This is a genomic window from Aeromonas sp. 97A, from assembly GCF_051919185.1.
GTDB classification, from domain to species: domain Bacteria; phylum Pseudomonadota; class Gammaproteobacteria; order Enterobacterales; family Aeromonadaceae; genus Aeromonas; species Aeromonas veronii.
This window is the reverse complement of record NZ_JBQBFF010000001.1, coordinates 4,635,172-4,750,514: the sequence shown is the minus strand read 5'-3', so window position 1 is coordinate 4,750,514 and position 115,343 is coordinate 4,635,172. Positions and strand designations below refer to the sequence as shown.

The window sequence follows — 115,343 nt, the reverse complement described above, 5'->3', positions numbered from 1 at the left end:
TTCATGAACCCGCACGGTCTGGATGCGGAAGGTCACTACAGTACCGCTCACGACATGGCCCGTCTGGGTCAGGCGCTGATCCGCGACCTGCCGGAGGAGTACAAGATCTACTCCCAGAAATCCTTCGTGTTCAACGGCATCACCCAGCACAACCGCAACCGCCTGCTGTGGGATCAATCCCTGCAGGTGGATGGCATCAAGACCGGCCACGTCAGCCAGGTCGGCTATAACCTGGTCTCCTCTGCCACCAACAACGAAGGCATGCGCCTGATCGCCGTGGTACTGGGCGCCAGCAGCGAAGCCTCCCGCGCCGCCGAGAGCAAAAAACTGCTCACCTATGGCTTCCGCTTCTTCCAGAGCCTGACCCCGTACAAGGCAGGCACCGAGTTGGTCACCCAGAAGATCTGGATGGGCGACAAACCGGAAGTGAAACTGGGCGTCGATAAAGATGTCTCCGTGCTGGTCACCCGCGGTCAGGGCAACAACCTGAAGGCTGACTTCCAGCTCGACAGCGAGCTGAAAGCGCCGCTGGCCAAGGGTCAGCGCGTCGGTACCGTGTTCCTGAAGCAGGGCGACAAAGAGATCAAGCAGGTGCCGCTGGTAGCCCTGGAAGAGGTGCAGGAAGGTGGCTTGATGAGCCGTCTGTGGGACTACCTGGTACTGCTGGTCACCAGCTGGTTCAAGTAATCCAACGCACAATCCTCACCAAACAGCGGCGCCAACAGGCGCCGCTGCTGTCTGTGACCGGCAAAGGCAGTGAATAACCCTGTAAACTGCAGGTTCCGCCTTACCCTGATTTGTGGTAAAAAGCAGCACTTCCATCCTTGTCTGACCGATCCTGGCCTTGATCCCGGTCCGGGCAGCGCCCATATAGTTATGAGCCGTGCCCATATAGACTTGAAATGGCGGCCTCCACGGGCCATCGGCCACTAGCCATCCAAGATGAAGTCATCCCGGTGATGACGCAAAAGGTGAGTAAATGAATACCAAGTTTGATGAACTGCTGGAGTTTCCCTGCAAATTCCCGTTCAAGGTACTCGGCGTTGCCGACCCGGCACTGCCGGAAATGGTGGTTGAAGTGCTGCAGCAGCACGCCCCCGGCACTTACAGCCCGACCGTCCAGCCCAGCTCCAAGGGCAACTACCACTCGGTCCGCGTGACCGTGACTGCCCAGAGCAAGGAGCACATCGAAGCGATGTACCACGCCCTTGGCAAGATCGAGCTGGTGAAATACGTACTGTAATTTCTCTCTCGCCCCGTTCTGCGGGGCGACTGTTTTTGGCCGCAGCACGCCGCGAGGACGCCATGTCATCCCAGATCCCCGCCCAGTCCAGCCTGATTGTCAGGCAGCTGGGTCGCCGCCCCTACCAGCCGGTATGGGACGCCATGAAAGCCTTCACCGACAACCGCACCAGCGACACCCCGGACGAGTTCTGGGTGGTCGAGCACGATCCCGTCTACACCCAGGGTCAGGCCGGCAAGGCCGAACACCTGCTCAATCCGGGCAATATCCCGGTGGTGCAGAGCGATCGCGGCGGTCAGGTGACCTATCACGGCCCGGGCCAGCTGGTGCTCTACGTACTGGTGGATGTCCGCCGCTGCAAATTCTCGGTTCGCGAGCTGGTGACCGCGCTGGAGACAGCCATCATCAACACCCTCGCCAAAAGCGATATCCAGGCCTATGCCAAGGCCGATGCCCCCGGGGTCTATGTGAAAAATGACCTTGGCATGGAGGCAAAACTGGCCTCGCTGGGTCTGCGCATCCGCAAGGGGTGCTCGTTCCACGGGCTGGCCCTCAACATCAACATGGACATGACCCCCTTCCTGCACATCAATCCGTGCGGCTATGCGGGCATGGCCATGACCCAGACCAGCGCTCTGGGCGGCCCGCAGAGCGTGGCCGAGGCGCAATCCATTCTGGTGGCCGAGCTGGCCCGCCTGATTGGCTATCAAACAATAACAAACACCGAGAGTGAATCATGAGCAAACCCGTTCGTATGGAGCCGGGCGTCAAGCTGCGCGATGGCGACAAGATGGCCCTGATCCCGGTGAAATTCATGCCGGATCCCAACGAAGAACTCCTTCGCAAGCCGGACTGGATGCGGATCAAGCTGCCCCCCTCCAGCCAGAAGATCGAACACATCAAGAGCACCTTGCGCAAGAACAAGCTGCACTCGGTCTGTGAAGAGGCTTCCTGCCCCAACCTGGCGGAGTGCTTCAACCACGGCACCGCCACCTTCATGATCATGGGTGCCATCTGCACCCGCCGTTGCCCCTTCTGCGACGTGGCCCACGGCCGCCCGCTGGCACTCGATCCGGAAGAGCCGAAGAAGCTGGCGCTGACCATCAAGGAGATGAACCTCAAGTATGTGGTGATCACCTCGGTGGACCGCGACGATCTGCGTGACGGCGGTGCCCAGCACTTCGCCGACTGCATCCGCGAGATCCGCGAGCACAGCCCGCAGACCCGCATCGAGATCCTGACCCCGGACTTCCGTGGCCGGATGGAGCAGGCACTGGAGGTGTTCCGCGAGACCCCGCCGGACGTCTTCAACCACAACCTGGAAACCGCGCCGCGCATGTATCGCGTCGCCCGCCCGGGCGCCGACTACAAGTGGTCGCTGGAGCTGCTGCGCCGCATCAAGGAGATGCACCCCCACGTACCGACCAAGTCCGGTCTGATGATGGGCCTTGGCGAGACCAACGAAGAGATCGTCGAGGTACTCAAGGATCTGCGCGCCCACGGCGTCAACATGCTGACCCTGGGTCAGTATCTGCAGCCGAGCCGCCACCACCTGCCGGTGAAACGCTACGTGCCGCCAGCAGAGTTTGACGAGCTGAAAGATGTCGCCATGGAGTTGGGCTTTACCCACGCCGCCTGCGGTCCTTTCGTTCGCTCTTCCTACCATGCTGATCTGCAAGCCAAGGGCGAAGAGGTCAAATGATCTCGCACGACAGAGTGGCCAAGTAACTGCCACCCTCGCAATGAAAAAGAGCGCCTATTGGCGCTCTTTTTATTGGTGTCACTGACCGTTGCTGCTTGATCTACTTCAGTAGCCGTGGTCGAAGATCCCCTGCTGATGCCAGCGTTGCAGCTGGGCCAGCACCCGGGTCTCTCGCGCCGTCCACTGGGGACAGGGCCCCGCCAGCTGGGTCTTGTTGGTCTGCAGCGCTTCGTCGAGGGCAAACCAGCCGGGCACGAAGCCAAGGCGGATCTCGTAGGGCTGCGGCTGCGGGGCCACCAGCTGATCGCCAATCCGGCACAAGTAGTAGAGCGAGCGGATGCAGTAGGCATCGAACCCCGGCTCGCGGGCGGCGCGATATTCACGGGTCTCGCCAAGCAGGCCCCCCACTTCCCGCAGCTCGGCACCACACTCCTCCAGCAGCTCGCGAGCGAGCGCCACATGGTGGCTCTCCCCCGCTTCAATGCCGCCCCCGGGGAACATCAGATCGCCGTTGACCCGGGAGTGCACCAGCAGCAGCTCGTCGCCACGGGGCACCACGGCACGCACCGTGAGGCGCTCAAGCGTGCGGCCATCGGTACGTACCTCGCCATGAACGAAAGAGAGATCGAACGGATTGGGCCAGCAGCTGGCCGGGGAGAGCATCGTCATCACTGCCTCAGGGCCGGTAGTTGCCATGCTTGAGCTGCTCGACAATTTCGGCAGCCCGCACATCGTAACCATCCTGCTCTGTCTTGCTCAGGGTGTGGTAGATGCCAAAACGCTTGGCTGAGACCTCGGGGCTATCCTGAAACGACTCGCTCACCTTGCCCCACAAATAGGCCAACCCGTACTGTTTCTGACCCATATAGAGGGTGCTGAGGGAGGTGAACATGCGGCTGTTCACCTTATCCCCCTCCTGATAGAGGGATAGGCCATGCTGCAGGGTGGCAATGGCCTTTTCGGGGTCGCTCTTGGCGTAGATACCGCCGAGCGCCAGTTGCAGCTCGGGTTCATCCAGCGCCTTGGTGCCTTCCAGCGCCATAAACTGCTGACGAGCCAACTCGTTGGTGTTGTTGGTCCAGTGCCAGAGCAACAGGTAGGGATCTTGCGAATTGCGGGTCGCCGCATCGAGCTGGGCCAACTGATCCCCGGCCGCCAGCATACCCTCGACCCGTGGACTCTTCTGCTCGCGGGCATTCTTGTATTCAATGCTGGTGGAGCGCTCGGCACACTTGAGATAGCGCTCAAGGTTGCGCATCAGCTCGTACTTGCGCCGATCCGTCCCCTCTTCCTTGAGATAGAAGCGACTGCGGATCACATCGGTACGCTCGTAGCGACACCAGCCATCGTCCACCAGATCCTGGCAGAGCTCGGGATGATTGCCACAGATATTGTGGATCCGATCGTCATTGCAGCCAGCCACGGCAAGGCCGACTGAAAGCATGATGAAGGTCTGTCGCAGGGGGAAATTGGCCATGGTTCACATCTTGTTGGTAACGCGGGTTGGTAACAACTGGCGCCTTTACGGGCCACCTCCGGCTAGCAAACCGGTTACATATCCATTACAATGCGCGCGCCATATAAGGCCGCGATTGCAGAATAATATAACGAAATATACACCCCTACACTGATCTGCATTCGACGAATTTTCTATTTACACCAACAACGTGAAATAAAGGATCTGGTCAATGACCCACGAGCACTACTTGCAAGCGTGGCAGGAGAGCCAGGAGCTCGCCGAAGCCATGCAGCCCTTGATTGGTCGCCTCTACCGACAACAAGGGGTCGAGATCACCCTCTACGGCCGCCCGCTGCAAAACGCCTCCACCATCGATATCCTCAAGGCCCACCGGGTCGTCCGCCGCCACCAGGGCGCGCCCCTCCCCATCCAGCAAAGCTTCCCCCTGCTTCAGGCCATCGTTGCCCTCAAACCCACCGCCGCCGAGGTTGACCTTGGCAAGCTGGCGGTTGGTTACTGGCAGGATCATCAGGATGAGGCGGGGATCGAGGACTATCTGCAAGCGCGACTGGCTCCGGCCCTTGGCCGCAGCCAGATGCCGCAGCCGACCGACGTGGTGCTCTACGGCTTTGGCCGTATCGGCCGCCTGCTGGCCCGCCTGCTGATCGAGCGTACCGGCGCTGCCAATCCGCTGCGACTGCGCGCCATCGTGGTACGCGGTGGTCGCGACGGAGATCTGGAGAAACGTGCCAGCCTGCTGCGACGCGACTCAGTGCACGGCCCCTTCAATGGCTCCATCGAGGTGGATGTGGAGCGCAGCGCTATCATCGCCAACGGCACCTTCATTCAGGTGATCTACGCCAATAGCCCGGCCGACATCGACTACACCGCCTACGGCATTCACGATGCGCTGATCGTCGACAACACCGGCGTCTGGCGCGATGATGCGGGTCTCTCCGAGCACCTGAAAGCGCGCGGTGCCGGCAAGGTGCTGCTGACCGCTCCCGGCAAAGGGGAGATGAAGAACGTGGTGTTCGGGGTCAACCATGAGGTGATAGGTCCCGATGACAGGATCATCTCCGCCGCCTCCTGCACCACCAATGCCATCACTCCGGTACTCAAGGTGATGCAGGAGCGGTTCGGCATCCGCCACGGCCACGTGGAGACGGTCCACTCCTACACCAACGATCAGAACCTCATCGACAACTACCACAAAGGCGAGCGCCGCGGTCGCAGCGCGGCCCTCAATATGGTGATGACCAGCACCGGCGCCGCCAAGGCGGTGGCCAAGGCGCTGCCCGAGCTCAAGGGCAAGCTGACCGGCAACGCCATCCGGGTGCCGACCCCCAATGTGTCGCTGGCGATTATCAATCTGTCGCTGGAGCAGGCCACCGATCGGGAGAGCCTCAACGCCTATCTGCAGCAGATGGCGTTAAGCTCGGCCCTCCATCGCCAGATCGACTTCAGCGCTAGTACCGAGCTGGTCTCCTCCGACATGGTAGGTTCCCGTTATGCGGGCATCGTCGACTCCCAAGCGACCATCGCCGAGGGGGATCACTGTGTGCTCTACGTATGGTATGACAACGAGTTCGGGTACAGTTGTCAGGTAGTGCGGGTGATGGAGCAGATGGCTGGCGTAGTCCGCCAGGATCTGCCGGCATAGACCGATAGGGTCTACCTGCATGGCCCATCAGATCCCGCTGTTTATGGCTCAATAGTTCAAGGAGAGGCCGGATGTCGTTTCAACAGGGTGAGTTTTTACAAGCTATCAGGCAGATGCCCGAAGAGGTGTACGAGCGGCTCAAAACCGCAGTCGAGCTGGGCAAGTGGCCCGATGGCAAGCCCCTCACCGACGAGCAGAAAGCCACCTCACTGCAAGCCGTGATGGCATGGCAGGCGATGCATCTCGACAACCCCGAGCACATGAACATCGGTCGTGACGGCGAAATCGTGATGAAGAGCAAGAGCGAACTCAAGCGTCAGTATCGCGACGAGGAAGAGATAGTGCGGGTCGACCTCAACCACTGAGTCTTACCCGGCAGGCCGCTCGCTGCGGCCACAACAGAGAGGGGAGCCATGATGGCTCCCCTCTTTTTCCTAACTTATCACCCCTCGTCACCAGTGCAATGCGCTGCGCTTATTGCACCCTACCGCGAGGGTTATCAGGGAGTCAGCTCCCCACGCAACGACTGCTGCATCAGCTCGCGAATGCGGTGGGAGGGCAAGTCCTGGCTCAACAGGAAGTGCAGCTTGGTGAGCGCCGCTTCGGCGGTCATGTCAAAGCCCGAGATCACCCCGGCCCGCGACAGGGCGTTGCCGGTAGCATAGCCACCCATGTTGACCTTGCCGTGCAGACACTGGCTCAGGTTGACGATGATGACGCCGCGGGCCGAAGCCTCGGAAAGCAGCGCCAGCATGGCCGGGTTTTGCGGCGCATTGCCGACCCCGAATGACAGCAGGATCAGCGCCTTCACCGGCTGTTGCAGGATATTGGCGATCACCTCACTGGAGATCCCCGGATAGAGGGTCACCACGCCGATGGGCTGGGGGGTGATGTCGTGCAGCACCAGCGGCCGCGCGGAGGGCACGCCCAGCTCACCCGCTTCCAGCGAGATGGCGATCCCGGCGTTGAGCAGCGGCGGATAGTTGGGGGAATCGAAGGCGTGGAAGCCGTCGGCGTGCACCTTCTTGCTGCGGTTGCCGCGATAGAGCTGGTTGTTGAAGAACAGCGTCACCTCGTGGATCGGGTAGTTGGCCGCGATATAGAGGGCGTTGAGCAGATTCTGCTGACCGTCGGAGCGCAACTCGGCGAGCGGGATCTGGGAACCGGTGATGATAACCGGCTTGTGCAGATCTTCCAGCATGAAAGAGAGCGCCGAGGCGGTGAACGACATGGTGTCGGTACCGTGCAAAATGACAAAACCGTCGTACTTGTCGTAGTTGTCGCGAATATCCTCGGCGATGCGCTGCCAATCCGCCGGGGTCATGTCGGAGGAGTCGATGAGGGGCGCATACTCGTGGATATGGTAATCCGGCATCTCGGGGCGGTGGAACTCGGGCATCCGCGCCAGACAGTCTTCCATAAAGCCCGCCATCGGCACGTAGCCGTGATCGGAACGCTGCATCCCAATGGTGCCGCCTGTGTAGGCAATGTAGATAGACTTCTTCACACCCTCTCCTCTTGATGAAGTGAACACCGCCGGAACATGAACCATGTCGGGGTGAACCACAATGTCAACGCCCGCCAGCGCCTCTGCGTGCAGCGGAAACCGGCGAATTATAGAGACTGGCGCCCCAAATGACAGCCGTTCCATGCACCCTTTTCGGCTTTTCTGCCCTCTACCTACATAGTGTTAAATGTCACAATAAACCACTAAAACGAGCATTAATACGACAAAGATGGAATTAAACGATGCTTTTTGCTACAATCCGCCGGATTTTACTAAAATCTCATCTGGATGCCTGAGCATTTCAGGCCCGCACAAGCCCCATCTTTCCTGGGGCGGGGAGATGTTTCCCCTTCTTTGCTGGCACATAAGCCACACTGTTTTCATCCCGGCTGAATCTGTAAGTCTTTTGCTATGAAAGACACAGCCAATCAACATGGGAGTACTGAATGTTACAACTTGATTCCTACGCAACGCTGGTCGCTGCCACTCTGGTATTGCTGCTTGGCCGGGTGTTGGTTACCCGAGTCGGGCTGCTGCGTACCTTCAACATCCCCAAACCGGTAGCCGGCGGCCTGGTGGTCGCGCTGGTACTGCTGCTGCTGCGCTCCACCCTGCAGATGGAGCTGCAATTTGATACCAGTCTGCAAACCCCGCTGATGTTGGCCTTCTTCGCCTCCATCGGCCTCTCCGCCGATCTCGCCAGCCTGAAACGCGGCGGCAAGGCGGTGGTTACCTTCCTGATGGTGGTCACCGGCCTGCTGCTGGTGCAGAACAGTCTGGGTGTCGGTCTGGCGACCCTGCTCGGTCTGGATCCCCACATGGGGCTGCTGGCAGGCTCCATCACTCTCTCCGGCGGCCACGGCACCGGGGCGGCCTGGAGTGCTACCTTCTCCGAGAAATATGGCGTGCAATCCGCCGCCGAGCTCGCCATCGCCTGTGCCACCTTCGGTCTGGTGCTGGGCGGCCTGATCGGTGGCCCGGTGGCTCGCTATCTGGTAAAGAAAGTGCAGGTGCCCGGTGAGGAGCACAATCAGGATGAGGCTCCCCAGGGCTTCGAAATGCCGGATATGGAGCGCCCCCTCACCACTTTCAGCGTTATCGAAACGCTGGCACTGATCGCCATCAGCCTAAAGGGCGGCGAGCTGCTCTCTGCTTCCCTCAAAGGGGGCGCCTTCGAGCTGCCGATCTTTGTCTGCGTGCTGTTTGTCGGCGTGCTGCTGCGCAACCTGCTCACTCTCTTCAACTGGCATGAGGTAAGCGATCGCGAAGTATCGCTGCTGGGCAACGTCAGCCTGTCACTGTTCCTGGCGATGGCACTGATGAGCCTGAAACTGTGGGATCTGGCCAGCCTGGCGCTGCCCATCTTCATCCTGCTGGCCGCCCAGACAGTGGCGATGGCGCTCTACGCCATCTTCGTCACCTTCCGGGTGATGGGCAAAAATTACGATGCGGCCGTACTGGCGGCAGGTCACTGCGGCTTTGGCCTCGGGGCCACCCCGACCGCGATTGCCAATATGCAGGCCATCACCCAGCGCTTCGGTCCCTCCCACCTGGCGTTTCTGGTGGTGCCCATGGTGGGCGCCTTCTTTATCGACATCATCAACGCCATGGTGATCAAGCTGTTTATGGCGATGCCATTCCTGTAATTCCCTTTCCGTCAGACGTATATGATCAGAGCCCACCTTTCGGTGGGCTCTTTGTTTGTTCTCTACTCGCCAGCTGACGCAGGCAGAGCCGGGGCACGTATCCGGTACCAGGGTGACCCGCGAGCAACCCGGACGGAGCTTAATCCCCACATCCCGCACTCCCCCGAACAACAAAAAGCCCCGCACTCGACAGAGGGCGGGGCTTGTTTATCTCAGCCGGAACAGGCCGGGACGTGCACTTTACAGGATAAAGGTCGACACCTGCTGGTTAAGGTCTGCAGCACGCCCTTTGAGGCTGTGGGCCTGATCCAGATCGCGCATGGCGGCGGCGGTGATCTCGTCACTCACATCCTTGATGGCGGTGGTGTTCTGGGTGATCTCGCCGGTCACCTGGGTCTGCTCCTCGGCGGCAGTGGCGATCTGACCCGCCATGTCGGAGATGAGGGAGATGGCGCTGGTGATCTCTTCCAGCGCGCGCACCGCCTGATCGGCATCCTGCACACTGTTGTCCGCCAGCCCCTGACTGGTCTGCATCAGGCTCACCGCACGGGCAGTGGTCTGCTGCAGGGTCTCGATGGTGGACTGGATCTGCTGGGTGGAGTCCTGGGTACGGCGCGACAGCACCCGCACCTCATCAGCCACCACCGCAAAACCACGACCCTGCTCACCGGCGCGAGCTGCCTCGATGGCTGCGTTCAGCGCCAGCAGGTTGGTCTGCTCGGCAATCCCCTGAATGGTGGAGAGAATGCTGGTGATCGCCTGCGCGTGACGGCTCAGCTCGCCGATCACCTCGGTCGCCTGCCCCACCTCTTCGGCCAGACCATTGATGGACTGGCGGGTCTTGTTGACCAGCATCTTGCCCTGCTCACTGCTCTGGGCAGATTGCTGGGCAGCGGCGGCGGTGTTCTCGGCGTTGCCGGCGATCTCCATGGTGGCGCTCGCCATCTCGGTGACCGCAGTGGCGACCATGGTCACCTCCTGCTGCTGACGCTGCAACTCGTCTACCGCGGCCTGGTTGGTCACCAGACTGCGCTCGGCATCGGCGTTCAACTCGTTGGCCAGCTGACGGATATTGCCGATCAGCTGATGCTGACTGCCTACGAAACGGTTGAAGCTGTTGGCCAGTTGGCCCACTTCGTCGTTGGCGTCGATCTTGATGCGCTGGGTCAGATCGCCGTTACCATCGGCAATGCGGGCCAGAGCCAGGGAGACCTTGGTGAGCGGGCCAAGCAGCATGCTGACCAGCCAGGAGATAGCGAGGATGCTGCCCACCAGCACCAGCAGCGCCATGCCCAGCTGGGTCATCAGCAGGGAGGAGAGCGGCGCTTCCAGCGCGGCCTTGTCCAGCACCAGTACCAGTTCCCAGTCTGTGTCGGGGATATCAACCGCCCACAACAGCTTGTCGCGACCTTCGCTGTCAAAATAAGCTGGTACCAGATCCTTGCTTGACTTGCTCTGCTCGATCAGCGCGTTGGTCAGATCGTTGTCGATCTCGCTGGCAGGTTTCATCGCCTTGGCAGCATCCTTGTAGGCGATGATGGTGCCATCCTTGTGCATCATGATGGCGAAACCGTCGGCAGGCAGCTGCATCTTGGTCACGTCTTCCACTAGCGAGGCGATGGAGAGGTCACCACCGACTACCCCGCCAGAAACCGGCTGGGCCAGAGTCACCACCATGATGTTGTAAGCCACGTCGAGATAGGGCTTGGTGACAATCAGGCCACCTTTGCTCATCGCCTCCTGATACCAGCCACGGGAGCGCGGGTCGTAGCCATCGCGGTTGATGGAGGGATCGGAGTCATTCATCTTGCCACTGCTCTCACCGAAATAGGTGAGCTGGAAACGGCCGGAAACTTGTGCCTGTTGCAAGGCATTGAGGGGGTCGGCACCGGCCTTGTTGCCGAGCGCCTGGATCACGTCGCGACGGGCTGCGAGCCAGTCGCTGACACGCTCGGCCTGCTGGGTACCCAGCCGTTGCAACTGCTCCTGGCTGCCTTGCAGCAACAGGGATTTCTGGCTGCTATAGCTCTGCCAGGAGAGCAACAAAATCACCAACGAAAGGGCGATCACCACTGACAACAGTATCTTCTGCTTGAGTGACAGGTTTTTCATCATGTGTTCTTCTTATTGAGGTGAGGAGCGGGTTTTTCCCTAAATTGCACAACACTACACGTAGTCATTAGCGACCCGAATGGCCAAAACTGAACCTGAAAATGGGTCGGCGGGCGATATTTTCTACCGAGGTGGAGAAAAGTGCACCAGAAATTGACGGCATGAGCCGCACAAGCCAAGGCAACCCTGTTTATTCCTTCCACAATTGGCTAGAATATCCCGTTTTTAAATCACATCGACCCTGAGAGTTTTCACGATGTTCGAAGTTAATCCCGTATTAAATAAACTTAAGGAGCTGTCTGAGCGGACCGAGCTTCTTAGGGGGTACCTTTGACTATGACGCCAAGAAAGAGCGTCTAGAAGAGGTCAACGCCGAGCTGGAACAGCCGGACGTATGGAATGAACCCGAGCGCGCACAGGCGCTGGGTAAAGAGCGCGTTGCGCTGGAAAACGTGGTCGGCACCATCGACACCCTGACCCAGGGCGTGGATGACGTCGAGATGCTGGTGAGCCTGGCCGTGGAAGGGGAAGACGAAGAGACCTTCAACGAAGCCATCGCCGAATCCGAACAGCTGGAAGCCAAGCTGGTGGACCTCGAGTTCCGCCGCATGTTCTCCGGCCAGCACGACGGCTCCGACTGCTATATCGATATTCAATCCGGCTCCGGTGGTACCGAAGCGCAGGATTGGGCCAACATGGTACTGCGCATGTACCTGCGCTGGGGCGATGCCCACGGCTACAAGCCCGAGCTGATTGAATGCTCCGAAGGCGACGTGGCCGGCATCAAATCCGCCACCATCAAGTTCACCGGCGAATATGCGTTCGGCTGGCTGCGTACCGAAACCGGCGTTCACCGTCTGGTTCGCAAGTCCCCGTTCGATTCCGGTGGCCGCCGTCACACCTCCTTCTGTTCTGTGTTCGTCTACCCCGAGATCGACGACGATATCGATATCGAGATCAACCCGGCGGATCTGCGGATCGACGTCTACCGCGCCTCCGGTGCCGGTGGTCAGCACGTTAACCGAACCGAATCCGCGGTGCGTATTACCCACGTTCCGACCGGTGTCGTGGTACAGTGCCAGAACGACCGTTCCCAGCACAAAAACAAAGACCAGTGTATGAAGCAGCTGAAAGCCAAGCTCTACGAGCTGGAAATTCAGAAGCAGAACGCTGAGAAACAAGCCCTGGAAGAGACCAAGTCTGATATCGGTTGGGGCAGCCAGATCCGTTCCTATGTGCTGGATGACTCCCGTATCAAGGATCTGCGCACCGGCGTCGAAACCCGTAATACCCAATCGGTGCTCGACGGTGACTTGGACAAGTTTATCGAAGCCAGCCTGAAATCAGGTCTGTAAACAAGCAGGAATCACCATGTCTGAACAAACCATCACTCCGGAAGTCGACCAAACTCTCGAACTCAACAACGAGATGACCGAGCGTCGTTCCAAGCTGGCCGCCCTGCGCGCCCAGGGTAATCCTTTCCCCAACGACTTCCGTCGCGACAGCCTCTCTGGCGATCTGCACGCAGAGTTCGACGACAAAAGCGCCGAGGAGCTGACGAGCCTGGGTAAACGGGTGAAGATTGCCGGTCGCATCATGACCCGCCGGATCATGGGCAAGGCTTCTTTCGCCACCCTGCAGGACATGGCCGGCAAGATCCAGGTCTACGTCACCCGTGACGACCTGCCGGAAGGTTTCTACAACGAGCAGTTCAAGAAGTGGGATCTGGGCGACATCGTGGGTGTCGAAGGTACCCTGTTCAAGACCCAGACCGGTGAGCTCTCCGTTCACGTTTCCGATATCCGCCTGCTGACCAAGGCGCTGCGTCCGCTGCCCGAGAAGCACAAAGGCCTGACCGACCAGGAAGCTCGCTGCCGCCAGCGCTACCTGGATCTGATCGCCAACGAAGAGTCTCGCAAGACCTTCATGATCCGCACCCAGGTGGTTGCCGGTATCCGCAAGTTCTTCAACGAAAAGCGCTTCATGGAAGTGGAAACCCCGATGATGCAAGTCATCCCGGGTGGTGCCTCCGCGCGTCCGTTCGTCACTCACCACAATGCGCTGGACATCGACATGTACCTGCGTATCGCTCCGGAGCTCTACCTGAAGCGTCTGGTGGTTGGTGGTTTCGAGCGTGTCTACGAGATCAACCGCAACTTCCGTAACGAAGGTATCTCGGTTCGTCACAACCCCGAGTTCACCATGATCGAGTTCTACATGGCCTACGCCGACTACATCGATCTGATGGACCTGACCGAAGAGCTGCTGCGCACCCTGGCGCAGGACATCCTGGGCGACACCAAGATCCGTTACGCCAAAGAGGGCGAAGAGGGCCTGACCATCGATTTCGGTCAGCCGTTCCAGCGCCTCACCATGGTCGAGTCCATCCTGAAGTTCAATCCGGATGTGACCCTGGATGATCTGGCTACCCTCGAGAGCGCCAAGGCCGTTGCCAAGCGTCTGCACATCGAGCTGATGAAGGGTTGGGAGCTGGGCCACGTGATCACCGCGATCTTCGAAGAGACCGTGGAGCACATGCTGCTGCAACCGACCTTTATCACCGAGTACCCGGCTGCCGTTTCTCCGCTGGCTCGTCGCAACGACGTGAACCCGGACGTAACCGACCGCTTCGAATTCTTCATCGGTGGCCGCGAGCTGGCCAACGGCTTCTCCGAGCTGAACGATGCAGAAGACCAGGCCAAGCGCTTCCAGGATCAGGTTGATCAGAAAGAAGCTGGCGACGACGAAGCCATGTTCTACGACGCCGACTTCGTCACCGCACTGGAACACGGCCTGCCGCCGACTGCCGGTCAGGGTATCGGTATCGACCGTCTGGTCATGCTGTTCACCAACAGCCACACCATCCGTGACGTCATTCTGTTCCCGGCCCTGCGTCCGCAGAAATAAGGCCCACAGAAGTCAGCTACATCCCTTGGGTCAATCCCAAGCGTGATAGCCAATAAAAACGCCCCGCAACTGCGGGGCGTTTTTCTATCTCCTTTACCGCCAAATCACTTTATAAATTCAATAATGGAATAAAGAAGATATTTTTATTCTTTGTTGTTAGCCAACACGCCCTTTAATCTGGCCAAAAATCAGACCATGGAAGACGCGTGTGATGCAATTGAAGGATTCCCCATTCAACCTATCCCCCCTCTCTGACGAGCAGCAACGTCAGCTGGGCCAGGTACTCTCGACCCTCAATACCCAGCAACTGGCCTGGGTGAGCGGATATCTCTACGGCCTCTCCCAGAGCGGTCACCAGAACGTTGCTGCCAGCGCCGCCGTGGCTACGCCCAGCGGCAGCCTGACCATTCTCTACGGCTCCCAGACAGGCAACGCCAAAGGGGTCGCGAGTGCCATCAAGGCGCAGGCCGAGGCCCGCGGCCTCCCCGTCACCCTAGCGTCGATGGCCGACTACAAACCCAAGCAGCTCAAGAAAGAGAGCCACCTGCTGGTGGTAGTGAGCACTTACGGGGAGGGTGAACCGCCGGAGAGCGCCGTCGATCTGTTCGAGCAGCTTAAAAAAGGCAAGATTGGCAAGCTGGACGGGCTCAAGTTCGCGGTACTGGGGCTGGGTGACAGCTCCTACGAATTTTTCTGCCAGACCGGCAAAGATTTTGACGACTTCCTTGCCAAAGCAGGGGCCGAGCGGGTTTATGAGCTCGCCAGCCTCGATGTGGATTATCAGGATGCAGCCAAGGCGTGGGGCGAACAGGCACTCAACGCCATCACCGCAACCCTCTCTACCGGAGCGGCTAGCAGCAGCGTAACCAGCGCGGTGCAGCAGGCGGTTGGCCACAGCCAATACAGCAAGGAAAACCCCTTCCCTGCCCGCCTGTCGGTCAATCAGAAGATCACCGGCCGGGATTCCACCAAGGATATCCGCCATATCGAGATCAATCTGGCCGACTCCGGCCTCACCTATCAGCCGGGGGATGCCCTCGGCGTCTGGTTCGACAATGACGCCGAACTGGTGGGCGAAGTGCTGGCCCTGACCGGCCTCTCTGGCGATGAAGCCACGGCCCACGGCACCTTGCGCGCCGCCCTGTCCAGTCACTTCGAACTGACCCGGCTGCACGGCGGCTTTATCACAGGACTCGCTGACATATCGGAGAACGCAGCGCTGAAAGATCTGGCTGGCGACAAGGCCCAGGTCAATGCATTAGTCGCCTCTGCCCAAGTGGTGGATGTACTGAAACGCTTCCCGACCGCCCTCACGGCCGAGCAGCTGGTTGGCCTGCTGCGACCCCTCACCCCGCGCCTCTACTCCATCGCCTCCGCCCAGAGCGAGGTGGAAGAGGAGGTGCACCTGACAGTCGGTGTGGTGCGCTACCTGCAGGAAGATGGCACAGTGCGCAGCGGCGCCGCCTCCTCCTATCTGGCGGATCGGCTGATTGAGAATGGCGAGGTGCGGGTATTCGTCGAACACAACGATAACTTCCGCCTGCCGCAAAACCCCGACACCCCCGTCATCATGGTGGGGCCGGGCACCGGCATCGCCCCGTTCCGCGCCTTTATGCAGGAGCGGGAAGCCCAAGGTGCCGAGGGTAAGAACTGGCTCTTCTTCGGCAACCCCCACTTTACCCAGGATTTCCTCTATCAGGTGGAGTGGCAGCGTTATGTGAAATCGGGGCTGCTGTCGAAGATCTCCCTGGCCTTCAGCCGGGATCAGGCCAACAAGATTTATGTGCAGGACCGCCTGCGCGAGGCAGGGCTTGAACTCTACCAGTGGCTGGAAGCAGGCGCTCACTTCTATGTGTGTGGCGACGCCAACAAGATGGCCAAGGATGTGCAGGAGGCCCTGCTGGATGTGATTGCCGAACACGGCCACAAGAGCCGTGAGGAAGCAGAAGAGTATTTGAGCGAATTGCGTCGTGCCAAACGTTATCAAAGGGATGTCTATTGATGAGCAAACAACCTCTTTCTCACCCAAAAGCGGGACCGGTCGAAGGGCCGCTGGCCGACAACGAGCGCCTCAAGCGCGAAAGCAACTTCCTGCGCGGCACCATAGAGCAGGATCTGCAAGACCCGCTCACCGGAGGCTTCAACGGCGACAACTTCCAGCTGATCCGCTTTCACGGCATGTATCAGCAGGATGACCGCGACATCCGCCCGGAGCGCGCCGCCCAGAAGCTGGAGCCGCTGCACAACGTCATGCTGCGTGCCCGCCTGCCGGGTGGGATCATCACCCCGGCCCAGTGGCAGATCATCGACAAGTTCGCCGAAGAGCACAGCCTCTACGGCAGCATCCGTCTGACCACCCGTCAGACCTTCCAGTTCCACGGGGTATTGAAGCGCGACATCAAGCTGATGCACCAGACCCTCAACAGCACCGGTATCGACAGTATTGCCACCGCGGGCGACGTGAACCGCAACGTGCTCTGCACCAGCAACCCGGTGGAGTCCGAACTGCATCAGGAGGCCTACGAGTGGGCCAAGAAGATATCCGAACACCTGCTACCCAAGACCCGCGCCTACGTGGAGATCTGGCTGGACGGTGAAAAACTGGGGCAGGACGAGGAGCCGATCCTGGGGTCCAACTACCTGCCGCGCAAATTCAAGACGACCGTGGTGATCCCGCCCCACAACGACGTGGATATCCACGCCAACGATCTCAACTTCGTGGCCATTGCCGAACACGGCAAGCTGGTGGGCTTCAACGTGCTGGTGGGCGGCGGGCTGGCCATGACCCACGGCGACACCAGCACCTACCCGCGCAAGGCGAGCGACTTTGGCTTTATTCCGCTCTCCCACGTGCTGGAGGTGGCGGCCGCCGTGGTCAGCACCCAGCGCGACTGGGGCAACCGGGTCAACCGCAAGAACGCCAAGACCAAGTACACCCTCGAGCGCGTCGGTGTCGAAGCGTTCAAGGCCGAGGTGGAGAGCCGCGCCGGCATCCAGTTCGGGCCGGTTCGCCCCTATGAGTTCACCAGCCGTGGCGATCGCTTCGGTTGGGTCGAGGGGATCGACGGCAAGCATCACCTCACCCTGTTTATCGAGAATGGCCGCCTACTGGACTTCCCGGGCAAGCCGCTCAAAACCGGCATGCTGGAGATCGCCAGGGTGCATCAGGGGGACTTTCGCCTGACCGCCAACCAGAACCTCATCATCGCAGGGGTGCCTGCCGGCGAGAAGGCCCGCATCGAAGGGCTGGCGCGCCAGTACGGCCTGCTGGATGACGGCGTGAGCGAGCAGCGCAAGCAGTCCATGGCCTGCGTGGCCCTGCCTACCTGCCCGCTGGCGATGGCCGAGGCCGAGCGCATGCTGCCGGCGTTTGTCACCGACATCGAAGGGCTGCTGACCAAGCACGGTCTGGCGGATGACGCCATCATCTTCCGCGTCACCGGCTGCCCCAACGGCTGCGGCCGCGCCATGCTGGCGGAGGTGGGTCTGGTGGGCAAGGCGCCGGGCCGCTACAACCTGCATCTGGGGGGCAACCTGGAGGGCACCCGCATTCCGCGCCTCTATCAGGAGAACATCACCGAACCGCAGATTTTGGCCGAACTCGACGCGTTGATCGGCCGCTGGGCCACCGAGCGCAATCAGGGCGAATGCTTTGGCGACTTCGTGATCCGGGTTGGGGTGATTGCGCCCGTTATCGATTCTGCGAGGGACTTCTATGCCGCTTAATGTCACTGAAGATGGCCGCCTTGACCTGCAGGCACTGCTGGCCCTCGGCCGTGAAGAGCAGACCGAGGCGCTGGCGCCCCTCAACCGGGAGCTGGATACCATGAGTGCCCCCGAGCGGGTGCGCTGGGCCCTGGCCAATCTGCCGGGGGAGCATGTGCTCTCATCCAGCTTCGGCATTCAGGCGGCACTGATGCTCCATCTGGTAAGCCGCGAGCGGGCCGACGTGCCCGTGGTGCTGACCGATACCGGTTATCTGTTCCCGGAGACCTACCGCTTTATCGACGAGCTGACCGAGCGCCTCGCGCTCAATCTGAAGATCTACCGGGCCGAGCTCAGTCCTGCCTGGCAGGAGGCTCGATTTGGTCTCTTGTGGGAGCAGGGGGTAGAGGGGATCACCCGCTACAACCAGCTCAACAAGGTGGAGCCGATGGACCGCGCCCTGCGTGAGCTGGGGGCCCAGACCTGGTTCTCCGGCCTGCGCCGGGAGCAGTCCGGCAGCCGTGGCAAGCTGCCGGTGCTGGGCATCCAGCGCGGCCGCTTCAAGTTCCTGCCGGTGATCGACTGGAGCAACAAGGATGTCTTCTACTACTTCAAGGAGTTCGACCTCCCCTACCACCCGCTGTGGGAGCAGGGTTATCTCTCGGTGGGCGATGTCCACACCACCGCCAAGTGGGAACCGGGCATGAGCGAGGAGCAGACCCGCTTCTTCGGACTCAAGCGCGAGTGCGGTTTGCACGAGGAAAATGGCGAGAACGACGGCTCAGGCATCTAATCTCGTCTTGAAACCCCAACAGAACAACAAGGGCATCCGAAGATGCCCTTGTTGTTATTTGCCCATTAGCATTCGTCCGTCAGCGGCGCTGCCAGGTCTCGAAGCTATAGGGGTACGGGTTCTTCTCATCGGCAGAGTGGCTCTCGCAATCAACGCATTGCCACTGACCATCGTCAAAAGCAGGGAAGCGGGTATCCCCCTCCACCGCCAGATCGATACGGGTCAGGTAGAGACAATCCGCGCTCGGCAACATCTCGGCATAGAGATGACCACCACCAATCACCATCAACTCCTCCACCGAGCTGCCTGCCAACAGAGCCAGCGCGGCCTCGACGGAGCCCAACACCTCAATGCCCTCGGCCTGATAGCCGGGATTGCGGCTGATCACCAGATTGCGCCGTCCGGGCAGCGGTCGACCGATGGATTCGAAGGTTTTGCGCCCCATCAATACCGGTTTACCGAGGGTGACACGCTTGAAGTGAGCCAGATCGGCAGGCAGATGCCAGGGCATCTGGTTGTCCTTGCCGATCACCCTGTCGTGGGCCATGGCGGCAATCATGGAAATCTTCATGGGGCCTCTCACCGTCTGTCAGATTATGGGGCGGTTACGGTACACGACCAGAGAGGGGATCGCCAAACCGAAACTGAGGGCCCCGACGATAAAGAGCGCCTTGAGGCCGTTCTCCACCGCACTCTGGATCAACTCCATAGTCACGCCGTTGATATTGAGCTCCACCACCGCAATCATGGTCTTGAACGCATAACTGCCCGGGATCATCGGAATGATGGAGGCAACGCTGAACACCGGACGCGGCGCCAGCAGACGGCGCGACCAGTAGACGCAGACAAAGCCGACCGTGGTCGCCGCCGCCAGCGTCGCCCACTCGATGGGCATGCCGTAGTGGATCAGCAGGGTACGCAGGCTGTGGGCCAGCGCGCCGCCCATGGCGCAATACTTCAGCATCCGTGGTGGCACGTTGAACAGCATGGCAAACCCCACCGCCGGAATGGAGGACCAGAAGGCATCCTTGGCCAGTAGCCAGAGTAAGTCCATCATACTTTCCACCCCCAGATCCCGGTGACCGACATAGCCAAAATGATACCTATGGCGGCGCTGATGGTCAGCAGGGTCGCCGTGCCCCAACGCGCCAGCCCCATGTTGAAGTAGCCCTTCACCATGTCGGAGACCGCATTGATCAGCGGAAAGCCCGGCACCAGCAGCAGCACGCTGGCCGCCATCGCGAGATAGGGCTGGTCACCCCAGTTAAAGAAGGTGGCGCTGGAGGAGAGCAGGGTGGCAATAAAGCCGGTGGCAGCAAAGTTGATGAGCGGACTGTGGTGGTGGCGGGCCATCAGCTGGCGCCCCCGCATCGCCACGGCAGACGAGAAACAGGTCACCAGGAAGATGGGCCAATCACCGCCAAACAGCAGGCTAAAGGCGCCACAGGAGAGCCCCACCATGGGGACCACCAGCCGGGGGGGATAGTGAAAGGGGACGATGGCCTCGAGGCGCTGGCGCACTTCACGGGCACCGATCAGCTCTTTTTCCGCCATGATGCAGATCCGCTGGATCTCGCACACCACCTGCATATTGATGCCATGTTCGCGCACCCGCCGGGTAGTGGTGACGCAACCCCCCTGATAGAGACTGGTGAGCACGATGGCACTGGAAGAGATGGCCATTTCGACACTCTCCAGCCCCAGCGCCATCCCCAGCCGCACCGTGGTCTGCTCGATGATCCGGCTCTCCGCCCCGAACTGGGCCAACATCTGACCCACCTTGACGATAATGCGGGTGATCTCTGTCTGTTGCTCCCGCGACAACACCCGTCTTGGTGTGATACTTCTCATAATCCCTTCGAGTCGTAGCAATAAAAATTTCGGCCATATTAGCCTAACTTTTACTGTTATTCATCCACCCCTATCACAACCTGACTAATAAGTTATTACAAGAAGGAGAAAAGAAATTACATCACAAATACATTACGACTAACATTAAAAACCATAACAATCAGGTCGCCAGCAATTCCCTTTATCATGGCCTCACCGATTTGGCTGAAATATCAACCAAGGGGGTTATTGCAGATTATTTGCGACGTTGATAGTCCGCCAGACGGATTATTTTACCACTGCCATCGCTTTCAGGCGGAGGGTCCCCCTCTTCCCTGAACTGGCTCATTTCGCTGCGCATCAAATAAAAAGATTCCCGCATCATGTTGGTAATCCGGATACAGCTATCAAGATTGTTTTTCGCCAGACGGCGCTGACCATCAATCTTGAACTGCAACCCGCGCAGACGGCGCTGCTGATCGGGGCTCGCTCGGGCCATCAACTGGTCGATCTGCTGCTCCAGAATCGCATCCAGCCGGGAGGGCTCACTCGCAGCCAACTCCTTCAGGGTGTCAAAATCAGGCAACTCCATATGCCCTCCTTGGCGACTATTGCTGGCAACACACTGCGGTACCACACCATCACGTCCCAGCCATATAAATCTGTATATACGACGCGGCTAAAAAGGGTTCAATCCATCCACTGGCGACTAAACCGGACAATGGTCACTACGAGGGTGTCTATCTATTTTAATTGTGTTTGGAAACAAGCGATTGTTTTTAATTCAGGCGAGATAAAACACTTATACATTTTAGGTTGTGATTTTCTGTTTTTTATTGCCAATAAAAATCCGGGTGGCCTTATTTTGCTTCATTCGACACTTTATTCTTCCCTCACCGCCCCGCATCATCTTCTGACGGTTTAACATATCTCACTGATTATGTTATTTTAATTGCCACTTTTATCGGACATTCAAGAGCAGACCATGAGCAAGGCAAAAATCGGTATCGTCACCGTCAGCGATCGCGCCAGCGCGGGCATCTATGAAGACCTCTCCGGCAAGGCCATCATCGACACCCTGAACGCCTATCTGACCTCAGAGTGGGAACCTGTCTATCAGGTGATCCCCGATGAGCAGGAGCAGATTGAAGCGACCCTGATCCGACTGGCGGATGAGGAGCAGTGTTGCCTTATCGTCACCACAGGCGGCACCGGTCCGGCCAAGCGGGATGTCACGCCGGAAGCGACCGAGGCGGTATGTGATCGCATGATGCCGGGCTTTGGCGAGCTGATGCGGGCCGAATCCCTCAAGTTTGTGCCGACCGCCATTCTGTCGCGCCAGACAGCCGGGCTGCGCGACGATACCCTGATCGTCAATCTGCCGGGCAAGCCCAAATCAATCCGCGAATGTCTGGATGCCGTCTTCCCCGCCATCCCCTACTGTATCGATTTGATGGAAGGGCCGTATCTCGAGTGCGATGAAACCGTCATCAAGCCGTTTCGGCCGAAAAAATAGCGAACCCGACCATAAAAAATAATGGCGAGCCACGGCTCGCCATTATTTTTAACTCATCTGTCTGCGCAGAAAAACCGCATCAATTATTTGCGGCCGAATACTTTTACGCCCGCTTTGCTGCGCTCTGAATTACCATACACTTCGATTTTTTTCACACAGCGACGCGAGCCCAGTGATTTCCACTCGGTCTCTTTATCACTGCTCATTTCCCGATCGAAACGAATGGTCTTGGTACGATCACCACCATAGGTCACCACCACCCGATCCAGGGTCAAATCACGCTCCGCCTTCACCTTGATATATTTGGTCTGACGGCAAACCACCAAAGGAATTGTCGCACCATGATCACCGGCTCCCAGCAAAATAGTCCGCCCCAGCGTGAACTGATCGTCACCGGCATGGCTGGCTGACGCCACCACCAGCAAGGCACCACCCAGCAAGCTGCGTGCAGAAAAACGGGAATTCCAGATAGACATCAAGGACATAACACCTCCAATAAAAAATGGAGTGTGATGATAAGGGTTAAACCATAACGGAAGCTGTATCACGGCTGAATTTGCTGCGAATGTGCGGGGATAAACAGAGAAAACAGCGCGACTTTTCGGCAAAAAGAGAAGAGCCGCAGATAGCGGCCCTTGCGGCAAGAGAGCGCTTAGCGCTCCATGATTTGGGTCACGTCATCTTTCTTGATCATCACCTCGCGCCCTTCATGATCGTAATAGCGATACATGCCGGTACTCTCGTCCAGCTTGGGCTTGCTCTCTGTGGTGATCATCTTGCCATCCTTGGTGCTCATGATGTATTGGGAGCTGCATGCCACCAGCCCCAGGGCGCACACCAGGATCATCATCAGTTTTTTCATTGCGGCCTCTTCTGCGATCATCCTCACCACGAGGATGTTTCTTGAAGCCTAGTTCAATCGCACGGCACGGGATGACGCGATGAGCAAAGCGGGATCGCCGTCAATAATCAGCGACTTAGCCTCGCTATCTGGCCGGGTGGCGAGCGCAATGAAAAAGGCCGAACATCTCTGTCCGGCCTCTTCTTTTCAGCGCTAGCGCGCAATCATGACTTGGCTGGCTGACGCTCACCGGTCACGGTCGGGTTCTTGGGATCCATGCTCCACTCGTACCAACCGCCGTCGTAGACGCTGATCTGTTTCCAGTCCATCAGCCAGGCGTAGAAGAAGGCCTCGGAGGCGCGCCAGCCGGTACCGCAGTAGAACGCAGCCTGCTGGGTTGGCTCGATGTTCCACTGGTCCCACATGGCGAGGATCTCGCGGGCCGGCTTCATGGTGCCGTCCGGGTTGTGGAAATCGCTCATGCTGTTGGCATCGACGCCGCCGTGACCCCACTTGGCCCCCGGGATATCGCCCTTCGGCTTGATGTAGCTGTAACCTGAGGTGTTGCCGACAAACTCGTCCCAGGTGCGCACGCTGACCAGCGCGCTATCGGGCTGCTTGAGCAGCTCTTTAGCCTGACTTAGCGTGGTGTAGTACTCGGGGTGAGCGGGAATGGCCACGCCAAACTCCTTCACCGGCTCATATTTGTTGGGCAGACCGGTTTCGGTACGCAGGTGCTGGATAAACCAGGCATCCAGGCCACCGTCCAGCAGGCGCACATCTTCCACCCCCGCATACATCATCAGGTGCGCAGCACGGGCAGCCGCCATGGTGTTGCGACCATAGAGGATGACGGTGGTGTCGTGACGGATGCCGTTATCCAGCAGCAGCTTCTTGAGCGCTTCGTCAGAGACCTTGTTCCACAGCGGCTCCTCTTCGAGGCTGTTGGTATCGATATAACCGGCCCCCGGGATGTGGCTGATGAGGTAGGCCTTGGGTGAACCCCAATCCACTTCAAACAGCTTCCAGTCACCCTTGGGCGCCGCGGCAACCGGCTTGCCCTCTTGCAGATCCGCCAGCCAGCGCGGATAGACCAGCTGCTGCCAGCGTGCCAGCGACTCGCGCGGTGCGGCTTGCCACCCTTGCAGCTCGAACAGCTGCTTGATCCCCTGTTTGCGCAGCAGACGGGCCACCTCGGCCACTTCGCGGGACGCGCCATAGAGGGCAACCGGACGATCGGCCTTCAGCCCCTTGATCTCGAGCGCCTTTGGCCACTCTTCATCGCTGTATTTCCACTCGGCAGAGAGGTTCTCGGCGCCCGCCACATGGCCGCCCTGCTTCTCCCCTTCCATCGGCCACCCCTGATAGAAGTAGCTGGCGCGGGTATCCAGGATGACAGCCTGTTTGGCCTTGGCATCGGCCAGCGAGAGCGGTGGCAACTCCCCTGCCACGGCGGGCAGGGCACACCAGAGCAGTAAGGCCGCCAACGCGGCCTGCAGGAAGCGAAGATGTCGTTTCATGGTGATTTCTCGATTCATAGTGAACAAGGTTAAAAAATGGAGCGACCCAGCCGCTCGGCCAGCAGCTCCAGCGCCGCCGTGCCCGCCAGCGAGTTGCCGGCTTTGTTGAGCTCGGGCGACCAGACACAGACGCAGAGCTCGCCCGGGATCAGGGCGATGATACCGCCGCCGACACCCGATTTGCCCGGCATGCCGACACGATAGGCAAAATCGCCCGCCTCATCATAGAGACCGCAGGTGGCGAGCAGGGCGTTGACCTGCTTGGTGGTGCGGGCGGGCAGCAGCGGCACGCTCTCGCCCAGTGGCACACCACGGTTGGCCAGATAGATGAATGCCCGCGCCAGATCAACGCAGCTCATGCGAATGGCACAGGCATTGAAGTAGCTTTGCAGCACCTTGTCCACTTCGTTTTCGAAGTTGCCATAGGCCTTCATCAGATAGGCGATAGCGGCGTTGCGGGCAGAGTGCTGATATTCGGAGCGGGCGACCACCTGATCCGCCATAATGGCCGGATTGCCGGAAAGACGGCGCACCAGCTCGAGGGTTCGCTGACGCGGCGCAGTGAGGCGGGTCTCCAGCAGATCGCTCACTACCAGCGCTCCGGCATTGATAAAGGGGTTGCGGGGGATCCCCTGCTCGAACTCGAGCTGTACCAGCGAGTTGAAGGGCTGGCCGGAGGGCTCCTTGCCGACACGGGCCCAGATCTCCTCCTCCTGATAGAGAGTGAGTGCCAGGGTCAGGCTCAGGGCCTTGGAAATACTCTGGATGGAGAAGGGTTCAAAAGCGTCACCGGCGGTGAACAGCTCCCCCTCGACGGTACAGACTGCGATACCCAGCCGATCGGCAGGCACCTGAGCCAGTGCCGGAATGTAGTCGGCCACCTTGCCTTGTCCCAGCAACGGGCGCACCTCTTCAAGGATGCTAGCCAGTAATTCGGATGACAACACCATAAGCAATAAGCGATTCCATGACTAAAACAGCGGTGGAGATCCCATCCCCACTGACAAAAATCCCGCCAGCGGCGGGATTTTTCAGTTACCCACAACAAGGCGCCAGATGCGGCAGCCTTGTATCAGGCCGGTTCACCGTACCAGAGGTCGAACAGCTCGGTAACGACCACGGCTTCCATCCCCTTGCCTTCCAGCCAGGATTTGACGGCGGCGCGGTCTTCTTCGGTACACTTGCCCAGTTGCTGGGTGCAGATCATCCCTTCCCAGGCCAGGTGACCGGAGCCGGCAAAAGCCAGTTTACGGGGTTCAACAACCTCATCGATCATCGCATCGACTACCGCATCGATGGTCTCTTCGGCAGTGCCGACCGGGAAGTTGAAACTGATGTCGAAACCCATTTCCTGGAATTCATCGACGCGCAGTTTCTTGCGCAGGCGGCGGCTACGATTGGCCATGATAGCTCCTCAAGTTAGTTGATACGCTAGGTGTGTTGACGTGCCAGCTTAGCTGACACGCTTGAAAATCAGATCCCAAACCCCGTGGCCGAGACGGTGGCCACGTTGCTCAAATTTGGTCAGCGGACGCCAGTCCGGACGCGGCACCCAGTTGCCGGTGGCAGAGGTGTTCTCGTAACCCTCGGCGGCGCTCATCACTTCCAGCATGTGCTCGGCATAGTTTTCCCAATCGGTCGCCATGTGGAACACGCCACCGATGGCCAGCTTCTGGCGAATATCCTGGGCAAACGCAGGCTGTACGATGCGACGCTTGTGGTGACGGCTCTTGTGCCAGGGATCCGGGAAGAAGAGCTGCAGGCAGGAGAGTGAACCGTTCGGGATCATGTGCTCCAGCACTTCCACCGCATCGTGGCAGATCACTTTCAGATTGGTGACGCCCGCTTCCTGAGCGGTGCCCAGACAGGCACCCACGCCCGGGGAGTGCACTTCGATGCCGATGAAGTTCTTCTCGGGGGCATTCTTGGCCATCTCCACCAGAGAGGCGCCCATGCCAAAGCCGATCTCCAGCACTACAGGTGCTTCACGGCCAAACAGCGCGACCAGATCGAGCTGCTTTGGCTCGAAATCGATGCCCATGACCGGCCAAAGCTCTTCCAGGGCCTTCTCCTGCCCTTTGGTCAGGCGGCCTTCGCGACGGACAAAGCTGCGGATCTTGCGCATGAACTTGCCGTCTTCGTTAAATACATCTTGGGTCACAGGCATAATGGTCTCGTTATTTCATCAATCCGGGTAATACATCTTGTGTCCGATCCCGAGCGGGACCGCTCGCGGCTCGGCATTTCATCGACCCGCGAAAACAGGGGAGCGAATTATCCCAAGATAGGCCCAAGGCGCAAGTGTTTCGCGCAACAAATATTCCGGCCATCCACTTCCCTGCTCCCTCAGTGGCATCACCACACCGACTAACCGTCCAATATAATCCGCAGTAGAGTCGTTCCAGCCCTTTTTTGGCGATTTTTGTGACAATCATTGCCTCATTTCTGAAATCTGATACAAACGGATAACCTGGCGGTCGAATGGAGCGACCGCCCACATGCCGAGAGAATTGTCTATGCAGCCGTTTTTTGCCCAGCGCTTCGAGAAGGTTGAACCTTCCTTTATCCGTGAAATCCTCAAAGTTGCCGCCAATCCGGAGATCATCTCCTTCGCTGGTGGCCTGCCCAATCCCCACCTGTTTCCGGTCAAGGCGATCGATCAGGCCTGTCAGGATGTACTGCGCGAGCAAGGGGCTGCTGCCCTGCAATATGCGGCGACCGAAGGCTTCGCCCCGCTGCGCCAATATATTGCCGACCGCTATCTGGCCCGCCACGGCATGCAGGTCAATCCGGACAACATCCTGATCACCAGCGGCTCCCAGCAGGCGCTGGATCTGCTGGGCAAGGTTCTGATCGACGAGGGTCAGGATCTCATCATCGAAGAGCCGGGTTACCTTGGCGCCATTCAGGCCTTTTCTGTCTACCAGCCCACCTTCAAGCCGATCACCCTTGAAGAAGAGGGGCTGGACCTGGCGGCGCTGGATGCGCTGCTGGCAAGCGGCTCCAATGCCAAGCTGCTCTACGGCGTGCCCAACTTCCAGAACCCGAGCGGTGTCTCCTACAGTCGTGCCAACCGCGAGGCACTGGCGGAGCGGCTGATCAGCCACGAGCTGTTGATGGTGGAAGATGATCCCTACGGCGAGCTGCGCTTCGAGGGCGAGCATCTGCCCCCCATTGCCAAGCTGGCGCCAAACAATACCGTGCTGCTCGGCTCATTCTCGAAAACCGTGGTGCCCGCCTTCCGGCTGGGCTGGATGGTAATGCCGGACTGGCTGCGCAAGAAGGTGACCATCGCCAAGCAGGCGACCGATCTGCACAGCAACGCCTTCAGCCAGCAGGTGCTGCACCGCTTCCTGACCGACAACTCCCTCGACGCTCACTTGGAGAAGATCAAGGAGGTCTATGGTCGCCAGCGTGCCGCCATGGAGGCCGCGCTGGCCCGTCACTGCCCGCCCGGTGTCAGCTACACCCGACCGGAAGGGGGTATGTTCCTCTGGCTGACCCTGCCAGCCCACATCAGTGCCATGGCGCTGTTTGACGAGGCGATCAAGGAGAAGGTGGCCTTCGTACCCGGCGCCCCCTTCTACGTGCGCCCCGAGATCAAGAACACCCTGCGCCTGAGCTTCTCCTGCGTCGATGAAGCGACCATCGAGGAGGGGGTTAAACGCTTGGCCCGCGCCCTCCAGCGCATGCTCTGAACGCCCAAGCCAAACCGTACCAACAAAAAACCAGCGAGCGATCGCTGGTTTTTTTATGCTCCCCCATTCAACCGTTCAACCATTCAACCATTCAACCGTTCAACCATTCAGCCAAACAGAGTCTTGCAAAACTGCTTCATCGGGATGGGGCGGCTGTAACGATACCCTTGCAGATAGTCAACGTGGCGCGCCCGCAGGTAGTCCGCCTGCGACTGCTTCTCGACCCCCTCAGCGATCAGGATCAATTCAAGTCGCTTCGCCAGATCAATCACGTTTTCAACGATATGGCTGGAGAGTGCATCCGTGCCGATCATCTCCACAAAGCTCCGATCAATCTTGAGTGCATCTACCTGAAACTGTTGCAGATAGGTGAGACTGGAGTGACCGGTACCAAAATCATCGATAGAGATCAACACGCCCAGTTTGCGCAATTCGGCAAACATCTGAGCCGTTGTCTCATCAGCCACCAGCAGTTCACGCTCAGTCAGCTCCAGCCCCAAATCAACGGGATTCTCCTTAAACGCGTCGAGAAAGGCCTTGCAGTCAGCCAACAGGTCGAGATCCTGAAAGTGTTTGGCGCTGATATTGAAGCAAAAATGGAACTTGGCCGGCAACTTGCGGGCATAAGGGGAGAAGTGATCGCGCACCTGCGCCATCAACAGGCTGGTCATGGGCACGATCAACCCGCTATCTTCCGCCAGCGGAATAAAGCGATCCGGCGAGATCATCCCCTGCTTGGGATGCTGCCAGCGCATCAGCACCTCACAGCCACGCCACTGCTCATCCTCACCGGAGACCACTGGCTGCAGGTAGGGGATAAACTCCTCTTCGATCAACGCCCGCTTTAGCTCCTCCGCTGGCGAGCTGCTACGCCCCATCAGCCTGAAGGTGCCGAATCCAATCAGCAGCGCCAGCAACGGAGAGAGGATCAAGGTATATCTGGAGTATCGCCATGCGTGGCTCCAGTAGTCATGCACCGTGACCTGGGTGACGACCTGATAGGGGAAATCAGCCGAAGCGAGGGCAATATAACCCTCTTCTGTCGGAGAGGGCGCCGCCCCGACCTGACCTGAGCCAAACAGTGCCCTCTGCCCCACCACCAGAGCCATCGGGGAGTTCTTGCTGGAGATCTCCAGGGTATTGCGCAGGTAGTAGCCATCTACACCGATCAGCACACTCCCCTTGTCCGTTTCATGACGCAGCACGATCAAGGGGCGATCCGGTGTGACCTCATTGCCAGGCAGCAGTTGCAACCTGCCATCCACATAGCGGTCGGGATTGAAGGGGCCATCGTAGTCACCATAGAGCGAGGTGCAGTAGATGTGGCTGCCGACAGCCAGATTGGCGGAACGGACATAAGGCACCGTGGCCACCTGTTCGCGCAGCAGTTGTGCCGCCTCCTTGCAGGAGTGACCAAGCATCCCCTTCACATTGATGGCCGCCTGCTGGGCATGGCCGATGGAGCGCTCAAACATCACACGGGCATGCTGCAACCGTGAATCGGCATCACGCTCTGTCTCCGTCACGGTCTGCCAGATAACGGCAACAACCCCCAGCAGCAGGATCCCGCCCCCCATCAGCAGCGCCAAAAGAATCCTCGAGTAAAGCTGGCGAAGTTTCAAACGACGAAATGGCATGGCGGCCTCTTTGATACTCGGATAATGGGTGACAGCCTCGGTGGACAGGCGAAAAGGGTCGCCATAATAGCGATTGATCAACAAATGTCCACCCAACAAAAATCAATCAATTCAAACTATTGTTCAACAATATGTCGTAAGAAGAGGATAGAGTTAAAACCAGTCGAGCGAACAAAACATGCCAAACTCGTCCACTTGTTGCAGGAGGACGACGCCATTAGAGTAGAGCAAACGGCAGCAGGAGCGTGCAGCGATGAAGATTCTTATTACCGGAGGGACCGGCTTTATCGGCCGCAAGCTGGTTGCCCATCTCAAGGTCAATCACGAGGTCGTGGTATTGAGCAGGCAGGGGAGCCGCGCTTACTCCCTGCTCGGCCACGATATCAAGGTATTGGATAACCTCGACCGGCTTGATGACCTCAATGACGTGGATGCGGTGATCAATCTGGCCGGCGAACCCATCGCCGCCGGACGCTGGAGCGAGTCGCGCAAACAGCTGCTCTGCGATAGCCGGTGGCTACTGACCGAGCAACTGGTAGATCTCATCAAGCTATCCAGCACACCGCCCAAGGTGCTGATCAACGCCTCCGCCATCGGCTGGTATGGCAGACAGGGCACCGAAACCCTCGACGAGCAGTGCCGCTCTCCCAACGACGAGTTTACCCACCAGCTCTGCCAGCAGTGGGAGACCCTGGCGCAGGAGGCCCAGAGCCGCCAGACACGGGTCTGTATCGTGCGGATCGGGCTGGTGCTTGGCATGGATGGCGGCGCCCTGCCCAAAATGCTCCCCCCCTATAGACTCGGGCTCGGCGGCCCCATGGGGTCAGGCAGCCAGATGATGAGCTGGATCCATGTGCAGGATCTGGTGCGTGCCATGCTGTTCCTGCTGGAGCATGAGGAGTGTAGCGGCATCTTCAACGGCACTGCGCCCCATCCGGTCAGCAACCGGGAGTTCAGCCAGACCCTTGCCACCACGCTGCACCGCCCGCACATCTTTTTCGTGCCCGCCCCCCTGCTGCAACTGGTGATGGGTGAAGCGGCCGATCTGCTGCTGACCGGACAAAAGGTGATACCAGCACGGCTGCAACAGGCCGGTTTTCACTTCAGCTATCCCGAGCTGCCGAGCGCCCTCACCAATCTGCTGCGTGAGCCCCGCTAACTCACACCCGCTCGCTGCGTCCACTCGTCAGCACCTCATATAGCAAGCAGCCCGGCCAATGGCCGGGCTGCTTGTTTATGGTGGCTGCGCTATTGCACCTTGTGGCATCGACTCGTTCTGGCGGGATTACAACAACCCCTGACCCAGACCCCGCAGCCGATCGCTCAGGGTGCCAGCCAGCAGCTGGCGCTGCATCCCCTGCCCGGCCAGCGTCACCAGCAAGGCCCCCAGCGTCGGCAGACCGAGCCAGATGGCCCAGTGGAACTGCCACTGCCCCTCGAACCACCACCACTGCAAGCCAAAGGAGCAGAGCTCCACCACCATGGCGGCACAGAGCCCCGCCAGCGCACCACTGGCCACCAGCTCCCAGCGCAGCATCTTTTTCAGCAGGTCGCTGCTGGCACCCAGGGTGCGCATCAGCAACAGCTCGCGCCGACGCTGAGCCATGCTGGCCTGGGTCTGGGTCAGCAGCACCAGCAGCGCAGCCACAGTCACCAGCCCCAACATCAGCGCCAGCGCCCGGCTCACCTGCTCCGATACCTGAGTGAGCCGCGCAATCAGGTCATCCACATCGATAAGACTCACCGTGGGGTGGCGGCGGATCAACTCCACCTCGGCAGAGCGCCCCGCCTCGGGCAATCGGTAACTACCAAGCCAGGTACGGGAGAAGGGTGCCAGCAGATCCTCGGAGAAGATCATGTAGAAGTTGGGGCGCATGTTGTCCCACTTGATGCTGCGCAAACTGGTGACCCTGGCGCCAAAGCTGCGCCCCTCGATAGTAAAGGCGAGCATGTCCCCCAACTTGATATCGAGCCGCTTGGCCAGCTCGCTATCCACCGACACCTCGCCGGGCCCGGCAAGCCATTTACCGGCCACCAGCTTGTTGTCGATTGGCAGGGTCGCCGTGGTAGTGAAGTTAAGCTCCCGATCGACCCCTTCACGACCACTACTCGCCCCCTCGCCCACCGCCTCACCGGCGATATGGGTCAGCCTGCCGCGCACCATGGGGTAGAAGTCGGAGGTGTTGGCCCCGGCTGCCGCCAGCTCGCTCAGGATCACCTCCCGCTCGTTCTCGGCCACATTAACCAGAAAACGGTTGGGCGCATCGACGGGGAGACGTGCCGAAAACTCATCCAGCAGATCGACCCGGGCCGCCCAGAGCAAGCCAAACAGCATCAGCGCCAGCGCAAAGCCCGCCAGCTGAAACAGGCCGCTACTGCGCTCGCGCGACAGGTGGGCCAGCGCCAGCCGCAAGGCATGAGGCCCGCTCACTCTCGCCCCCAACCGCAACATCAGTGCTGCCAGCAGGGCCAACAGCCCCATCAGCAAGCCCATGCCACCCACCAGACCCAGCGCCAGCCGCACATCGGCGGTAAAGCCCCAGACCAGCGCAAACAGCCCGAACAGGCCGACCGGCAGGGCCAGCCAAGGGGGAATCCCCGCCTCCAGCTCCCGGCGCAATACCCGCAGCGGCGGCACCTTCAGCAGCCGCAAGAAGGGCACAAAAGCGAGCAACAGGGTGATAAAGAGCGCTACCGCCACCCCCAGCGCAAAGGGGCGCCAGGAGGGGGGCGGCAGATCCGGCGGCAGCAGGTCCCCCAGCAACTGCAAGGTGATCCACTGCATGGCTGTGCCCGCCACCAGACCCAGCAACGCACCAATCAGCGTCAGCGACAGCAGCAGGGTTCCCATCAGTTGCCAGAGCGAGCGACGGGATGCCCCCAGGGTCTTGAGCAGCGCCACCATATTGGTCTGGCGCTCGGCAAAGTGGCGCACCGCAATACCCATCGCCAACGCCCCCAGCAACACCCCGCTTAGCGAGGCAAGCCGGAAGAAACGCTCGGCATTGGCCAGCGAGCGACCCACTTGGGATTCGCTGTCATCCGGTTTGATCCACTTCTGTCCGGCCTGCAATTGCGGCAACAACCATTGCTCGTAACGGGCTAGCGACTCTCGCGGCCCCTTGAACAGATAGCGCCACTGCTGGCGGCTGCCGGGGAGCAGGGCTCCGGTCGCCTCGATATCGGCACTGTGGATCAGCGCACGCGGCGCCAGCAGGAAGGGGCTGAAGCCCTGATCGGGCTCCTCGCCAAGCAGGCCTGCCACCTTGAGCACCGTATTACCCACCTCCAGCTCATCCCCCGTTTTGGCCTTGAGCAGCTGCATCACCCGGGCGGAGAGCCAGATCTCGCCGGGAGCCGGGGCGCGGGCAGGTTCCAGAGTGAGCTTGCCGTAAAAGGGAAAACCGTCTGGCACCGCCCGAATGGAGGCAAGCTGCAACGTATCACCGTGAAACAGCATGCTGTTGAAGCTGACGGTGGTCTGCACCGCCAAGCCATCCTGTTTAGCCCGGGCTAGCCAGCCCTCCGGCAGGGCGGCGGCGGTGCGCAGCACCCGATCCGCTCCGATAAAGTCGCGGCCCGACGCCTTGAGTCCGGCATCGAGCCGATCCGCCACCAATGCCACACTCAAGACGCACGCCACGCTCAGAGCCAGCGCCAGCACAAACCAGCGCAGCTCGCCGCTGAAACCTTCCCGGCGAAGCAGTCGCCATCCCAATCGCCACTGCATCATCCCTTGCATCTCCCGCCTGACCCGCAGCTCACCCCGTTACACCACATCATGGGCCACCTCGCGATCCAGCCGACCCGCCGTCATGACCAGTTGCCGCTGGCAGCGTTCGGCCAGCTGATGGTCATGGGTTACCACCACTAGCGTGGTGCCGTGCTTGCGATTGAGTTCAAACAGCAGCTCGATCACCTTCTCGCCGGTCTTGCTGTCGAGGTTGCCGGTCGGCTCGTCCGCCAGCAGCAGGCTTGGACGGGTCATAAAGGCGCGGGCGATGGCCACCCGCTGCTGCTCGCCGCCAGAGAGCCGTGGCGGCAGATGGTGCAAGCGCTCGCCAAGCCCGACTGCCGCCAGCAGCTCGCGAGCTCTTGGTTCGCAATCCCGCTCGCCGCGCAGCTCGGCGGGCAGCATCACATTCTCCAGCGCCGTCATGGTCGGGAGCAGCAGGAACGACTGGAACACAAAACCGATCTGCTCGGCGCGCAATCGGGCCCGCCCCTCCTCATCCAGCTCACCGAGAGATTTGCCGAGGATTTCGATATCCCCCTGACTCGGCAGATCGAGCCCGGCCAGCAGCCCCAGCAGGGTGGACTTGCCGGAGCCGGAGGCACCGACCAGCGCCACCGTCTCGCCGCTATTGACTTGCAGATCGATCCCTTCAAGGATGGTGAGGCTTTCCTGGCCGAGGCGAACCGATTTGCCGAGGCCCTTGACGACAATAATGGGGGTTGAACTCATGCTCTGTATCCTTTGTTCCAATCCCTTGATGACAATCCATAGCGGGAGTTGAATTGATGGTGCGTATTCTGTTTGTCTTGTTCGTTGGCCTCGGCAGCCTGCTCTCGTCGGCTCAGGCCCAGACCCTGCTGGTGCTGGGAGACAGCCTGAGCGCCGGCTATCAGATGCAGGTTGAGCAGAGCTGGCCCGCCCTGCTAAACCAGAAATGGCAGGAGGAGGGGGGCAAACACACCCTGCTCAATGCCAGCATCAGCGGTGAAACGACACAAGGGGCGCTGGCCCGTCTGCCCGCTCTGCTGAAGGAGCACAAGCCGGACTGGCTGCTGATCGAACTGGGGGGCAACGATGGCCTGCGTGGCTTCGCACCGACCATTACCCGCCAAAATCTGGCCAGCATGATCGCGCTCGCCAAGGAGCAGCAGACCCGTGTGGTGTTGACCCAAATCCAGCTGCCCCGCAACTACGGTGCCCGCTATCTGCGCCAGTTCGAACAGATCTTTCCCGAGCTGGCCCAGGCTAACGATCTGCCGCTGCTCCCCTTCTTTATGGATGATATTGCGCTGCGCCCTGAACTTATGATGAACGATGGTATTCATCCACCCCGGCGGCCCAGCCCCAAATCCGCGATAAAGTCGCCCGCTTTATGGAGCCGCTGCTCAGCCAATAAGCCCGCCGTCTATCACCAATATCCCATAACAAAATATCCCGCCAAAATCGGATGTTTTGGGCAGTCGACGATCTCTGCTTGGCACCTTGATTCACCCAATCCATCGCCAATACCCAATAACAAAACATCCCGCTTCAGCGGGATGTTTTGTTATTGATTTAGCATAACCGGCAGGCAGCTTCTCAGCTTTCCAGCACCTGACGCAGCCGCTCCTGCGCCACACCGACCAGCAAGTCGGGCTGGAATTTGGAGATAAAGCGGTCACACCCCACCTTCTTGACCATGGCTTCGTTGAAATTGCCGCTCAGGGAGGTGTTGAGGGTGATAAAGAGATCGGACATACGCGGATCACTGCGCACCTCGTGGGTCAGGCGGTAGCCGTCCATCTCCGGCATTTCGGCATCGGTGATCATCAGCAGGATCTCGTCGGTCACCTTCTTGCCAGCATCGCACCACCCCTTGAGCAGGGTCAGCGCCTGCAAACCATCCTGACACTCGATCACCTCAAGCCCAAGCTGGCCCAGGGTCTCGCGCACCAGATTGCGGGCGGTGCTGGAGTCATCGACGATCAGCACTTTGCGGCCATGCATCTCGGGCAGGATCTCCCGATCCAGCACCTCTTCGGAGATGCGGATGTCATAAGTGATGATCTCCGCCAGCACCTTCTCCACATCGATGATCTCAACGATCTGATCCACTCCATCTTCGGGAATGCGGGTGATGGCGGTGAGGTAGTTGGCGCGCCCGGCGGAGCGTGGCGGCGGCAGTATATCCTTCCAGGTCATGTTGACGATGTTGGCCACCTGCCCCACCAGAAAGCCCTGAATGGTGCGGTTGTACTCGGTGATGATGAGGTTGGATTCACTGTCGATGGGCATGGGACGCATGCCGATGGCGCTGCGCAGGTTGATCACCGGGATCGAGGTACCGCGGATATTGGCCACCCCGCTGATATTGTGATGGGAGCCCGGCATCTTGCTCAGATGGGGCAACTTGACCACTTCCCGTACCTTGAAGACGTTGATGGCGAACATCTGACGGGTGCCGAGACGAAACATCAACAACTCGAGGCGGTTTTCACCCACCAGTTGAGTTCGTTGATCAACGGAATCCAATATACTCGCCATACGCTGATATCCATCTGATTATTAATCGACTCTATTATAGAGGCTGCCCGCCAGGAAAGGCAGGCGCATTTTCAACCAGAGCGACCAACCAGACAAAAAAAGTGAGGCCGAAGCCTCACTTATCTCATTGATTTTAAAATCAATAGCTACAGACAGACTTCCAGCTGCCATCGGTTGCCTTGGGCTCGCTGCTGGTCCACCAGTTTGCTTGCCACACCACCTTGTTATGGGTGATGCGATCGCCGCCATTGGCATGATCCCCCTGCGGCCAGATCGGATAGGCCTTGTAGGCCGCCGGATTAACGTTCTGGCTGCTGCAGCTGGTACCCGGATTCTCGCCGCCACCCGAGCCCAGCACGGCCTCCGGCAGGGTCGGGAACTCGGCCTTGAGACCAATGGTCTGGCTGCCGCTGATGATGCGCATACCGCTCGGCACGCCAGCGGCGGGCAGGTAGTAGGTCATGGCGACTTCAATCTCGGCCCCCGGTGCCAGGGTCTGCCATCCCGGCAGGTTCATGGCGACCTTGTGGAAGTCCTTCTCATTGGCAATGCCTTCCGAGTTGTCGTTGCCGCCGCTCTCCACTACTTTCAGCCCCATCCCGCTCTGGTCGGTGATGGTGTCAGAGGTAGAGGTGGGCACCAGGAACTCGATGCGGGCGCCGCCCGGAATGGTCTGGGTCGAGTTGTTGGTGAGCTTCAGGGTCGGGTTGATCGGATAGTTGGAATCACCCTCCTTGAAGCCGGAGAGGCTCACCGCGATGTCGAGCTGGGCCGCCGGAGCTGCCAGCTCGTTCTGCCTGGCGTTGTACTTGCTCGCCTTGGCAAACTTGTCGTAGGCGAGCGTGGTCAGGGTATCCCCCATTCCGTACTCTTTTTTCACCGGATCGTAGGCGTAGTCACCCGCCATCTCCCAGAACATCACGCCACCCAGACCACGATTGACGATGTAGTCGAGCTTGTGACCCATGGACTCCTCATCCTCGGTGGAGAGGAACACCTTTTTCTCCTCGTTCCACAGCCAGGGAGCATGAGCCTTGTCGTCGTAGTAACGGACATACTTGCCCTGCATCACATGGGCCGGGTTGTTGGGATCCAGACCCCAGGCCTGGCCGTAGCTCGGCATGCTGGTGATCCCCAAATCGGCTGCGTGCTCCAGGTTCTTGGCATGCCACATGGGGACGGCGCCACCGCCGATCTCCTTGCCGTTCTTGTCCAGATCGTGCCAGATGTTGTCGATGCCGACCGCCCCGTTACCACACGGAATGGTGCCGCCACCGGTACCCGGCTGACAATTGCTCTGACTCGGCAGTGCTGCCTTGCCGCCCAGACCGTGGGTGCCACCGCTGACCCCCTGCCAACCGCGGGTGTAATAGGGCACACCCACGTTGATCTTGCCGGCAGCCAGCGCACCACGGAAGTAGTGAGCAGACCAGGCTGCGTTGAGGTAGCCGATGCCGCCAAACTCTTTCTGGGTGTAGACGCCCCACTGCGCCAGCTCGGCGTCTGCCTTGTTGTCAAACAGGGCGGCGTTGTGGCCGACAAAGTGGTTCCAGGCACCGTGGAAGTCGTAGGTCATCAGGTTGACGTAGTCGAGGTACTGGGTGACCTGGAAGTTCTCCATGCCGCGCAGCAGATAAGCGGAAGCTGGCGAGGCGATGGTCAGCATGTACTTGCGGCCATCCTCGCTGCCCGCCGTATCCAGCTTGCTGCGCAGGGTCTGCATCATCACCTTGTAGTTGGCAAAGAGCTTGCTGCGGCACTGGTTGGAGAGCGGGAAGTCGTTGGGGTTGCCCGCATCCTTCATGGAGGTGGGGTATTCGTAGTCGATATCGACCCCGTCAAAACCGTACTGACGGATAAAACTCACCGCCGACGTGGCAAGCGCATTGATGCCATCGGTGTTGACCGAGCAGTCGCCCTTGGTGGTAGCGGTGTAGAAGCCGCGCGTATCGGCCCAGCCCCCGACCGAGATCAGGGTTTTCACGTCCGGATACTGCTTCTTGAACTTCGACAGCAGGTTGAAGTGCCCCTTGTAGGCGAACTCCGGATCCATCTCGGCACCCGGCACGCCATCCCAGGTCATCTTGGTCGCCGAATCATCCACCCTGATGGTGTGGCTCTGCTCGTCTACCGCCGCGAAGGCGTAGTTGATGTGGGTGATCTTGCTCCACGGAATGTCGCTCACCAGATAGGCGGGCAGGCCATTCTTGCCGGTGCGCCAGGAGGTGAAGTAGCCGATGACCCGGCGGGCATGGTCATCCCCCATGCACTCGTAGCCATCAGGACGATAGATCTGGCGGATATCGCAGGAGAGGTTGCCACCGGATGGCGGCAGCGCGGCCTCCTCGACAGTGACGTTCACTGCCGCCGACTCGCCGCTCAGATTGGTTTTGTCGGTGGCAACCAGCTTGAGGGCGGCACTGCCCTTGGCATCGGGCGTCCAGTTGACCTGCCAAGGGGCGGCATTGTCTTCCCCTACCTTCTTGCCATCGACAAACAGCTCGACTTTGGTCACATCGTTGTTGGCATCGGTGACGTTGCCGCTCACCGCCACGCTGCGACCCAGCGTTACCTTGGCACCACTTGCCGGGCTGCTGATGCTCACCTTGGGCGCCTCTGGCGCTACCACTGCGGCAACGTTGAAGCTCGAATCAGCCTCGCTCAGTACCTTGCCATCCTTATCCAGCGCCCGCGCTTTCAGGGCATGCGCCCCAACGCCCGCAGCACTCCAGCTGGCGCCCCAGGGCGAGGCGCTGGCCGTGGCAGCAAGCTTGCCGTCGATAAGGTATTCCACCCGAACCAGCGCCGTCACCGGGCCACTCAGGGTCACCGCCAGCGCCACGCTGGCACCTTCGTTGAAGCTGGCACCGGCAGCCGGAGAGCTGACGGCCACGCCGAGCGCCGGTGGCGGCACTTCGCCGCCGTAGAGCTTCCAGGCATCCGCCCAGACCACCCCGACACCGGGTTCATAGTGATAGGGGGATGCCCCGCACCAACCCGAGTAGGGGAACTCTTTGCATTCATAGAGGGCGCCGGCATTGCTGACGATGTCACCGGCTTTGTAGGCAGTACCGGCCTTGTAGGCGGGATAGGCTGCCTGCGCCCAGGCGGGCATGGCAGCGATGGCCACCAGCACGGCAAGCCGGCTGGGCCTCAGGAACTGTTGCATATTGTTATCTTCCTTGTTTTGTCTTGGCTTGGTCACCAAGGCAAAGAACAATCGCAACCTGCATGATGGGCGCAGACAACTGGCAATGGACCTGCCACAAAAACCACCCCTCACCCAGGGAAACCCCGCTATCTGGATCCACGATCGAGACCGGAAGCATTGCGCCCCGACATCACTGCCGGTTTGCCCTTTACCTGGGTTCCGTGAGGAACGAACCCAGTATAGGAAGGCGACAAGATCCCCTCAATCTTTATTCTCAAAGAGAATTATCCCCTGCCACGAAAGCGTCATGATCACAGGGTTAAAATTGATTGAATTATCAAAAAAATCATATCGTTACTGGGATCATAAAAACGCTTTCCCGCACCTTCCCAGATTCATTTAATGTGCGTTGGCTCACTGGTATGACATGCCAGAAATGTGACAATGCGCGCCCTTGGTCAACGAGCCAAGGCTATGGAATCACTGGCAAAAATAAAAAAGGAACACCTATGAAAGGTACTCGTACCCTGCTGTCGCTGGCCGTGGGGCTGGCACTTGCATCCTCAGGCGCCCATGCGGCATTTGTCTGCCCGTCCGATCCGGCTCAACTCACCCCCATCCCGACCATTCAGGGCACAGGCTCCGCCAGCGCGCTGGCCACCCAGACCGTGACCGACAAGAACGGCAATGTGACCGGTAAAATCAGCACGGGCACCTTCAACGTTCGCGGTATCGTGACGACGCTGGGCCAAAGCCTGACCAAGGGTTTCTATCTGACAGACCCGGTGGGCGATGGCAATCCGGCCACCTCTGATGGCATCTTTGTCTATCTGAACGACAAGGACTTCGCAACCAAATATAAAGACATCAAACCGGGGAGCGAAGTCTGTCTGGAAGCACAGGTGCAAGAGTTTTACGGCGGCACCCAGCTGACCCCGTTAGTCGACAAGGCCACCAAAAAAGCCCACTTGCAAGTCACCGCACAAGGGCTGAATGTGCCGACCAGCGTATTGCAGGTGAATGAAGGGGAGACGCTGGCGCAAGCGCTCAATCGCCACGAAGGGATGCGGGTACGTCTCGACAGCAGCAGTGACCTGCACCTGACCCGCAACTATGGCTTCGACTACAAGGTCGAGCGCAACAACGTAGAGTTGGCCCACAAAACCCCGCTGATCAAACCGACCCAACTTCATGTTGCCAACAGTGCGGACGCTGTCGCACTGGCCACCAAAAATGGCAGCAACCGTCTGGTAGTCGAGTCGGATTACAAAGCGCCGGATGGCGTACTGCCCTGGTTCCCGAGCTGGGATGCCGATCAGGGATATCTGCGCATCGGTGATCAACTGACCGGGCTGGAGGGGGTGATCGTATACAACAAGGATGCCTTCCGTCTGGTGGTACCGAGCGATGTCACCCTGACTGCCGGCGCCCTGCTGCGCACCCCTGAAGAGGATCGTCAAGACGCGCCGACTCGCCTCTCTGGCAGCGATCTGCGGATCGGCAGCTTCAACGTGCTCAACTACTTCACCAGTCACTCCAGCATCGGCGGTGCACTCAATATCCTGTGCAAGGATCAGGCGGATGCCGACAACGCCAAAGGTTGCAACCGGGGTGCCAAGAGCCAGCCCGAGTTCGAGAAACAGCGCACCAAGATCGTCAATGCCATTACCGCAATGGATGCCGATCTGCTCGGCCTGATGGAGATGGAGAACAACGGCTTCGAGGATAACTCGGCCCTCCACAATCTGGTGACCCGCCTCAACGAACAGCAGAAGGATGCGAGCAAACACTACGCCTATGTGCGCCTGCCGGTCAAGGCACTTACCGATGGCAAGTTCTTCGGCGGCGACGCCATCATGGTGGCGATGATCTACCGTCCTGCCCTGCTCACCCCCAGCGGAGATGCCAGCGTCATCAAGCTGCCGGAGCAGCGCTACACCACTGGTGGTGTGGCCAAGACAGCCGGTCAGCGCGATTCTCTGGTTCAGACCTTCACCCTCGCCAAGAGCAAGGAGCCGCTGACGCTGGTGGTCAACCACCTCAAATCCAAGGGGTCAGGCTGCTACGAAAATGGCGATGGCAAGACAGAACCGGCCGACCTGCAGGGCAAGTGCACCGAGTTCCGGGTCTCTGCCGCCAAGGTGCTGGGTGAAGCGGTCAACAAACTGCCGGGCCAGGTGCTGCTGGTAGGCGACTTCAACTCCTACGCCAAGGAAGATCCGATCCGGGTACTGACCGACTACAACCCGGCCACCAGCGAGCGGAAGATCGTATCGGCCTCCCACACCTTTATCGGTGAGCAGTCCTATGAACAGCTCGGTCGCGAAGTAACTCGCAGCTACGGCCTGATCGATCTCAACGTCAAATTCAACAAGGAGAAAGCCATCTCCTACAGCTACGACGGGGAGCTGGGCACTCTGGACTATGCCCTCGCCAACCCGGCGCTGGCCAGCAAGGTGGCTGGTGTCGCCGACTGGCACATCAACTCCTTCGAAAGCTCCCTGTTCGAATACGGCAGCAAGTACACCGGCTCCCTGCTCAAGTCTGACAACCCCTTCAGTGCCTCCGACCATGATCCCATCATCGTCGACCTGAGACTGGAGAGCGATGCCACCAAACCGGACACCTCCTCAGGCGGTGGTGCACTGGGACTCGGCCTGCTGGCCCTGTTACCGCTGGCCTGGCGACGTCGCCGTTAACCACAAGCGCATCTGAATAGTGCAAGCAAAGCCCGCGAGTCTCGCGGGCTTTTTCATTCAGGTCATTGGATTTACAAATGAAAGGCGCGGGCGTATGGAGAAAATAAATGATGGAGAAAACAAAAAGGCCACCGCGATGCGGTGGCCTTTTTGTTTCTTGTAACAAGAATTTGGTGGAGCTACGCGGGATCGAACCGCGGACCTCTTGCATGCCATGCAAGCGCTCTCCCAGCTGAGCTATAACCCCGATTTTTGTGAATGACCGGCAGTCACTCTGAATTTGGTGGAGCTACGCGGGATCGAACCGCGGACCTCTTGCATGCCATGCAAGCGCTCTCCCAGCTGAGCTATAACCCCAAATTCGGTACTGAATGAATGGTTCTGGCGGCCATTCATCCTAAATAGTGGTGGAGCTACGCGGGATCGAACCGCGGACCTCTTGCATGCCATGCAAGCGCTCTCCCAGCTGAGCTATAACCCCACAAAGGTCGGCTTGGGTGATACACACCGCACTGCCCTGGGTATTCAGTACAACAATCAGGAATCTGGTGGAGCTACGCGGGATCGAACCGCGGACCTCTTGCATGCCATGCAAGCGCTCTCCCAGCTGAGCTATAACCCCTTTGATTCCAGATTGTTCGAGGAGAATTTGGTGGAGCTACGCGGGATCGAACCGCGGACCTCTTGCATGCCATGCAAGCGCTCTCCCAGCTGAGCTATAACCCCAACTCACCTCGGCGCTGACGAAGTTATCTCCGGCAACGGAGGCGCATGATAGGCATCACCCGCTTTGCTGTCAACCCTAAAATAACCGCGACTGATTCGTTTAGTCAAAATTGCAGCAGTTCGCTGTTTTTACCAGCAAGACGCGTGCTATCTCTCTGTTTTATGTCACAAATCGGCTCAAGCACCTATAAAGGAGAGGCCGTGCAGCAAGCCTCTTTCCCCGTGCAACGCCCCCGCTCTCAGGCCCCTTTTGCTAGCTGATCATCAGCTTCTCCCCCGTCACCTCGGGAAAGCCTTTCCATAAAGGGCATTGCATTTGAAAACCCTTTCCATGATTTTTGTAAATTTACAACACAGAAAGTTGATCTAGCTCACAAATGACCATAGGATCAAACCGTGACCCAGGTCACACACCATAACCATAAATGACAGAGCGATGAGGTAAACCATGTTTGAGAATCTGGCAGTCCTGTTCCACCTGCGCGGTGCAACTACCAAGAACGGCGTTGTAGAGAAAGATGCCTATGCCCCCTCCACCCGTGAATACTACTTCCGCTACGGCAAGTAATTGCTGAAAGCCTTTCACGGAAAATGTAATAAAAAAACAACACACATCATTACACAGCCCTTTCGAGGCGCTGTCCTGTCTGGGCCAGATGTTCCACGGCCAAACCTGAACTCCACCAAACAAGAATGGGGCCCGCAGGCCCCATCTTTTATTGCTCCAGACTGTGATTACACCAGATAGTGCGCTGGCTAATCGGTAAGCCTTGTAACCCTGAAACGGCTCAGAGCTTGATCCAGGCATCGGCCCAGGCCGTACCCTTGCCCGGCTCATAGGCCCAGGCGGCACCGGCACACCAGCCGGTGTAGGGATGCGGTTTGCACTCGTAGCTGGCACCGCCGTTGCTGACCCGCTCGCCCGCCTTGTAGGGAGTCCCCTCTTTATAGGCTGGATAGTCAGGCGGCGTTACGCCCCCCTCCTCTCCTTTCACCAGCAGGCTATGGGTGGTGCTGCGGCTCAGATTGCCTTCATCTGTGACCGTCAGTTTGATATCCAGCTTGGTATCGCTGGCCGGCTTGGTCAGAGTCAACTCCAGAGTGACCTGATCCAGTGCCGGGGCAGAGGCTCCAGCCGGGATTGTCCAGGCATAGGAGAGCGGCTTGCCTTCCGGATCGCTGGAGTGCTGGCCAGAAAGGGTCATCTTGCTGCCGCCTTCGGCCTGCGCCGGGCCGGTGATATTGGCCACCGGCGGTAGGTTGGTGCACCGCCGTTATCCTCGATCACCACCTCCGGATAGAAGTGCTGAACGCAGCGGCTGTAATCCCCCGCCTTGAAGGCGCTGAACCGGGTCTGGTAGCCCACCAGCTTGCACGCGTAACTCTTGCCGCCGTTGGGGTTCTCTGCCACATAGCTCCAGTCCTGCTCCCAATAGATGGGCAAGGCACCGGCGCCATTGTCGTCAAACACCTTCATGTTCTTGCAACCCAGCACCTCATCGGATGGCACCGCTACCCCGAGGTAGTTGGCAAACTCGCGGTAGTAGTTGATGCGATTCTGGGACTGGGCGTGCTCGACCGGGCCGCCGCACTCCACCCCACCGTTGATGATCTGGGTGGTAACCCCGAAGCCCGGCACCAGACCGTTCTGCTTGTCATGGTCATTCGGCTGCCAGGTGCCATCGATGACATGGAGCATGGAAGGCTTGGGTGGCTGCGGATAGGTATAGAAGAACACCGCACTGGCCAGGTTCAGCCAGGTGTCGGCCACCAGATCGGGGCGGTCGAGCAGGGTGCGCACCGTGCCGAACATCGCCTCGGAGAAGGGGCCGTAGTTGTAGTTGTAGGAGAGCTGTTTGGCGCCGCGGCCAAAGTAGCTCTTGAACTCGCCATTGTCGAACGTACCGCACGGCCACTGCTGACCCTGCCACACATCGGGACGGCACTCGGCGTTGTAACCGCCGCGCATGGTCTCATTCCATCCCATCTCGCGCACGTAGACCAGCGCCTGACGCCACTCGGCCTCCGGGCGCCAGTTTTCATGGCCGCCGGTCTCCTGGGCGAAGTGGGCGAACATGGTCGCCAAGGTCTTGCGGCAGATGGCGTCAGCATCGCGGCCGTCGCTGTAGTCGCCGCACAGGGCCGGGAACTTGGCCGCCGCCTGCAACAGGCCACGATAGGTGTACTCGGGGGCGCGTAGCGGGAAGAGGTAGTTGAACTGGCTCTCGCTCAGCAGGCTTTCGACCCGTTTGACGTTGCCCGGGTTGTCGGCACGACCCGGCAGCACCGCCTCGACCACCAGATTGTCCCGGGTAGCGATGGAGGCCTTGACCGCTTCCATCGCCGGGAAGTCGGTCAGCGCCTTCTCTTTGGCATCCAGCTCGGCCTGGCTCATATAGACGGGAGTGGTGCTGCCATCCGGCGGGGTAGGCGTCGGCGGATTGGGCTTGTCATCGCCGCCGGTGTCCGGCGGGGTCACTTCCCCTTCGCCGACAAGCTTCCACGGGGTATCCCACTCATTGGCAGCCGCCATGCCGGGAGTCTGACCCGGGTTGACCCACCACTTGGCCTCGAAAACCTGGCCGTTGTAATTGACCTGGCTACCGCCCGGATAGGATTTGTTGATGTCGTATGCCTCGGCCGCCCACAGGTGGCCGCTCAGCATCATGCCGGCAAGCAGAAGGGTGATGCGGTTTTTTTTCATTATTGTTGCTCTCTATGGTTTTGTGGCAAAAGGCGGAGCCCGCCTGAACAGGCTCCGCCATCTTCATCATGGACTCAACCTAGGGGCAGTTTGCCGCCCCGACATCCAGCCAGACATCGTGCTTGCCCGGCTCATTGCCTTGAGTCCACCACTTGGCCTTCCACTGACGGCCATTGTGGTTGGTCAGCTCACCGCCGTTGTAGGCAACGGTCGCGCTCCAGCCCAGCTCAACCTGACTCGCCAGCGCCCACTGATCGGCGGCGCGGCTCGGTTCATTGCCCTGAGTCCAGTATTTGGCACGCCATACCAGCTGGTTGTGGCTCACCTTGTCGCCGCCGTTGTAGACCTTGCTGGCCTGCCATGCGGGAACATTCGCCGCTTCCGGATCGGTGGTGTTGCAAGAGCCATCGACCACGGGCGCCAACGTCAGCACGATGCGCCCTTCGCTCTGATGTACCCCGTCCGAGACGCTCACACTCAGCTCATGCTGCTCGCTGGTGGTGACAACCGGCGGTAACAGACGCAGGTTGGCACTGGTCTCGCCCTCCGCCTGCCAGCCCGCCGGGAAGTGCCAGCGGTAGCTGAGCGCATCCCCCTCAGGATCGCTCGCCTCGGCAGTGATGGTCAGCCACTCACCACCGATGCCGCCGAGCTGCGCCGGTACGGTCACCACCGGAGGCTGGTTCTCAACCACGCCCTGCTCCAGCGGCCGCCCGTTGACGGTAAAGGAGAGGGTCTGCTGCGGTGGCAGCAAGCTCTGCTGTACCAGTGTCTGGCCACGGCACTGGATGGTGGCGCGGCCGGGCTCGCTGGCGGTGGGCAGGTTGATGTGGAACTTGTTCATGACGCTGCTGGCCGCCCGGTGATTGGCCAGCCTGAAGCGCTGCAGACCATCGCGGGTCTCCACCTGCAACTGACAGTCATTGCCGGACAGGGTGCTGCTGTCATCCGGGTAGGTGAAGCCATAGGCGCCGTGCAGCGCCGGATAGATGTAGCTGCGCAGGGCTCCTTGCGGATCGTAATAGCCCACCAGGGTGGTCACCGGCACGCCGAACTGCTCGGGCTTGCGTGCAATCTTGGTATCGATGGGGGAGACCTCCACCCAGCTCTGGCCATCCGAGGTGAAGCTCTTCTTGAAGCCCCGGTTCACCACAATTTCCTTGCCGTTGATAAAGAGGCGACTGTTGTAACCGGCCCCGTGATCGATGGTCAGACTACGCCCACGGTTGTCAGCAGAGGCAACCGGCACCCGGATATCACGAGTCCAGCGTCCATCCCACATGGCGACCCTTACCAAGCCGTAATCCGCCAGCAGGGCACTCAGTCCGGCCTCGCTCAGGGCATCCATGGGAGCATCGACCTTCTCGATCCCCTCGATTGTGTGCTGATAGGGCTCCATCCTGGCCGTCGCACTGTTCCACTTGCTAAAGCCGGTGGCCGAGTTGGCATCGAACACCGCCTTGCTCTCCAGAAAACGCTGGATGATGGCGGCGGAATTGGGGGTATAGAGGGTGAAACGGTTGGCGCCGGAGAGAGGGCGGCCGCCCGCCATCGCATCGTAGCCAAACTTGCGGCCATCGAACGGTGGCTGGCACTGGCCATCCAGACAGGCATCCTCATTGGTGCGGGTCGGCGAGAAGTTGGGGATGAAACGGTGTTTGTCACTGTCCCAGCCCCAGCTGGAGTTGAGCTGATCGGCACTGCGATGAACCGAGCCACGGAAGCCATCTACATAGTGGCCAAGGCCGAAGTTATGGCCCACTTCGTGGCTGAACTCGTTGCCCAGCGAATCATCCAGTGTGACGATGCCACCGCCACCTGACCCACCGTGCACCTGAACTCCATTGGCATACTTGCCGCGACTGTTGTGCGCCGTCAGTTGGGCCGCCACAAAGGGATGGCTTCCCTCCCCTTCACCGGCACTGCTGTTGATGCCGTAGTTGGCATTGTCGATGCCGTGGGAGATGAGCTCCTTGCCGATGCGCTGGCGCATGGTGCCGCCATGCCAACCCCCTTCGCTCGGGTCAAAATCGGTCAGCAAGGTGCCGTTGGGCAGCATCACCTCAGGCAGGGAGAGCGGTGCATACTGACTGACGATCAAACGGCTGGCCGGGATGGTCTGGAAGTATTCGCGATGAGCCACCTTGTCAGTGGCAAAGGCAAAGCGATCCCGTGGCGTGGTGAGCATGCCGATGTCGATGGTGTGCAGCAGCAGCTCGCCTGGGGCGCCGACCTTGATGTCACGCAGTTCACCACTGAGATTGCCCTGACGAACGGAGAGGTTCAGTCCGGGCTGGATCCACTCGGCAGGCAGCTCGCCGCTCCAGGTATCCGCTGCATAGGTGATGCGGTTGTTCTCCAGCTCCCCCTCGCGGAACCACTGCCCATTGGCAAACTTGAACTGCAGGGTCTGGCCACGGGAGACGGTCACCTGTCGCTCGCCATAGAAGGCCGTCGAGTTATAACCGGCGCTGGAGCGGATCCGCACCATCTTGCCCTCCAGCTCCGGGCTAACGGGCAGGTAGATATCCCGAACCCAGCGGCCGTCGGCGGTCTGGATCTCCACCAGCGCTCGACCAGTCAACCGATCCTTGAGGAAGGCGCCGCTCTTGTCGTTCAGTTTGGCCAAATCAGCACTGCTGCTGATGACGGCAGTGGTGCCGCTCTCCGGGATGAAGCTCACTCCCCCTTCGGGAACCCCCGCGAGGTGGTAGACAGTCTCGGGCAGCGCCGATGGCGGTGACAAGGTCAGGGTGCCCAGCAGCGTGCCACTGCCGTCACGGGCCTCCACAGTCATGGGGGTCACCCCGTCGGCCTGGAGTGGTTTCACCAGCAGCAGGCTCTTGCGCAGGCTGGTCAGGATGGGTTGGCGATCCCCCTCTTTGGGATGGGAAGGCAGGATCTGGCTCTGGGCAAACTGCACGCTGGCAGCCAGGCTACCCGCCAGATCGCTTTGCGGTGTCGTGTCATTGAATATAAGGGACGAGGTGGCGGCAGACAGGGGGCCAGCCGCCAGGGTTGCCATGATGAGGGCAGCGATTCGGGTCACATTTGTGGTCATTGTCGGGTTCTCGTTCATATTGCTACCGGGAATGAGGGGCATGTCGCCATGCCCCGTCATCGGTGAGGAGGCCTCAGTTACAGCTTGCTGCCCCGATATCCAGCCAGACATCGTGCTTGCCCGGCTCATTGCCTTGAGTCCACCACTTGGCCTTCCACTGACGGCCGTTGTGGTTGGTGAGATCCCCGCCGTTGTAGGCAACGGCAGCGTTCCAGCCCAGATCAACCTGACTCAGCAGCGCCCACTGATCGGCGGCGCGGCTCGGCTCATTACCCTGAGTCCAGTACTTGGCCTGCCATACCAGCTGGTTGTGGCTCACCTTGTCACCGCCGTTGTAGACCTTGCTGGCCTGCCATGCGGGAACGTTGGCCGCTTCCGGGTCGGTGGTATTGCAAGAGCCCCCCTCACCGCCTTCGTTGACTGGCGTGACGGTGAGACGGGTGGCCGCGTTGGTGTCGAGTGCGCCATCGGAGACGGTCACTGAAAGGTCATAACCGGTTTCGACATCGACCGCCGGGCCGGTGACCACCAGAATGGCGCTGTTCTGGCCGGTCGCCGTGATACCGGCAGGCACTTGCCATTGATAGATCAGCTCGTCGTCGTTGGGGTCGGATGCCTTGGCGGTGATGGTCACTTGCTTGCCCTCTTCCACTTTGACGCTGGCAGGCAAAGTCACCACCGGAGGCAGGTTGGGCTGCGGCGCCTTGTTGGTCACCACCACCTGATCCCTGGCGGTCAGTTGATGGTCATCGGTCACCGTCAGCTCGAACACCAGATTGATGTCGGCGGACACTGCATCGAGTACAACCCGAGCCTTGGCCTGAGTGGCATCAAGTAGAGCGGCCTGCGGGCCGGAGACCTGCTTCCAGCTATAGGTGAGGTGGCCATTTTCCGGGTCGTGGGAGGCGGAGCCGTTCAGCGTCACCTCGGTCGGGCCGGTGACACTCAGATCGCTGCCCGCATTGGCGACTGGCGGCTTGTTGGCTGGCGGGGTAACCCCTTCACCGTGACCGAGACCTTCGTGCATGGCGTTGAGGATGTCGCCGTTGTCGGCATCGATCTCCCAGGAGAAGAGCCCGCCCAACTTGTTGGCCAGCACGTATTGGCCTTTCGCCTTGACCGAGCGCTCGTCGTCATAGGTGATCAGCTCGCCGGTGGAGGGCTTGAACAGGGTGGCCGCTTCGGCAGTCTCGTCGTAGTTGTACTCCCAGCCTGCGCCCATATGGTTGTTGACGATGTGGCGATAATCCAGCACGCCATCTTCCCAGGTGCCCTTGATCTTGCCGGTGGCGGTGCCGGTGAAGGGATCGTTGCCCTGATATCCGCTCACCCCTTTCCAGCCGCGACCGTAGGCGGCGGCACCGATCACCAGCTTCCCGGAGTCGACCCCCTGCGCCAGCAACTGCTGCACCGCTGCATCAGTGTTGTAGCGCTTGTTGGCCGAGCCGTTGGTGGCCTGATAGAGGTTGGCCTGATGACCCAGGGAGGTATTGCTCCAGGCACCGTTGTAGTCGTAGCTCATCACGAAGAGGTGATCCATGTACTGCTGGGCAGCCTTGTAATCCACATCCTCAATCTTGTCGTAACCGGCCCCGATGGCGGAGGTGAGCTGATAGGTGCGACCGGTCTCGGCCTCCAGCTCGTCGAGCATGGCGCGCAGATCCTTCATGATCAGCACATAGGTTTCACCATCTTTGGTCTTGTCCCCCAGATTGGGGTTGGCGCCATCGCCCCCCGGGAACTCATAGTCGATATCGACACCGTCGAAGAACTTCCAGGTCTGCAGGAACTCTTTGACCGAGGCGACGAACACGTCACGCTTGGCCTTCTCATGCATGAAGAAGAAGGGGTCGGAGAGGGTCCAGCCACCGACTGAGGGGAGGATCTTCAGGTCCGGATAGGCCTGCTTGAGGGCCATCAGATTGCCGAAGTTGCCCTTGTAGGGCTCATCCCAGGCGACCAGTGACCCCTGCCCTTTTTGCAGCGCGGCCCAGGGATCGTGAATGGCGACCTGGAAATCCTTGCGCCCGGCACAGGCACGTTGCAGCGCCTGGAAGCTGCCGGCAATCTCTTTGAGGCTGTCGTTGAGGCCATCACCGCCACAGATCGGGGTGAAGCCATAGAGGATATGGGTCAGGTTCTGGGCCGGCAGCTTGTCCACGGTGAAGTTGCGATCATAGACCCCCCACTCCACATAGTAGGTGCCGACCACCTTGCCGGATTTGTTGACATAGGGTTTGTTATTCTCCTGCAGGGCTGGCTTGAGTGGTGCGAGGTGGCTGCCGTCGGTATCGGCGACCACGATCTCCTTGGCATCAGACAGGGTGCAGCCATCGCCGTTGCACAGCGCGACCTGCATCTGATAGCGGCCCCCCTTGTGCACCTTGAAGGTGGCAGTGCCAGCGGCGGAAGAGGGACCGGACCAGACTTCCTTGCCATCCAGCAGCACCTTGGCACTCTGGCCGATATCGCCGTTCCAGAGATTCCAGGTGACGGTCACATCGGCGCCATCCTTCACCTTGACCAGCTCGTTATAAGCGGTCGCGGACTGGCTGACTTCGACGATGGCAAACTTGGTGGGGCCCCAACCGATGGCGGGTTTGCCGGGAGCTGCCGCATAAGCGGCGGAGGAGGCGAGCAGGGTACCGACCATCATGGCCAGCAGTGCGGGTTTTGGACTTAGCATATTGCTTTCCTTTTCGTTTCGTTATGGGAAAAACGAAAGGGCAACGCAACACGACAGGTGACACAAAAACGGCCACCCCTTGGCAAAGGCAGCCTGCATTCTACTGTGGTGGCCCCGCTATCCTAGGTCGTCTTGACCCTTAGACCGGAAGCTTTGCGTCCCGACTTTTCAATCGGTTTGCCCTTGTCACAACGTTATTTCTGGCGATAAATAATCGCCGATTGACTGTAGGGTAATTCTGATAAGTAAGCAAATCGGACCATTGCCAGCCCACCAGTTACCAACCCCGACAATTACCCACTTTCAAGAAATTAATGTTTAAAAAACAGCCGGATATGCAGACATAATCTCATCACCTCCAACCAGATACCTCACACCATTTTTTTGATCTGCATCACACCAAATTGAGAAAAATCAATGAGTAAGAACAATATGCGACAAAAGACCCATCTGTATCGCAACTAATGAATTTATAATCGCCGCTTTGCATGGCCAGCAGGTGTCTTCATGCCCAGCGAATTGCCCTCACGCACCCGGTTATCCAGATACGACAAATTTGTTCGTTTGACGATTTATGCCTTGCCACTGGCCGGGATGATCTGGCTTATCAACAGCCTCAATGGCTGGCAAAGGGCGCCGCTTGCCAGCACCTTGCTAGTCCAGAGCTACCTTATCTGCACCTTCTGGCTCTATCGCCACTACCGCTACCATCTGCACCGCCAGTGGCAGCATCTGAGTGAGGCGCTCAAGATCAACGAAACCACCGCCGAACTGGCCCGCAACTCGGCGCAATACCAGACCGAAGAGGCCTTTCTGGAGGATCTGCTCAGACGAGCCGTGATGTTGATCCCGGGAGCCGAGATGGGCTGCCTGATCAAGCTGCTGCCGGGCACAGGCATGTTGAGGTATGAAGCGGCCATCGGCATGGATCTGGTGAAACTGCGGCGGATCAATCTGCCGCTGGAGCACACCTTTCAGTACAAGCTGACTCAGGGGCGCTGCAACAAAACCTTGCTGATCAACGACCTGTCGAAGATAAATGCCACCATGCCCCTGTCCGAACAGGACAGAGAGCTGCTGGTCAACTGCACCGACCTGCCCATCCAGGCCACGCTGGCGACCCCGATCCATATCGATGGTCAGCTCTACGGCATGATCAATATAGACAGCAGCAAACGTAATGCCTTTACCCGCTACGACAGCCACCTGATGGCGATCCTGGCGCGGGATATTCGCCACGCCATCACCATCTATCAGCAGTCCCGCCGCATCTATCAGCTGGCCAATACCGACCAGCTGACCGGGCTCGCCAATCGCCAGCAATTCGAACTCGCTCTGCAGGGGCAGCCGGAAGGCACCCTGCTGCTGATCGACATGGATAATCTCAAACAGCTCAATGACAGCAGTGGCCATTTGGCGGGTGATCAGGCCCTGCGCCTTATCGCAGACGGCATACGCCAGCACTTCGGTCAGGGGGTGATTGCCGCCCGCTTCGGCGGGGATGAGTTTGTGCTGCTCACCACTCTGACACCGACCGAGCTGCAACAGACGATGGCCAGGCTGACGGCCATGCTGGCCAGCGCCTCTCCCACTATCTCGTGCAGCATGGGGATGGCCCCCTATCGCGGCGACTTTGCCGCCGCGTTTGCCAGAGCCGATGCCGGCATGTATCAACACAAGCGGCACCACAAAGGGCAGCGTGCGGCACAGATGCCAGCTATCGGGGAGAACATTAATCACTAGCCCGGAAGGGCTGCTTTGCAGGCACAAAAGGGAAGCTGGGTGGGGAAACCGGTTGGCAGACCCGCCAGAATGTGGCGAAGCGGGGAGAAAAAACGGGGCATGACAGGCATGCCCCGCCACCATTCAACGCTTATTTACAACTGGCGACTCCCACATCCTGCCAGACGTCGTGTTTGCCGGGCTCATTGCCCTTGGTCCAGTACTGCGCCTTCCACTGACGGCCGTTATGGGTGGTGAGCTCGCCACCGTTGTAGGCCACATTGGCATCCCAACCCAGTTGCACCTTGCTCACCAGCAGCCACTGATCCGCGGTGCGGCTAGGCTCGTTGCCCTGGGTCCAGTACTTGGCCTGCCACACCAGCTGGTTGTGACTCACCTTGTCGCCGCTGTTATAGGTGCTGGCTGCTTTCCAGACTGGCCAGTTGGCCGCATCCGGATCGGTCGCCGTGCAACCACCGCCGCTGCTGGCCGGTTTGACCGTCAGACGGGTTGCCGCGCTGGCATCCAGCCCGCCGTCGGAGACGGTGACGCTCAGGTCATAGCCGGTGTCGCTGGTGACGTTCGGGCCAGTCACCACCAGGGTGGCGCTGTTCTGACCCGTTGCGGTGATGCCTGCCGGCACGCTCCACTGATAGGTCAGGGGATCACCGTTCGGATCAGAGGCGGTCGCCTTGAGGGTCACCTGCTTGCCAGATTCCACGGAGGCCGTGGCAGGTACACTCACCACCGGCGCCAGATTGGCCTGCGGCGCCTTGTTGGTCACCACCACCTGATCCTTGGCACTCAACTGCTGGTCATCGGTCACGGTCAGCTCGAACACCAGATTGATGTCGGCAGTCACCGCATCGAGTACAACACGGGCCTTGGCCTGAGTGGCATCAAGCAGGGCAGCCTGCGGGCCGGAGATCTGCTTCCAGCTGAAGCTGAGCGCGCTGTTTTCCGGATCGTGGGAGGCCGACCCATCCAGCGTCACCTCGGTCGGGCCGGTCACCTTGAAGTCACTGCCCGCGTTGGCCAGCGGCGGCTTGTTGGCTGGTGGAGTCGTCCCCTCGCCGTGGCCCAACCCCTCGTGCATGGCGTTGAGGATGTCGCCGTTGTCGGCATCGATCTCCCAGGAGAAGAGGCCACCGAGCTTGTTGGCCAGCACATACTGCCCCTTGGCCTTGACCGAGCGATCGTTGTCATAGGTGATGAGATCGCCGGTCGCCGCCTTGAACAGATAGGGCGCCTCGGCCACTTCGTCGTAGCCCTTCTCCCAGCCAGCCCCCATCCGGTTGTTGACGATGTCGCGGTAATCCACCACCCCGTCCTCCCAGGTGCCTTTCACCTTGCCGGTCGCCTTGCCGGTGAAGGGGTTGTTGCCCTGATAACCGCTCACCCCGGTCCAGCCACGGCCATACATGGCAGCCCCGACCACCAGCTTGCCCGGTTCAACCCCCTGCGCCAGCAGCTGATTCACCGCCTTGTCGGTGGTGTACTTGGTAGCGGGATCCCAGCTCGCCGCATAAAGGTTGGTCTGGTGGCCCAGCTCGGTGTTGCTCCAGGCACCGTTGTAGTCGTAGGTCATCATGAAGATGTGGTCCATGTAGGGCTGGGCCGCCTTGTAGTCCACATCCTGGATCTTGTCGCCCCCCGCCCCGATGGCCGAGGTGAGCTCATACTGGCGACCGGTCTCTGCCTCCAGCTCGTCGAGCATGGCGCGCAGCTCCTTCATCAGCACCACATAGGTGGCACCATCACTCGGGCTGCCCAGTTTCGGGTTGGCCCCCTGTCCGCCCGGGTACTCCCAGTCGATATCCACACCGTCGAAGAACTTCCAGGTCTGCAGGAACTCTTTCACCGAGCCGACAAACACGTCACGCTTGGTTTTGTCACCGAGGAAATAGAAGGGGTCGGAGAGGGTCCAACCGCCGACCGAGGGGAGGATCTTGAGGTGCGGATAGGCCTGCTTGAGCGCCATCAGAGCGCCAAAGTTGCCCTTGTAGGGCTCATCATGGGCGGTGAGGTTGCCTTGCGGCATCTGGATGGCGGCCCAGGGATCGTGCATCGCCACCTTGAAGTCGGCGCGACCGGCACACGCCCGCTGCAGCGCCTGGAAGCTCCCTTCGATCTCCTTGAGGCTGTCGTTGAGGCCATCCCCGCCGCAGATGGGGGTGAAACCATAGAGGATATGGGTCAGGTTCTGGGCCGGGATCTTGTCCACCATAAACTTGCGGCCATAGACCCCCCACTCCACATAGTAAGTCCCCACCACCTTGCCGGACTTGTTGGCGTAGGGCTTGTTGTTCTCCTGCAGCGGCGCCTTGAGTGGCGCCAGATGACTGCCGTCGGTATCGGCGACCACGATCTCCTTGGCATCAGAGAGGGTACAGCCATCGGCGTTGCACAGCGCCACCTGCATCTGGTAGCGCCCCCCTTTCTTCACCTTGAATTTGGCGCTGCCCGCCGCGGCCGAGGGGCCGGACCACACCTCCTGACCATTTAGCAGTACCTTGGCACTCTGGCCCAGATCGCCGCTCCAGAGGTTCCAGTTCACCTCCACATCGGCGGCATCCTTTACCTTGACCAGATTGTTGTAGGCAGTGGCCGCCTGATCGACTTCAACAATGGAAAACTTGGTGGGGCCCCATCCGATGGTCGGCTTGCCGGGCGCCGCAGCATAAGCGGACGAGGCGCAGCACAGACCGACCGCAAGGGCCAGCATGGTAGGCTTTGGACTTAGCATTTTTTATATTTCCCTATTTCGTTATGTTGGCAACGAAAAGGGCTACGCCCTGACAGGTAACGCAGACGGCAGTGCGGCCTCTTGGCAAAGGTGCACAACAACCTGTGGTGGCCCCGCTATCTCAAGTACGGCTCATCCCTGGACCGGAAGCTTTGCGTCCCGATCTTGCGATCGGTTTGCCCTTCGGTTACTTCATTTGCGATGCAAAAAATCGCATCCCGACTATAGAGTGAGCCAATCCGGTCTGCCACTGTCGGCGTTCAACGACAGTGGCAAGCCAATACTGTAACTGGCGGCGATTGCGCAGGAAGATGAAGAGATCTTCGCCAATAAATCTCTGTTTTCGCATTCATCCATGACCACGGGCCACAGGATCATTGCGCGGTTTTGTGAGCCGGTTCACGGCTAGCCGCCCCGGATGTGGCTAGCGCAGCAGCAGGCTGTTCATCAGGGCCCGCAGTTTGAGCGGTTTGACCGGTTTGCTGATGTAGCCATACCCCCGCTCGCGGATCTGCGCCTGCAACTCGCTCTTGCGATCGGCACTGATGATGATGCCTCCCAGCTCGTCGCCACACACCCGTTGCAGGGTAGCGAGAGCCTCCAACCCGGTCTTGCCATCGTCGAGGTGGTAGTCGGAGAGCACCAGTCTCGGCACAAACCCTTGTGCCACCAGCTCCTCGGCTTCGGCCAGATCGACGGCGCAGCGCACCTCGCAGCCCCAACGGCCGAGCAGGGTGCTCATGGCGGTCAGAATGTCCCGCTCGTTGTCGATACATAGCACGGCTACCCCCTCCAGCTGGCTGTCACGCGCCACCGGCGCGGCCAGCTGATGGGCAGTGACCGGCCGGGTCGCCAGATTGAGGGTCACCGCAAAAACCGATCCCTTGCCCGGCCAGCTCTGCAATGTGAGCTGATGACCGAGCACCTGCGAGATGCCACGGGCGATGGCAAGCCCCAGACCCAGCCCCTGCTCCTTGGCGGTGCGGGAGTGATCGAGGCGGGAGAACTCGTCAAAAATAGCCTCCTGCTTGTCCTGCGGGATGCCGGGGCCGTTGTCCCACACCTCGATGCGGATCTTCTCCCCCATCCGGCGGCAACCAAGCAGCACCCTGCCCCCCGGGTTGTAGCGAAACGCATTGGTGAGGAAGTTCTGCAGCACCCGACGCAGCAGCCGCACATCGCTGTGCACCGCATGCTTGCTCTCCACCACCGAGAAGTGGATCCCCCCCGCCTGGGCCAGCACGCCAAACTCCGCCTTGAGGTTGTCGAGCAGATCGCGCAGTGCGAAGTCGAGCTTCTTGGCCTTGAACTTGCCCGCTTCGAGCCGCGAGATATCGAGCAGATCGGTGATAAGATCCTCGGTCGCCCCCAGCGCATCGTCGATATGGCGGGCGATGCGGGCCTGCTCACCAGCATCGGGCAGCATCTCCAGCAGGGAGGAGGTAAACAGCTTGGCGGCATTGAGGGGCTGGGTCAGATCATGGCTGACCGCCGCCAGAAAACGGCTCTTGGATTGATTGGCCCGCTCCACCTGCTGGTTCACCAGCAGCAGTTGACGGTTGAGCTCGGAGAGCTCACGGGTGCGCTCGGCCACCCGCGCCTCCAGATGTTCGTTCGCTTCGCGCAGCACCCGCTCCGCATCGCGAAACGGCGTGATGTCGGTAAAGGTCATGACGAAACCACCGGCGGGCATGGGGTTGCCCTGCATCTCGATCACCCGCCCGTCCGGGCGCTCCCGCGCCGAGATATGGGCGCTACCGCGCTTCATAAAGGCGACCCGCCGCGCCACATGATCCTCGATATCACCGGAGCCACAGAGCCCCTGCTGGGCGTTGTAGCGGATGATCTCCTCAATAGGACGCCCAGCCTGAATAAGCCCGGGCGGATAGTGGAACAGCTCGATGTAGCGGCGGTTCCAGGCCACCAGCCGAAGCTCCCTGTCCACCACCGAGATCCCCTGCCCGATATGCTCGATCGCCCCCTGCAGCAGGCCGCGGTTGAAGCGAAACACGTCGGAAGCCTCATCGACTATGGTGGCGATCTCCTCAAGCTGCATGTTGCGCCCCTGCAGAGCAGAGGCGAGCACCAGCCGTGCCGACGAGGTGCCAAACACCCCCGCCAGCAGCCGCTCGGTGTGGGCAATCAGCTCGGCCGAGGCCTGCATCTGCGGAGCAAGGGTGCCGCCCCGCTCACCGGCGAAGCGACCAAAAGCGCGCTTGACCCGGCTTGAACCGACAAAGCGGGCCGCCAGCATCTCCAGCTCCTTGACCGAGACCCGCGCCTGATAGAGGGCGGCGGTATCGCGGCTCGGCTTGCCGACAAAATTGGCCGCCTGCAGCCGCTCGCTCACCGCAGGGCGCGACAGCAGAGAACCGGCCACATAACCGAGCAGGTTGAAGAGCAGGCTCAGGAAGATGCACCAGGCCCCGAGACTCAGCTCGCGAAATGCGGGCCAGTCCGGCGGCGCCAGCAGCTCGGCCAAGGGCGAGCCCGCCAGCAGCCCGCTCTCCACCAGCAGGGTCACGAACCAGAGGCTCACCCCGAGGCTCAACCCAAGATAGACCCCCTTGCGATTGCCGTGACGCCAGTAGAGGCCGAGCAGCAGGGCCGGCGCAAACTGGGCCACCGCGCCAAAGGAGAGGTAACCGATGCGCGACAAGCTGGTGAGATCGCCGAGCCAGAGGTAGAGCCCCCAGGCCGCCAGCAAGATCAGCAGGATGGCGCCACGGCGCACCTGCAACAGCAGCCGCACCAGCCGCTCGTCGCGCCCCTGCCGCCAGAAGCGGCGTAACAGCACCGGCAGCACCAGATCGTTGCTCACCATGATCGCCAGTGCGATGGTGCAGACGATCACCATGCCGGTGGCCGCCGAGGTGCCGCCGAGAAACGCCAGCATCGCCATGCCATCGAAACCGAGGGCCATCGGCAGACTGATCACATAGGTGTCGGAGGCCATGTCAGCCCCGACCCACTGCTTGCCCGCCAGCGCCAGCGGCCAGATAAAGAGCCCCATCACGAACAGGTAGAGCGGGAAGATCCAGCGCGCCCAGTGCAGATCCTGCCCCTGATTGTTCTCCACCACAGTCACATGAAACTGGCGCGGCAGGCAGATGACGGCGCACATCGCCAGCACTGTATAGATGGCAAGCTCCAGCAGGTTGCCGGGGCTCACCGCCACCACCTGTGCAAAAAAGTCGCGGGTCACCTGCTCGTGAGCCTCGCCCGGTTTGCTCAGGATCAGCCAGAGGGCGAAGCCCCCCACCGCGATAAAGGCCAGCAATTTGACCACCGACTCGAAAGCGATGGCCACCACCATCCCCCTGTGGTGCTCGGTGGCATCGAGATGGCGAGTACCGAACAGGATGCTGAACAGCGCCAGCAGCAGGGTGACCCCGAGCGCCAGCTCGCTGGTATTGCTGGTCGGGCTGATGCCGCCGCTGTTGACCATCAGCAGATCCAGCCCGGTGACAATGGCTTTGAGCTGCAACACCAGATAGGGGAGGATCCCCATGATGGCGATGAGGGCGATCACCATGGCAAGCCGCTGGGATTTGCCGTAACGGGCGGCGATAAAGTCGGCGATGGAGGTGATGTGCTCGCGCTTGGCCACCAGAATAAGGCGGGCCAGCAGCCGCCAGCCAAACAGAAAGACCAGCATGGGGCCAAGGTAGATGGGCACCGGCGACCAGGGGGATTCACTCGCCTGCCCCACGGTGCCGAAGAAGGTCCAGGAGGTGCAGTAGACAGCCAGCGACAGGCTGTAGAGCAGCGGTTGCCCCTTGAGACGGTGCCGTTTGTGCTTGTCTGCCACGAAGGCGATCAGAAACAGCAGCCCCAGATAGGTGAGCGACAATCCGATCAGCAGCCATCCCTGGTGCATCGATAACTCCTTGTCCATGTTGAGTTTTTGTATACAACCTCGCCAGTCTAGAGAGGCAGCAGCCAAAAGTCATCCCCTTCGGACAGATTGAAATTATCGTTTTTCAATAAGTTTTATCTTGACTGTATATCGCAAAACAATAAACATTGCCGATGTGAATATTGATAAACGATAAACTTTACCTTTCAGATAAAACCATCACAGTGAGGAATGAGATGATCTCCAACAAACTCGAACGCTCGAGCATGCTGATCGAATGGCTGCTGCTGCTGGCACTGCTGGCTACCCCTTTGATCACCTTGCTGGAGGTGTGGACCCCCTTCGGTGGCGCCGATTTTCTGCAGGAGAAGCTCAACAAACCTCTCGATCCTCAAGAATGGCCACGCCAAGGCGGTGCGCTTCTCCACTCTGGAGGCCATCTGCCGTGAACTCAAATGCCAGCCCGGCGATCTGCTGGGCTACGAGCAGGAGCGCTAACCCTCTTATGAGTCGTCATATCACCCTGTTTGCCCTGTGGCTGCTGCCGCTGTGGGCCTGCGCAGGCAATGACGCGAGCGGCCCCCGCTACCTTATCGAGCAGGGCGCCAGCGCCAATGTGCTGCAAGTGCGCCTCACCATGCAGGGCAAGCCTCCCTTTACCCTGCACCCCGCTCGTCAGTTGCCGAGCCGTGCTGCGCCGGTTTCCCCCGCGCTGGTCTGCCTTGCAGACAACCAGCCGGTTGCCCTCAACCAACCCTTCTCTTGCAAGGAGATCGGCTGGCAGATCACGCTCACACCGGCTCCGGCAGAGGGTGCGGATGCCTCGGCCCAACAGTCGCTGCTGTTTGCTCCCAACCAGTGGCTATTGACCGAGTGGGGTAACTTTGTGCGCCAGATGGGGAGCCGCCAAGGAAAGGTTTGTCTGCCGGATGGCAGCTGCCAACCACTGCCGGATGTCAACCGGCCGCCGCTGATCCTGCCATTTGGTCTGGACACTGTGCCCGTCACCAAGCCGGATCCGCGGCTGGTGCTGAGCCATGACGAGACCGCCAATCAGCTCGATCTGCCGGCCTTGCAGCAGCAACTGAATGAGATCATCGACTATCTGGCCTTCCAGCTTGATGTGGCCCCGCCCACTCATCCATGGCAACAGGTGTGGCTCGGGCGAGATGTGGCAACCCACTCCCTTGGCGGAGCCGCCGGGGATCAGGTGTTTGTCTCCAACTACCCAACCATGAATGGCAAGCCGACGCCACAGGCGCCCCTGCGCCTGCTACGCACCTCGGCCCACGAGGCGGTGCATATCCTCAGCGCTCGCCACTCTGCTCCACAACCCACCTAGGTCAACGAGAGCCTCGCCGAATACCTTGCCATCAAAGCGCTGCGCCGCTTTCGGCTGCATCAAGTCACGGCGGTCAACGAGCTGGCCGAGCGGGGCAAACAGCTGCCCCATAGCGATAGCGGCCTCTATCGGGCTGCTCGCGAGGTGCTGACGGGCGATCACTCCTACTACCCGCTCTTTTACGTCAAGGGGAGCGCCTTCTGGGAAGCGCTGGAGCGGGAGCTGCAGCACAATGACGTGACGCTGGCGCAACTGCTGCCCCAACTGGGCTGGCTGCCGGATGGCCGCTTTGATGCCGCCTCCAATGAGCTGCTTGCCGGCACCATCGGCTCGGATACTTGCCGCCGCCTCAGCCGCCTCTATCTTGGCGAGCAGCAGTAACGCCGCAAACCGCAGCAACGAAAAAGGGAGAGCCGTGGCTCTCCCTTTTGTTAGGTGATGATTCAAATAGACAAATATCAGGCTGGAGCACTCTCCTGCGCAGACGGCGCAAAGGGGCGCAGCCGCAGGAAGAACACCGGCAAGACCACCAGCACCATCAGGAAGAAGATGCCGCCGCCGAGAGGCTCGAACAGCACGCCGCAGAGTGCCATCAGAGCCGCCACCGTCATGCCGAGGCCAAGGGCCGCATAGAGCGCCTGAGTCGGGATCAACTGCTCGGCGGGCAGCTGGCGAGTCATAAAACGCACCGCCCCGAGATGACTCATGCCGAACGTCACCGAGTGGAGCAATTGCCCCGCCACCAGCACCCACAACTCGGTCGAGGCACCCAACAATACCCAGCGCACAACACAACCGATGGCACCTGCGATAAAGAGACTCTGGGCGCCAAAGCGCTGCAAGAAACGCTTGTCGGCGGCAAACATACAGATCTCCGCCACCACCCCGAGCGCCCAGAGATAGCCGATGATGGTGCCGCTATATCCTTGCGCCTTCCAGTAGATGGCGCTGAAACCGTAATAGGCGGCGTGGCTCCCCTGCAGCAGAGCTGTCAGCAACAGGAAACGCCGCACCGGTGCGCTGCGCAGAGTCGCCAGCAAAGAGGCCTTGGCCCGCTCGCCCTGACTATCCTGTGGCGCCGGATAGAGCGGCAGCCAGCTGAGCAGCAGCATCAGCGCCAACCCCGCTACCATGGTGTGCAAAATCCAGTCGCTACCAAAATTCCCCACCAGCGCCCCCACCAAGGTCGAGGCGACAATAAAGGCAAAGGAGCCGCACAGCCGCACCTTGCCGTAATCGAGGTGCGCCTGCACCACCATGCGGGTCGCCAGCGCCTCCCCCACCGGCATCAGGGTCGGATAAATAAAGTTCGCCAGCAGGGTCAAGCCCACCAGCCACCAGAGGTTATGACTGAGATAGAAACCGAGAAACGCCAGCAAACTGAGCAGGGAGAGCAACCGGGTAACCGGCAACAGATGGCCCGCCCCCTTGATCTGCCCCATCACCATCAGGTTGCCGGCAAAGCGGATCGCCATCCCCGCCCCCAGCAGGAGACCAATCATCTCGGCGCTGACGCCCACCCCCTCCAGCCAGAGCGACCAGAACGGCAAGTAAGCACCGTAGACAAAATAGAAGGCGCCGAAAAAGAACGCTAACCAGGAAAACGCGGGCATAGATCCTCTGCAACCGGATGACGGGAGCAGAATGATAACCCATCCGCCACCGCAGATCCCGATGGAAACCCTGCGCAGAAAACGAAAAAACTTCAATAAAATTGAACTATTACCGAAGAGGTGGGGTCTACTTGGTAACACCTCCTCCTGGTTAGTGTTGCAATCCTTCCACCCGCCCACGGCGGGTTTCTTTTGCTCAACACCATCTTGAGCCGCCCCGGCATCAATCCTGCCGACTATCCCCTTCACTTCTCCACCCGGCTGCTCGGCACCCTGGTACAGCTGTTGCCGGATCTGGTCTTTATGATGATGCTCTGGCAACTGCGCCAGCTGTTTCGTGGCTACCGCGCCGGTCTGCTCTTCACCTTCGAGCAGATCCGCCGCTATCGGCAGATCGGACTGCTGCTCTGTACAACCTTCCTGGTCGAGTTGATCCTGACCCCCTTGCTGGATACGGTGCTCACCATGAGAGGCCCGGAAGTACTCGGTACCATAGCGCTGAGTACCTCAGATTTCCGGGTACTGCTGGCGGGACTGATCGTACTGGCGCTGGCACTGGTCATGCGCGAGGCAAAACTGCTGGCCGATGAACAGCAACTGACGGTGTGAGGATCCTATGCCCATTATCATCCGCCTCGATGCACTGCTGGCCGAGCGCAAAATGACCGCCCGCGAACTGGCCCAGCGTATCGACATCACCGAGGCCAACCTCTCGATCCTCAAGAATGGCCACGCCAAGGCGGTGCGCTTCTCCACTCTGGAGGCCATCTGCCGTGAACTCAAATGCCAGCCCGGCGATCTGCTGGGCTACGAGCAGGAGCGCTAACCCTCTTATGAGTCGTCATATCACCCTGTTTGCCCTGTGGCTGCTGCCGCTGTGGGCCTGCGCAGGCAATGACGCGAGCGGCCCCCGCTACCTTATCGAGCAGGGCGCCAGCGCCAATGTGCTGCAAGTGCGCCTCACCATGCAGGGCAAGCCTCCCTTTACCCTGCACCCCGCTCGTCAGTTGCCGAGCCGTGCTGCGCCGGTTTCCCCCGCGCTGGTCTGCCTTGCAGACAACCAGCCGGTTGCCCTCAACCAACCCTTCTCTTGCAAGGAGATCGGCTGGCAGATCACGCTCACACCGGCTCCGGCAGAGGGTGCGGATGCCTCGGCCCAACAGTCGCTGCTGTTTGCTCCCAACCAGTGGCTATTGACCGAGTGGGGTAACTTTGTGCGCCAGATGGGGAGCCGCCAAGGAAAGGTTTGTCTGCCGGATGGCAGCTGCCAACCACTGCCGGATGTCAACCGGCCGCCGCTGATCCTGCCATTTGGTCTGGACACTGTGCCCGTCACCAAGCCGGATCCGCGGCTGGTGCTGAGCCATGACGAGACCGCCAATCAGCTCGATCTGCCGGCCTTGCAGCAGCAACTGAATGAGATCATCGACTATCTGGCCTTCCAGCTTGATGTGGCCCCGCCCACTCATCCATGGCAACAGGTGTGGCTCGGGCGAGATGTGGCAACCCACTCCCTTGGCGGAGCCGCCGGGGATCAGGTGTTTGTCTCCAACTACCCAACCATGAATGGCAAGCCGACGCCACAGGCGCCCCTGCGCCTGCTACGCACCTCGGCCCACGAGGCGGTGCATATCCTCAGCGCTCGCCACTCTGCTCCACAACCCACCTAGGTCAACGAGAGCCTCGCCGAATACCTTGCCATCAAAGCGCTGCGCCGCTTTCGGCTGCATCAAGTCACGGCGGTCAACGAGCTGGCCGAGCGGGGCAAACAGCTGCCCCATAGCGATAGCGGCCTCTATCGGGCTGCTCGCGAGGTGCTGACGGGCGATCACTCCTACTACCCGCTCTTTTACGTCAAGGGGAGCGCCTTCTGGGAAGCGCTGGAGCGGGAGCTGCAGCACAATGACGTGACGCTGGCGCAACTGCTGCCCCAACTGGGCTGGCTGCCGGATGGCCGCTTTGATGCCGCCTCCAATGAGCTGCTTGCCGGCACCATCGGCTCGGATACTTGCCGCCGCCTCAGCCGCCTCTATCTTGGCGAGCAGCAGTAACGCCGCAAACCGCAGCAACGAAAAAGGGAGAGCCGTGGCTCTCCCTTTTGTTAGGTGATGATTCAAATAGACAAATATCAGGCTGGAGCACTCTCCTGCGCAGACGGCGCAAAGGGGCGCAGCCGCAGGAAGAACACCGGCAAGACCACCAGCACCATCAGGAAGAAGATGCCGCCGCCGAGAGGCTCGAACAGCACGCCGCAGAGTGCCATCAGAGCCGCCACCGTCATGCCGAGGCCAAGGGCCGCATAGAGCGCCTGAGTCGGGATCAACTGCTCGGCGGGCAGCTGGCGAGTCATAAAACGCACCGCCCCGAGATGACTCATGCCGAACGTCACCGAGTGGAGCAATTGCCCCGCCACCAGCACCCACAACTCGGTCGAGGCACCCAACAATACCCAGCGCACAACACAACCGATGGCACCTGCGATAAAGAGACTCTGGGCGCCAAAGCGCTGCAAGAAACGCTTGTCGGCGGCAAACATACAGATCTCCGCCACCACCCCGAGCGCCCAGAGATAGCCGATGATGGTGCCGCTATATCCTTGCGCCTTCCAGTAGATGGCGCTGAAACCGTAATAGGCGGCGTGGCTCCCCTGCAGCAGAGCTGTCAGCAACAGGAAACGCCGCACCGGTGCGCTGCGCAGAGTCGCCAGCAAAGAGGCCTTGGCCCGCTCGCCCTGACTATCCTGTGGCGCCGGATAGAGCGGCAGCCAGCTGAGCAGCAGCATCAGCGCCAACCCCGCTACCATGGTGTGCAAAATCCAGTCGCTACCAAAATTCCCCACCAGCGCCCCCACCAAGGTCGAGGCGACAATAAAGGCAAAGGAGCCGCACAGCCGCACCTTGCCGTAATCGAGGTGCGCCTGCACCACCATGCGGGTCGCCAGCGCCTCCCCCACCGGCATCAGGGTCGGATAAATAAAGTTCGCCAGCAGGGTCAAGCCCACCAGCCACCAGAGGTTATGACTGAGATAGAAACCGAGAAACGCCAGCAAACTGAGCAGGGAGAGCAACCGGGTAACCGGCAACAGATGGCCCGCCCCCTTGATCTGCCCCATCACCATCAGGTTGCCGGCAAAGCGGATCGCCATCCCCGCCCCCAGCAGGAGACCAATCATCTCGGCGCTGACGCCCACCCCCTCCAGCCAGAGCGACCAGAACGGCAAGTAAGCACCGTAGACAAAATAGAAGGCGCCGAAAAAGAACGCTAACCAGGAAAACGCGGGCATAGATCCTCTGCAACCGGATGACGGGAGCAGAATGATAACCCATCCGCCACCGCAGATCCCGATGGAAACCCTGCGCAGAAAACGAAAAAACTTCAATAAAATTGAACTATTACCGAAGAGGTGGGGTCTACTTGGTAACACCTCCTCCTGGTTAGTGTTGCAATCCTTCCACCCGCCCACGGCGGGTTTCTTTTTTAGGCAAACATTTGATCTGCTCCATCGTCACAACATGGCGGCGACAAAAAAGGGGCCGAAGCCCCTTTGATCATCTGCGTCTGTTGTTTGCTCTTTAGAATACGTATTTGACCCGTGCACTCAGGTTGCGGCCCGGTTCGGTCATCATGCTGTTATCGGAGCCCTCGGCACGACCGGCGATGCGCTCGTAGCTGGTGTACTCCTTGTCAAACAGGTTGAAGACCCCGACGTTGAGCTGCAGGTCGGTCATCGGGTTGAACTGGGCGTACATATCCACCACACCCCAACCGGCGCTCTTCACATAATCGTTGCCTTTGCTGTCTTTACGGACTTTGTCCATGTCGTCAGCAAAGCGCAGCGCGGTGTTGAAGTTCCATTGGGACTGTTCCAGACGCACACCGATCGAGCCATTGAGCGGGCTCATGCTGTTGATGTAGTTGCCATCCCCATCCTTACCTTCGATGTAGGCGAGGTTGCCCCATACATTGACGATGTCGTTGAGCCAGTAATCCGCCTTGGCTTCGACCCCTTTGGTGGTCGCCTTGCTCAGGTTCTGGTACTGGTAGACAGCGGTTCTCCCCTCTTTGCCCACTTCAACCATCTCGATGAAGTCTTCAAACTTGTTGTAGAAGCTGGCTACTTCATAGCTGAAGCCATTGCTGCTGCCACGTACGCCGAGATCGATGCCGTCGCTGCTCTCCGGATTGAGGTTCGGGTTGGGCTCGATGCGATAGCCGTACGCCTGATGGTTCAGGGTGGAGAAGGCGCTGTCATACATGGGGGCCTTGAAACCGTGGCTGTACTGGGCGAACAGGTTGGCCGCCTCGTGGGCCTTGAACACCAGACCCAGCTTGGGTGACAACTCCCCTTCGGAGAACTTGTGCAGCTTGTCGCCTGTGTAGGCCGGATCGTTGTCCGGGGTCATCCGGTAGTAGTCATAACGGGCACCCGGGGTCAGTACCCAGCGCTCGCCAAACTTGATCTCGTCAAAGGCCCACAGGGCGCTGCGCTCGCTGGTGGTAGCCGGGAAGCTCAGCTCGTTGTAGCCGACAAAATCACCGGGAGTCGTCGGCCCCTTGTAACGGGTACGTTCGTTGTCGGTGTGCTCGTATTCAGCCCCCCAGGCCAGGCGATGGTTGGCGACCGCCTTGTGGAACTGCAGCTGGGCGCCGATGTTCTTCTGATCGAACACGTTGTGATCCAGCGAGTTTTTGGTCACATAGGGGTTGCCGGGGCTGACCGGATACTTGGATGAGGCGTACTGATCCAGCGTCTGCTTGGTGCGGGCGAAGTAAACCTTGCTATCCATCCGATCGGCCCAGCCTTGATTCAGCGCGATGCCGTGATCCAGCACCACAGAGAGGTTGTCGGTCTGCTTGTCGGTGATGGGCTGATCAAAGACACGGGCAGTACCGGTACCGACCTTGTTGAGCTTGACCGCATCCGGCTCCTCGCCATCGGTCAGGTAGTCAACGGTCAGCTTGAGGAACTGCTCATCGGAGAGGTTCCACTTGCTCTTGAGCAGCAGGGCGTGGGTACCGATATCGAAGTCGTTCTTGGTGGAGTCGAAATTCTGGGTCACACCGCCATCGCGCCAGGTGTAGCGCAGCAGGTTCTCCACTTCACCAGTGCGCAGGGCGCCGGTAAAGCCCGCCATCTTCTGGTGGCTGCTGGAGGCGTAACCGCTGGTCACATCCAGATAGCTCTCCTTGCCCTTGAGGAAATCGCTGGCATCCTTGGTGGTGATGGCAATCACGCCACCCAGCGCATCGGAGCCGTAGGCGGCAGACGCCGGCCCCTTGGCCACTTCCACCTGCTTGATCATGTCGGTATCAAAGTAGCTCTGACCGACACCGCCCTTGCTGTAAGCATCGTTCTGGCGCACACCGTCGCGCACCACCTTGACCCGGTTTTCACCCATGCCGCGGATGATGAAGGTCTGCGCATCACCCTGACCGCCGAGCACGGTCACACCGGGTTCGTAGCGGAACAGGTCGGCGACGTTGGTGACGACCTGCTCTTCAATCTGCTTGGCGGTGATCACCGAGATGGGGCCGGAGACATCTTCCAGTTTTTGCTCCATCCGTGAGCCGCTGACGACCACGACTTCATCCGCCTTCTGGGTGGCAGCAAAGACCTGGGAAGAGAGACCGGCTGCCACGGCGAGGGCAACCAGAGAGAGTGCGTTATGATGGGTCACAGCGAATCCTTATTGAGAACTGTTATCAAACAGGCCGCATATTACCCGGCTCTCGACAAAGATCAACAAGAAACGAAATCATTCTCATTTGTTTTGAACCAAATTGGTTTTACACTGTCGCCCTGTGTTGCCCTTATTCTCTATTAGCCCCCCGAGATGCACCGGCATCCGGGCATATCAGCCGTGAGATCCCATGATTAGACGACTTCCCCTGCTCGCCCTGCCGCTGCTACTGGCAGCCTGTGCCACCCCCACCCAACCGACCCAGTCATCACAGTTGCAGACGCTCTATGACTACCGGCTAAGCAGCGAGGGAGACGCAGACCTGACGCTGGAGCAGACAATCGCGCGCATTGCCGACGCCGACATCATTCTGGTGGGGGAGCTGCACAGCCATCCCGCCGTGCATCTGTTACAATCGCGCCTGCTGAGCGGGCTCTACACTGCTGGCCAGCAGCACGGGCGGCCATTGGCCCTCTCCATGGAGCAGTTCAGCCGCGCCGATCAGAAGACGCTGGATGCCTATCTGGCGAACCAGATTGGTGAAGCTGCCTTGATCCGCGAAGGCAACGCCTGGCCCAACTATCCGAGCGACTACCGCCCGCTGGTGGAGTTTGCCAAGACTCACCGGATGCCGGTGATCGCCGCCAACGCCCCCAAGCCGCTGGTGAGCTGTGTCGGTCAGGAGGGGGCTGAGTGGCTCGACAAACTGCCCGCGTCGCGTCGCAGCCAGCTGGCCCGCCAGCTGACGCTGGGGGATGACCCCTATCGCCAGAAATTTATGGCCTCCATGCACCACGGCGATGCCGACAGCAACGCCCGCCGCTTCGCCGCCCAGACCAGTTGGGATGACACCATGGCCGAGAGCATGGTGGATTATCTCGCCAAGCACCCGGGCCAGCAGATCATGCATATCGCCGGCAATTTCCACGTCGAGGGGGGGCTTGGGCTCACCAGTCGCATCGCCAGCCGCAATCCTGCCCTCAAGGTAGCGCTGGTCGTGCCCCGTACAGATGAGACCTCTGTTGCAGATCCCGCAGCCGATGTGCAGGTAACCATCATGCCGCTGCCTAAGCGCTGGCAAAACAGTGACGAGATGAAGCAAGATATGGGCGCGCTGCATCAATCCCGCAGTCGTGACTGCAGCCAGTGGCTGCAACCCTAATCTTCCAGGAAACGGCGGGTAAAATATGGATGTGTTACTGATCATCGATGTGCAGCAAGGCTTGTTCAACGAGCCCCGTTACCGCCAGGAGCAGGTGCTGGCCAATATCAATCGGGCTGCAGCCCATGTCAGGCAGCAACAGGGACGGGTCATCTATATCCAGCATGACTCGCCCCCCGGTACCGAACTGGAACCGGGCACCCCGGGTTGGCAGTTGCACAGTGCGCTGCAACCGGCCAAGGGGGAGAGCCGGGTACGCAAGACAGCCTGTGACAGCTTTCTCGATACCGAGCTTGCTTTCCTGCTGGCCGAGCAGCCGGTCGATCGACTCATTCTCTGTGGCTGCGCCACCGATTTTTGCGTCGACACCACGGTGCGCAGTGCCGCCTCCCATGGGTACGAGGTGCTGGTGTTGAGCGATGGTCACACCACCGCTGATCGCCCCCACCTGAGCGCGGCCCAGATCACCGAGCACCATCACTGGATGTGGCGCCACCTCAGTCTGCCGGAGGGGCGCAGTGTGACCCTGCTCACCACCGACGAGCTGCTGGCAGTAACACCCGCCCTGCAGCCGTGCTAATCTGCGAGCCTCGCCTCGTTTCTCACTGGAGTCTGTCGTGCGCCTGTTGTCTGCCACCCTGTTGTTGATTGTTCCCCTGCTGTCGGCCTGCTCCAGCTTGCCCGGACAGAAGTATGACGGGCCGGAGCCCCTGTTTCTGACCCACATCAACGAGGAGGGGAGCAAGCGCTTCACCTTTGAAGCCGCGCCCAACGACACCTTGCCGCGCGGTCTCTCGGCGGCCCAGAGCCAGCGGCTGCTGGAACAGCGAGAGGCGTTACAGGAGAACCTGCTGACCGAGACCCTGGCGACCAAGCAGTATTGCCGTCAGGGGTACATCGTGCTGAGCCAGACCTCCTGGAAGGTGCGGGGGGAGTGCAACGAAACGGCCACCGACGCCGATCGTCGCGCCTTTCCCAACAAGGCCAGCTGGCAGGATTGAAAAGACCGGATGAGATAATGCAATAAAAACGGGCAGCCCAGTGGCTGCCCGTTTTGTTATGACGGCTGTCGTGGTCGACAGGGATCGTCAGACCGGCGCATCGGCCGGGCTGGTGAGCTCGGCACCGTTGTCGATGCGCTTGTGCCCTTCCACCAGATGGACGAAATCCACCAGCTCGTCACCGGAAACCGCGAACGCCTGTCCGAAGCCCTTGACGAACAGCCCCTGTTCCGGTTTGAGGCGGAACAGTTTGAAATCCTTGAGGTTGGAGAGACCCTTGATGATCTCGCCAAAACGCCCCTCCAGCGCCGTCACCGCCTTGCTCCAGCGGGCGTCGTCACGGGCCACCACTTCAGCCACCGCATCGAAGGTCAGGCGCTTGCGGGCAAACAGCTCGCGGGCACCGCTCTCATCCTCGATCAGCATCAGGGATACTCGCGGCACCTGTTGCAGGTTACGGGCGTGGCGAGCGATCTCGGAGATCAGCACATAGTAGCCATCTTCCTGCAGCACGAACGGGGCATAGCTGGCGTTGGGGTTGCCTTCGCCATCGACTGTGGCGAGCTGCAGGGTGCGGCAGCTGTCGCGAAACTCGCGGATCTCCGGTTGCAGGCGGTTCTGCAGACGCTCCTGACGTTCACTCATGCTTTGACTTCCTCTTGAGAGTTGTGGCGCAGCGCCATGAAACGGGTGACCTGATCGGCCAGCAGCTGGCGTTTCTCGTCGCGACCCAGATAGACCTTGAAAATGCAGCGGCCGGAGTGACCGAAGAACTGGAAGGAGTGCCCCTCCTTGCCCATGAACAGCTTGCTGACCAGCGCAATCCCCGCCACGTTGTCGAGCTTGAGGTGACCATGCAGCTCACCGTCGCGGCCCATCAGGTTGTAGTAACCGCGTGCGTCCTTGCCTTTCGGGAAGGGGGCTTTTACCTCGAAGATGGATCCTTCTGATTCAACGATGGTGGTCACCGGGCCCCAGTCGGCCAAATCTTCCAGCAGACCTTGTGCGCGATCGGCGGGCAACAGGGTCACCAGCTCGGCGGGCAAATGGCGAACCACCTCCCATTCACTGATGGCAAGCTGGGCCGCCAGGATGGACGGATGAGCGCCGGGATCCTGCTCCAGCAGCGCGTGAATGCGTTGTGCAATGCTCATGTTTTCTCCCTCTGCGGGACCAGGTCGTCCCGCTGTTTATCATGGCGGCTACTCTAATAAAGCACTGGAATCAATGCAATTGATAATTGCTATCATTATCAGTGCATTTTTTCCAAAGCCTTGATATTCTCGGCGGCACACCCGTTTCATTCACCCCTTCGGAGGTTAGCATGGGCCGTCGTCTTGCCCTCGCCATCACCCTGCTCTGCAGTTCATTCTCTCCCTTCTCTGCCGTTGCCGCCGACGGCCAGAAAGAGCGTATCGTCAGTATCGGCCCGGCCACCACAGAACTCATTCTGGCCCTTGGCGGTGAATCGAGCCTGATCGCCACCGATGTCAGCAGTCCCTTGCCAAAAGGGCTGCCCAAGGTGGGTTATCACCGGGCACTGGCCGCCGAAGGGATCCTGAGCCTCTCCCCCACCCGACTGGTGGGCAGTGACGAGATGGGGCCGGCCCCGACCCTGGATCAGCTGCGCCGTGCCGGGGTCAAGGTGGAGGTGCTGGATACCGCGCCGACTCTCGCCAACCTCAACCAGCGTATCGACACCCTCGCCAGCCTGCTGGGCGATAAAGCTGCTGGCGATCGCCTGAAGGCAGAGATCCAGGCTCAGACCGATCAGCTGGCGGCGCAAGCCAAACAGAACAAACCGCTCAAGGTAGCCTTCCTGCTGCTGCACAAGGGGCAACCCACCAGCATCGCCGGGGGGGACACCACCGCCAGCGCGCTGATCTCGCTGGCAGGCGGCATCAATCCGGTCGCCGAGTTGCGCAACTACAAGCCGGTATCCGCCGAATCCCTCATCGAGATGCAGCCCGATCTGGTGCTGGTCAGCGGTCGTGACTGGCAGCAGTATGCCGATCCGGCCAAGGTGCTGGCCGAAGTGCCCGCCTTGGCGGCTACCCCGGCAGGCAAGCGCAACGCCATTCACGCCATCGACGGTCACGCCCTGCAAGGGGGCCTGAGCCTCAACTCCCTGCAACAGGCGAACCAGATCGCCCAGTGGATCAAGCAGGGGTCATGATGCGGTTACCCCTCTCCTGGCTGCTGGCCTTCACCACGGCCGCACTGGCGCTGTTGCTGCTCGGTTCGCTGGCAACCGGCCCCATGACCCTCACCCTGGGCGAGAGTCTGCGGGCGCTGTTTGCCGGGCAGGAGAGCGGGATTGAGTCGCACAAACTGCTGATCGTGCAGGAAATTCGCCTGCCGAGAACCCTGCTCTGCATCGCAGTGGGGGGGATCCTCGGGCTCTGTGGCGCCGTGATGCAGGGGCTGTTTCGCAACCCCCTGGCTGACCCCGGCATCATAGGTGTCTCCGGCGGTGCGGCGCTCGGCGCGGCGCTCGCCATCGTGCTGCTGGCCCCCCTCGGCCAGCAGCTGCAAACCACCATCGGGGTTGGTCTGCTGCCGCTGCTCGCCTTTCTCGGCGGCGCGCTCACCACCACCCTGGTCTATCTGCTCGGCACCCGTGAGGGGGGCACCTCGGTCACTGTCATGCTGCTGGCCGGGGTCGCCATCACGGCGCTCTCCGGTGCAGTGATCGGCCTGCTCACCTATCTGGCGGACGATCAGATGCTGCGCAACCTGAGCCTGTGGCAGATGGGAACGCTGGCGGCAGGCAAACCGGCCGATGTGGCGCTGGCCCTGCTCACCCTGGCGGCCCTGCTGTGGCTCTTTATGCGCGATGCCAATCCCCTCAACGCCCTGCTGCTGGGTGAAGGAGAGGCCCGTCATCTTGGGGTCAATGTGCAATCCCTCAAACGTCGCCTGATCCTGCTCACCGCAGCGGGCGTCGGGGTGGCGGTGGCGGTAGCCGGGATGATCGGCTTCGTCGGGCTGGTAGTGCCCCATCTGGTGCGCCTGCTAGCGGGCCCCAACCATGTCAGGTTGCTGCCGCTCTCGGCCCTGCTTGGCGCCGCCCTGCTGCTGGCAGCCGATATGCTGGCACGCACCCTGCTGGCCCCGGCCGAGCTGCCGGTGGGCATCATCACCGCTCTGCTCGGCGCCCCCTTCTTCATCTGGCTGCTGGTAAAAGGCCGCCGCGCCCTGTGATACGGACTGTTATGCAACCACTCTCATCCTCACTCTCCGCCCCCCTGTTGAGCTGCAGCCGACTCAGCCTGCGCCGTGGCCAGCGCCAGATCCTGGATGGGCTCGATCTTAGTCTCGAGAGCGGCACCCTCACCGCGCTGCTCGGCCCCAACGGGGCGGGCAAGAGCTCGCTGCTCAAGTGCCTGACCGGCGAGCTGGAATATGAGGGTTCCATCACTCTGTTTGGCGCGGATCGCCGGCAGTGGGACAGCAGCCAGCTGGCCCACCGGCTCGGGGTATTGCCGCAAAGCTCCTCCCTCAACTTCCCCTTTCTCTGCGAGGAAGTGGTTGCCATGGGGCGCTTGCCCCACAGTGAACCGGCGGCGCGGCGTGACGAAATTGTGGCAGCGGCCATGACCCATGCCGGGGTCGAGCATCTGGCCAAACGGCTCTATCCCGGGCTCTCCGGCGGCGAGCGGCAGCGGGTGCAGTTTGCCCGGGTGCTGGCGCAGATCTGGCAAGCTCCCTCCCCGACCGAGCAAGCCGAGCAACCCCGCCTGCTGCTGCTCGACGAACCCACCTCGGCGCTGGACCTGAAATACCAGCATCAGCTGCTCACCATGGCGCGCGCCCTGGCCAGCCGCAATACAGCTGTGCTGGTGGTGCTGCACGACCTCAATCTGGCGGCGCGCTATGCCGATCGGCTGGTGATGCTGGAACGGGGCAAACTGATGGCCGATGGCACACCTGCCGAGGTGCTGACCCCCGAGCTGATTGCCCGTCTCTATGACTATCCGGCACAGGTGATCCATCACCCCGAGAGCGGCCTGCCGATGGTGGTGTGACAAACTCAGAGTGCGGTAATGGTTGGCAGCGCGCGCTATTCATCCCGAAAACTGCTGCGTATAAACCGGTTTTTCACACCCTATGTCGCCCTGCTAACATTCATCATCGCCAGATATGTGGTGTGAATATCCTCACACTTTACTCAGGCAAAACCCCCGCAGCATCACCGTCTACTTATAATGGCGCCGCCTCACAGAAGGCATAACTCATTGATGCTACGGAACAATTACAATGAAAAATATCAACAAAACCCTACTGGCTGCCGCCATCTCTCTCGGGATGCTGGCTGGCTGCAACAGCGACAACGACTCAAAGGCAGCTGATCCCATGGTTCGTTTTGCCACCTTCAACCTCTCTTTTGATCGCACTGCCGCCGGTATGCTGACCGGTGAGCTGGCGCTGACCCGCACCGAGCAGGATGCCCTGCTGGCCCGCCTCGCCGAAGGGAGCCTGAGCGGCGCCACTGAAACCAAAGCCAAGAACGTGCAGCAGATCCGCAACGTGGCTGAGATCATCCAGCGCACCCGCCCGGATGTGTTCCTGCTCAACGAGTTCGACAACGACGGCAAAGGCGAGAGCACCGCCGATCTGAAAGCCTTCAACGACAACTATCTGGCTCACGCCCAGCACGCCGAAGTGACCGCCATCAGCTATCCGGTGATGCAGAATTTCGCCACCAACACCGGCCTGATGAGCGGTTATGACCTCAATCTGGATGGCAAGGTCAACATCGGCCCCGACGATGCCTGGGGCTTTGGCAACTACCACGGCCAGTACGCCTTTGCGGTGATGTCCAAATACCCCATCGACACCAAGCAGATCCGAACCTTCCAGCACTTCAAGTGGAAGGATATGCCGGGCGAGCAGAACCCCGTCATCGATGACTGCAACAATCCCAAGGTCAAGATCCCGGCCAGCCGCCAGTGTGGCGATGCCTGGTATGAAGACGCAGCCTGGCAGCAGTACCCGCTCTCCTCCAAGAACCACGCCGATGTGCCGGTACGGATCAAGACCGAGAAGGGGGAAGAGGTGATCCACTTCCTGATCTCCCACCCGACCCCGCCGATCTTTGCCAACGCAGCGCGTCACACCGTCAAACACAACCGCGCCGAGATCGCCTTCTGGAATGACTACGTCAAGGGTCTCAACTACATGACCGATGACAAAGGCACCAAGGGTGGGTTGGCCAAAAACGCCAAGTTCGTCATCGCCGGGGATCTCAATGCCGATCCGCTCACCGGTGACGGTGACCTGACCGCCATTCAGGATCTGCTAAACAACCCGCTGATGAATCAGGCCATCACCAATGGCACCCTGATCCCGGTCAGCGAAGGGGGCCCGGAGTGTGTCAGCAAGGGGACCGACTGCAAACGCAACCTCACTCGCCCCAACCCGGAACGCATCACCAACTCCAGCGTGCTGCAGCTGGATCACGTCATCCCCTCCGCCAACCTCAACGCGGTCAAGAGCGGCGTCTTCTGGCCTGCCAGCTTCGAGGCCGGTTATCACCTGGTCTATGATGCGAAACTCGGCATCGCCAAAGGGGTCAGCTCGGATCACCGCATGGTGTGGGTCGATCTCAAACTCGACTAACTCTGCCATGACCCCGCTGCGGCGGGGTCTTTTCTTGGCGATGACTGGCGAGTTGACCACGGCTCATTAATCCACCGCTTGGCATTGAGTTATCCATCCATAACTCATCCATAGCCGTTGAATAGGCCCTCCGATCACAGAACCGCCGCGCCAATGGTGGTAGCATGCCTCCTCTTGCCATCCGGCCGCACGGCGGATCCGGTGGCCCTCCCTCCTCCGCTTTCACTTTTTGAGGAACGATTTGATGGAACTGCTTCTGCTTAGCAACGGTAAAGCCAACGAATTTCCCGGCCTGCTCGGCTGGGCCCGCGACCGGGTGCAGAGCCTGCTGGCTCGCAAACAGGTCAAACGCATTCTGCTCATCCCCTACGCGGTGATCCGCAGCGACTGGGATGCCCGCGCCAACGAACTTACCGAGAGCCTCGGGATCGAGACCATCAGCATTCACCACTTCGATGATCCGGTCGATGCCGTCAATCAGGCGGACGCCATCTTTATCAGCGGCGGCAACACCTGGCGCCTGAATCAGCTGCTGCATGAAAACGGCCTGATCGTGCCGATCCAGCGTGCCGTGCGCGAGCGGGGCGTCCCCTATGTGGGCTGGAGCGCCGGTTGCAACGTGGCGACCCCGAGCATACGCACCACCAACGACATGCCGGTCTGCAACGCCGCCGTGCTGCCCGCGCTGGGCCTGTTCCCGCTGCAGATCAACCCGCACTATCTGGACGCCTGCATCAGCGGCCACATGGGCGAGACCCGCGACGAGCGTCTGGCCGAGTTCTGCGCCATCAACCCGAGCGAATATGTGGTGGCCCTGCGCGAAGCGAGTCTGCTGCAAATCACCGGAGAAAACGGCAGCGAGCGTCTGGAGTACTGGAGCGCCCGCGAGCAGGACTTCAAGATCTTCAAACAGGGTCAGGAGCCGCAAGCCTTTATGGACGCCGCCCCGCTGGCCGAGCTGACCCCCTTCAAGGTCGGCTGAGCCACGCAGAGCGCCGCGCCACTTGCAAGCGGATAGCTCGCGAAACCGTTAAAACAAAAGAGGGATGGCTCAATGCCATCCCTCTTTTTTATCGTCATCTTTCAGCTGGTTGCAGCCTGATTACTCACCCTGCAGGGTCACCAGCACCTTGCGGGCACCGCCATCGACGCGATGTTCGCCAAGCCAGATCCCCTGCCAGGTGCCAAGTGCCAGCTGACCGTCACGGATCGGCAGTAGCAGGCTCACCCCGAGCAGGGAGGATTTGATGTGGGCGGGCATGTCATCCGCCCCCTCATAGGTGTGGCGATAGTAAGGGGCATCTTCCGGCGCCAGCCGGTGCAGATGGGCCTCCATATCGCTGCGCACGCTGGGGTCGCAATTCTCGTTGAGGGTGAGCGAGGCGGAGGTATGTTGCAGCAGCAGGTGCGCCATGCCAATTCGGTAATCGGCCAGCATCGGCAGCTTGGCCACCAGCTCGTCAGTCACCAGATGAAAGCCCCGTGAACGGGGCTTCAGAGTCAGCAGGCACTGCTGCCACATCAGACGTACTCCATAAAGACGCGGGAGGTGAGTTTGGTGATGAGCTCGTAGGGGATAGTGCCAATCTCGTCGGCCACCCGCTCCACCGGCAACCCCTCGCCCCACAGTACCGCCTCGTCACCGGCCTTGTCGGTTGCGCCGGGCCCAAGATCGACCGTGCTCATATCCATGGAGACACGCCCCACCAGCGGCACGATGCGGCCGTTGATCAGCACGGAAGTGCCATTGGGCGCCATGCGCGGATAACCGTCACCGTAGCCGATGGCGATCACCCCGAGCCGGGTATCGCGCTCTGACACCCAGTTGGCGCCATAGCCCACCGGCTCGCCCGCCTTGTGATCCCGCACTGCAATCAGCTGGGTTTTCAAGGTCATCACCGGCTGCAGGTCATAATCGGCCGCTACCGTGTTGGGGAACGGGGAGACGCCATAGAGGATGACACCGGGGCGAACCCAGTCGCAGTGGGAGTCTGGCCAGGCCAGAATGCCCGCCGAGTTGGCCATGGCCCGCTCGCCCGCCAGCGGTGCGGTCAACTTGCTGAAGAGGTCGATCTGCTCGCGGGTGGTGGGCTGCTCCAGCTCATCGGAGCGGCTGAAGTGGGTCATGATGTTGAACGGCTGCACCACGTTCTTGCACTTGCCGAGTCGTTCGATAAAGGCGGGCATCTCGTCGGCACGCACCCCGAGGCGGTGCATGCCGGTGTCGAGCTTGAGCCAGGCCACCACGGGGGCTGGCAGCTCGACTTGCTCCAGCGCTTCGAGCTGCTCCCAGGTGTGAACCGCCGTCTGCAGGTTGTTGGCCGCCAGCACCGGCAGGTCGTCGGCGGAGAAGAAGCCCTCCAGCAGCACGATGGGCTTGACCACGGCGCAGGAGCGCAGCATCAGCGCCTCTTCGATACGGGCCACCGCATAGGCATCCGCATCCACCAGGGTGCGGGCGACCGGCAGCAGTCCGTGGCCATAGGCGTTGGCCTTGACCACAGCGATGATCTTGCAAGCGGGAGCGTGGCGCTTGACCACGGCGAGGTTGTGGCGCAAGGCCGCAGTATTGATTTGGGCAGTAGCCGCTTTCATGGTTTTCCCTTACGAGGGCACAAATGGTCTCCCCCTCATCGGGCCGAAGACCGCCACTCACTTATCGTCGTCGAAGGCCGGACCGGCATAATTGTCGAACCGGGAAAACAGGCCCTGAGCAGCAACCAATGACTGGCTGTCGATCAGGGCAGTCGTGGTAATGACGAAACCGCCATCACCTTGGGTTTACATCAATAGTCGTCATCAAACGCCGGACCGGCGTAGTTGTCGAACCGGGAGAACTGACCCTGGAAGGTGAGACGCACACGGCCGATGGGGCCGTTACGCTGCTTGCCGATGATGATCTCTGCAATCCCCTTGTCCGGGCTGTCATCGTGATAAACCTCATCACGATAGATAAACATGATCAAATCCGCATCCTGCTCGATGGAACCCGATTCACGAAGGTCCGAGTTGACCGGGCGCTTGTCGGCCCGCTGTTCCAGGCTTCGGTTCAGCTGGGAGAGCGCCACCACAGGGCACTGCAGCTCTTTCGCCAAGGCCTTGAGGGAGCGGGAGATCTCGCCGATCTCCAGGGTACGGTTGTCAGAGAGCGCTGGCACCCGCATCAGCTGCAGGTAGTCCACCATGATCATGGATAGGCCACCGTGCTCGCGTGCCACCCGACGGGCACGGGAACGTACATCGGTCGGAGTGAGGCCGGAGGCGTCATCGATATACATCTTGCCCTTCTCCAGCAGCAATCCCATGGTGGAGGAGAGGCGTGCCCAATCCTCGTCGTCGAGCTGACCGGTACGCACCTTGGTCTGGTCGATGCGACCGACCGAGGCAAGCATACGCATGATGATCTGCTCGGAGGGCATCTCCAGCGAGAAGATAAGCACCGGCTTGTCGGCCGTGAGGGCCGCATGCTCACAGAGGTTCATGGCAAAGGTGGTCTTGCCCATGGAAGGACGGGCCGCCACGATGATCAAATCCGAACGCTGCAAACCGGCGGTCATCTTGTCGAGATCGTTGTAACCGCTCGATACCCCGGTCACCCCGTTGTGGGGGGTCTTGAACAGCTCTTCAATCTTGTCGACGGTCTGCTCGAGGATCAGCTTCAGGGGCTGGGGCCCCTCGTTGGCGCTGGTGCGCTGCTCGGCAATCTTGAATACCTTGCTCTCGGCCAGATCGAGCAGATCGCCGGACGTACGGCCCTGTGGCTCGTAGCCTGCTTCGACTATCTCGTTGGCGACCGAGATCATCTCCCGTACGACCGCCCGCTCACGCACGATTTCGGCGTAGGCGTTGATGTTGGCAGCACTCGGGGTGTTCTTGGCGATCTCCACCAGATAGGCGAAGCCGCCCGCCTCTTCCAGCTGTTCGGAGCGTTCCAGCTCCTCCTGCAGGGTGATGAGGTCGATGGGGTTGCCCGCGTTGGAGAGGCGGGTCATGGCCTGGAAGATCAACCGGTGCGGGCGGCTGTAGAAATCCTGATCGATCACCCGTTCGGCAACCCGATCCCAGGCGTCATTATCCAGCATCAGGCCGCCCAGTACGGACTGTTCGGCCTCAAAAGAGTGGGGAGGAACTTTCAGCTGTTGTGTCTTGGCGTCTTTTTTCGCCGTCACTTGCTCTGCCATACACATAAAAACCGCAGCGGGAAGGGGACGGGAATTTTACAAAAGAAAGCCAACTACGGCGAGCCCTATCTGGCGGCTCATACCATCATAAAGGGCCAAACCAGAGTCTGCTCTACCTTGACCATTTTGATTTTGCTTCGCATTTTGCGCTCCTTGCGACTCAATCTTCTGCTTTTCATCCGGTTTACTCCTCTTGTTTGACGCCGCATCGCGGCAACCTCGTTCATGAATAATTCATGCCAGAGGTGATATTGATGAATACAAGCTGCGACACAATTAGGGACAGGCAGCCTGCCATGCGCCTTGCTGAGCTTGCCAAAGCGGAGCATGCCCCACCCACAGACGAGAGTGAAAAGAGTCAAAATGAAAAAGATGCTGACCCTGTTTGCCGTGATCCTGGCCATTGGCCTGGGGGCACCTCACGCCGAAGCCAAGAAGTTTGGCGGCGGCAAATCCTTTGGTAAAAGTTACAAAACTGCGCCGGCCCAGCCTGCGGCCAAACCGGTCGACAACAAGAATCCGACACTGAATGCCCAGACTCCGCCGAAAAAGAGCGGCATGATGGGTGGCCTGCTGGGCGGCCTGCTGGCTGGCGGCCTGTTTGCCTACCTGCTGGGCAGCGGTGCCTTTGAAGGTTTGCAAGGAATGGACTTCCTGCTGATCGCACTGCTGGCGCTGGGTGCTGTCTTCCTGATCCGTACCCTGCGCAAGGGCAAGGTCGCGACGCCACAGCCACAACAGGCGGCCTATGCGGGCTATCAGCCACCGCAATCTGCGGCCCCGCAGCAGTTTGAGCAGAGCAACAGCGCACCGCAAGCCACCGGCTTTGCCGACAGCGACGTGCCGTTCCGCCTGCCGCCGGGCTTTGACATGAACAGCTTCCTGGCCGGTGCCCGCGATCACTATCGCACCCTGCAAGAGGCGTGGAACAAGAACGATCTGGAAAAGGTGCGCGAGTACGTCAGCCCCGAGCTGTTTGAGCAGCTCAAAGCCGAGCGCGCCGAACTGACTGGCGACCAGCACACAGAAGTAATGTACGTCGATACCCAGCTGGTACGCGCCGACTACGGCAGCGACTGGGCTCAGGTGAGCGTGCGCTTCAGCGGCCGCTACATGGACCGTCAGGAGCAGGTCGAAGAAGACATCAAAGAGGTGTGGCACCTCGAGCGCGATCTGGCCAAGAACAATGCCCCTTGGCATATCGTCGGTATCGAGCAGCTGTAAGGCTTCGAGCCTATCAGTTAGTCACTAGGCAATAGCCAGTCAGTTAAGCCTGACTGGCTATTTTTTTATGGGGCACAACGAGACCAAATAGAGACTGACGCTGGCTCGTTATAGCTGTTGGAACATGAAGTAACTTGGTCATATTGTGCTGATGAAGACACCGATTTGATGACTCGTTTGCAGATGGCGTTTGCGCTCCGCACAAAAGCCCCATCGCGGAACCGAGAGGGAATAATCTGAGCATTAACCAAAAATAAGCGGCCCTGTTAGCTTGGGAAAAGCCGCGAGCCTATTTGACAGACATAAAAAATCCGAAGCCAGAACAACCGGCTTCGGATTTCATCATCCAAGGAGGAGCAATTAATGAGCATTAATTGCTCGGTATGACTCCTACGGCAGATTTCTTATCATCGGCATGGCCGTGATCAGTGGTGATGGCCTTTGCCACCACAACCGCCGCCACCGCAGCAGCCGCCGTGACCATGGTCGTCACCGTGGTCGTGACCATGATCGTGACCGTGGCCAGCACCACCGCAGCAACCGCCGTGGCCGTGATCCTCATCGTGGTCGTGACCATGACCGCCACAGCAGCCGCCGTGATCGTGGTCATGACCGTGATCGTGACCGCAACCACCGGCACCGTGAACGTGGCCGTGAGCCAGCTCTTCGGCAGTGGCGGCGCGCACGTCCTTGATCTCGACCTTGAAGCCCAGAGTCACGCCAGCCAGCGGATGGTTGCCATCTACCTTGACGAACTCTTCGGACACTTCAACCACGGTCACCGGACGGTGACCATCGTCGGTTTCAGCCACAAAAGTATCCCCTTCGGAGACTTCCATGCCGTCGAACAGCTCGCCCGGTACTTCTTGTACCAGTGTCTCGTCATATTCGCCGTAGGCCTGGCTCGGTGCCAGAGTCACTTCGAAGGCTTCACCTACCGCGCGACCTTCCAGCTCGGCTTCCAGGCCTGAGACCAGGTAACGGGTGCCGTGCAGATAGACCAGCGGCTCTTTGCCGACAGTGCTGTCGATGACTTCACCGTGCTCGTCGGTGACTGTGTATTCCAGCGTAACCACGCTCAGAGGAGCTACTTTCATGTCAGGATCCTGCGGATAGAAAAAAACGGGCTCAGAATACCCTAAAAAGCGGGCCGCGCATATGCCGTGCCGCGCCACAGAGTGATGAAAAAAACGGCAACAGCGTCAGCGAGGAGACCCGCACTCCACCCGCCGTTCCCTTATCAGGGGCGAAACACCCCGATCACCTCTTCCGCCTCGCGAGTCTGCTTGTCGACCTCGGCGGGTGTTTGTACCTGGGTATCGCCACAGGCGACGCAGGTCACCTTCTCGACTCCATGCTCCAGATACAGCATCATGTTGTCCAATTTGCCGCACGCTGGGCAAACCGCACCGGCAATGAAGCGTTTTTTACGTCTGGTTTCCATATTTGTTACCTCCAGGCAGCATCATATCAGGGTTTTTACATGCATCACGCCATCGAGTATCACCATTTTTCCTGCCAGGGCCTGCACGCCGGCAACCGCAAACGAACTCCGGTCGGGCAGTTGTTGCGGATCACCCAGGGCGCCGCGCTGCTGAGACTGGGCCAACATGAGCTGTTGCTGCCGGCAGGCAGCAGCTTCTGGCTCTGCGCCGATGCCCTCGCGGCCTTCAGCCCCCTCAGCGGTTGCGAGTACGATCAGCTGAGCGTCTCTTTGCGCGTGGCTCAGCCGCAGCAAGCTGGCTGGCTGCAGGCCACCCCGCTGCTCGATGCCCTGCTCGACTCTCTGGCCCGGTGGCAACGTCCGAAAGAGTGGCAAGGGGCCTACGGTCAGCGACTGCAGGTGATCCTGGATGAGCTGCAACAGTGCGCCATCAGCCAGCAGGGTCACGGTGAGCTGCAAGCCTGCTGGCAAGCGCTGTCCAATGGCCAGCCTGAGTCTCTGCAACTGTGGGCACAACATGCCGATACTCCGGTGGAAGGGAGTGAATTGCAACAACAGTGGCAGCTGCTGCAGGCGCTCAGATTGCTCAAGGGCGGCAGCAAACCCGCACAGGTGGCCAGCAAGCTGGGTTATGCCGATGAGGCCGCATTGCAAGCGGCCTGCCAGCAGTGGGGCGTTGGCGAGGATAGCGATCAATAACCGGACGCCGGTGTGAGTGTGCCAACGAAATTGGCTGAATGAGTCCAGTTTTTTACCAGATGGTCGTTAACAAGGAAGGGCCATTCCCCCCGTAATCCTTTATGCTAGAGGCCTGAAGTGACTGCCAACGTTTCGACCAACAGGACATCTGCCATGACGAGCAAAGCCAATCAATCCCAGGGCATGTTGCTGTTTCACCTTTCAGCCAAACAATCCTTTGCCATCGGTACCCTCAAGGTGAAGGAGATAGTGCCCTACACCCAGCTGACGGCAATGCCGCACTCGCACCCGACCGTGTTGGGGGCCGCCAATATGCGCGGCTCCACCATTCCGGTGATCGACATGGCGATGGCGGTGGGCTATCGCCCCATCAGCAAGGAGGAGATGCCCCACTGCTTCATCATCATTACCGACTGCCGCCGCACTCTGGTGGGTTTTCTGGTACGGGGCATCGACAAGATCACCGAGTGCAACTGGCGCGATATCGAATCGCCCCCTGCCTCCCTCGGCCACAATGTGTTCGTAACCGGCGTGACCCGGGTCAATGACCAGCTGATCCAGCTGCTGGATGTGGAGCTGATCCTCTCCCGGGTCTATCCGGATGATCCGAGCCACCTCTATCCGGTGCTGACCGATGTGCAGCGGGAACGGATCAAGCCGATGCGGATCCTGCTGGTCGATGACTCCTCGGTCGCTCGCCGTCAGCTGATGGCCGCCCTCGACTACATCAATATCCCCTATGAGGTCTGCACCAATGGCAAGGATGCACTGGCCCTGATGCAGACGCGGGCGAGCCAGAAGACCCCGATCGACATTCTGGTGAGCGATATCGAGATGCCGGGGCTTGATGGCTACGAGCTGGCCTTCGAGGTGCAGAGCGACAGCAAACTGGCGGGGGCCTACATCATCCTGCACACCTCCCTCTCCAGCGAGATCAGTGTGGAGCGAGCCCATCAGGTGGGTGCTCATGAGGCGCTGACCAAGTTCGAGGCCAATGAGCTGATCCAGGCCATGTTGCGCGGCGCCGAACATCACGATCGCTTGCTGAAATAAGCCAATGACTGGCGGGAGGAACACGCCTCCCGTCCTCCTTATCTTCGACCCAGACCGACTGACCCCATGCTGACCGAGAGCCACTTCCACGCCCCCTGGTGGGCACGCAATCCTCATCTGCAGACCATATTGCCCAAATGGCTGCGCCGCACCCCAGCCCGTTTTGTGGCGGAGCGGTTTGAACTGCAGGATGGGGACTTTGTCGACCTCGCCTGGAGCGGGGAGGTCAGCCTTGATGAACGGCCGCTGGTAGTGGTGTTTCACGGGCTGGAGGGGAGCATTCACTCCCACTATGCCAAGGGATTGTTCGCCCATCTGCAGCAAGAGGGCAGAGAGGCTGTGCTTATGCACTTTCGCGGTTGCAGCGGCGAGCCCAATCGCCACCTGCAGGCCTATCACTCCGGCGCCATCGGTGATGCGCAGGAGCTGATTGCCGAGCTGAGCCAGCGCTTCCCGGGCAAACCGCTGATCGCCATCGGCTTTTCACTGGGTGGCAATATGCTGGTCAATCTGCTGGCACGGGCCTGTCCTGCGGCATTGAAAGCGGCGGTGGTGGTCTCGGCCCCGCTGCAACTGGCAAGCTGCGCAGAGCGGGTCAATCAGGGCTTCTCGAAGGTCTATCAGAACTATCTGCTGCGCACCATGCGCCGCAACCTGCTCAACAAGATCAGCCAGCAGCAGAAAGCGAGTGAACGCTGGCAACCTCGACAAGTGGAGCAGATTGCCACCCTGCGCGATTTTGACGAGCTGGTTACCGCGCCGCTGCACGGCTTTCACAGCGCCATCCACTACTACCAGAGCTGCTCGGGACTACCGCTGCTGACTCAGATCCCCATCCCTACCCTGATCCTGCACGCCGCCGACGATCCCTTTATGTCACACGCGGTCATTCCCCGGCCGGAGCAACTCTCGCCCACGGTGCGCTATGAGTTGAGCCAGCGTGGCGGCCATGTCGGCTTTCTGCACGGCACGCCCTGGCGGCCACGGTTTTGGCTGGATGAACGGATCAGTCGCTGGATTGCCGAACAGAGTCACTCTGCAACACAGAACTGATTGCGTCCCGACTCCTTGGCCCGATAGAGCGCCTGATCGGCCCGCTCCAGCAACTGGCTCACCTCTTCGCCGGAGACATTGCTGGCAATCCCCTGACTCACAGTCACCCAGGGGGCAACATCAGACGCCAGATGCTCCAGCTGCAGGCTGGCCAGGCCATCTTGCAGCCGCTGCGCCACGCTGGCCGCCGCCTGACGGTCGGTATTGGGCAGCAGCAGCACAAACTCCTCCCCGCCATAGCGGGCAACCAGATCAGATGGCGTGCGTACCGCACGGTTGAGCGCTTGTGCCACCTCTTTGAGACACATATCCCCCACCTGATGGCCGTAGTGGTCGTTGAAGCGCTTGAAATAGTCCACATCGATCAGGATGAGCGATAGCGGAGCGCCGCTCTCCTGGCTATGGGCCAACGCGCGATCCAACTCGATATTGAAATGCCGCCGATTGGCGACACCGGTCAGAGGATCTTGCTTGGCGAGCTGATCAAGTTTGCGCAGCAGCGTCAGATTTTCATGCTCACGCATGATCGCCAACTCAAACCAGCGGTACAGCATACGGCGGCCGACCTCCAGCGCAATCACGCCAAACAACACGCCAAGCAGGTAGATCTGGGGAAAATCAACGCGTAAAAAGAGCTCCAACCCCACCCCCACCGTCATCGGGCCCAAGAGATAGCCATAAAAAACCTTGCGATCTGGATAAAACGCGATGAGCGCAGCCAGCAGGTTGAGCCGCATGATCCCGTTGGCATAGCTGACCCCTCCCCGCAGCTCCACCTGACCAATCGTGTAGATGTGCAGCGTCCAGAGTCCGCCCCATAGCACCGTCACCAGTGCAGCCATCCGTAACCAGAGGCGATCCTGCAGATGGTCACAAAACAGGCTGACAACGGGTAGCAGCAATAGCACCACCATAACCAGGGCCAACTCACTCTGAAAGCGCCAGGGCAAGCTGTCATCACTGGCGAGCCCGACCTGGCTGTAAACCTCATAGCGTATCGAAAGAAACAACACCACCAGCCAGTTCAACAACCAGAACCACACCATGCCTCGGGCAATCGCCTCTCGACGTGCGCTGTCCAGATGCTCAGTCAGGGTTAACGGCGCGCTGCGCTGCGCTTCAGACAACATCTCTCAGACTCCGGTGAAAAGGTAAAAAGTGATTGCATTCGCGGGATTCAACACAACAATAGCCTGACGATCACCTCTTTTGCTGTGAGACCTTTAAATGATCATTCCCTGGCAAGAACTGGACGGCGACACCCTGACCAACCTGATCGAACACTTTGTGTTGCAGGAGGGAACCGAATATGGAGAGCAGGATGTCCCGCTTGGCGTCAAAGTCGATGCAGTGAGAGAACAATTACAGCAAGGCAAAGCTGTCATCGTCTATAGCGAGCTGCACGAATCGGTGAATATCGTGATGAAAGACCGCTTCATCGAGCAGTCTTGACCCAACCGCAATCCGGACCTTATAACGGAATTCCCAAGGAAGAGAGAATCCCATGTCGGCCAAGCACCCCATTATTGCCGTTACCGGTTCGTCCGGTGCCGGCACCTCCACCTCCACCAACGCCTTTCGCTCCATGTTCCATCAACTGGGATATACCGCGGCTGTGGTGGAAGGTGACAGTTTTCACCGCTACACCCGACCGGAAATGGATGTAGCGATCCGCAAGGCGCGCGAACAGGGGCGCCACATCAGCTATTTTGGCCCTGAGGCCAATGACTTCGGCCTGCTGGAGAGCTTTTTTCAGGGCTATGGGCAGGATGGCAATGGCCAGTATCGCCGCTACCTGCACAGCTTTGACGAGGCGGTGCCCTTCAACCAGATGCCCGGCACCTTTACCCCCTGGCAGCATCTGCCCAGCAATACCGATCTGCTGTTTTATGAAGGGCTGCACGGCGGCGTGGTCACCGAGGATCACAATGTAGCGCGCCACGTGGATTTTCTGATAGGTGTAGTGCCCATCGTCAACCTGGAGTGGATCCAGAAGCTGATCCGCGATACCTCGGAGCGAGGGCATTCCCGCGAGGCAGTGACCGACTCCATCGTTCGCTCCATGGATGACTACATCAACTTCATCACCCCGCAGTTCTCGCGCACCCATATCAACTTCCAGCGAGTACCGACGGTGGATACCTCCAACCCCTTCAGCGCCAAGGTGATCCCGAGTCTGGACGAGAGTATGCTGGTGATCCGGTTTCGCGGTATCAAGCAGGTGGATTTCCCCTACCTGCTGTCGATGATCGACGGCTCATTCATGTCGCGGATGAACACCATAGTGGTGCCGGGTGGCAAGATGGGCTTTGCGATGGAGCTGATCCTGCGCCCGCTCATCCAGCAATTGATCGAAACCGGCAAAATAACCTGATTCAAAGGAGTTCACGATGCGGCTTGCTTATCTCTCTGTGGCACTGCTCGCCCTGCTTGGCGGTTGCAGCAGCGGGCCGGCGGCCCCCACGCTGGAGTCCGGCACCATGCTGGTTCGTCCGATGGGCAACTGGACCTATGGCGCAACCCCGCGCTACGCCCTGGCCGAGCAGTATCAATTTGCCGGTGAGTTGGCGGAAGAGTGGCTGGAGCCAATGCAGCAGGCGGTAAGCCGGGAGCTCAATAGCAAGGGGTGGCAGAGTGCACCGCTTGACGAGGCGGATCTGTGGGTCGCCATCGGCGTCGCGGGCGGCAAGGATATGAGTGACGGCGAGATTTTCGCCCGTCTTGGCATGACACCCGGGGTATATGCCTCGGCCAACCAGCGCAAAGGGTCGCTGGCCATCGTGCTGCTCGATCGCAAAACCCAGAAAGCGGTCTGGAGCAGCATCATCCAGCTGACCAGCGACGTGAGCATTGCAGATAGCCAGCGCCAGGCTCTCAGCCAGCAGCTCGCGGCCGAGCTGCTCCATCGCGTCCCCACCAACTAGCGCTTGTTTAGTGATAACGGATGGATAGAAAAACGGCTTGCCTCCCGGCAAGCCGTTTTTTGTGGTCTCAACCTATTGACCCAATCCGGCCTAGGCCAGACTCGGGCACAAAGCCGCACACCTTCAGCTATCTGTGGTCACTTATTTAAGCGTACAGGTCAACAGTGTGACCCCTTTCTGGGTGAGGAGAGCTTGTTTCTCCTGATTCCAGAAGGTGGTCAGGCCGTCAGAATATTTGGCGCCAGACTCTGACTCCACACGCGCCAGCTTGTGATAAACCCCGGCATAGGGGAACTGCACCATGTCAGCCTGGGCATCATAGGTAACGGCCAGCATCTCTTCACCACACTGGTATTGGCTGTATTGATACTGGGTAGGTTGCGGGCTGCTGCACGCCGCCAGACCCAAAAGGGGAAGCAGAGCGATCAATTTTTTCATTGCACTTTCCTTATGTAATGGCTTTATGTCATGGCCTTGTGCAGTGGCCTTACGTAACGGCCTTATGCCAGGGTACCAACGAAACTATCGTTATCAAGCTTCAACAATTTGATAACTATGGGTAATTGTACCGCTTTTTCCAACATCAGGGAAACAGAACAGTATTTTTCCATCGACAGATCCACCGCTCTGGCCACCTGTTTCTCTGCCAATCCCTTGCCCGTCACCACGAAGTGCAGATTAATCTTCTCGAAAACCCGGGGCACGCTATCGACCCGTTCGCCACTGACATCGACATGGCATGCGGTCACCGACTGGCGTGCTTTTTCGAGGATGGAGACCACATCAATGGAGCTGCAGCCACCGACCGCCAGCAGGATCATCTCCATCGGGCTGGCCCCCTCACCGGGGTTGGCACCATCCAGGATCACCTTGTGACCGGATTCACTCTCACCCACAAACTTCATCCCTTCCACCCAGCTGACCTTGGCTTTCATCTCGCACTCTCTCCTGTTAATCATGATGATGGATCCCTAGCATAACCCAGTCGCTTATCTCTGCCGAACAGGGGGAGTTGGGATGGAAATAGATCAAAATCAACATCTCCGACCTCTATCTTCCCTAGAATGGCCGAAGCGGCGCAGCAGGCATTACTCAAAGGGCTCTGTCAAAAGCCCGCAAAGCCTTGTCAGCACAGGCAAAGGCTCTTATCCTACTGCGACCAATACAAGGAATGGCAAGATTGGCAGCTTGCCCGGACGCACAAGTCCATAAAAAGACACTACAGAGGAATTCTCATGGTCATTGGCAAACCGCAAAGCGATCCCACCCTGGAATGGTTCTTGTCGCACTGCCACATTCATAAGTATCCCGCCAAGAGCACCCTGATCCATGCGGGTGAAAAAGCGGAGACCCTCTACTACATCGTCAAGGGCACTGTGGCCGTCTTGATCAAGGACGATGAGGGCAAAGAGATGATCCTCTCCTATCTGAACCAGGGCGATTTCCTGGGCGAGATGGGGATGTTCGAGGAGAACGAGAACCCCGAGCGCTCCGCCTGGGTTCGCGCGAAAGGCTCTTGCGAAGTGGCAGAGATCTCCTACAAGAAGTTCCGCCAGCTGATCCAGGTCAACCCGGACATTCTGATGCGTCTCTCTGGCCAGATGGCCAAGCGCCTGCAACACACCAGCCAGAAAGTGGGTAACCTCGCCTTCCTGGATGTGACCGGCCGGATCGCCCAGACCCTGCTCAACCTGGCCAAACAGCCGGATGCCATGACCCACCCGGATGGCATGCAGATCAAGATCACCCGTCAGGAAATCGGCCAGATCGTCGGCTGCTCTCGTGAAACCGTGGGCCGCATCCTGAAGATGCTGGAAGAGCAGGAGCTCATCTCTGCTCACGGCAAGACCATTGTGGTATTTGGCACTCGCTGATGACCCGTCCGCAGGCCTGACTGAGGCCTTGGGATAAAAAAGGCTGCTACGGCAGCCTTTTTTGATCCTCTCCCCTATAATCCCGAACGCCCTTCACTGTTCCGGCATTCGCCCAGAGAGTTACTATGCACCTTCAATGTTCCCGCTGCCGCAGTCCGCTCCATCTTCATGAAGCCTCCCAGGGGCGCTATTGCGACAACAAGCATCACTTCGATCCGGCACCGGAAGGTTATCTGGATCTCATCCCCGGCAAGAAAAACCCCAAAGACAGCGACAGCCGCGCCCTGATGCGCGCCAAGCACCATTTCCTGGAAGCCGGCCACCAACTGCCGCTGGTCGAGGCCATGGCCAGCCTGCTCGCTCCGCTGGCCCCACAAGAGCTGGTCCATCTTGGGTGCGGTGAAGGCTACTACTGCCGCGCGCTGGCAGAGCGCCTGCCCGGCTGGCAGTTTGCTGGGGTTGATATCGCCAAGAACACCATCTTTGCCGCCAAAAAAGCACAGCCGGACGGCCAGTTTGTCATTGCCGATCCCGCTCGCGCGCCGTTGCAACCGGGCTCTGCTCAGGTGCTGCTGGTCAACGATCTCAAGGTCAAGACCGAACAGCTGGTCAGCTGGCTGGCGCCCGGTGGCTATCTGCTCTATCTGCAGCCTGGCCCCCGTCATCAGTGGCAACTGCGGGTCAGCCTCAACCCGGTGAGCATGGAACACCCCCTCAGCTGGCCAACCCTCGGCGGCCTCAATCCGGTGACTCAACAACGCTGCCAGTTCAGCCTCACCATGGATCAGGCCATGCGCAGCTTTATTCTGGAGACCAGCCGTCTTGGCTGGCGGGCAACCGGTGAGCAGCGTCACGCTTTCGCTCAACAGGGCCCGAATGAACTGGAACAGGATCTGCTGCTGACCCTGTGGCAAAAGCCCATCTGATCACTGGGGGGGAGCCTTGCAAGGCTCCCGCCCCGTTTTTCCCGCCCCGCCCCATTCTCCCCTGTGTGATATAGCTCACAACTTGAGCCATCGACCTTGTTGCTTAGAACAGCCTTGATGTCAAAAAAGTCACTAGAAAATAATTCATTGAATTTCATCTCTTTTTATCTTGTCAAAAACCGTCACATCCAGTCTTGATAACGACCTCGCCACCTCAATTAAACAACGATGGATTCAGCCCCAGTCAAGGTTGGAGCGCCTACCGTGTGGCTATCGGACCATTTCCGATTTCACAGAACCGACAACAAGTTCGGAAGTGTTTACATCAGAGGAATAACGCATATGAAGAAGTCTGCACTGACTATTGCCATCTCCAGCCTGCTGCTGGCGAGCGGCGCCCATGCTGCTACCGTTTACAACCAGAACGATACCAAGCTGGAAATCGGCGGCCGTGCACAAGGTGCTTACTACGGTACTGACGACAACGGTTCCGAAGGTGACCAGAGCTACTTCCGTCTGCACGTTGCTGGCGAGACCAAGATTGCTCCCGAGATGAAGGCGTTCGGCTTTGCCGAGTACAACCTGCCGACTTCCGGTTCTGACAACGACGAGCTGCGTTATGCGTATGCCGGCATCAAGCACGACCGTTTCGGCGCCTTCAGCTATGGTCGTCAGGATGGCCTGTTCACCAAGGCCGTCAACAACTATACCGACGTCCTGCCTGAGTGGGGCGGTGACGGCCTGGGCAAAGATACTGAAGTATTCGGCACCGGCCGTACCAACGGTCTGGCCCAGTACATCTACACCTATCAGGGTCTGACTCTGGGTGCCCAGTTCACCGGTAACAACGATCCGCAAAACGCCGGTCGCAGTGCAATCACTGAATCTTTCAACGGCAACACCTACAACGGCGAAAGCTGGAATAGCAAAGGTTCTGCTGAAGGCTTCGCAGTATCTGCCAACTACGATTTCGATATGGGCCTGAGCCTGGGTGCTGCCTATAACCAGGCTGGCAAGACTGACGAGCAAGCTCGCTACGCCGCCTTCGGTGGCGACAAGGATGCCAAGCTGATGGGCTTCGGCGCCAAATATGCAACTGGCGACCTCTACCTGGCTGCAACCTACTCCCACGGTGAAGACCACCTGTTCGTCAACAACGGCTACGCCGAGAAGATGGATGGCTACGAAGCCGTTGCCCAGTACACCATCGGCAAGTTCAAGCCTTCTCTGGCCTACCTGCGCACTGACGTGAAAGACTCTGCTCGCGGTATCGATGATACCTACACCGAGTACGTATCTATCGGTGCCTGGTACAACTTCACCGAGAACTTCAACGCCTACGTTGATTACAAGCTGAACCTGCTGGACTCCGTAGATGGCAAGTCCACCAACTCTCTGGGCAAGAACACCGATGACGTAGTCGCGGTTGCCCTGCAGTACAACTTCTAAGTAATTGGAAGTCAGTTATACCCTGTGATACCAATGTCTACTGTTTGAATTACTTCCGGCCGCTCTGCGGCCGGTTTTTTATTGCGCCTTTTCAGCACCTTGCATATAACTATCGAGCGGATTGATGGCAATATCCGCGTCGTTGACAGGGAGTGACAAGGAGATATTCACGGATGAGACAAGCGCGCGGGAACATAGACTGGCAACGCGGATGGCTGTTGTTGCCACTGCTGTTGATATCGCTCATCTGGAGCAGCACGGCAGATGCCAGCTGGGATCAGAGCCTCTATCGTCAACTGGGTCTGGCCGGCAAGCTGGATAAACAGACCTTTCGTCAGGCACTCAACAGTTATCAAACTGTGCGCCACAAACGAAAACCCATTCTCACCATCATCGATTACAGCAAGCCATCTACCCAGCGCAGGCTGTTTGTCATCGATATGAAACGCCACAAGCTGCTCTATCACACCTGGGTCAGTCATGGCCGCAACTCAGGTGAACTGGCAGCAAAACACTTTTCCAACCAGCTCAACTCCCGCCAAAGTTCCCTTGGCGTCTATCGCACCGCAGAAACCTATCTGGGCAAGCATGGCTACTCCCTGCGGCTGGACGGACTCAGCCCCGGCAAGAACAGCAATGCCCGCAAGCGTGCCATCGTAGTACATGGCGCCGCCTATGCCAGCCCGACCCATCTGCGCAAATATGACAAGCTGGGCCGCAGCTGGGGTTGCCCCGCCCTGCCCAAAGAGCAGGCCAGGGCCATCATAGATACCATCAAGGGGGGGAGTGTCATCTACGCTCACGGCTAACGGCTAACGGGCACAACACCAGAAAACGCAAGGCCAGCAATCGCTGGCCTTGTTTGTTACGCTTTTCACACTAAACGTGGCGCGTTATTGGCGCACCACCAGTACCGGACAGGGTGCATGACGCACCACAGACTCGGCGACACTGCCTACCAGCAGATGGCTGATACCGGAGCGACCGTGGCTGCCCATCACGATCAGCTCAACCTCATCCTCCTTGGCCTGAATGACAATTTCATCGGCGGCGCGGCCAAAGCGAATATCAAAGGTGGCCGGGATCGGCAGGGTGGCAACCAGCTCTTTGAGCTGGGTTCTGGCCTGACGCTCCATCTCGTGAGTGATCTCGATGGCCGTCATATGAAGGATCTTGTAACTGTCAAAACCGTGCAGTTGATCAACCACGTGGATCAGCTTGAGCTGGGCCTGATGGCTCTGTGCCATGAAAACGGCATAGTCGAGTACCGCGCGAGACATTTGGGAAAAATCGACTGGACAGAGCAGAGTCTTGATCGATGGCATAATGCAGTCTCCTCTACTGATTGGGGTGCTATTGAATCTTTACTCGATCATAACGATCCGACCGCAAATAACCCTCGACCCTGTCGCAAAATGGAGATGCGGGATGTTTTCTCCGCCCGCCGCGATCAATGCATGGTATAAATCAGGTGATAAATGCTCTCCTCACCCCTGCGAGGATAATGCTGACCATGCTGCGCATCGGTTGTTTGCTGCTTTGCTCTCTGTGTGCGATCACCCACGCTCGCACAACCGATATCCACGTCTATTGCGATGGCTGGCCCGGTTTCTGCCAACCGGATGGCCGCGGTATCTATCTCGATCTGGTGCGAACCATCTACCAACCCCATGGCTACCAGATCGTGCCCCATATCGTGCCCTACAAACGCGCCGTCGCCATGGTAGCCAGGCAAGAGGGGGATATGGCCATGAGTGTCTATCGGGACGAGATCAAGGGGGTTAGGCAGCCCAATCAGCCAGCCTCCGCAGATGATGTGACCGTCTTCATGCTCAAACAGTGGCAGCCACAATGGCGGGGAGAGCGCAGCCTGGAGGGAGAGACCGTCCTCTGGCGGCGAGGATGGGTGCTGGATAAATATCTTCCGGTCACCATGCGATGGCATGAGATCGACAACCATGAGATGGCCCTGCAGCTGATTGGCAAGGGGCGCTATCGCTATTACCTGACCGCTGGCGTGCTCCATTCCGCCGATGAGACCCCGGCCAATATGTACCGCACCATTTTGCGCTGGATCCCGACTTACCCCATTTTTGCCGATACCGAGCAGGGCGACCGGCTACTGCAGCTGTGGGATCAGGAGATGGTGAATCTGATCCGTCGCGGCACACTGGCCGAGATATATCGCCGTTATCACCTCTATGACTACTACCGCGACTTTCTCGAGGAGCAGGCGGTCAAGGCCGGCGAAAACTGATCCCTCCATAGGGAAAGAGAAGGATGCTGCAGCCCCGTCAACAGCGGCTACCGCCAGCAACCTGCCCATAAGCAACACCGTCTCCATTGTGGTTTGAGTCACCGTTGCCACACCACAACTCAGGGTTGCCGGAAACCCTTCGCCAAACGGTCATAGAGGATCACATTGACCGAGGCGGCCAGATTCATGCAGCCCTGAGTCGGCACATAGACCACATCTTTCACCGCGCCATAGAGGGCGGGATCGAGGGTGCCATCCTCCGGCCCGAAGATATAAAAAGCGCGTTTCGGGTGGACATAGTCGGGGAGCGGCGTAGCGCCATCGATCAGATCAACCACCACGGGCACGCATCCCTGCGGGATAAACGCCATCAGATCATCCACCCCGAGCAGCGGGATCTTCTCCACCATCTGCTTGGTATCAGTGGCAAAGCGGCGCGCCAGCTCGAAGCGGTTGCCGGTGTAGTAAACCTCATCCACCCCGTAACAACCCGCAGCCCGCATCACTGAGCCGACATTTTCCGGAGACTTGGGATTGACCAGCCCCACGCAGCAGAATGCACTCTTTTCCATCATCTCTCCTCATCTTGCGGCGGCCATTATAAGCCGTTGCAGGGCCACCGACCCGTTAAAAGTCCCCTCCCCGGCTAAACCGCTTGCCAACCCAGCTTTGAATGTCGATTTTTTGTGCGCAAGCCGACAAATTTTGTACAAGCTGATAGCCAGCAAACGTTTCCCAGCAATAATGGACAAACGTTTGCAAATGGATGTTTGTCTATGACTGAGCGTGAACAAGAGATCCTCGCCCTGCTGCGTCAGGATCCCATGATTGCCCAGCAGGAGCTGGCCGATCGCCTTGGCATCAGCCGCTCCGCGCTGGCCAGCCACATCTCCAGCCTGATCCGGCAGGGATATGTGCAAGGCAGAGGTTATGTACTGCGAGAAGGCCCCTACGTAGTGGTGATCGGCGGTGCCAATATGGATATTTGCGGCACCAGCCATGACAACCTGCTGCTCGGCGACTCCAACCTGGGCAAGGTGCGCACCTCGGCCGGTGGTGTTGGCCGCAATATCGCCGAGAATCTGGCGCGGCTCGGCAGCGATACCCGGCTGCTGACAGCGGTCGGCAACGACCAGTATGGCCACCATCTATTGGAAGTGAGCCAGCGGGCTGGCGTCGATGTGCGCCAGACTCTGGTGCTCGATGGTCACGCCACCTCCTGTTATCTCAGCCTGCATGATGGTAGCGGCGAAATGAGCTGCGCCATCAACGACATGGCCATCATAGAGCAGCTCACCCCAGCCCGCCTGACCCCCCTCGCAGGCTTTCTCGGTGGTGCCCGGCTTTGGGTGCTCGACACCAATCTGGCCATCCATACCCTCGACTGGTTGTTTGAACGACAAGGTGAGCACGCCATCTTTGTCGATACCGTTTCGGTGGCCAAGGTGGAGAAGATCCGCCCCTGGCTCGGCAAGATCCACACCCTCAAACCCAATCGCAGCGAAGCCGAGCAACTGTGCGGCATGACCATCGCCGGGCCCGAAACCTGGCCCATGGTGGCCGCCTGGTTCCACCGCGCCGGGGTCAAGCGACTGTTCCTCAGTCTGGGTGAACAGGGGATCTTCTACAGCGATGGCGAGCAGCAGGGCCACCTGCCGGTGCTGGGCAGTCCGGTGCTCAACGTGACCGGCGGCGGGGATGCCTTTATGGCTGGCCTCGCCCACGCCTGGCTGCAAGAGCTCGACATTGCCCAGACCACCCGCTTTGCCCTGGGCTGCGCCGCCCTCACCGTCAATTGTTCCGATACCGTTTTTTCCGGTCTGAGCAAGACCGCCGTTGACCGCATACTGGAGGAGTACTCATGCTGAACGCTTACCTCGATATCCAACCGGAAGTGGCTGCCGCACTGGCCGCTGGCAAACCGGTGGTTGCCCTCGAATCCACCATCATCTCCCACGGCATGCCCTATCCGCAGAACGTGGAGACGGCCCGTCAGGTGGAGCAGGCGGTGCGCGATAACGGCGCCATTCCAGCGACCATCGCCATCCTCGACGGCCGCCTCAAAGTGGGTCTCGATGCGGGTGCACTGGAAGCGCTCGGCCGGGCAGGCCACAGCGTGACCAAGTGCAGCCGCCGCGACATTCCGTTCGTACTGGCGCGCAAGGGGATGGGGGCCACCACGGTCGCCTCGACCATGATCATCGCCGCCATGGCGGGGATCCGGGTCTTTGCCACCGGCGGTATCGGCGGGGTACATCGCGGCGCGCAGGAGACCTTCGATATCTCGGCCGATCTGCAGGAGCTGGCACAAACGCCGGTAGCCGTAGTCTGTGCCGGTGCCAAGTCGATCCTCGATATCGGCCTGACGCTGGAGTATCTGGAGACCCAGGGCGTACCGGTGATCGGCTATCAAACCGAGGAGCTGCCCGCCTTCTACACCCGCGAGAGCGGCTTCAAGGTCGATTATCGCCTCGATACCCCGGCAGCCATTGCCGAGGCGCTACGCCTCAAGTGGGAGCTGGGACTAGCGGGCGGCGCCGTGGTGGCCAACCCCATCCCGAGCGCACACTCCATGCCAAAAGCCGATATCGACGCAGCCATTGCCCAAGCGCTCCATGAAGCGGACGAGCAGGGGATCAAGGGCAAGGCGTCAACCCCCTTCCTGCTGGCCCGCGTCTGCGAGCTGACCGGCGGCAACTCGCTAGCGGCCAACATCCAGCTGGTACTGAACAACGCGGCACTTGGCGCCCGCATCGCCGCCAGCCTCTGATCGCTCGCCGATACCTCGCCATGTAAAAGAGGGCCTTGCGGCCCTCTTGTTGTTTTTGCTATCTGCAGCGCTATTGCAACACTGTGTTATTGCAGTACCACGCGCCCATTGAGGGGCTGCACCGGCCGGTTGTTGGGGTGGTGCATCACCGCCTTGAAGGCGTCGATCTGGGCCTGACTGACCTCAACCGGCTGCTTCATCACCAGCCAGCGCACTCCTTCCGAGCAGGGAGGCGTAGTAAGGGAACCGCTGAAGCGATAGTAGTCACGATTCTCGGGCAGCAGTTGCTCAGCAGAGAGCGGCGCCTTGAGGGCCTGGATCTCCCCCACCTTGGCCGGTAGTTCACCCCAGGCAGCCGCCAACGCCGGATTGGCCTTGCCAGCCTCGAACATCACCGCCACCACGGCGATCTCTCCCTTGTCACTGACATGCACCAGATGCCCTTCCAGCGGATAGGATTTGCCCTCGATGAGGTTCTCACTCGGGGCGTGGAAGTGGAACTGCTTGAGTTCAAACCTGGTGCCATCGAGTTGCAAGGTGCTGCCCGGGGCATAACCGACCTGCACGGTGTGACCGTTGTTGACCACTGTGTTGCCACCCGCCTGATAGTGGAGTACCAGCGGGGCCAGTTTGGCCTCGACCAATCCGCTCAGGTCAACCGGCGACTGATTGCTGCCCGCACACTGGCTAAACTCAGGGGTCAACTTGGCCCAGTGGGCAGGCCCCGCCTCACCGCTATATTCCCAATGGGGGGTGGCAGCAAACACGACAGGGCACAGCAACAGGGAGCAGGCCAACAGAGACTTTCTCATCATACATCCTTATCTTGATTGAAAAGCACGACCATCCCCTCCCCCGGATAGCGGGGCATGCAGAGATGGCATATCAGATACGCGGGATACAGAGCATCGGAGCGACTTTCTAATGGTAACGAGCACGGGTTGGTCAATCGGTTTGACCTGCTCAATACAGAGTCGTTTGGCAAGTATATGGTGAGGGATCGACAGAGACAGTGAAAGAGGGGGAAATTAATCAGCCGGCTATCCACTCATCGTCTGGCGGATACGGGTCAAGGTTCAGGGAGTCACGCTTTCATAACAACTATCCATCACAACCATCGCGGGAGTCCGGGCTCCCGCGATAGTTGCCGATAACGGCAATTAACGGTCGCGATTCAACGCGATCAGACGATCAAGAATCGCCTCACCATCGGCACGCAAACCGTTGTGCTCATACTCATTCGTGATCCAGACGCGACTGCTGCCAAGACCACGCAGAGTTTCGCGACTGTAGTCAAACTCCACATACATATCCTCGGCATAGACAGCGCAAGCCACCGGCACCTGGTTGCGGGCCAGCTGGGCCGGATCATAGAGCGGCCCCCAGTCCGCCTTGTTGGCCAGCAGATGAGCCGCCTCTTTCAGGGGCTGCAACTCGCGGAACTGCTCGAACATCCAGGGGTAAACCATCTCGCCGGTGAAGGCGAAATCCTTGCCGGGCGCCCAGTTCACCGCAGGAAACTCCCCTCTGACCCGATCTGCCGCCCAGCGAGTCGCCTCCCCTTCGGCGTAGATAGCCTCGTGCAGGATGGCAAACAACGGGTTGGTATTGAATGGCTGCATGCTCTGCACCTGATAGAGAAAGGCCGGGCTCAGCTTGTCGCCGATAAAGGCCTCTTCCAGCAGGTAATAAAGCTCCTCAAAGGCACCCGTGGCACCAAGATCCAGCCCTTGCTGCTGGAACTGCTCCACCGTCAGGCGCTGGCCGTTGGGCAGTCGCACATCATGCTGGTGCAGATGGTTGGCCAGCCGGTTGGCAATCCCCTGAGCGTGGGGGAAGCGGGCGAAGAAGGCTCGGTTCTTGTCAGCCACCCTCTGGTAGGTGGCGCGATAGACCTCCTCGGCACTGCGGCCGATCGGTGCGATACCGCCGGTGATATAGACCTCCCGCAGACTGTCGGGGAAAAGCGAGAGATAGGTCAGGCAGCAAAAACCACCAAAGCTTTGCCCCAGCAGGCTCCAGCGATGCTTGGGGCTGAGCTCCTGCCGGATGAACTCGGCATCTTGCACTATGCTGTCGGCGCGAAAATGGCCGAGATACTCCGCCTGCTCGGCCGGTGTCATTTTGGCCAGAATCTGCCCGTGAATGGGGCTCGACATCCCGGTGCCACGCTGATCCAGCAGCAGCACTCGGAACTCCTGCAACGCCCGCTTGAGCCAGCCACTGTTGGCCGTCGGGCGCGGAGCCCCGAATCCCGGCCCCCCTTGCAGAAACAGCAGCCAGGGCAACTTCTCATCGAGCTTGTCTTTACGGCAGAGGGTGCGGGCAAACAGGGTAATGCTGTCACCATCCGGCTCATCATGATCGAGGGGAACGGTAAAAAAGTGCGGCTCGCAATGAATGCCGTCCAGTACATAGCTCAAGGGGCTGTTCATCTGGGATCTCTCCGTCAGGATGGGAACATCATTGACCCCATCATAGCCTCGCCCTGCCCTGGGGTCACTCCGGTTTTCCAAAATGTTAACAATGGCTTAAAGGTCGAATCATCACCCGACAAGCCGCTCTTCAACGGTGCTGAATTAATTGTTTTGCAGGGGAGATTGACGCCATGGCGCCATTCAACAAAGATGGCTCGCCTGCACAGGAGTGCAGCCATTCAGGCCGACAAAATGGATAAGGGAATGTGATGAAACCGAAGTGGATCAGGGCCAGAAAAAGAGAGAAGAAGCCATGCCCTGGCAGCATGCTGCAGACCGGAATGCTGCTGTTCAGTGCCACCTGTGGCGCGACGCTCTTTTTGGCAGCATGCAACAGCAACTAGAAATGAAAAAGCCCGCTCGATTGAGCGGGCTTTTCGAATTTGGCTCCTCCTACTGGACTTGAACCAGTGACATACGGATTAACAGTCCGCCGTTCTACCGACTGAACTAAGGAGGAATTATGGTGCCCAGAGACGGAATCGAACCGCCGACACGGGGATTTTCAATCCCCTGCTCTACCGACTGAGCTATCTGGGCAACGGCGCGCATTAAACCCTTTCCAGCGCAGAGTGTCAACCATGATGGCACGATAAAAAGCGCGTTCGCTCAACAACCGAACGAAGCGGCCATTTATTATCCACCCCAGCCCAGTTTCACGCACTTGCTGGCTTCTGAACACCCTGCAGGCTGCGCCAATATGATGGAAATTCGAGGCTCAGTGGGTCAGCCGCATTGAGCCTAATCCACTCTGCGAGTATGCTTTGCCGCAATGATACCGCCTGGAGGCAACATGAGTCTGAATATGCAAGAGTGGCGTGATGAGACCACCGAGATCGTCAACGAACTGCTGGCCGATGGCAGCAATCCCGATGCGGATTACGACATTGAGCACCATTTCGCCTGCCAGGATTTCGACCGTCTGGAAAAAGCAGCGGTTGACCTGTTCAAGGCTGGTTTTGAAGTGACCGATGCCGAAGAGATGGAGCTGGATGACGGCGCCACCATCTTCTGCTTCGATGCCACCATCGAGTGCAAGCTGAATGTCGAAGCGATCGTCGCCGATATCGCCAAGATGCTGCCCATCCTGGAAAAATATGGGGTGGATTACGATGGCTGGGGCACCTACTTCCAGGATTGATCCTGCCTCCATCGTAAAACAACAAGGCCACCTTGCGGTGGCCTTGTTGTTTCTGACGATCTCTCACACCAGATAGCTGGCAGCAAACTCCGCCGGCGGCAGGGGGCGACTGAACAGATAGCCCTGTAGCCGATCACACCCCGCCTCGGTCAGCCACAACTGCTGCTCGGGTGTCTCTACCCCTTCGGCCGTGATCCGGATCCCCAGCTCATGGCCCAACCCGATGACCGAACGCACGATAGCGGTGGTCGCGCTATTGCTGGCGAGCCCCTGAGTGAAGCTGCGATCCAGCTTGAGGGTCGCCACCTGCAAACGCGGCAGATAGGCCAGTGAACAGTAACCGGTACCAAAGTCGTCGATGGCCAACTGAAAACCGGCGGCGATCAGGTTGTCGAGGTTGGTCTCAATCTCGTCTGCATTCTCCATCAGTACCCCTTCGGTGATCTCCAGCTCCAGTTGACTGGCCTTGAGACCATGGCGAGCGATGCAGGCAGAGACCCGCTCACAGAGCGCCGGATCACGGAACTGCAGCGGCGAGAGGTTGATGGATAGCACCATATCCGGCTGCGCAGTTTGCCACTGCGCCAGCTGGGCACACCCCTGCTCCAGCATTAACTGACCAAGCTGACCGATGATCCCCATCTCTTCCGCCAACGGAATGAATTCGTCGGGGGAGATCATCCCAAGCTCGGGATGGGGCCAGCGACAGAGCAGTTCGGCGCCATGCAGCCGGTGAGTGCGGGTACAGATGATCGGCTGATAGACGGCTACCAGCTGGGCAGACTTGATGGCGAGCGGCAACTGGGCAGCGATCAGCTGACGCCGCTTGAGCCGGGCATGCAGCTCGGGATCAAACAGGGTGCAGTACTGCTGCTGCCGTTTGCCCTGCGCCAGCGCAGCCTCGGCATGACTGAGCAACCGCTCGGCATCGCTTGCCCTCCCTTGGGCCAGCCCGAGAAACACCGGGATCTGGATGCGGTGATCTTCCACCTGATAGTGCTCCATCAACTGCTGCTGCAGATGCTGGCTCCACCCCTGCAATGGCTCGTTGAAGTCCGGCAGCAGCAAGCTGAAGTCATCGGCAGCGACCCGACAGAGCAGGGAACGCGGCGGTACCAACTGCTGCAACCGCTTGGCCACCTGGCTCAGCAAGCGGTCGGCAATCCGGATCCCGAAGCGATCGTTGATCTCACGAAAATGGTGCAGATCGACCAGCACCAATGTGGCACTGCGTCCCCCAAGATGGCGGCTGGTCTGCAAGAACCGGGAGAGTTTGAGCAGCCCGGTCAGACTGTCGTAGTGCTGCTCCTGCTGCAACTGCGCCTGAGTGGTGCGTAGGCCGGTGATGTCACGCCCCAGCGTCAGGATCCCGAGGGAGTGGCCGTCACCATCGGGCACATCGACCCGGGTGATCTCCATGTGTCGCCCCTGCCCGCTGGCATCCAGCAGACAGCACTCGCCGTGGCCCATCCCCTGCGGCGCTGCCAGCCGGAACGGTAGCTGCTGACCCAGCACCTCATCCGCCCCTTGGCCGATAAAGTCGAGAAACGCCTGATTGCACTCCAGCAATACCCCGTTGTGATCATCGAAACGGATCAGGTCAGGAATGGCATCGAGCAGAAAACGCTGCAACAACTGCTGCTTTTTGACCGTCTGTTCCAGGCTCTTGCGCTGGGCAATCTCGTTAACCACGCCGAACACTGCGCAAGCTTCCCCCTGCGGGGTGTAAAGAGGCACCTTGTGCACCTCCATCCAGCAGGTATTCCCGCCCCGGTTGCAATGGAGCTGCTGATACAGCATCGGCACGCCTCCGGCAAGCAGCTGCTCATCCTCACTGCGAAAGAGATCGCCCCATGGCATATCTGCATCTGTCTTGCCGACTACCTCGGCAGGCGACTCCAGCTTGGCTTCACGGGCGAACTCACGATTGGCGAACAGGTAACGCCCATGACTATCTCGACAGAAGATACTCATTGGCAATTGGTCGATGATCTGCTGCAGCAGATCCGGGGTGAGCATGTTGGTCACAGGGGTGCTTATGGAGGAATTTCGAGCAAATCTATGATAGCAAACCAATTTTGTAAAGCACCCCGATCACCTCCCCATAACATCGAACGCTGGATGGTTGCTGACAGAGATTGTCGCTCCGGCGATAATAGGTGCCGGTTGGCCAATGGCCTGGTGATATGGACGAGAGAAACAAGATGAAAAAGCTTATGGGGAGCGCATTGGCGCTGCTGCTGGTTGGTTGTGCTGGTGACAATAACGGCGGTGAGGAGTATCGCTACAACCCGCCAATTGCCAAGGCAACCAACAATACTCAGGAAATGGCGATCCCGGTGGATCTGGTGTGGGCTCGCGCCGAGAAGTGGTTCACCGATCACGGCCTCACCATCGAAAACAGCCAGCGTGGCTCCGGCCTGATGACCGCCAACGTCAACCAGTCAGCCGACGGGCTGGAGTGGCTGGACTGCGGAACTATGGGTTCCAAAGTTGCACTGGGCAACCCGAACCTGCAGATCAACCTGATCATCACCCAGAGCGGCAACAGCAGCGTGGCCACGGTCAACGTCAAGGGCAACACCGAGCTGTTCTTCGTTGAATCCTCAGGCGAGCGCGTACCGGCCCCGTCCATCAAGCCGGTCTGTGTCTCCCGCGGTACCCTGGAGCAGAGCCTGTTCGCCACCCTCGGCAACTGATTTCGCTTCCCTGCAAAGATAAAAAAAGCGGCAGATTGCTCTGCCGCTTTTTTATTGCGTAGTTGTTAGTGCTTACTGCTTGTCAATATCGAGCATGTTGTTGGTCAACATGTAATCGATCACCTGGCTAGCCGTTGCACTACTATTACCGGTCAGAGAACCAAAAGTGTGACCAGACAACACAATCTCCTGGGTAACAGAGCCGCCAACCGAATCGCTAACCTTGAGATGCACACCTTGGCTATCTGCGGACACAGACAACAGATTTTTCAACAATGACTCCGTTTTAGACCCATCATGATCCAGCAGATCACTCAGATCCAGCTTGTCGCGCTGTGTCGGATCACTCAGGCTCGGTTTGAAGTCCGTGACAGTATCAACCGTCAACTTACCTGATTCGGTATCCCCCTTGTTCCACACGAAGATATCCGCTCCATCGCCACCGGTCAGTATGTCGTTGCCTAGACCACCGCTCAGAATATCGTTCCCGGCACCACCATCCAGCTTGTCGCTGCCGGTGCCGCCATAAAGGATATCCTTGCCATCGTCACCGTAGAGCTCATCGTCACCACCCTGGCCAAACAGGATATCGTCCCCCAGACCGCCGTGCAGCTTGTCGTTGCCCCCTCGGGTATCGCCCGCCACATCAAATGAGTTAGCATTCCCCTTGATGTACTCGTAAAGCTCAAGAGAGCTGGGTGCATAACCGTTTTTCAAGGTCAGGAACTGGGTCAGACCATCCAGTCCCTTGCCATCAACCCAATCTGCCGGCTTAGCTGGGTTGCCAGCCGTGCCCCACGGCAGGTGATCAGTATTGATGGCATCCCCGAACAGGATATCGTTACCCGCGCCACCGTGCAGGACATCGGCCCCCACTTCGGCAGGAGTGTTGGTGGTCGAACTGCCGACCAGAACGGCCTTGAGCTGATCTGCCGTATTGATGATGTCGGGCTGACCAACTGGCGGACGCCCACCTATCACCTTATTCAAGTTATCGATCTTCAGGGTAGCCGTTCCTGAGCTTCCCCACTCGTTTATGGTAAAGACATAACGGTAATCGCCCGCAGCCAGCGCACCGCTGTTGATTGTCCCCACTGAGGTCACCGCAGCACCGATGTTTACCCAGGCAGTACCGTTCCAGCGTTGCAGCTGCACCGAGAAACTGTCTGCGGAGCCGACATCACTACCTTTGCTCAGGTCGAAGCGCAGACCGCTACCAGCCGCCAACGTCATTTTTTCGCTAGCAAATACCGACGCATCGTTTTTCGCATTGTCCGTCAATTCCAACCGACTACCGACCCTTGTGACACTCCCAAAGATATCGCCGGCTAGGCTCCAACTACTCGCGCTCCATGGCCCCGTATTGCTGGAAAAATCATTCAGTAACAGAGCATTCTCATATTTAGTGCCTGAGCCAGTCACCTGCGTATTGTCAAAATACTCCAGATTTTCCTTCTTCACGCCATTACCGATGCCGATCGCCTTGACCTCGCTTTGCCCGGACAAATGTCCAAATGCATCGATAGCCTTTTGCATCGCATCAGATTCAGATGCATTACTGTTCCCATTATAAGCTGTTGGATCACCATCGGTCAGGAAGTAAGTGACATTCTCAAAGGTCAATCCGGAACTGCTGCCAGGCTTGCTGTTAAACCACTGGGTAGCCTTGATAAAGGCATCCTCATAGTTGGTCGCACCGCCAGCAGACAACGAGCTGACCTTGTCGATAAATGACTGCACATTACTCTTGGACAGATCGCTAATCGTCAAGAGTGAACTTGCCCACTCATGAAAGCCTATGAGCGTCACGTTAACGACACCATCATGGTCCGCCAGCTGATTGGCCAACGCTTTCAGGGCGTTAATCGTCAACGTCATTCTGTCTTTACCCGTAGCAGGGTATTGGCTGCCATCCAATCCCCATTGCATGCTACCCGACGTATCAACGATCAGCGCGATATTGTAGTTTTTACCCGGTTCAACAGAGGTCTTGATACCACCTATATCTCCCAGCAATACATCATCACCACGCCCACCCTCGACAGGTTTGTCTGACGTACCATTGTCCCCATTCGGGTTAGTGGGCTTGACCATAAAGCCGGTATCCGCTTCGGTATATTTCACTTCACCGACTATCGGCTGACCATTCATGTCATACTCTTGCGAGCCTGCCACCACGGTCACCTTGATATTCTGGCTACCGACAGGCAACTCCACCTGCAGCGACAATTTCCCGTCTCTATCCAGCATGCTGGCCGGTACTTTCCAACTACCATCGGCTTGCAGTGTGCCACCCGAAAGCACAGTACCCTGTGGCAACCCCTTGATAGTCAACTCGGTAAAATGTTCGCTGCCATCGGTATCGATCAAATCGACATCAACCTTCAAGGTCGCCAGATCTGCCACCTTAGTCAGGTTGCCATCCTTGAACTCATACTTGCCATCTTGCAGATAAAGGGTCTCAACGCTGTAAAAATCATGGTAAGTCAAAGCACCGCTAATCGGGTCTTTATACACGAGACTGTAATCAAAGCTCTGTGAGCCACTAGGCTTAATCAGCTTGAGATCCTTCATCGAGCCCGGCATATAGGCCACATCCAGACCATCGCCACCATAATATGATGTAGAGGCCTTCAAGCTCTGGGCAATCAGCGTATCGTTGCCGGCATCGCCATGTAGAGTGACCGACGCAACAGCATTTTTACCGCCAATCAATATGTCATCCCCATCGCCACCGATCAGATAATCAACATCACTCGCACCACCGATCAGAATATCATCCCCCACCCCGCCATCGGCCAGGAAGCTATCGCCACTGCCGTATTTGATGGTGTCATGGCCAACACCGCCTTGAACCCAGCCGCCATTACTGGAAACCAGATAATCATCTTTGTTAGTTGGCGACGTAGAAGGCGTCTTGCCATTCAGGCCGGACACAATCTGTTCCACCTTCACCGCTCCCGGCACAAACCCGCCACTCACCAGCTCAACCTTCAGCGTCACGCCGTCAACCACCGGCGTCATGGTCAGCGTCAGTGTCGAGCTCGCGCCGGTGTTGGTGGTGTAACCCACCACCGGCAGGGCTCCGGCGAAGTCTTTCACCGGCGTGAAGCTGTAGCTGCCATCACTGTTCACCACCAGGGTGCCCTTGCCCGCCAGCTCCACGCTCGCACCGTTGGCACCCACGGTGTAGTCGGTACCGTTCACGGTGATCTTGCTCACCGTCAGCGTGTTGTCCACGTCACTGTCGTTCGCCAGCAGACCACCAGCCTTGCCCACCACCAGCGGGGTGTCTTCGGTCACCGTGTTGCTGTCCGGCGCCACGACCGTCGCGTCGTCCACCGGCGTCATGGTCAGCGTCAGTGTCGAGCTCGCGCCGGTGTTGGTGGTGTAACCCACCACCGGCAGGGCTCCGGCGAAGTCTTTCACCGGCGTGAAGCTGTAGCTGCCATCACTGTTCACCACCAGGGTGCCCTTGCCCGCCAGCTCCACGCTCGCACCGTTGGCACCCACGGTGTAGTCGGTACCGTTCACGGTGATCTTGCTCACCGTCAGCGTGTTGTCCACGTCACTGTCGTTCGCCAGCAGACCACCAGCCTTGCCCACCACCAGCGGGGTGTCTTCGGTCACCGTGTTGCTGTCCGGCGCCACAACCGTCGCGTCGTCCACCGGCGTCATGGTCAGCGTCAGTGTCGAGCTCGCGCCGGTGTTGGTGGTGTAACCCACCACCGGCAGGGCTCCGGCGAAGTCTTTCACCGGCGTGAAGCTGTAGCTGCCATCACTGTTCACCACCAGGGTGCCCTTGCCCGCCAGCTCCACGCTCGCACCGTTGGCACCCACGGTGTAGTCGGTACCGTTCACGGTGATCTTGCTCACCGTCAGCGTGTTGTCCACGTCACTGTCGTTCGCCAGCAGACCACCAGCCTTGCCCACCACCAGCGGGGTGTCTTCGGTCACCGTGTTGCTGTCCGGCGCCACGACCGTCGCGTCGTCCACCGGCGTCATGGTCAGCGTCAGTGTCGAGCTCGCGCCGGTGTTGGTGGTGTAACCCACCACCGGCAGGGCTCCGGCGAAGTCTTTCACCGGCGTGAAGCTGTAGCTGCCATCACTGTTCACCACCAGGGTGCCCTTGCCCGCCAGCTCCACGCTCGCACCGTTGGCACCCACGGTGTAGTCGGTACCGTTCACGGTGATCTTGCTCACCGTCAGCGTGTTGTCCACGTCACTGTCGTTCGCCAGCAGACCACCAGCCTTGCCCACCACCAGCGGGGTGTCTTCGGTCACCGTGTTGCTGTCCGGCGCCACGACCGTCGCGTCGTCCACCGGCGTCATGGTCAGCGTCAGTGTCGAGCTCGCGCCGGTGTTGGTGGTGTAACCCACCACCGGCAGGGCTCCGGCGAAGTCTTTCACCGGCGTGAAGCTGTAGCTGCCATCACTGTTCACCACCAGGGTGCCCTTGCCCGCCAGCTCCACGCTCGCACCGTTGGCACCCACGGTGTAGTCGGTACCGTTCACGGTGATCTTGCTCACCGTCAGCGTGTTGTCCACGTCACTGTCGTTCGCCAGCAGACCACCAGCCTTGCCCACCACCAGCGGGGTGTCTTCGGTCACCGTGTTGCTGTCCGGCGCCACAACCGTCGCGTCGTCCACCGGCGTCATGGTCAGCGTCAGTGTCGAGCTCGCGCCGGTGTTGGTGGTGTAACCCACCACCGGCAGGGCTCCGGCGAAGTCTTTCACCGGCGTGAAGCTGTAGCTGCCATCACTGTTCACCACCAGGGTGCCCTTGCCCGCCAGCTCCACGCTCGCACCGTTGGCACCCACGGTGTAGTCGGTACCGTTCACGGTGATCTTGCTCACCGTCAGCGTGTTGTCCACGTCACTGTCGTTCGCCAGCAGACCACCAGCCTTGCCCACCACCAGCGGGGTGTCTTCGGTCACCGTGTTGCTGTCCGGCGCCACGACCGTCGCGTCGTCCACCGGCGTCATGGTCAGCGTCAGTGTCGAGCTCGCGCCGGTGTTGGTGGTGTAACCCACCACCGGCAGGGCTCCGGCGAAGTCTTTCACCGGCGTGAAGCTGTAGCTGCCATCACTGTTCACCACCAGGGTGCCCTTGCCCGCCAGCTCCACGCTCGCACCGTTGGCACCCACGGTGTAGTCGGTACCGTTCACGGTGATCTTGCTCACCGTCAGCGTGTTGTCCACGTCACTGTCGTTCGCCAGCAGACCACCAGCCTTGCCCACCACCAGCGGGGTGTCTTCGGTCACCGTGTTGCTGTCCGGCGCCACAACCGTCGCGTCGTCCACCGGCGTCATGGTCAGCGTCAGTGTCGAGCTCGCGCCGGTGTTGGTGGTGTAACCCACCACCGGCAGGGCTCCGGCGAAGTCTTTCACCGGCGTGAAGCTGTAGCTGCCATCACTGTTCACCACCAGGGTGCCCTTGCCCGCCAGCTCCACGCTCGCACCGTTGGCACCCACGGTGTAGTCGGTACCGTTCACGGTGATCTTGCTCACCGTCAGCGTGTTGTCCACGTCACTGTCGTTCGCCAGCAGACCACCAGCCTTGCCCACCACCAGCGGGGTGTCTTCGGTCACCGTGTTGCTGTCCGGCGCCACGACCGTCGCGTCGTCCACCGGCGTCATGGTCAGCGTCAGTGTCGAGCTCGCGCCGGTGTTGGTGGTGTAACCCACCACCGGCAGGGCTCCGGCGAAGTCTTTCACCGGCGTGAAGCTGTAGCTGCCATCACTGTTCACCACCAGGGTGCCCTTGCCCGCCAGCTCCACGCTCGCACCGTTGGCACCCACGGTGTAGTCGGTACCGTTCACGGTGATCTTGCTCACCGTCAGCGTGTTGTCCACGTCACTGTCGTTCGCCAGCAGACCACCAGCCTTGCCCACCACCAGCGGGGTGTCTTCGGTCACCGTGTTGCTGTCCGGCGCCACAACCGTCGCGTCGTCCACCGGCGTCATGGTCAGCGTCAGTGTCGAGCTCGCGCCGGTGTTGGTGGTGTAACCCACCACCGGCAGGGCTCCGGCGAAGTCTTTCACCGGCGTGAAGCTGTAGCTGCCATCACTGTTCACCACCAGGGTGCCCTTGCCCGCCAGCTCCACGCTCGCACCGTTGGCACCCACGGTGTAGTCGGTACCGTTCACGGTGATCTTGCTCACCGTCAGCGTGTTGTCCACGTCACTGTCGTTCGCCAGCAGACCACCAGCCTTGCCCACCACCAGCGGGGTGTCTTCGGTCACCGTGTTGCTGTCCGGCGCCACGACCGTCGCGTCGTCCACCGGCGTCATGGTCAGCGTCAGTGTCGAGCTCGCGCCGGTGTTGGTGGTGTAACCCACCACCGGCAGGGCTCCGGCGAAGTCTTTCACCGGCGTGAAGCTGTAGCTGCCATCACTGTTCACCACCAGGGTGCCCTTGCCCGCCAGCTCCACGCTCGCACCGTTGGCACCCACGGTGTAGTCGGTACCGTTCACGGTGATCTTGCTCACCGTCAGCGTGTTGTCCACGTCACTGTCGTTCGCCAGCAGACCACCAGCCTTGCCCACCACCAGCGGGGTGTCTTCGGTCACCGTGTTGCTGTCCGGCGCCACAACCGTCGCGTCGTCCACCGGCGTCATGGTCAGCGTCAGTGTCGAGCTCGCGCCGGTGTTGGTGGTGTAACCCACCACCGGCAGGGCTCCGGCGAAGTCTTTCACCGGCGTGAAGCTGTAGCTGCCATCACTGTTCACCACCAGGGTGCCCTTGCCCGCCAGCTCCACGCTCGCACCGTTGGCACCCACGGTGTAGTCGGTACCGTTCACGGTGATCTTGCTCACCGTCAGCGTGTTGTCCACGTCACTGTCGTTCGCCAGCAGACCACCAGCCTTGCCCACCACCAGCGGGGTGTCTTCGGTCACCGTGTTGCTGTCCGGCGCCACGACCGTCGCGTCGTCCACCGGCGTCATGGTCAGCGTCAGTGTCGAGCTCGCGCCGGTGTTGGTGGTGTAACCCACCACCGGCAGGGCTCCGGCGAAGTCTTTCACCGGCGTGAAGCTGTAGCTGCCATCACTGTTCACCACCAGGGTGCCCTTGCCCGCCAGCTCCACGCTCGCACCGTTGGCACCCACGGTGTAGTCGGTACCGTTCACGGTGATCTTGCTCACCGTCAGCGTGTTGTCCACGTCACTGTCGTTCGCCAGCAGACCACCAGCCTTGCCCACCACCAGCGGGGTGTCTTCGGTCACCGTGTTGCTGTCCGGCGCCACAACCGTCGCGTCGTCCACCGGCGTCATGGTCAGCGTCAGTGTCGAGCTCGCGCCGGTGTTGGTGGTGTAACCCACCACCGGCAGGGCTCCGGCGAAGTCTTTCACCGGCGTGAAGCTGTAGCTGCCATCACTGTTCACCACCAGGGTGCCCTTGCCCGCCAGCTCCACGCTCGCACCGTTGGCACCCACGGTGTAGTCGGTACCGTTCACGGTGATCTTGCTCACCGTCAGCGTGTTGTCCACGTCACTGTCGTTCGCCAGCAGACCACCAGCCTTGCCCACCACCAGCGGGGTGTCTTCGGTCACCGTGTTGCTGTCCGGCGCCACGACCGTCGCGTCGTCCACCGGCGTCATGGTCAGCGTCAGTGTCGAGCTCGCGCCGGTGTTGGTGGTGTAACCCACCACCGGCAGGGCTCCGGCGAAGTCTTTCACCGGCGTGAAGCTGTAGCTGCCATCACTGTTCACCACCAGGGTGCCCTTGCCCGCCAGCTCCACGCTCGCACCGTTGGCACCCACGGTGTAGTCGGTACCGTTCACGGTGATCTTGCTCACCGTCAGCGTGTTGTCCACGTCACTGTCGTTCGCCAGCAGACCACCAGCCTTGCCCACCACCAGCGGGGTGTCTTCGGTCACCGTGTTGCTGTCCGGCGCCACAACCGTCGCGTCGTCCACCGGCGTCATGGTCAGCGTCAGTGTCGAGCTCGCGCCGGTGTTGGTGGTGTAACCCACCACCGGCAGGGCTCCGGCGAAGTCTTTCACCGGCGTGAAGCTGTAGCTGCCATCACTGTTCACCACCAGGGTGCCCTTGCCCGCCAGCTCCACGCTCGCACCGTTGGCACCCACGGTGTAGTCGGTACCGTTCACGGTGATCTTGCTCACCGTCAGCGTGTTGTCCACGTCACTGTCGTTCGCCAGCAGACCACCAGCCTTGCCCACCACCAGCGGGGTGTCTTCGGTCACCGTGTTGCTGTCCGGCGCCACGACCGTCGCGTCGTCCACCGGCGTCATGGTCAGCGTCAGTGTCGAGCTCGCGCCGGTGTTGGTGGTGTAACCCACCACCGGCAGGGCTCCGGCGAAGTCTTTCACCGGCGTGAAGCTGTAGCTGCCATCACTGTTCACCACCAGGGTGCCCTTGCCCGCCAGCTCCACGCTCGCACCGTTGGCACCCACGGTGTAGTCGGTACCGTTCACGGTGATCTTGCTCACCGTCAGCGTGTTGTCCACGTCACTGTCGTTCGCCAGCAGACCACCAGCCTTGCCCACCACCAGCGGGGTGTCTTCGGTCACCGTGTTGCTGTCCGGCGCCACAACCGTCGCGTCGTCCACCGGCGTCATGGTCAGCGTCAGTGTCGAGCTCGCGCCGGTGTTGGTGGTGTAACCCACCACCGGCAGGGCTCCGGCGAAGTCTTTCACCGGCGTGAAGCTGTAGCTGCCATCACTGTTCACCACCAGGGTGCCCTTGCCCGCCAGCTCCACGCTCGCACCGTTGGCACCCACGGTGTAGTCGGTACCGTTCACGGTGATCTTGCTCACCGTCAGCGTGTTGTCCACGTCACTGTCGTTCGCCAGCAGACCACCAGCCTTGCCCACCACCAGCGGGGTGTCTTCGGTCACCGTGTTGCTGTCCGGCGCCACGACCGTCGCGTCGTCCACCGGCGTCATGGTCAGCGTCAGTGTCGAGCTCGCGCCGGTGTTGGTGGTGTAACCCACCACCGGCAGGGCTCCGGCGAAGTCTTTCACCGGCGTGAAGCTGTAGCTGCCATCACTGTTCACCACCAGGGTGCCCTTGCCCGCCAGCTCCACGCTCGCACCGTTGGCACCCACGGTGTAGTCGGTACCGTTCACGGTGATCTTGCTCACCGTCAGCGTGTTGTCCACGTCACTGTCGTTCGCCAGCAGACCACCAGCCTTGCCCACCACCAGCGGGGTGTCTTCGGTCACCGTGTTGCTGTCCGGCGCCACGACCGTCGCGTCGTCCACCGGCGTCATGGTCAGCGTCAGTGTCGAGCTCGCGCCGGTGTTGGTGGTGTAACCCACCACCGGCAGGGCTCCGGCGAAGTCTTTCACCGGCGTGAAGCTGTAGCTGCCATCACTGTTCACCACCAGGGTGCCCTTGCCCGCCAGCTCCACGCTCGCACCGTTGGCACCCACGGTGTAGTCGGTACCGTTCACGGTGATCTTGCTCACCGTCAGCGTGTTGTCCACGTCACTGTCGTTCGCCAGCAGACCACCAGCCTTGCCCACCACCAGCGGGGTGTCTTCGGTCACCGTGTTGCTGTCCGGCGCCACAACCGTCGCGTCGTCCACCGGCGTCATGGTCAGCGTCAGTGTCGAGCTCGCGCCGGTGTTGGTGGTGTAACCCACCACCGGCAGGGCTCCGGCGAAGTCTTTCACCGGCGTGAAGCTGTAGCTGCCATCACTGTTCACCACCAGGGTGCCCTTGCCCGCCAGCTCCACGCTCGCACCGTTGGCACCCACGGTGTAGTCGGTACCGTTCACGGTGATCTTGCTCACCGTCAGCGTGTTGTCCACGTCACTGTCGTTCGCCAGCAGACCACCAGCCTTGCCCACCACCAGCGGGGTGTCTTCGGTCACCGTGTTGCTGTCCGGCGCCACGACCGTCGCGTCGTCCACCGGCGTCATGGTCAGCGTCAGTGTCGAGCTCGCGCCGGTGTTGGTGGTGTAACCCACCACCGGCAGGGCTCCGGCGAAGTCTTTCACCGGCGTGAAGCTGTAGCTGCCATCACTGTTCACCACCAGGGTGCCCTTGCCCGCCAGCTCCACGCTCGCACCGTTGGCACCCACGGTGTAGTCGGTACCGTTCACGGTGATCTTGCTCACCGTCAGCGTGTTGTCCACGTCACTGTCGTTCGCCAGCAGACCACCAGCCTTGCCCACCACCAGCGGGGTGTCTTCGGTCACCGTGTTGCTGTCCGGCGCCACGACCGTCGCGTCGTCCACCGGCGTCATGGTCAGCGTCAGTGTCGAGCTCGCGCCGGTGTTGGTGGTGTAACCCACCACCGGCAGGGCTCCGGCGAAGTCTTTCACCGGCGTGAAGCTGTAGCTGCCATCACTGTTCACCACCAGGGTGCCCTTGCCCGCCAGCTCCACGCTCGCACCGTTGGCACCCACGGTGTAGTCGGTACCGTTCACGGTGATCTTGCTCACCGTCAGCGTGTTGTCCACGTCACTGTCGTTCGCCAGCAGACCACCAGCCTTGCCCACCACCAGCGGGGTGTCTTCGGTCACCGTGTTGCTGTCCGGCGCCACAACCGTCGCGTCGTCCACCGGCGTCATGGTCAGCGTCAGTGTCGAGCTCGCGCCGGTGTTGGTGGTGTAACCCACCACCGGCAGGGCTCCGGCGAAGTCTTTCACCGGCGTGAAGCTGTAGCTGCCATCACTGTTCACCACCAGGGTGCCCTTGCCCGCCAGCTCCACGCTCGCACCGTTGGCACCCACGGTGTAGTCGGTACCGTTCACGGTGATCTTGCTCACCGTCAGCGTGTTGTCCACGTCACTGTCGTTCGCCAGCAGACCACCAGCCTTGCCCACCACCAGCGGGGTGTCTTCGGTCACCGTGTTGCTGTCCGGCGCCACGACCGTCGCGTCGTCCACCGGCGTCATGGTCAGCGTCAGTGTCGAGCTCGCGCCGGTGTTGGTGGTGTAACCCACCACCGGCAGGGCTCCGGCGAAGTCTTTCACCGGCGTGAAGCTGTAGCTGCCATCACTGTTCACCACCAGGGTGCCCTTGCCCGCCAGCTCCACGCTCGCACCGTTGGCACCCACGGTGTAGTCGGTACCGTTCACGGTGATCTTGCTCACCGTCAGCGTGTTGTCCACGTCACTGTCGTTCGCCAGCAGACCACCAGCCTTGCCCACCACCAGCGGGGTGTCTTCGGTCACCGTGTTGCTGTCCGGCGCCACGACCGTCGCGTCGTCCACCGGCGTCATGGTCAGCGTCAGTGTCGAGCTCGCGCCGGTGTTGGTGGTGTAACCCACCACCGGCAGGGCTCCGGCGAAGTCTTTCACCGGCGTGAAGCTGTAGCTGCCATCACTGTTCACCACCAGGGTGCCCTTGCCCGCCAGCTCCACGCTCGCACCGTTGGCACCC

83 protein-coding genes, 7 tRNA genes, 7 pseudogenes and 3 riboswitches (2 of these 100 only partly in view) are annotated in these 115,343 nt (G+C 59.9%); of the genes and pseudogenes, 47 read left to right on the top strand and 50 right to left on the bottom strand.

Features of this window, described 5'->3' with window-relative positions; genetic code table 11:
• From ACTG27_RS21815 to lipA, 4 genes are all read left to right on the top strand, one after another.
• A protein-coding gene (locus ACTG27_RS21815) for a serine hydrolase (RefSeq protein WP_439980456.1) crosses the window boundary here: on the top strand, window positions 1-687 show its 3' portion. It extends 510 nt beyond the left edge of the window; the window shows 687 of its 1,197 coding nt (coding positions 511-1,197); its start codon lies beyond the left edge, outside the window; its stop codon occupies window positions 685-687.
• Window positions 688-979: 292 nt separating this feature from the next.
• Window positions 980-1,243 (top strand): DUF493 family protein YbeD, encoded by a 264-nt coding sequence (ybeD, locus tag ACTG27_RS21810; protein WP_005335178.1) that lies wholly within the window; start codon window positions 980-982, stop codon window positions 1,241-1,243.
• A 62-nt stretch (window positions 1,244-1,305) separates the two neighbouring features.
• A complete protein-coding gene (gene lipB / locus ACTG27_RS21805) occupies window positions 1,306-1,983 on the top strand; it encodes a lipoyl(octanoyl) transferase LipB (protein ID WP_040066806.1) in 678 nt (225 codons plus the stop codon).
• Window positions 1,980-2,945, top strand: a complete 966-nt coding sequence (lipA, locus tag ACTG27_RS21800) for a lipoyl synthase (RefSeq protein ID WP_005335190.1) — start codon at window positions 1,980-1,982, stop codon at window positions 2,943-2,945. Before lipB ends, lipA begins: the two co-directional genes overlap by 4 nt.
• Before the next feature lie 105 nt (window positions 2,946-3,050).
• On the opposite strand, the gene ACTG27_RS21795 is transcribed toward lipA, so the two are convergent.
• Together ACTG27_RS21795 and ACTG27_RS21790 are read right to left on the bottom strand one after the other, a co-directional pair.
• Window positions 3,051-3,614, bottom strand: a complete 564-nt coding sequence (locus ACTG27_RS21795) for an NUDIX domain-containing protein (RefSeq protein WP_101529558.1) — start codon at window positions 3,612-3,614, stop codon at window positions 3,051-3,053.
• A gap of 7 nt (window positions 3,615-3,621) precedes the next feature.
• The gene (locus tag ACTG27_RS21790) at window positions 3,622-4,422 is read right to left on the bottom strand and encodes a DUF2989 domain-containing protein (RefSeq protein WP_042082765.1); all 801 of its coding nucleotides are present in this window, start codon (window positions 4,420-4,422) and stop codon (window positions 3,622-3,624) included.
• Between the two features lie 211 nt (window positions 4,423-4,633).
• Between ACTG27_RS21790 and ACTG27_RS21785 the strand changes: the two genes are divergently transcribed.
• Both ACTG27_RS21785 and ACTG27_RS21780 read left to right on the top strand, forming a co-directional pair.
• Entirely contained in the window at window positions 4,634-6,067 is a 1,434-nt protein-coding gene (locus tag ACTG27_RS21785; RefSeq protein WP_368210684.1) for a glyceraldehyde-3-phosphate dehydrogenase, read from the top strand.
• 71 nt (window positions 6,068-6,138) lie between these two features.
• Window positions 6,139-6,432 carry a YeaC family protein gene (locus ACTG27_RS21780; protein WP_005335194.1) on the top strand — a complete coding sequence of 98 codons (294 nt, stop codon included), beginning with the start codon at window positions 6,139-6,141 and terminating at the stop codon, window positions 6,430-6,432.
• Between the two features lie 134 nt (window positions 6,433-6,566).
• Here ACTG27_RS21780 and ansA read toward each other — a convergent pair whose 3' ends face one another.
• Entirely contained in the window at window positions 6,567-7,574 is a 1,008-nt protein-coding gene (gene ansA, locus ACTG27_RS21775; protein ID WP_236376171.1) for an asparaginase, read from the bottom strand.
• Window positions 7,575-8,020: 446 nt separating this feature from the next.
• Here ansA and gltS point away from each other — a divergent pair, with 446 nt between their 5' ends.
• A complete protein-coding gene (gene gltS, locus ACTG27_RS21770) occupies window positions 8,021-9,220 on the top strand; it encodes a sodium/glutamate symporter (protein ID WP_439980454.1) in 1,200 nt (399 codons plus the stop codon).
• A 240-nt stretch (window positions 9,221-9,460) separates the two neighbouring features.
• Here the strand turns inward: gltS and ACTG27_RS21765 are convergent, their stop codons facing one another.
• On the bottom strand, window positions 9,461-11,332 hold the full coding sequence (locus tag ACTG27_RS21765; protein ID WP_439980550.1) for a methyl-accepting chemotaxis protein: 1,872 nt from the start codon (window positions 11,330-11,332) through the stop codon (window positions 9,461-9,463).
• Window positions 11,333-11,588: 256 nt separating this feature from the next.
• On the opposite strand from ACTG27_RS21765, the gene prfB reads away from it, so the two are divergent.
• The 5 genes from prfB (at window position 11,589) to ACTG27_RS21740 (ending at window position 18,737) form a co-directional block, all read left to right on the top strand.
• Window positions 11,589-12,687, top strand: a protein-coding gene (gene prfB / locus ACTG27_RS21760) for a peptide chain release factor 2 (protein ID WP_100645262.1) whose coding sequence is annotated in 2 segments (ribosomal slippage) — window positions 11,589-11,663 and window positions 11,665-12,687 — 1,098 coding nt in all. Because the reading frame shifts where the segments join, the coding sequence is not laid out codon by codon here.
• 16 nt (window positions 12,688-12,703) lie between these two features.
• Complete coding sequence (lysS, locus tag ACTG27_RS21755; RefSeq protein ID WP_005335201.1) at window positions 12,704-14,239, top strand: lysine--tRNA ligase; 1,536 nt, start codon at window positions 12,704-12,706, stop codon at window positions 14,237-14,239.
• Between the two features lie 211 nt (window positions 14,240-14,450).
• Window positions 14,451-16,241 carry an assimilatory sulfite reductase (NADPH) flavoprotein subunit gene (locus ACTG27_RS21750; RefSeq protein ID WP_439980549.1) on the top strand — a complete coding sequence of 597 codons (1,791 nt, stop codon included), beginning with the start codon at window positions 14,451-14,453 and terminating at the stop codon, window positions 16,239-16,241.
• A complete protein-coding gene (gene cysI, locus ACTG27_RS21745; RefSeq protein WP_439980453.1) occupies window positions 16,241-17,965 on the top strand; it encodes an assimilatory sulfite reductase (NADPH) hemoprotein subunit in 1,725 nt (574 codons plus the stop codon). The genes ACTG27_RS21750 and cysI overlap by 1 nt, the downstream gene beginning before the upstream one ends.
• A complete protein-coding gene (locus ACTG27_RS21740) occupies window positions 17,955-18,737 on the top strand; it encodes a phosphoadenylyl-sulfate reductase (RefSeq protein ID WP_219594634.1) in 783 nt (260 codons plus the stop codon). Before cysI ends, ACTG27_RS21740 begins: the two co-directional genes overlap by 11 nt.
• Window positions 18,738-18,816: 79 nt before the next feature.
• Here the strand turns inward: ACTG27_RS21740 and folA are convergent, their stop codons facing one another.
• The 4 genes from folA to ACTG27_RS21720 all read right to left on the bottom strand — a co-directional run bounded on the left by folA (window position 18,817) and on the right by ACTG27_RS21720 (window position 21,159).
• On the bottom strand, window positions 18,817-19,308 hold the full coding sequence (gene folA, locus ACTG27_RS21735; RefSeq protein ID WP_439980452.1) for a type 3 dihydrofolate reductase: 492 nt from the start codon (window positions 19,306-19,308) through the stop codon (window positions 18,817-18,819).
• A gap of 18 nt (window positions 19,309-19,326) precedes the next feature.
• Window positions 19,327-19,794 (bottom strand): threonine/serine exporter family protein, encoded by a 468-nt coding sequence (locus ACTG27_RS21730; RefSeq protein ID WP_026035076.1) that lies wholly within the window; start codon window positions 19,792-19,794, stop codon window positions 19,327-19,329.
• Window positions 19,791-20,588, bottom strand: coding sequence for a threonine/serine exporter family protein (locus ACTG27_RS21725; RefSeq protein WP_439980451.1), 798 nt, complete (start codon window positions 20,586-20,588; stop codon window positions 19,791-19,793). Before ACTG27_RS21725 ends, ACTG27_RS21730 begins: the two co-directional genes overlap by 4 nt.
• A gap of 235 nt (window positions 20,589-20,823) precedes the next feature.
• Window positions 20,824-21,159: a DUF3135 domain-containing protein gene (locus ACTG27_RS21720; RefSeq protein WP_005335213.1), complete on the bottom strand. Its 336-nt coding sequence runs from the start codon at window positions 21,157-21,159 to the stop codon at window positions 20,824-20,826.
• Window positions 21,160-21,552: 393 nt separating this feature from the next.
• Here ACTG27_RS21720 and mog point away from each other — a divergent pair, with 393 nt between their 5' ends.
• Window positions 21,553-22,083, top strand: coding sequence for a molybdopterin adenylyltransferase (mog, locus tag ACTG27_RS21715; RefSeq protein ID WP_005348144.1), 531 nt, complete (start codon window positions 21,553-21,555; stop codon window positions 22,081-22,083).
• Window positions 22,084-22,166: 83 nt separating this feature from the next.
• Here mog and ACTG27_RS21710 read toward each other — a convergent pair whose 3' ends face one another.
• The 6 genes from ACTG27_RS21710 to trmB form a co-directional block, all read right to left on the bottom strand.
• A complete protein-coding gene (locus tag ACTG27_RS21710; RefSeq protein WP_005335217.1) occupies window positions 22,167-22,568 on the bottom strand; it encodes a DUF2541 family protein in 402 nt (133 codons plus the stop codon).
• Between the two features lie 167 nt (window positions 22,569-22,735).
• Window positions 22,736-22,945, bottom strand: a complete 210-nt coding sequence (locus ACTG27_RS21705; RefSeq protein WP_005335219.1) for a YgdI/YgdR family lipoprotein — start codon at window positions 22,943-22,945, stop codon at window positions 22,736-22,738.
• Between the two features lie 203 nt (window positions 22,946-23,148).
• Window positions 23,149-24,444, bottom strand: a complete 1,296-nt coding sequence (locus ACTG27_RS21700; protein WP_439980449.1) for a sulfurtransferase — start codon at window positions 24,442-24,444, stop codon at window positions 23,149-23,151.
• A gap of 29 nt (window positions 24,445-24,473) precedes the next feature.
• Window positions 24,474-25,394 carry a glutaminase B gene (gene glsB, locus ACTG27_RS21695; protein ID WP_005348151.1) on the bottom strand — a complete coding sequence of 307 codons (921 nt, stop codon included), beginning with the start codon at window positions 25,392-25,394 and terminating at the stop codon, window positions 24,474-24,476.
• Between the two features lie 122 nt (window positions 25,395-25,516).
• On the bottom strand, window positions 25,517-25,849 hold the full coding sequence (locus tag ACTG27_RS21690; RefSeq protein WP_005348158.1) for a YggL family protein: 333 nt from the start codon (window positions 25,847-25,849) through the stop codon (window positions 25,517-25,519).
• A 48-nt stretch (window positions 25,850-25,897) separates the two neighbouring features.
• Window positions 25,898-26,611 carry a tRNA (guanosine(46)-N7)-methyltransferase TrmB gene (gene trmB, locus ACTG27_RS21685; RefSeq protein ID WP_005335228.1) on the bottom strand — a complete coding sequence of 238 codons (714 nt, stop codon included), beginning with the start codon at window positions 26,609-26,611 and terminating at the stop codon, window positions 25,898-25,900.
• A 349-nt stretch (window positions 26,612-26,960) separates the two neighbouring features.
• On the opposite strand from trmB, the gene ACTG27_RS21680 reads away from it, so the two are divergent.
• A complete protein-coding gene (locus ACTG27_RS21680; protein ID WP_227274211.1) occupies window positions 26,961-28,142 on the top strand; it encodes an aminotransferase-like domain-containing protein in 1,182 nt (393 codons plus the stop codon).
• A 107-nt stretch (window positions 28,143-28,249) separates the two neighbouring features.
• On the opposite strand, the gene ACTG27_RS21675 is transcribed toward ACTG27_RS21680, so the two are convergent.
• Window positions 28,250-29,779 (bottom strand): EAL domain-containing protein, encoded by a 1,530-nt coding sequence (locus ACTG27_RS21675; RefSeq protein WP_439980447.1) that lies wholly within the window; start codon window positions 29,777-29,779, stop codon window positions 28,250-28,252.
• Window positions 29,780-30,032: 253 nt separating this feature from the next.
• Between ACTG27_RS21675 and ACTG27_RS21670 the strand changes: the two genes are divergently transcribed.
• Window positions 30,033-30,938: a TIGR01777 family oxidoreductase gene (locus ACTG27_RS21670; RefSeq protein WP_047438091.1), complete on the top strand. Its 906-nt coding sequence runs from the start codon at window positions 30,033-30,035 to the stop codon at window positions 30,936-30,938.
• A gap of 126 nt (window positions 30,939-31,064) precedes the next feature.
• Here ACTG27_RS21670 and ACTG27_RS21665 read toward each other — a convergent pair whose 3' ends face one another.
• Both ACTG27_RS21665 and ACTG27_RS21660 read right to left on the bottom strand, forming a co-directional pair.
• A complete protein-coding gene (locus ACTG27_RS21665; protein WP_439980445.1) occupies window positions 31,065-33,512 on the bottom strand; it encodes an ABC transporter permease in 2,448 nt (815 codons plus the stop codon).
• A 36-nt stretch (window positions 33,513-33,548) separates the two neighbouring features.
• The gene (locus ACTG27_RS21660) at window positions 33,549-34,244 is read right to left on the bottom strand and encodes an ABC transporter ATP-binding protein (protein WP_019446439.1); all 696 of its coding nucleotides are present in this window, start codon (window positions 34,242-34,244) and stop codon (window positions 33,549-33,551) included.
• Between the two features lie 56 nt (window positions 34,245-34,300).
• Between ACTG27_RS21660 and ACTG27_RS21655 the strand changes: the two are divergent.
• A pseudogene (locus ACTG27_RS21655) lies at window positions 34,301-34,911 on the top strand (arylesterase).
• A 182-nt stretch (window positions 34,912-35,093) separates the two neighbouring features.
• On the opposite strand, the gene ACTG27_RS21650 reads toward ACTG27_RS21655, so the two are convergent.
• The gene (locus tag ACTG27_RS21650) at window positions 35,094-36,038 is read right to left on the bottom strand and encodes a chemotaxis protein CheV (RefSeq protein ID WP_005335238.1); all 945 of its coding nucleotides are present in this window, start codon (window positions 36,036-36,038) and stop codon (window positions 35,094-35,096) included.
• A 139-nt stretch (window positions 36,039-36,177) separates the two neighbouring features.
• Window positions 36,178-39,207 carry a glycosyl hydrolase family 18 protein gene (locus ACTG27_RS21645; protein WP_439980443.1) on the bottom strand — a complete coding sequence of 1,010 codons (3,030 nt, stop codon included), beginning with the start codon at window positions 39,205-39,207 and terminating at the stop codon, window positions 36,178-36,180.
• A gap of 115 nt (window positions 39,208-39,322) precedes the next feature.
• Window positions 39,323-39,405, bottom strand: a riboswitch (cyclic di-GMP riboswitch).
• Between the two features lie 293 nt (window positions 39,406-39,698).
• Here ACTG27_RS21645 and ACTG27_RS21640 point away from each other — a divergent pair.
• Complete coding sequence (locus ACTG27_RS21640) at window positions 39,699-41,888, top strand: ExeM/NucH family extracellular endonuclease (protein ID WP_111901220.1); 2,190 nt, start codon at window positions 39,699-39,701, stop codon at window positions 41,886-41,888.
• Between the two features lie 171 nt (window positions 41,889-42,059).
• Here ACTG27_RS21640 and ACTG27_RS21635 read toward each other — a convergent pair.
• The 8 genes and pseudogenes from ACTG27_RS21635 to ACTG27_RS21600 all read right to left on the bottom strand — a co-directional run bounded on the left by ACTG27_RS21635 (window position 42,060) and on the right by ACTG27_RS21600 (window position 51,065).
• A tRNA-Ala gene (locus ACTG27_RS21635) sits at window positions 42,060-42,135 on the bottom strand.
• Window positions 42,136-42,169: 34 nt separating this feature from the next.
• Window positions 42,170-42,245 (bottom strand) — tRNA-Ala (locus tag ACTG27_RS21630).
• A 48-nt stretch (window positions 42,246-42,293) separates the two neighbouring features.
• Window positions 42,294-42,369, bottom strand: a tRNA-Ala gene (locus ACTG27_RS21625).
• A 65-nt stretch (window positions 42,370-42,434) separates the two neighbouring features.
• Window positions 42,435-42,510 (bottom strand) — tRNA-Ala (locus tag ACTG27_RS21620).
• A gap of 28 nt (window positions 42,511-42,538) precedes the next feature.
• A tRNA-Ala gene (locus ACTG27_RS21615) sits at window positions 42,539-42,614 on the bottom strand.
• Window positions 42,615-43,402: 788 nt separating this feature from the next.
• Window positions 43,403-45,318: pseudogene (locus tag ACTG27_RS21610) on the bottom strand (glycoside hydrolase family 19 protein).
• Window positions 45,319-45,397: 79 nt separating this feature from the next.
• Entirely contained in the window at window positions 45,398-48,379 is a 2,982-nt protein-coding gene (locus ACTG27_RS21605) for a M66 family metalloprotease (RefSeq protein ID WP_439980440.1), read from the bottom strand.
• Window positions 48,380-48,452: 73 nt separating this feature from the next.
• Window positions 48,453-51,065, bottom strand: a complete 2,613-nt coding sequence (locus ACTG27_RS21600) for a glycosyl hydrolase family 18 protein (protein ID WP_439980438.1) — start codon at window positions 51,063-51,065, stop codon at window positions 48,453-48,455.
• A gap of 104 nt (window positions 51,066-51,169) precedes the next feature.
• A riboswitch (cyclic di-GMP riboswitch) is annotated at window positions 51,170-51,257 on the bottom strand.
• 315 nt (window positions 51,258-51,572) lie between these two features.
• On the opposite strand from ACTG27_RS21600, the gene ACTG27_RS21595 reads away from it, so the two are divergent.
• The gene (locus ACTG27_RS21595; protein WP_439980436.1) at window positions 51,573-52,808 is read left to right on the top strand and encodes a sensor domain-containing diguanylate cyclase; all 1,236 of its coding nucleotides are present in this window, start codon (window positions 51,573-51,575) and stop codon (window positions 52,806-52,808) included.
• Between the two features lie 130 nt (window positions 52,809-52,938).
• Here the strand turns inward: ACTG27_RS21595 and ACTG27_RS21590 are convergent, their stop codons facing one another.
• On the bottom strand, window positions 52,939-55,533 hold the full coding sequence (locus ACTG27_RS21590; RefSeq protein WP_439980434.1) for a glycosyl hydrolase family 18 protein: 2,595 nt from the start codon (window positions 55,531-55,533) through the stop codon (window positions 52,939-52,941).
• 103 nt (window positions 55,534-55,636) lie between these two features.
• Window positions 55,637-55,724: riboswitch (cyclic di-GMP riboswitch) on the bottom strand.
• Between the two features lie 233 nt (window positions 55,725-55,957).
• Window positions 55,958-59,413 (bottom strand): hybrid sensor histidine kinase/response regulator, encoded by a 3,456-nt coding sequence (locus ACTG27_RS21585; RefSeq protein WP_439980432.1) that lies wholly within the window; start codon window positions 59,411-59,413, stop codon window positions 55,958-55,960.
• A 348-nt stretch (window positions 59,414-59,761) separates the two neighbouring features.
• Here ACTG27_RS21585 and ACTG27_RS21580 point away from each other — a divergent pair.
• Together ACTG27_RS21580 and ACTG27_RS21575 are read left to right on the top strand one after the other, a co-directional pair.
• Window positions 59,762-59,890, top strand: a pseudogene (locus ACTG27_RS21580) (helix-turn-helix domain-containing protein); the annotation flags it as partial.
• A gap of 7 nt (window positions 59,891-59,897) precedes the next feature.
• Window positions 59,898-61,115: pseudogene (locus ACTG27_RS21575) on the top strand (hypothetical protein).
• A 77-nt stretch (window positions 61,116-61,192) separates the two neighbouring features.
• Here the strand turns inward: ACTG27_RS21575 and ACTG27_RS21570 are convergent.
• Window positions 61,193-62,347: a 3-phenylpropionate MFS transporter gene (locus ACTG27_RS21570; RefSeq protein ID WP_439980430.1), complete on the bottom strand. Its 1,155-nt coding sequence runs from the start codon at window positions 62,345-62,347 to the stop codon at window positions 61,193-61,195.
• A gap of 231 nt (window positions 62,348-62,578) precedes the next feature.
• Between ACTG27_RS21570 and ACTG27_RS21565 the strand changes: the two are divergent.
• From ACTG27_RS21565 to ACTG27_RS21555, 3 genes and pseudogenes are all read left to right on the top strand, one after another.
• Window positions 62,579-62,956: pseudogene (locus tag ACTG27_RS21565) on the top strand (DUF2975 domain-containing protein); the annotation flags it as partial.
• 7 nt (window positions 62,957-62,963) lie between these two features.
• Window positions 62,964-63,173 carry a helix-turn-helix domain-containing protein gene (locus ACTG27_RS21560; protein ID WP_005335250.1) on the top strand — a complete coding sequence of 70 codons (210 nt, stop codon included), beginning with the start codon at window positions 62,964-62,966 and terminating at the stop codon, window positions 63,171-63,173.
• A 7-nt stretch (window positions 63,174-63,180) separates the two neighbouring features.
• Window positions 63,181-64,398, top strand: a pseudogene (locus ACTG27_RS21555) (hypothetical protein).
• A gap of 77 nt (window positions 64,399-64,475) precedes the next feature.
• Here ACTG27_RS21555 and ACTG27_RS21550 read toward each other — a convergent pair.
• Window positions 64,476-65,630 carry a 3-phenylpropionate MFS transporter gene (locus ACTG27_RS21550; RefSeq protein ID WP_439980430.1) on the bottom strand — a complete coding sequence of 385 codons (1,155 nt, stop codon included), beginning with the start codon at window positions 65,628-65,630 and terminating at the stop codon, window positions 64,476-64,478.
• 289 nt (window positions 65,631-65,919) lie between these two features.
• Window positions 65,920-68,025, bottom strand: coding sequence for a TonB-dependent hemoglobin/transferrin/lactoferrin family receptor (locus tag ACTG27_RS21545; RefSeq protein ID WP_439980428.1), 2,106 nt, complete (start codon window positions 68,023-68,025; stop codon window positions 65,920-65,922).
• Between the two features lie 193 nt (window positions 68,026-68,218).
• On the opposite strand from ACTG27_RS21545, the gene ACTG27_RS21540 reads away from it, so the two are divergent.
• From ACTG27_RS21540 to ACTG27_RS21530, 3 genes are read left to right on the top strand one after another with little or no spacing between them, the layout of a single operon-like run.
• On the top strand, window positions 68,219-69,190 hold the full coding sequence (locus tag ACTG27_RS21540; protein WP_439980426.1) for a ChaN family lipoprotein: 972 nt from the start codon (window positions 68,219-68,221) through the stop codon (window positions 69,188-69,190).
• A gap of 25 nt (window positions 69,191-69,215) precedes the next feature.
• Complete coding sequence (locus tag ACTG27_RS21535; RefSeq protein WP_005348211.1) at window positions 69,216-69,770, top strand: cysteine hydrolase family protein; 555 nt, start codon at window positions 69,216-69,218, stop codon at window positions 69,768-69,770.
• A gap of 37 nt (window positions 69,771-69,807) precedes the next feature.
• Window positions 69,808-70,191 (top strand): hypothetical protein, encoded by a 384-nt coding sequence (locus ACTG27_RS21530; RefSeq protein WP_005335256.1) that lies wholly within the window; start codon window positions 69,808-69,810, stop codon window positions 70,189-70,191.
• An 87-nt stretch (window positions 70,192-70,278) separates the two neighbouring features.
• Here ACTG27_RS21530 and hutZ read toward each other — a convergent pair whose 3' ends face one another.
• Window positions 70,279-70,836, bottom strand: a complete 558-nt coding sequence (gene hutZ, locus ACTG27_RS21525; RefSeq protein ID WP_108612989.1) for a heme utilization protein HutZ — start codon at window positions 70,834-70,836, stop codon at window positions 70,279-70,281.
• On the bottom strand, window positions 70,833-71,345 hold the full coding sequence (hutX, locus tag ACTG27_RS21520) for a heme utilization cystosolic carrier protein HutX (protein WP_439980424.1): 513 nt from the start codon (window positions 71,343-71,345) through the stop codon (window positions 70,833-70,835). The genes hutZ and hutX overlap by 4 nt, the downstream gene beginning before the upstream one ends.
• Before the next feature lie 170 nt (window positions 71,346-71,515).
• Between hutX and ACTG27_RS21515 the strand changes: the two genes are divergently transcribed.
• From ACTG27_RS21515 to pepE, 5 genes are all read left to right on the top strand, one after another.
• A complete protein-coding gene (locus ACTG27_RS21515; protein WP_335873603.1) occupies window positions 71,516-72,367 on the top strand; it encodes a heme/hemin ABC transporter substrate-binding protein in 852 nt (283 codons plus the stop codon).
• Window positions 72,364-73,395 carry a FecCD family ABC transporter permease gene (locus ACTG27_RS21510; protein WP_162516421.1) on the top strand — a complete coding sequence of 344 codons (1,032 nt, stop codon included), beginning with the start codon at window positions 72,364-72,366 and terminating at the stop codon, window positions 73,393-73,395. The genes ACTG27_RS21515 and ACTG27_RS21510 overlap by 4 nt, the downstream gene beginning before the upstream one ends.
• A gap of 11 nt (window positions 73,396-73,406) precedes the next feature.
• Window positions 73,407-74,219 carry a heme ABC transporter ATP-binding protein gene (locus tag ACTG27_RS21505; protein ID WP_120415526.1) on the top strand — a complete coding sequence of 271 codons (813 nt, stop codon included), beginning with the start codon at window positions 73,407-73,409 and terminating at the stop codon, window positions 74,217-74,219.
• A gap of 232 nt (window positions 74,220-74,451) precedes the next feature.
• Entirely contained in the window at window positions 74,452-75,813 is a 1,362-nt protein-coding gene (locus ACTG27_RS21500) for an endonuclease/exonuclease/phosphatase family protein (RefSeq protein ID WP_338773916.1), read from the top strand.
• A 244-nt stretch (window positions 75,814-76,057) separates the two neighbouring features.
• Window positions 76,058-76,795, top strand: coding sequence for a dipeptidase PepE (pepE, locus tag ACTG27_RS21495; RefSeq protein ID WP_338773914.1), 738 nt, complete (start codon window positions 76,058-76,060; stop codon window positions 76,793-76,795).
• 120 nt (window positions 76,796-76,915) lie between these two features.
• Here pepE and ACTG27_RS21490 read toward each other — a convergent pair whose 3' ends face one another.
• The 3 genes from ACTG27_RS21490 to dnaB all read right to left on the bottom strand — a co-directional run bounded on the left by ACTG27_RS21490 (window position 76,916) and on the right by dnaB (window position 79,994).
• Window positions 76,916-77,335 carry a secondary thiamine-phosphate synthase enzyme YjbQ gene (locus ACTG27_RS21490; RefSeq protein WP_033114624.1) on the bottom strand — a complete coding sequence of 140 codons (420 nt, stop codon included), beginning with the start codon at window positions 77,333-77,335 and terminating at the stop codon, window positions 76,916-76,918.
• Window positions 77,335-78,408 (bottom strand): alanine racemase, encoded by a 1,074-nt coding sequence (alr, locus tag ACTG27_RS21485; protein ID WP_033114623.1) that lies wholly within the window; start codon window positions 78,406-78,408, stop codon window positions 77,335-77,337. Before alr ends, ACTG27_RS21490 begins: the two co-directional genes overlap by 1 nt.
• A 191-nt stretch (window positions 78,409-78,599) precedes the next feature.
• Window positions 78,600-79,994, bottom strand: a complete 1,395-nt coding sequence (dnaB, locus tag ACTG27_RS21480; protein ID WP_026035132.1) for a replicative DNA helicase — start codon at window positions 79,992-79,994, stop codon at window positions 78,600-78,602.
• 363 nt (window positions 79,995-80,357) lie between these two features.
• Between dnaB and ACTG27_RS21475 the strand changes: the two genes are divergently transcribed.
• Window positions 80,358-81,218 carry a Tim44 domain-containing protein gene (locus ACTG27_RS21475; RefSeq protein WP_005335275.1) on the top strand — a complete coding sequence of 287 codons (861 nt, stop codon included), beginning with the start codon at window positions 80,358-80,360 and terminating at the stop codon, window positions 81,216-81,218.
• Between the two features lie 425 nt (window positions 81,219-81,643).
• Here ACTG27_RS21475 and slyD read toward each other — a convergent pair whose 3' ends face one another.
• On the bottom strand, window positions 81,644-82,315 hold the full coding sequence (slyD, locus tag ACTG27_RS21470) for a peptidylprolyl isomerase (protein WP_100645229.1): 672 nt from the start codon (window positions 82,313-82,315) through the stop codon (window positions 81,644-81,646).
• Between the two features lie 143 nt (window positions 82,316-82,458).
• Window positions 82,459-82,662 carry a YheV family putative zinc ribbon protein gene (locus ACTG27_RS21465; protein WP_005335287.1) on the bottom strand — a complete coding sequence of 68 codons (204 nt, stop codon included), beginning with the start codon at window positions 82,660-82,662 and terminating at the stop codon, window positions 82,459-82,461.
• A 39-nt stretch (window positions 82,663-82,701) separates the two neighbouring features.
• Here ACTG27_RS21465 and ACTG27_RS21460 point away from each other — a divergent pair, with 39 nt between their 5' ends.
• The 3 genes from ACTG27_RS21460 (at window position 82,702) to ACTG27_RS21450 (ending at window position 85,467) form a co-directional block, all read left to right on the top strand.
• Window positions 82,702-83,361: a hypothetical protein gene (locus tag ACTG27_RS21460; protein WP_439980419.1), complete on the top strand. Its 660-nt coding sequence runs from the start codon at window positions 82,702-82,704 to the stop codon at window positions 83,359-83,361.
• A 153-nt stretch (window positions 83,362-83,514) separates the two neighbouring features.
• Window positions 83,515-84,414: a chemotaxis protein gene (locus ACTG27_RS21455; protein WP_439980417.1), complete on the top strand. Its 900-nt coding sequence runs from the start codon at window positions 83,515-83,517 to the stop codon at window positions 84,412-84,414.
• A gap of 66 nt (window positions 84,415-84,480) precedes the next feature.
• The gene (locus ACTG27_RS21450; protein ID WP_439980415.1) at window positions 84,481-85,467 is read left to right on the top strand and encodes a hydrolase; all 987 of its coding nucleotides are present in this window, start codon (window positions 84,481-84,483) and stop codon (window positions 85,465-85,467) included.
• Here the strand turns inward: ACTG27_RS21450 and ACTG27_RS21445 are convergent.
• Window positions 85,446-86,597, bottom strand: coding sequence for a membrane-associated sensor domain-containing protein (locus tag ACTG27_RS21445; protein WP_439980413.1), 1,152 nt, complete (start codon window positions 86,595-86,597; stop codon window positions 85,446-85,448). The genes ACTG27_RS21450 and ACTG27_RS21445 overlap by 22 nt on opposite strands.
• A gap of 97 nt (window positions 86,598-86,694) precedes the next feature.
• Between ACTG27_RS21445 and ACTG27_RS21440 the strand changes: the two genes are divergently transcribed.
• The 3 genes from ACTG27_RS21440 to ACTG27_RS21430 are packed head-to-tail and all read left to right on the top strand — an operon-like array spanning window position 86,695 to window position 88,391.
• Entirely contained in the window at window positions 86,695-86,919 is a 225-nt protein-coding gene (locus ACTG27_RS21440) for a YheU family protein (RefSeq protein ID WP_005335298.1), read from the top strand.
• Between the two features lie 52 nt (window positions 86,920-86,971).
• The gene (locus ACTG27_RS21435; RefSeq protein ID WP_005335299.1) at window positions 86,972-87,841 is read left to right on the top strand and encodes a phosphoribulokinase; all 870 of its coding nucleotides are present in this window, start codon (window positions 86,972-86,974) and stop codon (window positions 87,839-87,841) included.
• A gap of 16 nt (window positions 87,842-87,857) precedes the next feature.
• Window positions 87,858-88,391: a DUF4136 domain-containing protein gene (locus ACTG27_RS21430; RefSeq protein WP_439980411.1), complete on the top strand. Its 534-nt coding sequence runs from the start codon at window positions 87,858-87,860 to the stop codon at window positions 88,389-88,391.
• A gap of 141 nt (window positions 88,392-88,532) precedes the next feature.
• On the opposite strand, the gene ACTG27_RS21425 is transcribed toward ACTG27_RS21430, so the two are convergent.
• Together ACTG27_RS21425 and ACTG27_RS21420 are read right to left on the bottom strand one after the other, a co-directional pair.
• Window positions 88,533-88,829, bottom strand: a complete 297-nt coding sequence (locus tag ACTG27_RS21425; RefSeq protein ID WP_005348285.1) for an MliC family protein — start codon at window positions 88,827-88,829, stop codon at window positions 88,533-88,535.
• A gap of 93 nt (window positions 88,830-88,922) precedes the next feature.
• Window positions 88,923-89,326, bottom strand: a pseudogene (locus ACTG27_RS21420) (OsmC family protein).
• Window positions 89,327-89,626: 300 nt separating this feature from the next.
• Between ACTG27_RS21420 and crp the strand changes: the two are divergent.
• From crp to ACTG27_RS21400, 4 genes are all read left to right on the top strand, one after another.
• The gene (gene crp / locus ACTG27_RS21415; protein WP_005335304.1) at window positions 89,627-90,265 is read left to right on the top strand and encodes a cAMP-activated global transcriptional regulator CRP; all 639 of its coding nucleotides are present in this window, start codon (window positions 89,627-89,629) and stop codon (window positions 90,263-90,265) included.
• 125 nt (window positions 90,266-90,390) lie between these two features.
• Window positions 90,391-91,191, top strand: a complete 801-nt coding sequence (locus ACTG27_RS21410; protein ID WP_439980409.1) for a putative RNA methyltransferase — start codon at window positions 90,391-90,393, stop codon at window positions 91,189-91,191.
• A 342-nt stretch (window positions 91,192-91,533) separates the two neighbouring features.
• Entirely contained in the window at window positions 91,534-92,640 is a 1,107-nt protein-coding gene (locus ACTG27_RS21405) for a porin (RefSeq protein ID WP_043820833.1), read from the top strand.
• 173 nt (window positions 92,641-92,813) lie between these two features.
• Window positions 92,814-93,449, top strand: a complete 636-nt coding sequence (locus ACTG27_RS21400) for a murein L,D-transpeptidase catalytic domain family protein (RefSeq protein WP_005354246.1) — start codon at window positions 92,814-92,816, stop codon at window positions 93,447-93,449.
• Window positions 93,450-93,533: 84 nt separating this feature from the next.
• On the opposite strand, the gene ACTG27_RS21395 is transcribed toward ACTG27_RS21400, so the two are convergent.
• Window positions 93,534-93,965 carry a universal stress protein gene (locus ACTG27_RS21395; protein ID WP_005335309.1) on the bottom strand — a complete coding sequence of 144 codons (432 nt, stop codon included), beginning with the start codon at window positions 93,963-93,965 and terminating at the stop codon, window positions 93,534-93,536.
• Between the two features lie 188 nt (window positions 93,966-94,153).
• On the opposite strand from ACTG27_RS21395, the gene ACTG27_RS21390 reads away from it, so the two are divergent.
• Window positions 94,154-94,897, top strand: coding sequence for a substrate-binding periplasmic protein (locus tag ACTG27_RS21390; protein WP_439980407.1), 744 nt, complete (start codon window positions 94,154-94,156; stop codon window positions 94,895-94,897).
• A gap of 119 nt (window positions 94,898-95,016) precedes the next feature.
• Here the strand turns inward: ACTG27_RS21390 and ACTG27_RS21385 are convergent, their stop codons facing one another.
• Window positions 95,017-95,469 (bottom strand): RNA methyltransferase, encoded by a 453-nt coding sequence (locus ACTG27_RS21385; protein ID WP_118854650.1) that lies wholly within the window; start codon window positions 95,467-95,469, stop codon window positions 95,017-95,019.
• 204 nt (window positions 95,470-95,673) lie between these two features.
• Between ACTG27_RS21385 and ACTG27_RS21380 the strand changes: the two genes are divergently transcribed.
• Together ACTG27_RS21380 and ACTG27_RS21375 are read left to right on the top strand one after the other, a co-directional pair.
• Entirely contained in the window at window positions 95,674-96,765 is a 1,092-nt protein-coding gene (locus ACTG27_RS21380; protein ID WP_118854649.1) for a PfkB family carbohydrate kinase, read from the top strand.
• On the top strand, window positions 96,759-97,667 hold the full coding sequence (locus ACTG27_RS21375) for a pseudouridine-5'-phosphate glycosidase (protein ID WP_439980405.1): 909 nt from the start codon (window positions 96,759-96,761) through the stop codon (window positions 97,665-97,667). Before ACTG27_RS21380 ends, ACTG27_RS21375 begins: the two co-directional genes overlap by 7 nt.
• 86 nt (window positions 97,668-97,753) lie before the next feature.
• Here ACTG27_RS21375 and ACTG27_RS21370 read toward each other — a convergent pair whose 3' ends face one another.
• The 4 genes from ACTG27_RS21370 to ACTG27_RS21355 all read right to left on the bottom strand — a co-directional run bounded on the left by ACTG27_RS21370 (window position 97,754) and on the right by ACTG27_RS21355 (window position 100,684).
• Window positions 97,754-98,479, bottom strand: coding sequence for a carbonic anhydrase (locus ACTG27_RS21370; RefSeq protein WP_118854647.1), 726 nt, complete (start codon window positions 98,477-98,479; stop codon window positions 97,754-97,756).
• A gap of 348 nt (window positions 98,480-98,827) precedes the next feature.
• Entirely contained in the window at window positions 98,828-100,102 is a 1,275-nt protein-coding gene (locus tag ACTG27_RS21365) for an alpha/beta hydrolase (RefSeq protein ID WP_439980403.1), read from the bottom strand.
• Window positions 100,103-100,528: 426 nt separating this feature from the next.
• Window positions 100,529-100,604, bottom strand: a tRNA-Asn gene (locus ACTG27_RS21360).
• Window positions 100,605-100,608: 4 nt separating this feature from the next.
• A tRNA-Phe gene (locus tag ACTG27_RS21355) sits at window positions 100,609-100,684 on the bottom strand.
• A 265-nt stretch (window positions 100,685-100,949) separates the two neighbouring features.
• On the opposite strand from ACTG27_RS21355, the gene rraB reads away from it, so the two are divergent.
• On the top strand, window positions 100,950-101,285 hold the full coding sequence (gene rraB, locus ACTG27_RS21350; protein WP_026034893.1) for a ribonuclease E inhibitor RraB: 336 nt from the start codon (window positions 100,950-100,952) through the stop codon (window positions 101,283-101,285).
• A 63-nt stretch (window positions 101,286-101,348) separates the two neighbouring features.
• On the opposite strand, the gene ACTG27_RS21345 is transcribed toward rraB, so the two are convergent.
• A complete protein-coding gene (locus ACTG27_RS21345; protein ID WP_227274394.1) occupies window positions 101,349-103,304 on the bottom strand; it encodes a sensor domain-containing protein in 1,956 nt (651 codons plus the stop codon).
• A 185-nt stretch (window positions 103,305-103,489) separates the two neighbouring features.
• Between ACTG27_RS21345 and ACTG27_RS21340 the strand changes: the two genes are divergently transcribed.
• Window positions 103,490-103,984, top strand: coding sequence for a hypothetical protein (locus tag ACTG27_RS21340; RefSeq protein ID WP_439980401.1), 495 nt, complete (start codon window positions 103,490-103,492; stop codon window positions 103,982-103,984).
• Between the two features lie 72 nt (window positions 103,985-104,056).
• Here ACTG27_RS21340 and ACTG27_RS21335 read toward each other — a convergent pair whose 3' ends face one another.
• A protein-coding gene (locus tag ACTG27_RS21335) for a retention module-containing protein (RefSeq protein WP_439980399.1) crosses the window boundary here: on the bottom strand, window positions 104,057-115,343 show its 3' portion. Its footprint extends 4,493 nt past the window's final position; 11,287 of the gene's 15,780 nt are visible here — the last part of the coding sequence; the start codon falls outside the window, past its right edge — the gene reads right to left on this strand; its stop codon occupies window positions 104,057-104,059.

Excerpts from the sequence above, each read along its gene's own strand:
- ybeD (WP_005335178.1), top strand. The coding sequence starts at position 980 with ATGAATACCAAGTTTGATGAACTGCTGGAGTTTCCCTGCAAATTCCCG.
- lipB (WP_040066806.1), top strand. The coding sequence starts at position 1,306 with ATGTCATCCCAGATCCCCGCCCAGTCCAGCCTGATTGTCAGGCAGCTG.
- lipA (WP_005335190.1), top strand. The coding sequence starts at position 1,980 with ATGAGCAAACCCGTTCGTATGGAGCCGGGCGTCAAGCTGCGCGATGGC.
- ACTG27_RS21795 (WP_101529558.1), bottom strand. The coding sequence starts at position 3,614 with ATGACGATGCTCTCCCCGGCCAGCTGCTGGCCCAATCCGTTCGATCTC.
- ACTG27_RS21790 (WP_042082765.1), bottom strand. The coding sequence starts at position 4,422 with ATGGCCAATTTCCCCCTGCGACAGACCTTCATCATGCTTTCAGTCGGC.
- ACTG27_RS21785 (WP_368210684.1), top strand. The coding sequence starts at position 4,634 with ATGACCCACGAGCACTACTTGCAAGCGTGGCAGGAGAGCCAGGAGCTC.
- ACTG27_RS21780 (WP_005335194.1), top strand. The coding sequence starts at position 6,139 with ATGTCGTTTCAACAGGGTGAGTTTTTACAAGCTATCAGGCAGATGCCC.
- gltS (WP_439980454.1), top strand. The coding sequence starts at position 8,021 with ATGTTACAACTTGATTCCTACGCAACGCTGGTCGCTGCCACTCTGGTA.
- ACTG27_RS21765 (WP_439980550.1), bottom strand. The coding sequence starts at position 11,332 with ATGAAAAACCTGTCACTCAAGCAGAAGATACTGTTGTCAGTGGTGATC.
- lysS (WP_005335201.1), top strand. The coding sequence starts at position 12,704 with ATGTCTGAACAAACCATCACTCCGGAAGTCGACCAAACTCTCGAACTC.
- ACTG27_RS21750 (WP_439980549.1), top strand. The coding sequence starts at position 14,451 with ATGCAATTGAAGGATTCCCCATTCAACCTATCCCCCCTCTCTGACGAG.
- cysI (WP_439980453.1), top strand. The coding sequence starts at position 16,241 with ATGAGCAAACAACCTCTTTCTCACCCAAAAGCGGGACCGGTCGAAGGG.
- ACTG27_RS21740 (WP_219594634.1), top strand. The coding sequence starts at position 17,955 with ATGCCGCTTAATGTCACTGAAGATGGCCGCCTTGACCTGCAGGCACTG.
- folA (WP_439980452.1), bottom strand. The coding sequence starts at position 19,308 with ATGAAGATTTCCATGATTGCCGCCATGGCCCACGACAGGGTGATCGGC.
- ACTG27_RS21730 (WP_026035076.1), bottom strand. The coding sequence starts at position 19,794 with ATGATGGACTTACTCTGGCTACTGGCCAAGGATGCCTTCTGGTCCTCC.
- ACTG27_RS21725 (WP_439980451.1), bottom strand. The coding sequence starts at position 20,588 with ATGAGAAGTATCACACCAAGACGGGTGTTGTCGCGGGAGCAACAGACA.
- ACTG27_RS21720 (WP_005335213.1), bottom strand. The coding sequence starts at position 21,159 with ATGGAGTTGCCTGATTTTGACACCCTGAAGGAGTTGGCTGCGAGTGAG.
- mog (WP_005348144.1), top strand. The coding sequence starts at position 21,553 with ATGAGCAAGGCAAAAATCGGTATCGTCACCGTCAGCGATCGCGCCAGC.
- ACTG27_RS21710 (WP_005335217.1), bottom strand. The coding sequence starts at position 22,568 with ATGTCCTTGATGTCTATCTGGAATTCCCGTTTTTCTGCACGCAGCTTG.
- ACTG27_RS21705 (WP_005335219.1), bottom strand. The coding sequence starts at position 22,945 with ATGAAAAAACTGATGATGATCCTGGTGTGCGCCCTGGGGCTGGTGGCA.
- ACTG27_RS21700 (WP_439980449.1), bottom strand. The coding sequence starts at position 24,444 with ATGAAACGACATCTTCGCTTCCTGCAGGCCGCGTTGGCGGCCTTACTG.
- glsB (WP_005348151.1), bottom strand. The coding sequence starts at position 25,394 with ATGGTGTTGTCATCCGAATTACTGGCTAGCATCCTTGAAGAGGTGCGC.
- ACTG27_RS21690 (WP_005348158.1), bottom strand. The coding sequence starts at position 25,849 with ATGGCCAATCGTAGCCGCCGCCTGCGCAAGAAACTGCGCGTCGATGAA.
- trmB (WP_005335228.1), bottom strand. The coding sequence starts at position 26,611 with ATGCCTGTGACCCAAGATGTATTTAACGAAGACGGCAAGTTCATGCGC.
- ACTG27_RS21680 (WP_227274211.1), top strand. The coding sequence starts at position 26,961 with ATGCAGCCGTTTTTTGCCCAGCGCTTCGAGAAGGTTGAACCTTCCTTT.
- ACTG27_RS21675 (WP_439980447.1), bottom strand. The coding sequence starts at position 29,779 with ATGCCATTTCGTCGTTTGAAACTTCGCCAGCTTTACTCGAGGATTCTT.
- ACTG27_RS21670 (WP_047438091.1), top strand. The coding sequence starts at position 30,033 with ATGAAGATTCTTATTACCGGAGGGACCGGCTTTATCGGCCGCAAGCTG.
- ACTG27_RS21665 (WP_439980445.1), bottom strand. The coding sequence starts at position 33,512 with ATGATGCAGTGGCGATTGGGATGGCGACTGCTTCGCCGGGAAGGTTTC.
- ACTG27_RS21660 (WP_019446439.1), bottom strand. The coding sequence starts at position 34,244 with ATGAGTTCAACCCCCATTATTGTCGTCAAGGGCCTCGGCAAATCGGTT.
- ACTG27_RS21650 (WP_005335238.1), bottom strand. The coding sequence starts at position 36,038 with ATGGCGAGTATATTGGATTCCGTTGATCAACGAACTCAACTGGTGGGT.
- ACTG27_RS21645 (WP_439980443.1), bottom strand. The coding sequence starts at position 39,207 with ATGCAACAGTTCCTGAGGCCCAGCCGGCTTGCCGTGCTGGTGGCCATC.
- ACTG27_RS21640 (WP_111901220.1), top strand. The coding sequence starts at position 39,699 with ATGAAAGGTACTCGTACCCTGCTGTCGCTGGCCGTGGGGCTGGCACTT.
- ACTG27_RS21605 (WP_439980440.1), bottom strand. The coding sequence starts at position 48,379 with ATGACCACAAATGTGACCCGAATCGCTGCCCTCATCATGGCAACCCTG.
- ACTG27_RS21600 (WP_439980438.1), bottom strand. The coding sequence starts at position 51,065 with ATGCTAAGTCCAAAACCCGCACTGCTGGCCATGATGGTCGGTACCCTG.
- ACTG27_RS21595 (WP_439980436.1), top strand. The coding sequence starts at position 51,573 with ATGCCCAGCGAATTGCCCTCACGCACCCGGTTATCCAGATACGACAAA.
- ACTG27_RS21590 (WP_439980434.1), bottom strand. The coding sequence starts at position 55,533 with ATGCTAAGTCCAAAGCCTACCATGCTGGCCCTTGCGGTCGGTCTGTGC.
- ACTG27_RS21585 (WP_439980432.1), bottom strand. The coding sequence starts at position 59,413 with ATGCACCAGGGATGGCTGCTGATCGGATTGTCGCTCACCTATCTGGGG.
- ACTG27_RS21570 (WP_439980430.1), bottom strand. The coding sequence starts at position 62,347 with ATGCCCGCGTTTTCCTGGTTAGCGTTCTTTTTCGGCGCCTTCTATTTT.
- ACTG27_RS21560 (WP_005335250.1), top strand. The coding sequence starts at position 62,964 with ATGCCCATTATCATCCGCCTCGATGCACTGCTGGCCGAGCGCAAAATG.
- ACTG27_RS21550 (WP_439980430.1), bottom strand. The coding sequence starts at position 65,630 with ATGCCCGCGTTTTCCTGGTTAGCGTTCTTTTTCGGCGCCTTCTATTTT.
- ACTG27_RS21540 (WP_439980426.1), top strand. The coding sequence starts at position 68,219 with ATGATTAGACGACTTCCCCTGCTCGCCCTGCCGCTGCTACTGGCAGCC.
- ACTG27_RS21535 (WP_005348211.1), top strand. The coding sequence starts at position 69,216 with ATGGATGTGTTACTGATCATCGATGTGCAGCAAGGCTTGTTCAACGAG.
- hutZ (WP_108612989.1), bottom strand. The coding sequence starts at position 70,836 with ATGAGTGAACGTCAGGAGCGTCTGCAGAACCGCCTGCAACCGGAGATC.
- hutX (WP_439980424.1), bottom strand. The coding sequence starts at position 71,345 with ATGAGCATTGCACAACGCATTCACGCGCTGCTGGAGCAGGATCCCGGC.
- ACTG27_RS21515 (WP_335873603.1), top strand. The coding sequence starts at position 71,516 with ATGGGCCGTCGTCTTGCCCTCGCCATCACCCTGCTCTGCAGTTCATTC.
- ACTG27_RS21510 (WP_162516421.1), top strand. The coding sequence starts at position 72,364 with ATGATGCGGTTACCCCTCTCCTGGCTGCTGGCCTTCACCACGGCCGCA.
- ACTG27_RS21505 (WP_120415526.1), top strand. The coding sequence starts at position 73,407 with ATGCAACCACTCTCATCCTCACTCTCCGCCCCCCTGTTGAGCTGCAGC.
- ACTG27_RS21500 (WP_338773916.1), top strand. The coding sequence starts at position 74,452 with ATGAAAAATATCAACAAAACCCTACTGGCTGCCGCCATCTCTCTCGGG.
- pepE (WP_338773914.1), top strand. The coding sequence starts at position 76,058 with ATGGAACTGCTTCTGCTTAGCAACGGTAAAGCCAACGAATTTCCCGGC.
- ACTG27_RS21490 (WP_033114624.1), bottom strand. The coding sequence starts at position 77,335 with ATGTGGCAGCAGTGCCTGCTGACTCTGAAGCCCCGTTCACGGGGCTTT.
- alr (WP_033114623.1), bottom strand. The coding sequence starts at position 78,408 with ATGAAAGCGGCTACTGCCCAAATCAATACTGCGGCCTTGCGCCACAAC.
- dnaB (WP_026035132.1), bottom strand. The coding sequence starts at position 79,994 with ATGGCAGAGCAAGTGACGGCGAAAAAAGACGCCAAGACACAACAGCTG.
- ACTG27_RS21475 (WP_005335275.1), top strand. The coding sequence starts at position 80,358 with ATGAAAAAGATGCTGACCCTGTTTGCCGTGATCCTGGCCATTGGCCTG.
- slyD (WP_100645229.1), bottom strand. The coding sequence starts at position 82,315 with ATGAAAGTAGCTCCTCTGAGCGTGGTTACGCTGGAATACACAGTCACC.
- ACTG27_RS21465 (WP_005335287.1), bottom strand. The coding sequence starts at position 82,662 with ATGGAAACCAGACGTAAAAAACGCTTCATTGCCGGTGCGGTTTGCCCA.
- ACTG27_RS21460 (WP_439980419.1), top strand. The coding sequence starts at position 82,702 with ATGCATCACGCCATCGAGTATCACCATTTTTCCTGCCAGGGCCTGCAC.
- ACTG27_RS21455 (WP_439980417.1), top strand. The coding sequence starts at position 83,515 with ATGACGAGCAAAGCCAATCAATCCCAGGGCATGTTGCTGTTTCACCTT.
- ACTG27_RS21450 (WP_439980415.1), top strand. The coding sequence starts at position 84,481 with ATGCTGACCGAGAGCCACTTCCACGCCCCCTGGTGGGCACGCAATCCT.
- ACTG27_RS21445 (WP_439980413.1), bottom strand. The coding sequence starts at position 86,597 with ATGTTGTCTGAAGCGCAGCGCAGCGCGCCGTTAACCCTGACTGAGCAT.
- ACTG27_RS21440 (WP_005335298.1), top strand. The coding sequence starts at position 86,695 with ATGATCATTCCCTGGCAAGAACTGGACGGCGACACCCTGACCAACCTG.
- ACTG27_RS21435 (WP_005335299.1), top strand. The coding sequence starts at position 86,972 with ATGTCGGCCAAGCACCCCATTATTGCCGTTACCGGTTCGTCCGGTGCC.
- ACTG27_RS21430 (WP_439980411.1), top strand. The coding sequence starts at position 87,858 with ATGCGGCTTGCTTATCTCTCTGTGGCACTGCTCGCCCTGCTTGGCGGT.
- ACTG27_RS21425 (WP_005348285.1), bottom strand. The coding sequence starts at position 88,829 with ATGAAAAAATTGATCGCTCTGCTTCCCCTTTTGGGTCTGGCGGCGTGC.
- crp (WP_005335304.1), top strand. The coding sequence starts at position 89,627 with ATGGTCATTGGCAAACCGCAAAGCGATCCCACCCTGGAATGGTTCTTG.
- ACTG27_RS21410 (WP_439980409.1), top strand. The coding sequence starts at position 90,391 with ATGCACCTTCAATGTTCCCGCTGCCGCAGTCCGCTCCATCTTCATGAA.
- ACTG27_RS21405 (WP_043820833.1), top strand. The coding sequence starts at position 91,534 with ATGAAGAAGTCTGCACTGACTATTGCCATCTCCAGCCTGCTGCTGGCG.
- ACTG27_RS21400 (WP_005354246.1), top strand. The coding sequence starts at position 92,814 with ATGAGACAAGCGCGCGGGAACATAGACTGGCAACGCGGATGGCTGTTG.
- ACTG27_RS21395 (WP_005335309.1), bottom strand. The coding sequence starts at position 93,965 with ATGCCATCGATCAAGACTCTGCTCTGTCCAGTCGATTTTTCCCAAATG.
- ACTG27_RS21390 (WP_439980407.1), top strand. The coding sequence starts at position 94,154 with ATGCTGCGCATCGGTTGTTTGCTGCTTTGCTCTCTGTGTGCGATCACC.
- ACTG27_RS21385 (WP_118854650.1), bottom strand. The coding sequence starts at position 95,469 with ATGGAAAAGAGTGCATTCTGCTGCGTGGGGCTGGTCAATCCCAAGTCT.
- ACTG27_RS21380 (WP_118854649.1), top strand. The coding sequence starts at position 95,674 with ATGACTGAGCGTGAACAAGAGATCCTCGCCCTGCTGCGTCAGGATCCC.
- ACTG27_RS21375 (WP_439980405.1), top strand. The coding sequence starts at position 96,759 with ATGCTGAACGCTTACCTCGATATCCAACCGGAAGTGGCTGCCGCACTG.
- ACTG27_RS21370 (WP_118854647.1), bottom strand. The coding sequence starts at position 98,479 with ATGAGAAAGTCTCTGTTGGCCTGCTCCCTGTTGCTGTGCCCTGTCGTG.
- ACTG27_RS21365 (WP_439980403.1), bottom strand. The coding sequence starts at position 100,102 with ATGAACAGCCCCTTGAGCTATGTACTGGACGGCATTCATTGCGAGCCG.
- rraB (WP_026034893.1), top strand. The coding sequence starts at position 100,950 with ATGCAAGAGTGGCGTGATGAGACCACCGAGATCGTCAACGAACTGCTG.
- ACTG27_RS21345 (WP_227274394.1), bottom strand. The coding sequence starts at position 103,304 with ATGCTCACCCCGGATCTGCTGCAGCAGATCATCGACCAATTGCCAATG.
- ACTG27_RS21340 (WP_439980401.1), top strand. The coding sequence starts at position 103,490 with ATGAAAAAGCTTATGGGGAGCGCATTGGCGCTGCTGCTGGTTGGTTGT.